Source organism: uncultured Stenotrophomonas sp. (assembly GCF_913778665.1).
Classification (GTDB): Bacteria; Pseudomonadota; Gammaproteobacteria; order Xanthomonadales; family Xanthomonadaceae; genus Stenotrophomonas.
Window position 1 is genome coordinate 166,557 of record NZ_CAJYVQ010000002.1, and the last position, 109,332, is coordinate 275,888.

The following is a 109,332-nucleotide window of genomic DNA, read 5'->3' on the forward strand; positions in this document are numbered from 1 at the left end:
GGTACTCATTCATGTGGTGCACGCAGGCGTTGAAATGAAAAAGCCCCGGACGATGCCGGGGCTTCAGGACTGCAGGTGACGTTGGGTCAAAGATCGAAGACCAGATTGCCGCCGGTCTTGCGCGGGATGAAACCAGCGTCGCGCAGCCAGCGTGCGGCATTGACCTGGTCCATGCGCTTGACCGGGAACCGGTTGGCGAACATCAGGAAGCGCGCGACCGTCACCGACTCGCCCTTGCCCTTGAGTGCCGCCAGCGTTTCGGTGAACCAGGGGGCCGGCGGCTGCTGGCGGCCGGGGCGTGCCACGGCGGGCGGCTGTCCGGCACTGCTGGCAGGGGTTGCGGCAGTGGCCTGCGAGCACAGCGCGATGAAGATCGCATCCAGGCTCACGTTGTCCTTGCCACCCTTGGGCTGGGACTTGAACAACGCGATGGCCTTCAGGCGCGTCGACGTGAACTGTTCGACCTCCATGATGTTTCCTCTTTGCAAACGGGGTTGGGGGATGCAGGGTGACGACAGGTGCCGTCACCGACGGGGGACGACCATACCGCATTTTCGTCGGTGATGGGGCGCAATCTGGGCGAGGGCGGGAGAGCACCACGCCCCGGCGGCGCGTTCAGATCACACCGCGGCCCAGCAACTGGTCCAGCGCCCGTCGCACCAGGTCGGATGGGGAGCCGTCGTTGTTCACTTCGATATCGACCAGTTCGGCCGGCAGCAGCGGCTCGTCGGTTGCGCCGCCATCGCAGGCGTGGCCAGGCCGGCTGATGCGGACCACCACACCACCGTGGCGCCGGATCGCGCGGGCTTCATCGGCGAAGCGGAGGTCGGGGACCAGGCCGCCTGCTGGCAGCCGTGCGAACAGCGAGCGCAGCCGCAGTTCCGGATGCACGTCATCGCCGCGCCGATCAATGGCCTGTTCTCGGGCGCCGTCCGGCTCTCGCCGGTTGAGCCCGAACGGGTGCGGTGCGAAGCTGGCGCACGGCAGCGCCAGCGCCGACGCCAGCCCATTGGCCAGAGTGTCCTTGCCGGCACCGCTGCCACCGGCGATACCGATGTACAGCGGTGGCCGCGCCTGCGGCGCGGGCCGCAGCACCACGCTGCTGCGCATCGGACCGGTGCGGAACGCGGCCAGCGTGTCGGCGATCATGCGATGGCCACTGTCAAGCGAGGCGGGGATCATGCGGTAATTGCTCCTGGAAGAAGTCGGAGGTGCCGGTGGCTCAGGAATCATGGCCGGCAGTACTGCGGGCGCGCAGGATGCGCTGGGTCATGCGCCCTCCGCGTGCTGCGGCGGCGATCGGATCGAAGCACAGCATGGCCACACGGGTACGACGCCCGGCGGCCAGGTGATCGCGGATGGTTCGCTGAGACAGGACGGGGACGCGCTGGTGGATCTGCTGCACGGTCAGCTGCTCGCCTTCAAAGGCATGCAGTCGGGGACGGGGCATGACGGAGACGCTCCTGGCAGCCGCTGGGGCCGATGCAACCATCTTGCCCCCGTGTGCATCTTTAGTCAACACCTTGCATCTACTATCGTCTCAGTCCGGTTCTCCGGGCGCGGTGGCCATCCACAGGCGCAGTGCCAGCGCGGCCAACTGCTCGCATTCCTGCTGCCCACGCGCCGCAAGGACGCGTTCCAGGTACTGCTGGCGGTGCCGACGCGCGCTGACCGTGATCCAGCGGCCCGCCGCGTCGATGCAGCGGTAGCCCGGCAACTGCAGCAGATGCCGGGCTTCGCAGTGCTGCCGCCATGCGTGGCTGCCGCTGTCGATCGACTGGCCATCGTGCGTGCGGGGCATCAGAACGGTCCTGCCGCATGCTCGGCCAGGCTGCGCTTGCGAGGGGGCATCAGCCACACCTTCGCGCGCTCCTTGCCCACTACTTTGGTGCGTACGCCGTGGCGCTTGACCACATAGGCGGCCGCCTCGTTGACGTCGCGACGGTTCGGCTTGTCGATCCCCACCACGATGGCGATCTCGGTGGCGCGGTAGGCGGCGTTCCAGTGTTCGGCTGGGGTCGACCAGTCGAAGTGGCGGTCGATCAGCTCGGCGATCGGCGAGATCGGCTCATGCTCGCTGTTGGTGGCATTGAGTGCGTCCAGCTCCTCGCCGGACAGATGCCAGGTCTCGCCGCTGCAGTACAGCGCATGCGCCTCGGCCCAGACCTGCTGCATGTCGATCCGTGCCGGTTCGCCCAGGGCCACGGCATGCACGGTCCACCAGCGGGTGTTGCCGGTGGCGTCGCGCAGGAAGCGTTCGTCGTTGACACTGGCAAACAGGATCGTGCGCCGGGCATAGCGCGATTCGGTACGCGCGTACGGGCGCCGCAGCTCGTCGTGGCTGCGCGAGATGAATGATTTCAGCGCCGCGATGTCGGTGCGACGGAAGGTGGCATCGACTTCGCCCAGTTCGACGATCCACTTGGAAATAACCTGCTTGACGCTGTCCTTGTTGGCCGGATCGAGCACCACGCCGTCGGCGATCAGCTGCAGTTCGGGCGGTGCCAGCTGCCGCGCCCAGCGGGTCTTGCCGAGGTTCTGTTTCGACACGAAGGTGAGCACGCCGCGCGCGACCACGCCATCGGGTTCGAACGCGGCGGCCACGCCGGAGATCAGCCAGCGCCGCATCAGCACCTCCTTGAGGATGCGGCCGTCGGCCATGCGTGTCGGCTGCGCTTCCTGCACGGTGTCGAAGAACGCCTGGAGGCGCGGCTGCCCGTCCCAGGGCCGCGAGGTGATCCAGCTGGCGACCGGGTTGTAGGGGTTGGCTTCGGCCACCTGGCACAGGTTGGTCTCGAAGCTGGCGGTGGCCATGCCGGCGCGATGCATGCAGTCCATCACTTCACCGGCCGCGACTTCCTTGGCGTTGTCCACGGTGGTGTGCAGGCCAGGCACGAGGATTTCCAGATCCTTGCGGATCACGTTGTAGCGCACGGTCACCCCGGTGCGCCGGCACAGCTCGGCCAGGTTGCGGGCGGTAGGCAGCGGCCGGCCGCGTGCGCTGCTGTCCGGGAACGGGGTGAACGTGTCAAACGCGGAAAGATTGCCGGGTACCAGATAGCCTGCGTCGGCGGTCGACATGCGGTGGTCGCTATCCCGTGTTTCATCCGTTGCAACGGCAGGCGCGGGCAGCAGTTGTGCGCGCACGGCGTCCAGGCCCTGCCGCAGGTGCAGGTCATTGAAGTCGGTCGGGTGGTCGTCGTCACCGTGCAGGGTGGCGAACTCGGGCCACACCACGCGTGCGTCGATCGCGGCGGCGGCGTGGGTTGCCTGGCTGACGCCGGGGTTGTCGACCGGCTGCCGGGTCCACTGGTCGTTGTCGGCGCAGATCACGAAGGTCGCATCCGGCAGGTTGGTGCGCCAGGCGCGTGCGACCGCGGCCAGATTGCCGGCGTCCCAGGCGATTACCACGCACCAGCCGGTGGCCTGGTGGATCGACTCGGCCGTGGCATAACCCTCGGCAATGGCGATCGGATGGTCCGGACGCGGCTTGCCGATGACGTGGAAGCAGCCCTGCTTGCGGCCACCGGCAAGAAAGTCCTTGTCGCGGCCGAGCGCCGGGTCGGTGCGCGGAAAGATCGCCTGCAGCGAGACGATCCGGCCCGCAGCGTTCATCACCGGCACCAGCAGGGTATTGTCGATGTGGCGGAACACCAGGCCGTCGCTGTTGCGCACCGGCCATGCGGTTACCCGCAGTCCATGCGCGCCGACGCCCTTGCGCAGCAGGTAAGGATGGTTGGCATCTGCGGGCAGGGCGCGATTCCACAGTACGTTCGCGGCCTTGGCAGCGACGTCCTCGCGTTCGCGCTGCTGCCGCTCGCGATCTTTGCGGGCCACCTCCTGGCGTTGCCGGATCGCGCGCTGCTCGGCCGCCGTCAATGTGAGTGGCGCCTTGGCGCACCAGGTGTGGCGGCTGCCGGTGCGCCAGCTGCCGAACTCGCCCGCGGGCAGGTCGTCGCCGAACAGGACGGCCCAGCCGTTGCGTGTGCCGCGTCGGTCGCCTTCGACGTGGAAGCGCACCAGGGTGCCATCGGCCGCGAGCGCGTCGCGGCCGCGCGCGTCCGGCACGATGCCGTGTGCGTGCATGGCCTGCAGGAACGCCGGAACGATGTCCTGTGCTGGATGCGGTGCGTGCATTCGATGGGCCCCCTTTGCAACGTGGTGCGGTATCCGGCGACCGGCACGGACACGGACGCCGTTTGATCGCTGCCCTGCGCGGGCCGCACGGCGGCGGCCCGGCACGGAGCAGGCAGTGGATGGTGGGAGGTGATGACGTGGCCATGGTGTCGGAATAGACTTGCTTTGGCAACACCTTTCGACACCTTGTGTCCCCATTGCCGATGTCGCGTCCTGGGTCGCGGTGCTTCCGCGATGGCCATCGCAGATCGCGCTTCCCGCGACGCTGCGTCGCAGGTAGCGAGAACCGTTTTTCCGATGATGCCATCGCCGTTCGATGCGGCCCTTAAACCCATCCCGCGCTCGCCCGGGCCCTCATGCACAAGGAGTCTGCATGCCTGAAATCCACTGCAAATCCGCCCCTCGATCCGATGCCAATGCTGCGTCGTTGCGCGCTGCTGCGGCGTTCTCAATCGGTGCGACCACCCCTCGATAAAATACGACCGGCATGACGGACACCATCGACGAAGCGCAGGACCTGGAAGCGCGCCACCTGCAACGCGCATTGGCCCAGCACGCATCGCGGGCCAGCCGCGCTGCCCCACTCACACCCATTGGGGAATGCCACAACCCGGACTGCAGCGAAGACTTCGACAACGATCCGGCTAGGCTGTTCTGCGGGCCAGCCTGCGCCGAGCGATTCGAAGCCATCCATCTACACCGCAACGCATAGGAACAGGGGACATGTCTCTGAACAGCAACGACGCTGGCTTCACCGAACGCATCGCCGGATTGTCGGCCGAGCTTGCCGTGATGGTGAGCCTGGTGGAGCACCATATCCATCTCCAGCTGGCCGACCTGGCCGACTCGGGCGATGTCGATGCACAGGAGCGATTCGCGGTGGCCGATCCGGAGCGCTGGTTGGAGAACGCCCGCAACAGCCTGCAGGCGGGGGTGATGTTCCTGGAACGCGCGGTGCAGCAGCCGTCGCGCTTCTAGCGTCGATGCTGGCCCCTGCGTCACCGTGTCGCAGGGGCCAAACCCTGAACCGCGTCCAAGGTTGGGCGCGGCCCCGTAGAATGGCGGGGTGCGTCATTCTGTCCTCCACCGCCGGTTCCAGGCCCTGGCGTGGCTTGCCATGCTGCTGGTGCTGCTTGCCCCGCTGGTGAGCCGCTGGCTGGCGCACGGCCATGCCGCGGCTGCCGCACCGGTAGCGGCGATGGACCACGCCCAGCACGTCCAGCACGTCCAGCAGGTGGAAGGCCATCACGACCACCACGCAATGGCGATGCAGCACGGCGAGGCCGCAACGAAACCGCCCGCCGATCCTCATGCCGAGCACGACATGGGCGTGGACTGCGATTACTGCCTGATCGCCGCCCGCTTGATCACCCTGCTGGTGGCGGCGTTGCTGCTGCTGGTGCCGATGGCATCGATATGTCGCGCGCTGTGCGGTGCGGTGCAGGCGTTGCCGCAGCGGATCTGCGGCACATTGGGCGCGCGAGGGCCGCCGGTCTTCATGGCCGTCTGAGACCGCGCGTACGCCGGTGGATTGATTCTTCCGAGCTGCCAGGCATGGCCTGGCACTACTGCGTGCGCGTTTCCCGAACTCCTTGAGCTGCCCTGCCATTGCGGGGTGGCCCTGCATGCCGTGAACAAATGAAAACGAACCCCACCTCCGCCCAACTTCGCCGGGCGGCATTGCCCGTTGCCTGCGCGCTGCTGCTGCACACCGCGCCCGCGCTCGCTGCCGACGCGGCACCACCGACCACGCTGGATACCGTGCGCGTGGTCGACACCCGCAGCAGTGAGCTGTCCTCCAGCACCAGCGCCGGCTCCGCATTGGGCCTGAGCGTGCTGCAGACGCCGGCCGCGATCACCGTCATCCGCCGCGAGCAGCTGGAGCAGCGCGGTGACACGAACCTCAACGATGCCATCAGCCGGGCCGGCGCGATCAGTGCGATGCCGCACCCGGGCAACGGCCTGAGCGCGCTGTCCAGCCGCGGCTTCACCGATGGCGCCTCGGTGATGCGCCTGTACGACGGCCTGCGCCAGTACGGCGGCGTGGGCATCACCTTCCCGTTCGATACCTGGTCGATCGAGCGCATCGAAGTCCTGCGCGGACCGGCCTCGGTGATCCATGGCGACGGTGCCATCGGCGGCGTCGTCAACATCGTGCCGAAGAAGCCCTCGCGCGGCGCGATCGAGAACGAGATCAGTGTGACCGTCGGCAGCGAGGACACCGCGCGGCTCGGTTTCGGCAGCGGTGGCGCGCTGACGCCCGAGCTGGCGTATCGGCTGGACCTGAGTGGCAACTACAGCAGCGGTTGGGTCGACCGCGGGCGCAACAGCGATGCCACCTTCTCCGGCGCGCTGCTGTGGCAGCCACGCACGGACCTGCAGCTGACCCTGACCCACGCGCAGGGCTACCAGGCGCCGATGCGCCACTTCGGCACGCCACTGATTGACGGCCGCCAGCGGGACGCGCTGCGCCATCGCAACTACAACGTGGAAGACAGCGAGATCCGCTTCCGCGACCGCTGGACCCAGCTTGATGCGCTGTGGACGCCCAACGCGAACGTGGAATGGCGCACCCGTGCCTACCAGATCGACAGCCAGCGCGACTGGCGCAATGCCGAGGCCTATGTCTACAACCCGCGCACCGGCCTGATCGACCGCTCCGGCAACACCCAGATCACCCACAACCAGGACCAGACCGGGCTGACCTCGACGCTGCGCGTGCAGGGGGAAGTGGGCGGCCTGCTGAACAGTTTCGCGGTGGGGCTGGACGCCAATCGCGCGCACTTCAAGCACACCAACAACACCTATGCCGGCAGCTCGGGCCCGGTCGACCCGTTCGATCCGGTGCCGGGCCTGTTTGCCAGCGATGCGCCGAATCTGCCGCGCTACCGTAACCGTGCCGAGCAGTACGCGCTGTTCGTGGAAGACCGCTTGGCACTGAGCGAGCGCTGGTCGGTGCTGGGTGGGCTGCGCCACGATCGCGCGCAGATCGATCGCACCGATCTGATCAGTGGCCAGAACGCGTTCTCCAGAACCTACAACAGCACCGGTTGGCGTGCCGGCACCGTGTTCGCACTGCGCCCGACGCTGAGCCTGTACGCGCAGTACTCGCAGGCGGCCGACCCGGTCAGTGGCCTGTTGATGATCAGCCCGGCCAACGGCGCGTTCGACCTGGCCAAGGGCCGGCAGATGGAGGTGGGCCTGAAGCAGGCCTTCGATGGCGGCGAGTGGACGCTGGCCGCGTACCGCATCCGCAAGACCGGTCTGCTCAGCCGCGACCCGCTGCAGCCCGATCGCCGCGTGCAGGTCGGCGCGCAGACCTCCCGTGGCATCGAGGCCTCGCTGAACTGGAACTTCGCGCCACGGTGGTCGCTCGATGCCAACGCCACGGTGCTGAAGGCCGAGTTCGAGGACTTCCTGGAAACCACCGGTTCGCCGGCGGTGCTGGTCTCGCGCGATGGCAACGTGCCGCCGAACGTGGCCGAACGCCTGGCCAACGTGTGGTTGAGCTGGCAGTTCCTGCCCGACTGGACCGTGGCCGGCGGCGCGCGCTACGTCGGCAAGCGCTACGCCGACAACGCCAACACGCTGGAACTGCCCGGCTACAGCACCACCGACCTGGCGCTGAGCTGGCAGGCGGCACCGCGCACGCGCCTGTCCGCGCGGCTGTTCAACGTGTTCGACAAGGTGTACTACGCCACCGCGTACTACACCAGCACGCAGTGGCTGCTGGGTGCGGACCGGCGCGTCGAGTTCACCCTCGACCATCGCTTCTGAGGACGCCGGCCATGTCGCTGCGATCCACCGCCACGCGCTGGACCTATCTGGTGCACCGCTGGCTGGGCATCGGCGGATGCCTGCTGATGCTGCTGTGGTTCGTCAGCGGCATGGTGATGCTGTTCATCGGTTACCCGAAGCTGACGCCGGGCGAACGCCTGGCAGCGTTGCCGGTGCTGGGCGATGCGCACCGGCTGCTTGGATTGCCGGCGTTACCGGCGGCTGTGCAGGCTGAGCCGGAAAGCGTGGCGCTGACGACGCTGCGTGGAGAGCCCGCCTATGTGGTGCGTAGTGGCAGCCACGTGGGGGCTTGGTCGGCGCAGACCGGGCAAGCTCTGCTGCCGGTATCGGCGCAGCGTGCCGAAGCGTCGGCCGCGCAGTTCGCCGGTGGGCAGGCCTTCGTTGGCGCGGTGCGCGTGGATGAGGACCGCTGGACCCATTCGCGCGCGCTGGACGCGCATCGGCCGCTGTACCGGGTCGAAGTGGGCGGCAAGCAGCCGGGGGATGTGTACGTGTCTTCGCATACCGGCGAAGTAGTGCTTGACGCACCGCGCGTGCAACAGGGCTGGAATTACGTGGGCGCGTGGCTGCATTGGCTGTACTTCCTGCGCATGCAGTCGGTCGACCCGGTGTGGACGTGGGTGGTGATCGTGCTGTCGGCGCTGTGCACGCTAGCGTCGGTGAGCGGCATCGTGGTCGGTGTGTGGCGCTGGCGCTTCCGTGGTCATTACCGGTCGGGCGCGAAGACGCCTTACGTAGAGCCGTGGATGCGTTGGCACCACCTGGTCGGACTGCTCGCGGCCACCTTCGTGTTCACCTGGATCTTCAGCGGCTTGATGTCGATGAACCCGCTGGGCGTGTTCAACAGTAGCCGCGATGCGATCGATGCCGGGCGCTATCGCGGCGACAGCGTGGCGGTGGACAGCGCACTGGGCGAGCCGCTCGCCTTGCTGGCGGCGGCCGCTGACGTGCGTTTCCGGCCGGTGGAGATCCAGTGGCGGCGCATTGGCGGCGAATTGTTCGCGGTGCTGCTGGACGGCCAGGGGGACACCCGCATTGTGTCCGCTGTAGACGGGAGACTCCGGGTGGCGCCCGTGTTGCCTGCGGCGCTCGTCCAGCAGCAGGTACGCACGATGTCGCCTTCGCCGCTGCAGGACTTCCGCATCCTGTACGTGCCGGACGCTTACTTCTATCCGCGCGCGCCCGAGGCCATGAACGGCGCAGCGGTACGCCGCTTCCCGGTGGCAGTGGCAGACTTTGGCGATGACGAGGCGACGCGCGTCTATCTCGATCTGGCGACCGGCGATCCGGTGCTGACGATGGGGCATCGTGAGCGGGTGGGGCGCTGGTTGTTCTACTTCCTGCACAGCTGGGACCTGCCAACGATGCTGCGACAGCACAGCACGCGGCTGGGCGTGTTGCTGCTGTTGAGCGTGGCGGGCACGGCGTTGTGCGCGACCGCCGCGGTGATCGGCTATCGGCGCTTGCGGATGAAGTTACGGCGTCGACGGCGTTGATCTTCCGGGTTACACCCGCAGCCAGCGCGTGGACAGCGCCACCAGCAACAGTGCGGTCGCTACGCCGATGAACGCGGCAATCAGGCCGAAGTGGTTGGCGGCGAAACCGATCAGTGCCGGGCCCGCAAGGATGCCGGCAAAACCCAGCGTGGAAACGGCGGTGATCGCCAGCGCACCGGGCATGCGGGTCTGGTGGCCGGCCAGCGAGAACAGCGCCACGCCGTCGAAACCCGCCTCCTGCAGCAGCGCGGTCTCCTGCTCTGGGGCCAGCAGCGGGCAATGCCCGGGTGATGGCGGCGACGGGACCACGATTCAAGGCGCGATGCGCTTAGCGCAGCGCCTGCGCCAACACCTGCCATATCCGAGGATCCTGGCACTGCGAAACGTTGAAGCGCAGATAGTCGGCCGCGCGCTGCGACTGGCTGAAGGCATTGCCCGGTGCCAGCACGATGCCCTCGCGCAGGCAGTGCCGTGCCAGCGCAGCGGCGTCGCGGCCATCGGGCAGCCGGCACCAGAGGAACAGGCCGGCTTCCGGCTGCAGCCATGGTGTGATGCCCAGCGCGTGCAGTTTCCGCAGCGCATGCCGGCGCGCATCCGCCAGGCGCGAACGTACCGACTGCATATGGCGGCGGTAGCCACTGTCGGTCAGTGCGATGTGCATCAGCTGCATCGCCAGATGGCCGCCGCCGAAGCTGGTGGCCAGTTTCAGGTCGGTCAACGCCTCGATCCAGTCGTGGCGCGCGGCGATGTAACCGCAACGTGACGCCGCCGACAGCGTCTTGGAGAAGCTGCCGACGTGGATCACCCGCGACAGTCCGTCCAGCGCGGCCAGCCGCGGTGCCGGCTGCAGTTCGAAGTCGGCGAAGATGTCGTCTTCGATGATGATCAGTTCGCTGCGTTCGGCCAGGCCCAGCAGGCGGTGCGCGGTGCTGCCGGAGAGCACCGCACCGGTCGGGTTGTGCAGCCCGGAGTTGGTGATGTACAGGCGCGGCGAATGCGCCCGCAAGGCCTGGGCGAATGCTTCAAGATCCGGGCCGGTGTGCGTGTAGGGCACACCCACCGCCTGCACCTGGTGCGCCTTCAGCAGGGCGTGGTAGTTGAAGTAGCTCGGGTCATCGACCAGAACGCAGTCGCCGGGCTTGAGCAGGAAGCGGCAGATCAAGTCGACCGCGTGCGTGCCCGATTCGGTCAGCAGGATCTGCTCCATCGGCGCGTCGATGCCCAGCACGGCGGCACGCCGCTGCAGCAGCTGGCGCAGGGCGGGCAGCCCGAGTGGCCCGGCGTAGTCGACCAGATGCGTTACGTCGATCCGCGCCAGCCGACGCAAGCCGCGGCGCATGCCCTCCTCGTACAACCACTCGCTGGGCATCCAGCCGCAGCCCGGCTTGAGGTGCCCGGGCGGTGTTTCCAGCGATTGCCGCGACACCCACAGCGGGTCCACTGCGCGGTCCATGCGCGGTTCCATCGCGGCCAGGGCCAGCGGTGCCACCGGGCCGCTGACGTAGAAGCCGGAACCGGCACGGGCACTGATCACGCCTTCGGCGGCCAGGCGCTCGTAGGCCTCGACCACGGTGGACACCGACACGCCCATCGCCACCGCCTGGGCGCGTACCGAAGGCAGGCGTGAGCCGGGCCCATCCACCCGTGCGCTGATACGGCTGCGGACGGCGTGGATGACGGTTTCGATGCGGGTCAGCGGGCGCGGCATGGCGGAACTGTAATGGAAGTGTAATCAGTACAGTTATTTGCAACTGTGCTGGATTGTAGCTGGGGCGATCCGGCTACGGATGCTTCCATGGAGATCCCGCCGGGGACCGCCCGGCACCCTTGGAGCATCAGCGTGGAACGGTCGGCGAGCGGTTGGATCAATGGCTTCATCGGTGTGGTGATCTTCGCAGGCTCGTTGCCGGCGACACGGCTGGCGGTGTTGCAGCTGGATGCCGGGTTCGTCACCGCCGCGCGCGCCACCATCGCCGCCGTACTCGGCCTCGGCCTGCTTCTTCTGCTGCGCCAGCCGTGGCCGCGGCGCGGCGACCTGCCGGGGCTGGTGGTGGTCAGCCTCGGCGTTGTGGTCGGCTTCCCGCTGCTGACCGCGCTCGCGCTGCGTCACGCGTCGGCGGCGCACACCATCGTGTTCCTCGGCCTGCTGCCGCTGAGTACTGCGGTGTTCGGCGTGCTGCGCGGTGGCGATCGGCCGCGCCCGGCGTTCTGGCTGTTTTCGTTGCTGGGCAGTGCCTGCGTGGCCGGTTATGCGGTGCGCAACGGCATCGAGGCGTCGTTGCAGGCCGACCTGCTGATGCTGGCGGCGATCGTGGTGTGTGGGCTGGGCTATGCCGAAGGTGGCCGGCTCGCCCGTCATCTCGGCGGTTGGCAGGTGATCAGCTGGGCGTTGCTGCTGGCCTTGCCGGTGATGTTGCCGTTGACGGTGCTGATGCGCCCAGCCTCGCTTGCCGCGGTCGCTGCATCGGCATGGTGGGGGCTGGGCTATGTCGCGGTGTTCAGCATGCTGCTCGGCTTCCTGTTCTGGTACCGCGGGTTGGCGCAGGGCGGCATTGCTGCAGTAGGCCAGCTGCAGCTGCTGCAACCGTTCTTCGGTCTCGCCCTGGCGGCGCTGCTGCTGCACGAGGCGGTCAGCCTCAGCATGGTGCTGGTGACCGTGGTCGCGGTGATCTGCGTGGCAGGCGCCCGTCGCTTCAGCCGTTGAGGCGCGGCGCCCCGCCGTCATCCCCCTGTCGTTTTCCACTCACGCTGCCTATGCCGGCCGACGCCTAGTGTTGATCGTCCCCGTCCCCCACGGAGACCCGCCATGTGGCTGCTCGACCAGTTTTGGCCCAGCCGTAGACCTCTGTCCGCCGCCGACGCGACCACCGAGCCCCCGGCCTCACCGCGGCGGCCCTGGCTGAAGCGCCCGGTGCGGGCCGGCCGAAGCGGCATGGCGCCCTGGCAGAAGGTTGCCGCGCCGCCCCGGCGCTCCCCTCACTAGCCGGTGCGGTCCGATGGGTGATTGACCCCGTCGTTGACCGGAATCACGCCCAGAGCGAACGGATCGATGCCTTCCAGGCAGGCCACGTTGTAGCCGTACTGGTCGGGGTTGGAGCGCCGCCGGTGATGGGTGTAGATGCCGCAGACCCCGCAGAAATAGTGCTCGGCCACATGCGTGTTGAACTGGTACAGCTGCAGGTGGTTCTGCCCGCGCACCACCTGCAGGCCCTCGCGGGTGACGCTGGCGGCGATGGCGCCACGGCGCCGGCACATCGAGCAGTCGCAGCGGCGGGGATCGACGATGCCATCCGGCAGGTCCAGCAGCAGCTCGACGGTGCCGCAGTGGCAGGTCGCCCGGTGCTGGGGTTGGACCGGAACGCCGGCCACGGAAGTGATGCCCATCGTTACTCCTGCTGAATGGAACGCGGTTGACCCGGCCGACGCAGACGGTGCGCCAGCGCCCCTGAACGGACCGTAGATGCCACGCTGATGCGGCTTGTGGCTAACTATGCGGCTTCGAGACCGCTACAGGATGCCAGTGAACGCCGCAGGACGTTGGATGACAGGAAGTGCCTTGGCGCTGGCGGCGCTGTGGGTGACCGGGCTGCTGGCCTACCAGCTGCCGGCGCCGGGCTGGCTGGCTATCGCTGTGGCCCTGTTGTGGCTGCTGCCCGCGCTGTGGGGCGCGTGGACGATCGCGCGTGGCCGCAGCTCACGCCGGTTGCGCCTGGCGTTCGCTGCATCGCTGGCGCTGGCCGCGTTGTGGTGGCTGCTGCTGACCCCGCGCCAGGACCGCGTATGGGCCGACGATGTGGCCCAGCGCCTGCACGTAGTGTCCTTCGATGGCCGCCACGTGGTGCTCGACAATGTGCGTGACTTCAGCTGGCGCAGCGAGACCGACTACGACGCACACTGGGTGCGCCGAGAGTACGATCTGGACCAGCTGCGCTCGGCCGACCTGGTGCTGTCGTACTGGATGGGCCCGGCGATCGCCCACACGCTGATTTCATTCGGCTTCGACGATGGCCGCCATGTGGTGTTCTCGCTGGAGATCCGCAAGGAACGCGGTGAATCGTTCTCGGCACTGGGTGGCTTCTTCCGCAAGTTCGAGATGACCCTGGTCGCCTCGGAGGAGACCGACATCATCCGCACCCGCACCAACGCGCGTGGCGAGGACGTCTACCTGTACCGGTTGCACGGCATGGACCGTGCACAGCTGAAGGAACTGTTCGCGGCCTACATCGAACAGGCCCGCGAACTGGACGCGACGCCCGGCTTCTACAACACGCTGACCAGCAACTGCACCACCATCGTCTTCGACCTGGCCCGCCACATTGCGCCGCGCCTGCCGCTGGACTACCGGCTGCTGCTGTCCGGCTATCTGGCCGAGTACGCGCAGGAGGTCGGCGCGCTCACTCCAGGCGTGCCGTACGCCGAGCTGCACGACAAGGGCCGCATCACCCAGCGTGCGCTGGACCTGGGCGATGGCCCGCACTTCTCCACCGTGATCCGCCAGGGCGTGCCCGGCACCGAGCAGGACCCGCAGTAATGACCCGATTCTTCCCATCCCGCTGGCAGCGCCTGCTGCCGGTGTTGTTCGCTGCCTTCCTGCTGCTGGGCAGCAGCGGTTGCGCGATGGTCACCGTCAAGCAGGTCAAGTCCAGCGATTCGCTGGTCAACAAGCGTGCCGACGTGCTCAACACCGGCAAGCTCAGCCCGGCCTCGCGCGAGACGCTCAGCGCGGCGGGCCTGGACGAGTCGCAGTGCGAGAAGGACTTCCTGGTCTGCCGCAGCACGCTGCTGATGACCGATGACCTCAACGTCGAGCAGCGGCTGTCGGCGCTGTCCGAATTGTGGGTGAAGGCGGCGTTGGCACTGACGCCGAAGAAGGCCGTTGCCGGCGATCCGCCGATGAGCGATGCGGCGCTGGATGCCTGGCTGGAAGCGGCGCGTTACGCGTATGCGTATCTGTTCTATAGCGGCAGGTCCCCATCCGACCGTGCCTTCGAAGACCGGCAGACGCAGGTGCGCGACTACTACAACTACGCGGCCGAGAAAGCAGCGGTGGTGCTGTTCGTGCGTGCGCGTGCGGCGGCTCTTGCCGGCGAGGACTACACGAAGCCGGTTTCGGTCGGCAGCTGGTCGCTGGCCTCCAACTACCAGCAGTTGAACCTGAAGAGCATCCCGGCGCAACTGGTGCCGGCCGGTACCGTCAGCTTCGTCGGCCTGCGCAGCACCTATCGCCGCGATGGTTTCGGCGCGGAGCTGGTGATGGTGATGGACCCACCGAAGCTGGTCGCACCGGTGATCGCACCCGATGGCCCGAAGGCAGAGACCACGCAGGACGACGGCGACGACGCGCACCGTGGCCGCCGCCATCGCCATGACGGCTCGGTGCCCGAGTTCAGCGAGATGTCCTCGATCAACGTCACTGCGCTGCTGCGCTTCGAGGGCAGCAGCCTGGAAGACGTGATGCGCACGCGCCGGGTCGAGCTGGACGCCTATTCGCCGGAAGCCACCGAGCGCATCACCCTGCACGGCGAACAGGTGCCTCTGGCCGGCAACTTCACGGCTGCCTACGGCCTGTGGCTGGCGCAGAGTGGCTTCGCCCGGCAATCGCTGCGCACCCTGTTCGGCATGAGCGAGGGCATCGGCGAACCGCACATCTACCTGATGCAGCCTTGGGACCCGAACCGGCGCATCATTTTCATGCTGCATGGCCTGGCCAGCAGCCCGGAAGCATGGGTGAACCTGGCCAACGAGATCATGGGTGATCCCGAGCTGCGCCAGCAGTTCCAGGTCTGGCAGGTCTATTACCCGACCAATGCGCCGATCGCTCTGAACCGTTACGAGATCGCCAACGCGTTCAACGATACGCTCAGGCACTTTGATCCCAACGGCAGTACGCGTGCATCGAAGGACATGGTCTACATCGGGCACAGCATGGGCGGCGTGCTGGCGCGCCTGCTGGTCAGCGATTCGGGCGACGTGCTGTGGAATGACCTGCTGGCCAACTACGACCTGAAGGGTGAGCGCTTGAAGCGCGTGCAGAGCAAGCTGGGGCCGTTGCTGCACTTCAAGGCGCAGCCGAACGTGGAGCGTGCGATCTTCATCGCCGCGCCACACCAGGGCACCGACATCGCCGGCAACAAGGTCGGCCGCCTGATCGGGCGGCTGGTGCGCCTGCCGCTGACCATTCTCGGCAAGTTCGAGGATGTGTTCATGGCGCTGGCGCAGGCCGAACAGCAGGTCGATGGCACGGCCAAGCCGAAGATTCCCAACAGCATCGACAACCTCAAGGCCAGCGATCCGTTCGTGAAGGCCGCCGCGCAGTTGCCGATCGAGGCCGGCCTGAAGTACCACTCGATCATCGCCCAGCGCAAACCGGAACTGCCGGTGGAGAAATCCGATGACGGGCTGGTGCCGTACTGGAGTGCGCACCTGCCGGGCGCGCTGTCGGAGAAGGTGATCATCTCCGGCCACAGCGTGCAGGAGACCCCGCAGGCGGTACTGGAAGTGCGCCGCATCCTGCACCGGGACATCGATGATGTAGGCGCCGCCAGCACGCCCTGACCGCCGCGTTCGCCGGGCGTGGCTCGTCTTTCGGTAGCGCCCGACCACGTCCGGCGGCGCTACACCCGCCTGGCGATCAGCGTGGCCAGCATGGCCAGGCCGAAGGTGATCACCAGGCACAGCAGGTAGCCGGTGTGTGGCGCCGATTCCACGAACAGCGCGAACAATGCGCCGGAAACCGCCAGCGCGGTGGTCACCGACAGTGCTTCGCTCAGCTGCAGTGCCGAGGTGTTGGCGCCCTGCTCATGCGGCGCGGACAGCGACAGCGTCAGCACCGACAGGCTGGCGTAGATCATGCCCATGCCGAAGCCGGTCACGGCCCAGCCAAGCAGCGACACCGGCAGGGGCACCACGTTGAACAGCACCGCCAGCGTGGCGGCGATGCCGACAGTCATCAATGACGTACCCGTGCGCAGCAGCTGCTGGCGCGACCAGCCGCGCTGCTGGTGGCCCTGCAACCAGGACCCGGCGAACCAGCCCAGCGCACCGAGGCTGAGGACGGCGCCGGCCCAGCTGGGCGACAGCCCGCGTTCGCGCTGCAGCATCAGCGGCAGGTAGGCCTCGCACGCGAAGAACGCTGCAGCCGCGATGCCACGCAGCGCGATCACGCTGGGCAGGCCACGGCGCAGCATCAATGTGCCGGCCGGCAGCAGACGGTGCACGCAGAACAGCAACGCCAGCATCGCCACGCCGATGGAGAGCAGGGCCGCTGCTCCTTGCTGCTGGCCGCCGAAGTACAGCAACAACGCCGCCAGCGAGGCACCGCTGGCCCAGCGCACCACCTTGCCGCCTGCATCATCGGCACTGCCGGCAGGACTGGTCTGCATGCGTGCCAGCGCGGGGCGCAGCAGCAGGGCCGCCGGAACCGCCAGCAATGGCACCGCCAGGAACACCCAGCGCCAGCCCAGGTGCTGCACGATCAGGCCGCTCAACGCCGGGCCGACCATCGATGGCACCACCCAGCCGGCCGAGAAGGCGGCGAACACCTTCGGCCGCAGGTGCTCGGGGTAGCTGCGGCCGACCATCACGTACAGCGAAACCGAGATCGCGCCCGCGCCGAGGCCCTGCAGCAGCCGCCCCGCCACCAGCATGCCCATGCGCATCGCGAAGCCGGCCAACAGCAGGCCCAGCACGAAGCAGCCCAGGCCGTACCACAGCGGTCGCGCCGGGCCGTGGCGGTCGGCCCAGCGCCCGGCCAGGGTCATGCCGATCACGCTGGTGGCCAGCGTACCGCCGAAGGCGAGGGCGTACAGGCGCAGGCCGTCCAGTGCCACGGCCACGGTCGGCATGGCGGCTGCCACCGCCAAGGCCTCGAAGGCGTGCAGCGCGACCAGCGCGACCATGCCGACGGTGGTCGCGCGGTAGCGCGCTGACAGGATCGAGGAGTCGGCCGGCAGGTTGGCATCGGCGGGCGAGAGAGTCTGGGTCATACGGGTCGGATGCGGGCCGCGCTTGTCAATGGGCGGCGAAGACTGCAGCATGACACCTCAACCGTAGTTGAGGTCAAGTAATGCTGTCCCAGGAACTGAGCGTTGGTGAAGTCTCACAGCGCAGCGGCGTAGCCGTTTCCGCACTGCACTTCTACGAGCGCAAGGGCTTGATCAGCAGCCTGCGCACCTCGGGCAACCAGCGCCGTTACAGCCGCGACGTACTGCGCCGGCTGGCGGTAATCCGGGTGGCGCAGCGCGTGGGCATGCCACTGGACGCGGTGGCGCGTGCGTTCGAGAGCCTGCCCGCAGCACGCGCCCCGACCAAGGCCGACTGGGCCAAGCTGTCGGCGCGCTGGCGCACCGAACTGGAAGCGCGCATCCACATGCTGCAGCTGCTTCGCGATGAACTGACCGGCTGCATCGGCTGCGGCTGCCTGTCGCTGAAGCGCTGCCGCCTGGCCAACCCCGAAGACATCCTCGGCGAACGCGGCGATGGCCCGATGCGCTGGGAGTGACCCGCAGAAGAGGCCGGCTCCCTGCAGCGCCGGGCCATGCCCTGCGGATCACCAGACGGTGATCGTCTCGCCGCTCTGGATGCCTTCCACCGCGCGCTGGTAACCCAGTGCCGCGCGCTGCGCGCTCACCGGCTCGAAACCGGGGAAATAGGGCGCGTAGGCGGCCATGGATTCGACCAGCACGTTCGGGCTGACGACGTTGATGCGCAGGCCACGCGGCAACAGCTCCAGCGCAGCCGCGCGCACGAAGCCTTCCAGCGCCGCATTCACTGCGGTGGCATTGACGCCGTCGCGGATCGGCTGGGCGCTGATGATGCCGCTGGTGAGGGTGATCGAGCCGCCGGCGCTGAGGTGATGCTGTGCGGCGAGCGCGAGCCGCACCTGGCCCAGCAGCTTGTCCTGCAGGCCGGTGTTGAACTGCGCAGGGTTCATCTGCTGCAGCGGGCCGAAATGCACCGCGCCGGTGGTGGAGATCACCGCATCGACAGTTCCGGTGCGCGCGAACAGCTCGGCGACGCTGGCGTCGTCGGTAAGGTCGACGCGCAGTTCACCACTACGTCGACCGGCGGCGAGGATCTGGTGCCGCTGGCCCAGCTGGCGGGCGACTGCTTGGCCGAGGGTGCCGTTGGCGCCGATGAGGAGGATCTTCATGGCCATTCCTTGCGAGAGGGGGATGGGCGCAGTCTGCGCCGTCACTGGTCGGTTAGGTAAGTGGCGTATGATTCGCAGATTCCTAACCAGGGGTTGGTAATGGACACCTTGCGCTGCATGCGGGCTTTCGTCGCGGTGGCCGAGCGCGGCAGCTTCGCTGGCGCCGCCGAACAGCTGCAGGTTTCGGCGGTGATGGTCGGCAAGTACATCCAGCAGCTGGAGGCGCACCTGGGCACGGCGTTGCTGCAGCGGAACACCCGCCGCCAACGCCTGACCGAAGCCGGCGGCGCCTACCTGGCCGGTTGCCGGCAGGTGCTGGAGCAGGTGCAGCAGGCCGAGGCGGATGTCGCAGGCCTGCAGGTGCAGCCTCGCGGCCTGCTGCGGGTCAGTGCGCCGACCACCTGGGGCAGCTGTGTGCTGGCGCCGCAGCTGGCCGGGCTGCTGCGCGCGCAGCCGCAGTTGAATATCGAGCTGGACCTGAGCAACCGCCGCGTGGACCTGATCGAGGACGGTTTCGACGTGGCGATCCGGGTCGGTCCCCTGCCGTCGCAGGAGGTGGTCGCGCGTCCGTTGCCGCCGTATGCGATGAGCCTGTGTGCATCACCGTCGTACCTGCGCCGACGCGGTACGCCACGTACACCCGCCGATCTGGAAGGGCACGATTGCCTGAGCCACCTGGCCTGGCGCGGCGGCCACGGCTGGCAGCTGGCCAACGGCGAGCAGGTCGATTGGGAAGCGCGGCTGACCTGCAATGATGGCTTCGCCTTGCGCGAAGCGGCCGTGGCCGGAGCAGGGCTGGTGCTGCAACCGACGGCGTTGCTGGCGGGCGAGATCGCAGCCGGGCGCCTGAAGCCGCTGCTGCGCGACTACCTGCCCGAACCGCGGCCGATGCACCTGCTCTACCTGCCTGACCGCAGGCCGCGCCCGCGGCTGCAGTGCTTCGTCGATTTCGTCATGACCACCCTGGGGCAGTGAGCATTCCCGCCATGCGTGGATGGAGGTGGGTGCCGACCGCTGGCCGGCACATCTGGTTCAATCGTTCGCCGCAGACAACGCCTGCCCGCGCACCTGCGCGGCACGCAGCGCCGTGTCCACCAGCGCCTCGAAACCACCGGCCTGGAAACTCTCGATCGCGGCCTGGGTCGTGCCGTTCGGCGAGGTCACGCGGCGGCGCAGTTCCGCCGGGCTTTCGCCGGCCTCATCCAGCATGCGCGAGGCGCCCAGCAGGGTCTGCACCACCAGCGTGCGCGCGGCCTCGGCTGGCAGGCCCTGGGCGATGCCGGCCGCTTCCATCGCTTCGGCCAGCAGGAACACATAGGCCGGGCCACTGCCGGATACGGCGGTAACCGAATCCATCAGCGCCTCGTCATCGATCCACACCGTGCGCCCGGCGCTGGCCAGCACCTGCTCGGCCCGCGCGTGCTGCTGCGTGTCGACCGACGCGGTGGCGAACAGGCCGGTTACACCGGCGCCGAGCAGGGCGGGGGTGTTGGGCATCGCGCGTACCACCGGCAGGTTGCCGCCCAGCCAGCGCTGCAGCTGCGCGCTGGTGATGCCGGCGGCGATCGACAGCACCAGCGGCCGCTTCGCCTGCGCCAGGCCCTGCAGCGACTGGCAGACCTCACGCAGCACCTGCGGCTTCACCGCCAGGAGCCAGGTGCTGCCCTGCGCAGCAGCATCAACCGCGTTGTCATGCACCTGCACGCGGAAGTCGGCGGCCAATGCCTGGCGCAGTTCGGCCACCGGTTCGGCGACGTGGATGTGCCCGGCGGGTACGCCCTGGCGGATCAGGCCGGCGATCAGGCTGCGCGCCATGTTGCCGCCGCCGATGAAGGTGATGGAATCAGCTGCCATGGAAATCTCCTCGAAAAGTCAGGCCGGGCGCGGGCGCGCACCGAACAGGGCGGTACCGATGCGCACCAGGGTGGCACCTTCGGCGATGGCGTCGGCGTAGTCGCCGCTCATGCCCATCGACAGCGTGTCCGCCTGCGGGTGCTGGGCAGCCAGTGACTGGAAAAGTGTGCGCATGCGCACGAACGCGTCGCGGCGACGTGCGGCCTCGGGCCATGGCGCGGGAATCGCCATCAGTCCGCGCAGGCGCAGGGTGGGCTCGGCGGCGATTGCGGCGGCGAGTGCGTCCACTTCCTCCGGTGCACAGCCATGCTTGCTGGATTCGTCGTCGATGTTGACCTGGATCAGCAGGTTCAGCGGGCCGCGCGTGGCCGGGCGATGACGCGCCAGCGCGGTTACCAGCTTGAGCCGGTCTACGCTCTGTACCCAGTCGAAGTGACTGGCCACGGCCTCGGCCTTGTTCGACTGCAGGTGGCCGATCAGGTGCCACTCCAGTGCCAGGTGCTGCAGCGCCTGCATCTTGGCCAGCGCTTCCTGCACGTAGTTCTCGCCGAAGGCGTGCTGGCCCTGCGCCGCCAGCGCGGCCACGGCCTCGGCCGGCTGGGTCTTGGACACCGCCAGCAGGCGTGGGTCGGGCCTGCCAGCGGCCTCGGCGGCGGCATGCAGGTTGCTCAGGATCTGGGGCAGGGGAGTGGCCACGTAACGCGTTCCGTTGAATCAGGAGGCTATACTGCCGCCCGGGGAAAGATCCTTCCAGTCGAAGCCGTTATTGGGGAGTAGCCGCTCATGGATATCGCCGAACTGTTGGCGTTTTCCGTAAAGAACAAAGCGTCCGACCTGCACCTGTCCGCAGGCCTGCCGCCGATGATCCGCGTGGACGGCGACGTTCGCCGGATCAATATTCCAGCCCTGGACCACAAGCAGGTGCATGCGCTGGTGTACGACATCATGTCCGACAAGCAGCGCCGCGATTACGAGGAATTTCTCGAGGTGGACTTCTCCTTCGAGATTCCGTCGCTGGCGCGCTTCCGCGTGAACGCGTTCAACCAGAACCGTGGCGCCGGTGCGGTGTTCCGTACCATTCCGTCCGAAGTGCTCACCCTGGAAGACCTGGCCTGCCCGCCGCTGTTCCGCGAGGTGATCCAGCAGCCGCAGGGCCTGATCCTGGTGACCGGCCCGACCGGTTCGGGCAAGTCGACCACGCTGGCGGCGATGATCGACTACATCAACAAGAACGAGTACGGCCACATCCTCACCGTCGAGGATCCGATCGAATTCGTGCACACCTCGCAGAAGTGCCTGATCAACCAGCGCGAAGTGCACCGCGATACGCACGGCTTCAACGAAGCCCTGCGCTCGGCGCTGCGTGAGGACCCGGACATCATCCTGGTCGGCGAACTCCGCGACCTGGAAACCATCCGGCTGGCGCTGACCGCGGCGGAAACCGGCCACCTGGTGTTCGGCACCCTGCACACCAGCTCGGCGGCCAAGACCATCGACCGCATCATCGACGTGTTCCCGGCCGGCGAAAAGCCGATGGTGCGCTCGATGCTGTCCGAGTCGCTGCGTGCGGTGATCTCGCAGGCACTGCTGAAGAAGGTGGGTGGCGGCCGTACTGCAGCGTGGGAAATCATGGTCGGCACCCCGGCCATCCGCAACCTGATCCGCGAGGACAAGGTGGCGCAGATGTATTCGGCCATCCAGACCGGCCAGCAGTACGGCATGATGACCCTGGACCAGCACCTGCAGGATCTGGTCAAGCGCAGCCTGATCACGCGCAACCAGGCCCGCGAGTACGCCAAGGACAAGCGCCTGTTCGAGTAAGGCGGGGCAGCGACGGGCGGCGTGCGCTCTGGCGCGGCCGCTCCCGTTTTGTTTCCTGCACCGACCCTCAGCTGCTGCACGCCTTTCCGGGAGCCCGCCGTGAACAACACCGCGACCACCATCGATTTCACTTCGTTCCTCAAGCTGATGGCGCACCAGCGCGCCTCGGACCTGTTCATCACCGCCGGCATGCCGCCGGCGATGAAGGTCAACGGCAAGATCTCGCCGATCACGCAGACCCCACTGACGCCGCAGCAGAGCCGCGACCTGGTCCTCAACGTGATGACTCCCGCACAGCGCGAGGAGTTTGAAAAGACCCACGAATGCAACTTCGCCATCGGCCTGTCCGGTGTCGGCCGCTTCCGTGTCAGCTGCTTCTACCAGCGCAATCAGGTCGGCATGGTGCTGCGTCGTATCGAGACGCGCATCCCGACCGTGGAAGAGCTGAGCCTGCCGCCGATCATCAAGACGCTGGCGATGACCAAGCGCGGCATCATCCTGTTCGTCGGCGCCACCGGTACCGGCAAGTCGACCTCGCTGGCGGCGATGATCGGCTACCGCAACCAGAATTCGACCGGCCACATCATCACCATCGAAGATCCGATCGAGTTCGTGCACAAGCACGAAGGCTGCATCATCACCCAGCGTGAAGTCGGCATCGATACCGACAGCTGGGAGGCTGCGCTGAAAAACACCCTGCGCCAGGCACCGGACGTGATCATGATTGGTGAGGTGCGAACCCGCGAAGGCATGGACCACGCCATCGCGTTCGCCGAAACCGGCCACCTGGTGCTGTGCACCCTGCATGCCAACAACGCGAACCAGGCGATGGACCGCATCGTCAACTTCTTCCCGGAAGACCGCCGCAACCAGCTGCTGATGGACCTGTCGCTGAACCTCAAGGGCGTGGTCGCGCAGCAGCTGGTGCCGTCGCCTGATGGCCGTTCGCGCAAGGTTGCCATGGAGATCCTGCTGGGCACGCCGCTGGTGCAGGACTACATCCGCGACGGCGAGATCCACAAGCTGAAGGAAGTGATGAAGGACTCGGTCCAGCTGGGCATGAAGACCTTCGACCAGAGCCTGTTCGAACTCTACCAGGCTGGCGAGATCAGCTACGAGGACGCGCTGCGCTACGCTGATTCGCAGAACGAGGTGCGCCTGCGCATCAAGCTCAGCCAGGGCGGCGACGCGCGCACCCTGTCGCAGGGGTTGGATGGCGTGGAGATCTCCGAGATCCGGTGACCAGCAGATCTGTAGAGTCGACTGTCGCGCGCAGCGCGGGATTCCGCTGGCCGCTGGAAGCGCAGTCGACTAACAGTCGACGCTACAAGCGCGCGGGCAATTGATGAATTACAGTCATGACCGACTGCCATCCAGTCGGTTCAATCCATTGCCAGTGCAGGCGTATCGTCAGCGCTTCCCCTCTGGAGCACGACGATGCAGACACGTGAACTCGGCCGCAGCGGCCTGAAGGTTTCCGCCCTGGGCCTGGGCTGCATGGGCCTGACCCATGCCTATGGCCAGCCGGTCGAGCGCAGCCAGGGCATCGCTCTGCTGCAGGCTGCCGTGGAACGCGGCGTCACCTTCTTCGACACCGCCGAAGTGTACGGCCCGTACACCAATGAAGACCTGCTCGGTGAGGCCCTGGCGCGCTGCCGCAGCAAACTGGTGATCGCCACCAAGTTCGGCTTCAAGGATGCGCGCACCGATACCGGTCTGGACAGCCGCCCTGAAAACATCCGCGCCGTGGCCGAAGCCAGTCTCAAACGCCTGCGCACCGACCATATCGACTTGTTCTACCAGCACCGCGTCGACCCGAACGTGCCGATCGAGGATGTGGCCGGCACCGTGCGCGACCTGATCGCCGAAGGCAAGGTTGGCCACTTCGGCCTGTCCGAGGCCAGCGCGGCCACGGTGCGTCGCGCGCATGCGGTACAACCGGTCGCGGCCGTGCAGAGCGAGTACTCGCTGTGGTGGCGCGAGCCGGAGCGCGAGCTGCTGCCGACCCTGCAGGAGCTGGGCATCGGCTTCGTGCCGTTCAGCCCGCTGGGCCGGGGCTTCCTGACCGGCGCGATCAACGCCGACACCACCTTCGACGCCAACGACTTCCGCAACACCGTGCCGCGTTTCGAAGTGGAGGCGCGCCGCGCCAACCAGGCGCTGGTCGATCGCATCAGTGTGATTGCCGCTGCGCGCGATGCAACTCCGGCACAGGTGGCGCTGGCCTGGCTGCTGGCACAGGCCCCGTGGATCGTGCCGATTCCGGGCACGACCAAGATCCACCGCCTGGAAGAAAACCTGGGCGCGGCCGACCTGCAGCTGGCGCCGGAGGAACTGCAGCGCATCGCACAGGCGCTGGAGGAAGTCTCGATCGTCGGCGAGCGCTACAACGCGCAGCGTGCGGCACAGGCCAAGGGATGATTACAAGGTGGGTGGAGGCCAGGGTGGGCGCGGACCGTTGTTGGTGGGTGCGGACCCTTGGTCCGCACTCCTTGACCCTCATCCCATCGGCCCACGCAGCGCATCCAGCACCGTGCGCATCGCCACTGTTACATGCCGGCGCGACGGGTAGTACGCGTAGTAGCCATCGAAGTGCGGGCACCAGTCGTCCAGCACCGATTGCAGCCGCCCATCGTCGAGCATCGGCTGCACCTGGTCCTCGGGCAGCCAGGCCAAGCCGCTGCCGGCCAGCGCGGCGGCCCGGGTCATGCCCATGCTGTTGAAGATCCACTGGCCGCCCACCCGCACGCTCAGTTCGTTGCCGTCCTGGCCGAAATCCCACGGCATCAGCCCGCCATGGGTGGGCAGGCGCAGCGTCACGCAGTTGTGTGCGGCCAGGTCGTCCGGGTGCCGCGGCACCACGTGCTGGCGGAAGTAGCTGGGGGCGCCGACCACGCGCATGCGGAGCGGTGGGCTGACCGGCACCGCGACCATGTCACGGGCCAGCCGTTCGCCGAGGCGGATACCGATGTCGTAGCGCTCGGCGACGATGTCGGCCAGCCCGTAGTCGGCGGTCAGTTCCACTTTCAGGTCCGGATGCTTCTGCAACAGTGGTGCCAGCCGTGGCCAGGCGATGTACTCGGCGGCATGGCCGGTAGCGTTGATGCGGATGGTGCCGGCCGGTCGCTCGCGGTACTCGGCCAGTGCGGCCAGTCCGTCCTCGATCTCGGCCAGGCGCGGGGCGAGTGTTTCCAGCAGGTGGGCGCCGGCTTCGGTGGTGGAAACGCTGCGCGTGGTGCGGGTCAGCAGGCGCACGCCAAGGCGCTGTTCCAGACCGCGCATGGCGTGGCTGAGCGCAGACTGGGAGACGCCCAGCTGGGCGGCGGCCTTGGTGAAGCTGCCCGCGCGGGCAACGTGGACGAAGGCCTGCAGGTCGTTGAGGTTTTCACGGGGCATGCGGGAATGATACGGCCGGGCTGCGCCCGGCACCTGCCGGAACAGCGTCAACGTCAAAAGCTGGCATCCTGTGGGAGGCGGGGTGGCTCAGGTTGCGGGGGACGGCGCAAGTACGTCCATGTAGCCTCGGTCGCGCCATCCATGGCGCTCACGCTCCCGCAACCTGAGCCACCCCGCCTTCGACAGTTTCCCGCTGCTGTTGGTGGGTGCCGATCGTTGGTCGGCACGGAATCCGGCCCCACTACGTGAGGGGATGTCGATTTCAGGGACTGTGGTTCGTCGAATGAATGACTTCAACGGGAGCTGCACATGAGCACTGACACCAAGCCGAAAGGCCCGGCCTCGTATTTCCCCTCCATCGAAAAGACCTACGGCCAGCCGGTGGCGCACTGGTTCGGCCTGCTGTCGAAGAAGAAGGCGCTCAAGCACATGGAACTGGTCAGCTTCCTGAAGAGCGAGCACGGCCTGGGCCATGGGCACGCCAACGCGCTGGTGGCGCACCACTTGGCCGGCAAGGGGTGACCGGCGGCCGGCGGAGGGCAGGGTGGAGCACATTCAGCTGAACGATTTCATCTGCAACTGTCATGCAGATCGTGTCTAATACCGCTCCCCACCTGCAGTTCCCCCGCCCGCATGTCCCTACCTTCCCATGGCCCCGCGCCGTGCGACGACGCTGACGGCCACCTGGTCACCGCCGGTCCGCTGACCCCGCCGCCCGACAGCGCCGGCACCACCGCCGACGAAAAAGCGCTGCGCCACTCGATCGCCGAGGACGTGCAGGGCATGGTGCTGGCTACGATGGTGGCCTCGCTGGGCCTGGCCATCTTCGCCAAGAGCGGGCTGATGATCGGCGGCATGGCCGGCATGGCCTTCCTGCTGCATTACGCGCTGGACTGGAACTTCGGCCTGGTGTTCGTGCTGGTCAACCTGCCGTTCTACTGGGTGGCGGTGCGGCGCATGGGCTGGGAATTCACCCTGAAGACCTTCGCCGCGGTCACCGCCTGCGGCCTGCTGACCGACCTGCTGCCGCGCTGGATCGACTTCTCGCACATCCACCCGCTGTATTCGGCGATCGTCGGTGGCGCGCTGTCGGGCCTGGGCATTCTATTTTTCATCCGCCACCGCGCCAGCCTCGGCGGCATCGGCATTCTGGCGGTCTATCTGCAGCGCACCCGTGGCTGGAGTGCGGGCAAGGTGCAGATGTCCTACGACGCCTGCCTGATGGTGGCCGCATTCTTCGTGCTGTCACCGTCGAAGGTGCTGTACTCGGCCATCGGCGCGGTGATGCTCAGCCTGGTGCTGATGTTCAACCACCGCCCGGGCCGTTACATGGGCGTGTGACCGTTCAACGGGGGGGGGCGGCCAGCGGCCGGAACTACCGGTACCCACGCGTGGTAGCGCCGGGCCATGCCCGGCGGCGATCCATCAGCGGGCGCTGGACTGCAGCCACGGCGGCGACAGCTTCAGCAGCCGCGCCTGTACCGGGCAGTCGGCGGCATGCGCGCCGGGCAGGTAGCCCAGGCTCATCAGGAACTCGCCGGTGATCTCGCCGCCGGTGAAGCGGAACGTTTTCTTGAACAGCTTCACCCAGTCGGCCTTGCTGCGCGGGTGATGCGCGTCCAGCCAGCCGGCGAAGCTGCCGTGGCTGGCCCGCAGCTGCTGGATCACCTGCGCGTTGTGGATCGCCGCCAGCACCTTCAGCCGGTTGCGGATGATGCGCGCGTCCGACAGCAGCCGCTCGACGTCCTGCTCGGCATAGGCCGCCACGCGGTCCACATCGAAGCCGTCATAGGCCGCGCGGAAGCCCTCGCGCTTCTTCAGGATCGTTTCCCAGCTCAGGCCGGCCTGGTTGATCTCCAGCACCAGCCGTTCGAACAGCTCGCGCTCGTCGCGCTGCGGGAAGCCGTATTCGTTGGCGTGGTAGTAGTCGTGCACCGGATGGCCCGGGGCGATGAGGCAGTAACCGGACACGTCGAACTCCTGCGCGGTGGGACGTCATTATGCGCGCCGTGACCGCCGGGTGGAGGCGCCCGGCGCGCCCAGCCGCTAGAATAGGGCCATGCCTGTAACGCCGACCTCTCTCGCCGATCACCTGCTCGTCGCGCTGCCGTCGCTGCTCGACGCGACCTTTGCCCGCAGCGTCGCGCTGATCTGCCAGCACGATGAGAACGGTGCGATGGGCGTGCTGGTCAACCAGCCGTCCGAATACACGCTGGGCGAGGTGCTCGCGCAGATGGATATCAATACCGGTGATGGCGACCTGCAGGCGCGCGTGGTGCTCAATGGTGGCCCGGTGCACCCCGAGCGTGGCTTCGTCATCCATAACGATGCGCGCGACTGGGATTCCAGCCTGCGGGTGGGCGAGGGCCTGTACCTGACCACCTCGCGCGACATCCTCGAAGCGATGGCCCGCGGAGATGGTCCGAGCAATGCGGTGGTCACTCTCGGCTGTGCCGGCTGGGGTGCCGGCCAGCTGGAAAGCGAACTGGCCGAGAACAGCTGGCTGACCGTGCCGGCCGATGCCGAACTGGTGTTCCGGCTGCCGCTGGAGCAGCGCTGGCAGGGGGCGGCCTCGCGCATCGGCGTGGACCTGTTCCGGCTGACCGATTACAGCGGCCATGTCTGAGCCGGCCGTCCCCGCTTCTGCCGCGCCTGCTCCTGCCATCCGCCGTGATGGCACCGTCCTCGGTTTCGACGTCGGCTCGCGACGGATCGGCGTGGCCATCGGCAGCGCGTTCGCCGCGCATGCGCGCGCGGTGGCGGTGGTCGATGTGCACGGCAATGGCCCGGACTGGACCGCGATCGAGCGCCTGCTGAAGGAATGGAAGCCCGATGGCCTGGTGGTCGGTGACCCGCTGACCCTGGACGGCCAGGACCAGCCCAACCGCAAGCGCGCGCAGGGCTTCGCCCGCCAGCTGCGGGAACGCTTCAAGCTGCCGGTGGTGATGATCGACGAGCGTTCCAGCTCGGTAGAAGCCGCCCGCCGCTTCGCCGTCGAGCGTGCCGAAGGGCGCAAGCGCCGCCGCGATGCGGCTGCCCTCGATGCCGTTGCCGCGGCGGTGATCATCGACCGCTGGCTGTCGTCGCCGGACGACGCCACCCCCATTCCCTGACTGCACGACTCCCGCCATGACTGCCCAGCAAATCGATGCTTCCGGACGCCTGCGCCACCTGCTGACCCTGGAGGGCCTGCCGCGCGGAACGCTGCTGCAGCTGCTCGACCGCGCCGGGCAGATCCGTGACGCCGCGGTCGGCCGCGTCGGCAACAAGCGCCAGGTGCTGGCCGGTTCGGCGGTGTGCACGCTGTTCTTCGAGCCGTCCACCCGTACCCGCAGTTCGTTCCAGCTGGCCGCGCAGCGCCTGGGCGCCGACGTGCTGAACTTCGATGCCTCGACCTCGTCCACGCGCAAAGGTGAAACCGCCTGCGACACCCTGCGCAACCTGGAAGCGATGGGCGTGCGTGGTTTCGTGGTACGCCACCCCGATGATGGTGCCGTGGCCGCGCTGGCCGACGCCGCCGGCGAGGGCACTGCCTTGATCAACGCCGGCGACGGCCGCAGTTCGCACCCGACCCAGGGCCTGCTGGACATGCTGACCCTGCGCCAGGCCAAGGGCCCGGACTTCTCGAAGCTGAAGGTGGCGATCGTCGGCGACGTGAAGCATTCGCGCGTGGCCCGCACCGACCTGCATGCGCTGCGCACCCTGGGCGTGGGCGAGATCCGCGTCTGCGGCCCGCAGTCGCTGCTGCCGGACGACGAAACCCTGAAGGGCTGCGTGGTCGGCGATGATTTCGACGCGATGCTGGAAGGCGTCGATGCGCTGATGATGCTGCGCCTGCAGCGCGAGCGCATGGAAGAAGGCCTGGTGCCGTCGCTGGAGCAGTACCACGCGCAGTACGGCCTGACCACCGAGCGCCTGGCGCGTGCCGGCAAGGATGCTGCCGTGCTGCACCCGGGCCCGATCAACCGCGGCGTGGAAGTGACCGACGAGGTGGCCGACGGCCCGCAGTCGTGGGTGCTGCGCCAGGTCGCCAACGGCGTCGCCGTGCGCATGGCCGTGCTGGAAACCCTGCTGGGCTGATCTGCCGCACCACCCCGGTGGATGCCAACCTGGTGGGCACTGCTGATGTGGTGGGTGCCAACCTTGGTTGGCACGGCTGCACGTCCACGGGTTGATGCAGCTGCGCGCGGCATCGCTCGACGTTGTCATGAAGCGCTTCAAGTCGCGTACGGCCGTGCACGCGAACAGGGTACTGGGCACAGCGGGGGCGCTTCTGGCAGTCCTGCTATCACGATCATGCAATCCGCTCTGATGAATCGCTGTTCCGGCACGCTGGCAACCACCGAAATCAGGATCCAACCCTGGTGGGCAGCTACCCGAAGCCGTGACTCAGCGCTTCTGCGCGAACAGCCAATCCCACATCGCCGGGTCGGCGTAGGTGGCGTCCCAGGCGTTGTGGTTGCCGTCGGGGTATTCGGTGTAGCGCACATCGCGCGCGTGGGTGGCCTGGAAGGCGCTCTGCAGCCGTCGGTCGTCGTCCGGAGGCACCACATCGTCCAACGCGCCGTGGAAGATCCAGATCGGCGTGTGCTGCAGGCGCTGGGCAATCACCGCGTACGGGTCCGCTTCGTGCGCGACCTGCTCGACGAACAGGGTCGGCCGCTTCGCGCGCGGTGCGAACACAGCGCCACAGACCGGCACGATCGCTGCAAAACGGTGGGGGTCGTCCAGTGCAATGTTCCAGCTGCCGTAGCCGCCCATCGACATGCCGGTCAGGTATTGGCGCGCTGGGTCGGCGCCGAATTCGGCGACGGTCGCGTCCAGTGCGGCCAGCGCCATGCGGTTGTTGCGGCCGCTCCATTCGGAATGGCGCGGTGCCTGCGGAAACACCACCAGGGCCGGGAAATCGGAATGCTCGCGCAGATAGGGACCCAGTCCCGACGAGGTCTGCTTGATGCCATCGGCTCCGCGCTCGCCCGAGCCGTGCAGGAACAGAATCACCGGGGGCGAGCCTTGCGCGGCTGCGCTGCCCGCGACGGAAGCGCGCACGCTGGCAGGAATGAACACCTGGTAGTAGGCGGTCTCGCCGTCCACCTTCACTGCGCGGCCCTCGAAATGCCCGCGCGCGCGGTCTGGCACCGAGGCGCAACCGGCGATCATCAGAACGGCCAGCAGCGGCAGCCAGCGCACTATCGAACTGACCATGGGACTTCCCGGGGCAGTGGGGTCACCTGCATCGTAGTCCGCCGCCGTCAACGCGGCATCAAGCGCCGCGTCACTGCGCGCGCGGGAAGCTGGCGATGATGTCCAGCTGCTCCTGCGCTTCGGCATTGCCTTCGGCGGCGGCGGCCTGCACCTGCGCAATGTCCGGGTGCAGCACCACCAGCAGCGGGTTCTCGCAGACCGGGCAGTCGTACTCGGTGGCGTCCTCGTCCAGTTCCATTTCCATGGCGCGCGAGCTGCCTTTCCATTCGCAGGCCGGGCAGGTGTGCTGCTGGTCGCGCCAGCCGGGCTGGAAGTAGTTTTCGATGGTGGTTGCCATGGGGGTATCCAATGGGGATCGGGTCAGAGCGCCGCGAAGCGGGGATCCGGCCCTGGGTTTGCAGTGGGCCGGAGTTCCGGCCCTTGAACGGATCAGTGCAGCAGCACCAGCGTGGCCAGGCCGAGGAAGGTGAAGAAGCCCATCGAGTCGGTCACCGCGGTCAGGAAGATGCCGCTGGCCAGCGCCGGGTCGAAGCCGAAGCGCTTCAGCGTCAATGGCACCAGCACGCCTGCCAATGCAGCAAACAAGAGGTTGCAGGTCAACGCGATGGCGATGACTGCGGACAACCCGGGGGAGTGGAACCAAGCCAGCACGATCAGGCCCAGCACCGAACCGAGCATCACGCCGTTCAACAGCGCGACCCGCACCTCCTTCCACAGCAGGGTGCGGGCGTTGGAGGCGCCGACCTGGCCCAGCGCCAGGCCGCGCACCATCAGTGCCAGCACCTGGGTCCCGGCGTTGCCACCGAGGCCGGCGACGATCGGCATCAGCACCGCCAGCGCCACCAGTTTGTCGATGGTGCCTTCGAAATGGCCGACCACGCTGGAGGCCAGGAAGGCCGTGCACAGGTTCACCGACAGCCACATCAAGCGGCGGCGCATCGCCCGCCAGACCGGGCTGAACAGATCCTCGTCCTCGTCCAGGCCGGCGGCGCCCAGCGCCTGGTGCTCGGCCTGGCCGCGGATGATGTCGACCACGTCATCGATGGTGATGCGGCCGATCAGGATGTTGTTGTCATCCACCACCGGCGCGGAGATCCAGTCATGGTCGGAGAACTGCCGGGCGACTTCCTGGTCGCTCTCGCCGACGTCGATGGCCGGCTGCTCGTCGTCGATCAGGCGGTTGATCGGGGTGGTGTCCTCGTGGGTCACCAGTGCCGCCAGCGACACGCGGCCGAGATACTGGTGGCGCCGGCTGACCACGAACAGGTGGTCGGTGTGGTCCGGCAGTTCGCCGCGCAGGCGCAGGTAGCGCAGCACCACGTCGACGTTGACGTCGGCGCGCACGGTCACCACGTCCGTGTTCATCAGGCGGCCGGCGCTGTCCTCGGGATAGGACAGTACCTGTTCCAGGCGCTCGCGGTTCTCGCGGTCCATCGACTTGAGGACTTCGTCGATGACCGTATCCGGCAGGTCTTCGACCAGGTCGGCCAGATCGTCGATGTCCAGGTCTTCGACCGCGGCGATGATCTCGTCCGGGTCCATGTCCGCGAGCAGGCTTTCGCGCACGTCCTCGCCGACGTGAACCAGCACCTCGCCGTCGTCTTCCGGATCGACCAGTCCCCACACCACCTCGCGCTTGCCTGGCGGCAGCGATTCAAGCAGGTTGCCGATCTCGGCCGGGGCCAGAGTGTTGACGAGCCGACGCACCGGTCCCAGCCGGCCGCTGTCCAGTGCATCGGACAACATCCGCAGTTGGCGTGCAGTCTTGTCGTGGCGTACAGCTTCGGCCATCGCAGCTCCCGCGGGATAAGAAAAGCCGCGATCCCGGCAAGGATGCGGCAACAGGGGTGTTCAGCGCGTCATTATCGCAAGGGGATGTTTCAACGCATAGCCGCCGGGCACTCCCCTGGGCGGTCAGGGCGTGTCGGCCACCAGCGCCAGCCAGCGCTCGATGGCGCGGCGGTCGCGCGCGGCCAGCAGCTTCGGCACGCGCGCGCGCAGTGTGGCGAGGTCGGCGTCGCGGATCGCGCGGCGCACCTCCAGCAGGGTTCCGGGATGCAGGCTGAATTCGCTCAGGCCCAGCGCCAGCAGCAGGGGCGTCATCCGGGCGTCGCCGGCCATCTCGCCGCAGACCGCCACCGGGACACGGTGGCGTGCGCCGGTCTCGATCACCATCTGCAGCAGCCGCAGCACGGCCGGATGCAGCGGCGAATACAGCTCGCCCAGCGCTTCGTTGTTGCGATCGGCAGCCAGCAGGTACTGCACCAGATCGTTGGTGCCGATCGAAAGGAAATCGACCAGGTCGATGAAGCTTTCCAGCGCCAGCGCCGCCGCTGGTACCTCGATCATTGCGCCCAGCGGCACGTGCTCGGACACCATGTGGCCTTCGCTGCGCAGCTGGTCGGTCAGTTTGAGCATGCGCCGGCGCACCGCGAGCAACTCCTCGCGCGTACTGACCATCGGCACCAGTACACGCAGCTTGCCGTACGCCGAGGCGCGCAGGATCGCGCGCAGCTGGGTGTCGGCGACCTTCGGTCGCGCCAGCGAGAGGCGCACGCCGCGCAGGCCCAGTGCGGGATTCTCCTCGTTGCTCAGGGTCAGGCCGGTGCGATCGGCCTTGTCCGCGCCCAGGTCGAGCGTGCGGATGGTCACCGGCCGCCCACTCATGCCCAGCGCCGCATCGCGGTAGGTCTGGAACTGTTCTTCTTCGTCCGGCAGTTCGTTGCGCTGCAGGAACAGGAATTCAGTGCGGTACAGGCCCAGCCCCTGCGCGCCCAGCGCATGCGCCTGGGTGACGTCCTCCAGCGATTCCGCATTGGCGAGCAGGGCGATATCGACCTGGTCGCGGGTACGGCTGGGCTTGCTGCGCAGGCGGCCCAGCTCGCGCTGTTCGCGCGCGTGCTCCTTCAGCCGCGCACGGTAGTCGCGCAGGTTATCGGCCAGCGGGTTGGCGGTGATGCTGCCATCGGCGCCGTCGATGATCAGCACGTCACCATCGGCGATGCGGCTGAGCAGCTGCGGCACGTTGACGATCAACGGCAGGTGCAGGCTGCGCGCGAGGATCGCGCTGTGCGACAGCGCGCTGCCGGCGGCGGTGACGATGCCCACCACCCCTTGGGCCTGCAGCTGTGCCAGTTCGGAAGGCGCGATGTTGTCGCAGACCAGGATCTCGCCGGCCAGGCCCTTTACCGCCGGCGGGCGTTCGGGTTGCAGGAAGGCATGGATGCGGCCGATCACATGGTCGAGGTCGTCCATGCGGCTCTTGAGGTAGGCATCGTCCATGCCATCGAAGACCTTGGCCAGGCGGTCGCGCTGCAGGCGCAGTGCGTAGCCTGCGCTGTACGGCCCACTGCGGATCAGTTCGTCCAGGCCGAACAACAGCTCGGGATCGTCCAGCAGCAGTGCATGCAGGTCGAGGAACTCGCCGACCTCCTGGTTCAGGGCGCCATGCAGGCGCTGGCGCAGCTCGTGCATTTCCGCGCGTGCGGCGTCCACCGCACGGTGCAGGCGGGCCAGTTCGGCCTCGACCTGGTGGATCGCGATGCGTTGCTCGGCCACTTCCAGTGCATGCGGCAGCCGCACGCGGGCGCGGCCCATCGCCGTGCCGCGGGCAGCGCCGTGGCCGGCCAGCAGCTGTACCGGCCGTTGGCCGGAAGGGGGCTGGCCGGCGCGTGCGCGTGGCACGCTCAGCTGTCCTCGTCGAAACGGCGGTCGAACAGGCCGACCACCGCCTCCATCGCGGCAGCTTCGTCCTCGCCGTTGATGCGCACGGTGACCGGGGTGCCCTGGCCGGCGGCCAGCAGCATCACGCCCATGATGCTCTTGGCGTTGATCTCACGGCCCTTGGCGGCCATGGTCACGTTGCAGCGGAACGGCGCCAGGGTCTGCACCAGCTTGGCGGTGGCCCGGGCATGCAGGCCCAGGCGGTTGCTCACGGTGAGTTCTCGTTCAAGCATCGTCGACTATCGCTCCATTACGGGTACCCGCCGCGGCTGTGGCAGGCAGTTGATCCAGTCCCTGTTCCGGATAATTCATCACCCGCAGCAACATCGGCAGACTCAGCGCCGACACCCGGCGGACCGGGGTCCCCAGCCGGGCCAGCTGCCCGGCAAGGTTGGCGGGGCTGGCGCCGTACAGGTCGGTCAGGATCAGCACGCCGTCACCGCCATCGACCCGCCGCAGGGCGGCGGAGGCAAGCGGGAGCAGGGCGTCCAGGTCTGCGTCGAACGGTACTTCGAAAGCTTCGGTTTTCAGCGGCAGATGCCGCAGGAGCCGGGTCGCCACGTCAAGCAGGGCGGTCCCGACCCCGGGATGTGTTACGAGGAGAATGCCACAGGTCATTACTGCACGTTAACAGGTCAAGGTGAATTGGCGATAGCAGCAGGAGAGGGGCACTGTGTCCCGTATTCAGCGTTGCTCGCGCGGGAACCCCTTTTCGTTGGAGAAGGGATCCGACTCCATCCATTTTTTCGATGCCTGACAGCGATTCATCCACGCATGGCGTGGAACTACCGTGCCGACCAAGGTCGACACCCACCCACAGCGAAACGACGCGCCGCGATCTGTCCAAGGCGGGGCGGGTCCGGTTGCGGGGGGTGTCCGCGGCAGGGATGCCGCGGCCAAGCCCCCATGGATGGGTTAACGGCGTCCCCCGCAACCGGACCCGCCCCGCCATCCCACGGAATGCCGCTTTTGCTGTTGCTTTCGCTGTTGCCGGCCAGCGGCGGGCACTACCGGCGGGTGCCGGGCGCAGCCCGGCCGCCCCCCTCAATCCTGTTCGCGGTGGTACGTCGCCACGTCTTCCCAGCCCATCTCGCGGGCGTGGCGGGCCATGCGCTCGGCCAGGAACACCGAGCGGTGCTTGCCGCCGGTGCAGCCGAACGCCACGGTCACATAGCTGCGGGTGCCATCGCCCAGTTTCGGCAGCCAGGTATCAAGGAAGTCCATCAGCTGTTCCAGGTAACGCTGCACGTCGGGCTGGGCTTCCAGGTACTCGCGCACGCCGGGTTCGCGGCCACTCAACGCGCGCAGTTCCGGGTCCCAGTGCGGGTTCGGCAGCACCCGCGCGTCGAACACGAAGTCCGCTTCGGCCGGCACGCCGCGCTTGTAGGCGAACGATTCGAACAGCAGCGACAGGCGGGTGGCGTGGTCCAGGGTGAACTCGGTAATGATCCGGCGCCGCAGCTGGTGCACGTTCAGCGCGCTGGTATCGATCACCGCGTCGGCCTCGCGGCGCAGCGGCGCGGTCAGTTCGCGCTCCCGGGCGATCGCTTCGGGCAGTGACAGGCCCAGCTGGCTCAGCGGGTGGCGGCGGCGGGTGTCGGCGTAGCGCTTGAGCACCGCCTCGTCGCTGGCCTCGAAGAACAGCACCTTCACTTCCACCCCGGCGTCGGTGGCCAGCTGCCGCCAGTCGCCCAGCTGGCTCAGGTCGGCCTGGCCGCGCACGTCGATGCCCACCGCCAACCGGCGCGGCGCACTGCCGTCGTGGTTGGCCAGCAGGCTGCGCACGAAGTCGGGCAGCAGATTGATCGGCAGGTTGTCCGAGCAGTAGTAATCCTGGTCCTCGAAGGTCTTCAGGGCGACGGATTTACCCGAGCCGGACAGGCCGCTGACGATGATCAGGGTCGGGGCGGAAGGGTCGACGGTGCTCATGGACAGGCTCTTCGAAAGGCAAGGGTCAGGGAGTTCGCCGTTCCAGCAGGTTGCTGTGACGGGCGATGAACATCGCCGCTGGATCGATGCCCTTGGTGCGCAGGATATGCAGGCGGGTGGCCGCCTCGGTCAGCACGGCCAGGTTGCGGCCGGGCATCACCGGCAGGGTGATCAGCGGCACATCCAGGTCCAGCACATGGCGGGTGCCGGAATCGCCGGTGAGGCGCTCGTAGCCATGCGGGGTGGGTTCGGTCATCGGCTTGGTCAGGTGCACGATCAGCCGAAGGTACTTGTTCTTTTTTACAGCGGTGTCGCCGAACATCTCGCGCACGTTCAGCACGCCCAGGCCGCGCACCTCCAGCAGGTCCTGCAGCAGTTCCGGGCAGGTACCGTCGAGTACGTCGGGGGCGATCTGGGTGAATTCGGGGGCATCGTCGGCCACCAGCCGGTGGCCGCGGCTGAGCAGTTCCAGCGCCAGCTCGCTCTTGCCCGAGCCGGCCTCGCCGGTGATCAGCACGCCGATGGAGTAGATCTCCATGAACACGCCATGCAGGATCACCCGCGGCGCCAGCGTGCGCGCCAGGTGGTAGGACAGGTGGTTGAGCAGTTCGTGGCCGCGCTTGGGCGACAGCCACAGCGGCGTGCCGGATTCATCGGCGGCCGCTCGCAGGTCTTCCGGGCAGGGCTGGTTGCGGGTCAGCACCAGCGCAAGCGGATGCGACTGCATGATCTTTTCAATGGTCTCCCAGCGCTGGCGCGGTTCCAGCGCGTCCAGCCAGGACAGTTCCTCGGTGCCGAGGATCTGCACTTTGTTGGGGTAGATCGCATTGAGGTAGCCGGCCAGCGAGGGGCGGCGCGAGACCGTGTTGCCGGCTTCGAGTTCGCGCTTCTCGCCGGACTTGCCGGCGGCCCAGCGCAGTCCCAGCCGCTCGCGCTGCTGTTCGAACAGTTCACGGGCGGTGATGCTGGTATTCATGCGGCACTCGCAGGTGGGGTCATGTCCAGCGCCTCCCGCAGCGCCCGCGCATCGCGCGCGTCGCGCAGCGCCTGGCGGATGTCCGGCGCCGAGAACAGCTCGGCCAGTTCGGACAGCAGCATCAGGTGCTGGTGGGTGTAGTGGGCGGGCACGGCCATCGCGAACACCAGGTCCACCGGTTCGTCACCACCGAAGTCGACTGGGCTGGCCAGGCGCAACAGGGCCCCGCGGGGGCGATCCAGAGTGGGGGCGCGGCCATGTGGAATGGCGATGCCGTAACCGATCGCAGTGCTGCCCAGCGCTTCGCGCTGGCACAGGTTCAGATAGATCTGCTGGGCGTTGGCCTGGCGGCAGGCCAGCAACCCGGCCGCGGCCTGCAGGACGCTGTCACGGTCGGTGGCCGTGCAGAGCTGGGTCTGCACGGCCGCCAGGAGGTCAGTCAGGGGCATGTCTGCGGGGAACGGTGGCGATCAGCCACCATTGTCGCCCACCGGCAGCGGTGCGTGCTGCTGTTTTTTCTCCTTGTGCTTGATCACCAGGCGGTCAAGCTTGTCCGCAAGCAGGTCGATCGCGGCGTACATGGTCTGGCCGCCGGCCTCGGCATGCAGGGTCTGCCCCGGGATGTTGAGGCTGGCGTCGACGTGGTGCTCGGTCTTCTGCAGCTTGAGGGTCACCCGCGCTTCGCAGTGCTGGTCGAAGTGCTTTCCGATCCGGGCCAGCTTCTCCTCTACATAGGACTGCAGGGCCGGGGTGACTTCGACGTCTTTGCCAAACGTTTCGATGCGCATCGGGTTTCTCCTGTGTTCGGATGTGCCAATGAACCTCTCCGCCGGGCGCGGCGGCGCGTCAAGCGATTCTGACCCTTTCGTGCGAGGCGGAGATGTTCATGGCTTCACGATACTTCGCCACGGTGCGTCGCGCTACTGGAATTCCCGACGATTTGAGCAGGTCAGCCAGCTTGGCGTCAGAAAGCGGCTTGCGCGGGTTCTCGTCGTCGATCAGGCGCCGGATCATTGCCTGGATGGCCGTGCTGGACGCCTCGCCACCGCCCTCGGTATCGATGCCCGAGGCGAAGAAGGCGCGCAGCGGCAGGGTTCCGCGCGGCGTGCGCACGTGCTTGCGGGCGATCGCGCGCGACACCGTGGATTCGTGCAGGCCAAGCTCGACGGCGATCTCGCGCAGTGTCAGCGGGCGCAGCGCCTGTTCGCCGAATTCGAGGAAGCCGGCCTGTTGCAGGATCAGGCTGCGCACCACCCGCAGCAGGGTTTCGCCGCGCTGCTGCAGGCCTTTCAGCAGCCAGCGCGCTTCCTGCAGCTGGGCGCGCAGGTAGCCCGCGTCGGCCTCGCCGCAGCGACGGATCAGTTGTTCGTAGCCACGGTGGATCACCACCTTCGGCCCGGCATGCGCGGCCAGCGCCGCGCGCCAGACACCGTTCTGCCGCCACACCACCACGTCCGGCACCACGTAGGTGTCCTGCGACAGCGGCGCGATCTGCGTTCCGGGGCGCGGGTCCAGCGAGCGCAGCAGGGCGACGGCGGTCTCGACATCGGCCAGTGGCAGTTTCAGTTCGTGGGCGAGGCCGGCCACGCCACTGCGCGGCAGGCGTTCCAGCGGACCTGCGGCAATCTGTCGCGCCACGGCCAGGCCGGGCGTGCCCTCGTCCAGTACGTCCAGCTGCAACTGCAGGCATTCGCCAAGTGTGCGCGCGGCTACGCCGACCGGATCGAAACGCTGGATGCGGTGCAGCACCGCGAGGATCTCATCCTCGTCGGCATGAGTGGCCGGCAGCAGGGTTTCGGCGATGGTGGCCAGCGGCTCGCGCAGGTAGCCGTCTTCGTCGAGTGCATCGATCAGCGTGGCGCCGATACTGCGGTCGCGCGCCGACAGATGCGACAGGTGCAGCTGCCACAGCAGGTGGTCGGCCAGTGTTTCGGTTTCGGCCACGCGCTCGGCGGCGCTGCCGGTGTCGTCGTCATCGTCGAAGGTGCCACCGCTGCCGGCGGCGCTCCAGTCCAGTTCGGCAGGTGCCCAGTCATCTCCGCTGTCGGCGCGTTCGTTGGGCGCTTCGCTGTCGTTTCCGTCACTGCCTTCGTTGCCGGCAGCGCCGTTGTTGCTGTCAGCCCAGTCCAGCAGCGGGTTGCTCTCCACGGCTTGGGCGATTTCCAGCTCCAGCTCGGTGGTGGACATCTGCAGCAGCTTGATCGCCTGCTGCAGCTGGGGCGTGAGCACCAGCTGCTGTCCCAACGATGTCTGCAGCCGAGTTTTCATGCCTGTGCCGAAAGGATGGAAAGTGCCCCGGCGCCAGCGGTCACAGCTTGAAGGAGTCCCCAAGGTAGACGCGACGCACATCAGCGTTGTCCAGGATCGCCTCCGGCGAGCCCTGGGCCAGTACGGTGCCTTCGGCGAGGATATATGCGCGGTCGCAGATTCCCAAGGTCTCGCGCACGTTGTGGTCGGTGATCAGCACGCCGATGCCACGCTGCTTGAGGTGGGTGACGATGCGCTGGATCTCGCCGACCGAAATCGGATCGACACCGGCGAACGGTTCGTCGAGCAGGATCAGGCGCGGCTGCGCGGCCAGTGCACGAGCGATCTCGCAGCGGCGGCGTTCGCCACCGGACAGGCTGGCACCGAGCTGGTCTGCGACATGGCCCAGCTGAAGCTCGTCGAGCAGGCTGTTCAGTTCGCGCTCGCGGCCGGCCGAATCCAGGTCTTCGCGCAGTTCAAGCACCAGCCGCAGGTTGTCGGCCACGGTCAGCTTGCGGAACACCGACGGTTCCTGTGGCAGGTAGCCCACGCCCTGCTTGGCGCGGGTATACATCGGGTCGCCGGTGATGTCCTTGCCGTCGAGCACGATGCTGCCGGCATCGGCGGCGACCAGGCCGACGATCATGTAGAAGCAGGTGGTCTTGCCGGCACCGTTGGGGCCGAGCAGGCCGACCACTTCGCCGGCGTCGAGGGTCAGCCCGAAGTCCTTGACGACTTCGCGCTGCTTGTACTTCTTGCGCAGACCCTTGGCGACCAGCATTACTTCTTGCTCCCGGCCGGCTTCGCCGGCGTGGTGGCCGGTGCCGCCTTCGGCGCTGCGGCCGACGGCTGCGCGGCCGGATTCTTGTTCTTCGGCGGGATGACGGTGCGCACACGGCTGCCATCGCCACCGGAATTCATTTCACCGCTGCGGGTGTTGTAGACCATGCGCTGGCCGGCGTTGGTGCCGCGCGCGCTGGTGACCTTGTAGTTGCCGGTGAGGGTGATGATCTCGGTCTTGATGTCGTAGTCGATGCGATCGGCCACCGCGTCCATCCAGGTGCCGTCGTCGAGCTGCTGCTTCATCGTGGCCTGCTTGCCGGTGAACACCGCACGCACCGCCTCGCCGTCCTTCAGGTAGATCTCGGCTTCGGACGAACGGATGTCCAGCGAGCCCTGGGTGACGGTCACGCCCTGCGAGAGCACGGTCTTGCCGTCGCCGGTGAGCACGCCCGACTGGGCACCGGATTCGATGTTCATGTTCTCGTTGCGGTCGGTCGACTTGGCGAAGGCGGCGCTGGGAACAAGAAGAGCGAACGCGAGTACGGCTGCAAAGGGAATCTTCATCGGGGTCCGTTCTACCGGTGGGGGCCTCCCGGGCGACCGGGGGCGGGTGGGTGGGCTGCCTGCCTCGCGCCTGTCCGGGGACGTCGCAGGCGGGCGGCGGAATCAGTGCCGGGGCGTGTAGCGGCCCTTGGACTGGCTGAGGAAATGATACGTGTTGTTCTTCGAATCCACCTCGAAGCCGACCCCGGACTGTTCCATGCCCGGGCGGGTCATGGTCACCCGCGCATCGGTGCGGGCGCGGCTTTCTTTGGGGAACACGTCCAGGTGGTCGGTGCGGAAGGTGGTGGGTACCACGCCCGGGCCAGCCGGGCTGTCGCCGGCGACATTGCCGCGCAGCTTCATCTCATCGCCCTTGGCGCTCAGCCAGCCGGTCTCCGACCGCAGGGTCCAGTGCTTGCCATCCTTGTCCGGCATCTCGAACAGCGGGGTGGCGATGTTGATGGTCTGGTCACCGCGCTGGCGCTCCAGCAGCGGTGCACGCAGCGTGGTCGACTCCTTGCCCTGCTCGTCGAGCGCGACGATCTGGAAGTCGTGCAGCACGTAGTCCACGCCGACCTCCTCGCCGCCCTGCTGCGCGCCCTTGTCGCGGTTGCGCAGTGCCGCCCAGCTGCTCAGCAGCGCCGCCAGCAGCAGGACCACGCCAAGCACGGTGCGCCAGTTCATCGCAGGAGCATTCATGCGCCGAACCTCGCCAGCACGGCATCGATGCGGCCCTGAGCGGCCAGCAGGACGTCGCACAGCTCGCGCGCGGCGCCACGCCCGCCGTCGGCGCGGGTCTGCCAGTGCACGCGCTCGGCGATCCACGGATGGGCGTTGGCCGGCGCTACGGCCAGGCCGACCGCGCCCAGCGGCGCCAGGTCGGGCAGGTCGTCGCCCATGAACGCCACCTGGTCCAGGCCGATGCCGTGCTGGGCGCACAGTGCCTGCACGCTGGCCAGCTTGTCGCCCACGGCGATCTGGGTATCGATGCCGAGGTCGGCGCCGCGCTTGAGCGCGGACTGGCTGTTGCGCGCGGTGATCAGCACGGGGTGGATGCCGTGCTGTTGCAGCAGTTTCAGGCCCAGGCCGTCCTGCACGAAGTACGCCTTGCTCTCGTTGCCGTCCTTGTCGTAGTACAGCCGACCGTCGGTGAGGGTGCCGTCCACGTCGAAGCAGGCCAGGCGGATCTGGGCCGCGGCGGCATGCAGGTGGGCGGGGAAGGCGGGCAGGGGGGACCAGGGCATCAGGGCGGCAGGCTCGGTGGGGACGGGTGCGGCATTACAGACTGAATGGGGTCTACGGACTGTCGGTTAAACCACCCGGGCCCGCAACAGGTCATGAATGTTCAGGGCGCCGACGGCCCGGCCCTGGCCATCAACCACGATCAGGCCGTTGATTTTCTGGGTTTCCATCTGCCGGGCGGCCTCCACGGCCAGCTGGTCGGCGCCGATGGTGCGCGGGTTGCGGGTCATCACATCGGCGATCTTCGCGGTGCGCACGTCCAGCGCGCTGTCCAGCGCGCGGCGCAGGTCGCCGTCGGTGAACAGCCCGATCAGCACGCCCTCGGCGTCGACCACGGCGGTCATGCCCAGCCGTTTGCGGCTCATCTCCACCAGCGCCTCGCTGAGGCTGGCCCCGGCCGGGACCTTGGGCAGGTCGTCGCCGGTGTGCATGACGTCGGTGATGTGCAGCAGCAGGCGGCGGCCGAGGCTGCCAGCCGGGTGCGAGCGGGCGAAGTCATCGGCGGTGAAGCCGCGTGCATCCAGCAGGGCCACGGCCAGCGCGTCGCCCATCGCCAGCGAGGCGGTGGTGCTGGAGGTCGGCGCCAGCGCCAGCGGGCAGGCTTCGGCCGGCACGCTCACGTCCAGGTGCACGTCGGCGGCGGTGGCCAGGCTGGACTGCGGGCGGCCGGTCATGGAAATCAGCACGTTGCCCTGGCGCTTGAGCACGGGCAGCAGCATCAGCAACTCGTCCGACTCGCCCGAGTAGGACAGGGCAAGCACCACGTCGTCCTCGGTGATCATGCCCAGGTCGCCGTGGCCGGCCTCGCCCGGGTGCACGTAGAACGCTGGGGTGCCGGTGGAGGCCAGGGTGGCGGCGATCTTGCGGGCGATGTGGCCGGACTTGCCCATGCCGGTGGCGACCACCCGGCCGCGGCTGGCCAGGATCGCCTGGCAGGCCTTCTGGAAGGCTTCACCGAGGCGGGCGGCAACCGCATCCAGGGCCTGCTGCTCGATCTCGAAGACGCGACGGCCGCTGGCGACCAGGCTGGCCGGATCGACGGAACGGGGGGGCAGGAGGGACTCGGCCATGCGGACGCCACGCAGCGGAAGTAGAATGAGCGCTCATTTTATTAGGAAAGCCCGTTGGACGCTGACACCATCCGCAATCTGATCGAAACCGGCCTGCCCGGCGCCCGCGCCGACGTGCGTGGCGACGATGGCGTGCATTTCGAAGCGACCGTGGTCTGCGAGGCCTTTGCCGGCAAGATGCCGCTGGCTCGCCACCGGATGGTCTACGCCACCCTGGGTGACCTGATGGGCGGCGCGATCCACGCGCTTGCGTTGAAAACCGTGACCCCGGCCGAAGCCGGCTGAACCGCAGAAGATCCCGAATACATGGCCAAGATCGTTGTGACCGGCGGCGCTGCGCTGCACGGTGAAGTGAGCATCTCCGGCGCCAAGAACGCCGTCCTCCCCATTCTGTGCGCGACCCTGCTGGCCGATGCGCCGGTGGAGATCACCAATGTGCCGCACCTGCACGACGTGGTCACCACGGTGAAGCTGCTGGGCGAGCTGGGCGCCAAGGTCACCATCGACCAGGGCACGCTGTCGCGCGGCAGCGCGATCGTGGTCGACCCGCGCTCGGTGAACCAGCACGTGGCACCGTACGAACTGGTCAAGACCATGCGCGCATCGATCCTGGTGCTGGGCCCGCTGCTGGCCCGCTTCGGCGCCGCCGAAGTGTCGTTGCCCGGCGGCTGCGCGATCGGTTCGCGCCCGGTCGACCAGCACATCAAGGGCCTGCAGGCGCTGGGTGCGGAGATCGTGGTCGAGAACGGCTTCATCAAGGCCTCGGCCAAGCGCCTGAAGGGTGGCCACTTCACCTTCGACATGGTCAGCGTCACCGGTACCGAGAACGTGCTGATGGGCGCGGTGCTGGCCGAAGGCACCACCATCCTCGACAACTGCGCGATGGAACCGGAAGTGACCGATCTGGCGCACTGCCTGATCGCCCTCGGCGCGAAGATCGAAGGCCTGGGCACCGCCCGCCTGGTCATCGAAGGCGTCGATCGCCTGTCTGGCGGCCGCCATGAAGTGCTGCCCGACCGCATCGAAACCGGCACCTTCCTGGTGGCCGCGGCGATGACCGGCGGCAAGGTCACGGTCAACCGTGCGCGCCCGAACACCATGGACGCGGTGCTGTCCAAGCTGGCTGAGGCCGGTGCGAAGATCGAGACCACCGAAGATTCGATCACCCTGGACATGCAGGGCAAGCGGCCGAAGGCGGTCAACCTGACCACCGCGCCGTACCCGGCGTTCCCGACCGACATGCAGGCGCAGTTCATGGCGCTCAACTGCGTGGCCGACGGTGTCGGCGTGATCAATGAAACGATCTTCGAGAACCGTTTCATGCACGTCAACGAGCTGCTGCGCCTGGGCGCGGACATCCAGGTCGAGGGCCACACCGCCATTGCCCGTGGCCACGAGCGCCTGAGTGGTGCGCCGGTGATGGCCACCGATCTTCGCGCGTCGGCGTCGCTGATCCTGGCTGGCCTGATGGCTGACGGTGACACCACCATCGACCGCATCTACCACCTTGACCGTGGCTACGAGAACATCGAAGAGAAGCTGTCTTCGCTCGGCGCCACCATCCGGCGCGTGCCATGATCCTGCGCGGAAAATTCAGCCCGCGTCGCAAGGCGCTGCTGGCGCTGGTGCTGATCGTACTGGCGTGGCTGGGCTATGCCTGGTACGCCAACATCGCCATCACTCAGGGCATCGAGCAGAAGGACATGGACTGGAACGGCGACGGCACGGTCTCGCGCGACGAGATCATCCAGTCGTTCTATGCGGTGTCGGTGAACGACAGCCAGGAAGGCAACCGGCATTGCCGCACCTTCGTCTGGCGCGGCACCGGCGAGCAGATCCGCGTGGATTGCCGTACCGAGTTCACGCCGGCCGCAGCCGAGCAGAAGAAGTAGGAACAACGCCCGCGAAAGCGGGCGTTGTTGTTGCGGTAGCGCCGGGCCGTGCCCGGCGAGCGCGTAGCGCGGAACGAAAATCTGCCGGGCATGGCCCGCCGCTGGCGGTCAGTTCATCGCCTTGATGGTCAGGTCCAGCGCATCGCGGCCACCCTCACGCTGCAGCATGCGCGCCGGCACCGGGAACTCCGGCACGATCCAGGCGATGAGCTCCTTGTTGCCGTCGGCACGCGACACCTTGGTCGCATCGTAGCTCTTGCCCGCCACGGTGATCGATTCCTTGCCGATCACGCGGTAGGTCATGTTCTTGATGCGGCCTTCGTCGACCATGCGGTAGGTCAGCGGCTTGCCGGCCGCCAGGTCGCGGGCGATCGCCAGGTTGATCAGCAGGGCGTCCATGTCACCGGTCTTCAGCGCGATCGGGCCGGCGCGATCCGGCTTGATGTCGCCGGTCCAGGTGGCCTGGTTGCTGGTCCAGTTGTAGTTGGCCTGCACGTTGCGCTTCTTCACCAGCAGCGCCGAACGGTCCTGGCTGCTGAGCGGGCGCAGCTGGCCGCGTACTTCCTCGAACACGGTGCTCTGGCTGAGGTCGGCCAGCTGGTTCTTCACCTGCAGGCTGTAGCGCCACTTGTTGGCGCCTTCGCTGGACAGGGTCATGGTGCCGTTGGCCTGCATGCCCATGTAGCTGGCCAGATAATCGGCCTTGAACGGTTCCAGCGCCATCGCCGGCAGGCTGGCCACGGTCAGCGCGGCAGCGGCGATCCAGGTGAGGGGGCGGGTCAGGGTGCTCATGCTCAGACTCCTTGGTATTCGATCAGGCGCAGGTCGACGCGGTCTTCGCCGTCTTCGCGTTGCAGGATGCGCACCGGGGTGGGAACACCGTTGGCGATCCAGAGGATGGTTTCGTTGTTGCCGCCGTTGGTCCGGTAGACCCGCAGCGCGTTGTAGGAGAGGTCGCCGACCTCGACGTTCTCCGTCTGCGGCGCGGCCTGGTACTCATGCTGGCGGACCTTGCCCATGTCCACGTATCGGTAGTGCATGCTGGCGCCCGGGCGCGCATCGCGCATGATCGCCAGGTTGATCAGCAGCGCGCTCTGGTCGCCGGGCTGCAGCGGAATCGGCTGCGCGCGGTCCTTTTTCACGTCGCCGGTCCACTGCGCGGTGCCGGCCTGCCAGTTGTAGGTGCCGACCGCCTTCTTGCCCAGGAACAGGCCCTTGCGCAGGGTGCTCTGGCTCAACGGCGCATAGGTGCCCCCGCGCTCTTCGAACACGGTGCTCTGCTCGATGTTCAGGCCCAGCACGCTGGCGAAGCCGCGGCGCCCGACCACCTGCATGTCCACGCGCCACTGGCTGCCGCCGGTGTGGGTCACCTGCATGCTGGCGTCGCCGGCCTCCTTGCCCTTGTAGAAGGCCTGGTAGGTGGCGGTGAACGGCTGCAGCGGCGGCGGCTCCCAGGCCAGTGCCGGCAGCAGCGGTGCCGCAGGTTCATTCGGCGGCAGCGCGGCGGGGGCCGGTGGCGGCGAGGCGGCAGGCGCCTGGCCCCGGCCGACGCCGGGCAGTACGGCCAGCGACAACAGCAATGACGTGGACAGCAGGGTCGTGGTCTTCATGGAGGACAGGGGCCGCAGGAGGAAGCAGGATGCCAGCCCCGCAGTCAGCGGGGCGTGTGCAAGCAGGTTACCGGTGCAGGTTCCCGGCGGAATCTAGGGCCAACGGGCTAAACAGGGGGTGACCGTCCAGCCAGGGCTGTCCGTCCCGTTCAGCCAGGCGGCCCGCGCACAGCAGTTGCAGGGTGGCGATCAGCAGCGGGTGCTCCACCGCCAGCACGCGTGCGGCCAGCGCCTGCGCGTCGTCGCCGGGCCTCACCGGCACCCGCACCTGCGCCAGTACCGCGCCGGCGTCCAGCTCGGGCACCACCAGGTGCACGCTGGCACCATGCTCGGCATCGCCGGCCTGCAGCGCCCGCGCGTGGGTGTCCAGGCCCTTGTGCCGCGGCAGCAGCGACGGGTGGATGTTGACCAGGCGGCCATCGAAACGCTGCACGAAGGCGGCGCCGAGGATGCGCATGTAGCCGGCGCAGATGATCCAGTCGGCCTGCACCGCCGCCAGGGCATCGCCCAGTGCCTGCTCGTAAGCGGCGCGGTCGCTGAATTCCTTTGGCGCATGCGCCCAGCGCAGGCCGGGATCGACGCGTTGCAGGGCTTCGGCACCGGGGCGGTCGGAGAACACGCCGACCACCTGGGCCGGGAGGCGGCCGCTGCCGATCGCGTCGAGGATGGCCTGCAGGTTGCTGCCGCGGCCCGAGGCGAGCACGGCGATACGGGTGGCGGCAGTCATTGCAGTGGGCTCCGGCGGATCAGGGGCCAGCTCAGCAGGCTGCCGAAGGTGGCCATCAGCATGTCAGCATGCGCATCCCACATGTCACCCTGCTGGCCGTTATAGGCTTCGGCGGCGTCGGGCGACAGTGCCAGCGCAATGGCCCATTCGAACCATTCGTAGACCAGGCTGGAACACATCACTGCCATCACTGCCAGGGCGAACGCCTGCCCGCGCCGCAGTGTCGGCCACGCGTGCCGGGCCAGCTGCAGCAGCGCGGGTGTGAAGCAGGCGCCGTACAGGAAGTGGATGAGGCGGTCGAAATGATTGCGTTGCCAGCCGAAGGCTGCATTCGGCGACCAGCCGGTCAGGGCCTGCGTCCAGGCGTCGTAGGGCACGTTCGAGTACAGCCAGCGCGCCGCAACGCAATGCAGGGCGATGAACCCGCAGATCGCGATGAAGGGGCCGTTGCCCAGCCAGCCGCCGCGACGGTCGACCCAGAACAGGGCGGCCAGCCCGATCACGGTCAAGGTGCTGTGCAGGGCCTGTTCGGTGGGCCACAACGGCTGGATCCAGCTGAGTACGAACACCGCCAGCGCGACGCTGAAGGCCAGCTTCTTGGGGCCGGACAGGCGATGGGCGGTGGTGGTGGCGATGGCAGGCGAGGACATGTCGGGTCGATCAGAAGGAGACAGCGTGTTCGCCGGCCGGCTCAGACGCTGAGGTGGTCGCCACGGTCGAACAGGGCGGCCATGTCAGGCTTGGACAGGAACACCCAGGCATAGGCGGTCAGCGCCATGCCCAGTGGGCCGGCCAGCACCGCCAGCCACGCCGCGCGCCTGCACCAGGCCAACCCGCTGCGCCGCGACAGCAGGCGGGCGCTGTGCAGCTGGACAACGCCCAGTGCGGCCGCCAGCAGCGAGACCACGCCGTACACCGTGGCCAGCACCGCACCGTCGTCCAGCCCGCGCGTGCTGGCGACCACGCCGATGAAACCGAGGAAGGCCAGCGCGGCCAGCCAGTGGAAACCGGCCAGCGCGTAGAACAGCACCTTCAGCGTCTGCAGGTGGCTGGCCAGCTGCAGCTGCGCCAGGGTCTGCTGTGGCAGCGGCGGCGGGTTGCCCGGAATCGTCATGGCGTTGCGGTGGGGGTATCGAACACGGCCTTGACCTGCGGACGCAGCAGGATGATCAGGGCGAACACCCCCAGCACGGTGCCGACCGGTGCGAACAGGCAGGCCAGGCCGGCCACGATCAGGCACAGCAGATGACGGCGGCGGCGCGCCAGGCAGCGCCCGGCATAGGCGACGAACGCGCCCAGGGTGACTCCGCCGAACACCATGACGCAGCCGAGCACGGTGAATACCCAGCCCATCAGGCGCTGTTCCTCCGGCGAGGAGGGGCCGCCGGAGGACTCCATGGGCAGGCTGCCGGTCAGGGCGGCGATGCCGATCACGATGTGCAGGATGAAGATCAGCGAAAACAGCGCGATCAGGCCACCAACCACGTAGTGCGCGATGGACAGCATGCGCAGGTGGTCGGCGTCCTGCGCGCTGAACACCGGTGCCGGCGCCAGTGGCGGCGGCATCGGGGCAGGCGACACGGGGGGCGTTGCGTCCATGCGGGCTCCTGGTTGCCGGGCTCAGCCGATGTGGACGCGCTCGGCGCCTTCGGCGGTAACCACTTGGCCGATGGTCCAGTGCTCCAGGCCCTGCGCCTTGACCGCCTCGGACACCGCAGCCACCTGGTCCGCTGCGACGATCAGCACGAAGCCGATGCCGCAGTTGAAGGTGCGCCACATCTCGCTGTCGGCCACCGCGCCTTCCTTCTGCAGCCACTGGAACACCGGCGGCAGGGTCCACGACGAAGCCTGGATGTCCAGGCCGAGGCCGTCGGGCACCACGCGGATGATGTTCTCGGTGAGGCCGCCACCGGTGATGTGGGCCATGCCGTGGATGGCCTCGCCGTGCGACTTCAGCAGCGACAGGATCGGCTTGACGTACAGGCGGGTCGGCGCCATCAGCGCATCGACCAGCTTCACCCCGCCTTCCAGCTCCAGCTCCGCCGGGCGGCCGGCGCGGTCATAGATGCGGCGCACCAGCGAGTAGCCGTTGGAGTGCGGGCCCGACGAGGCGATGCCGATCAGCACGTCACCGGCGGCCACGCTGGCGCCGTCCTTCAGCTCGCTCTTCTCGACCGCAGCGACGGTGAAGCCGGCCAGGTCGTATTCGCCGGGTGCGTACATGTCGGGCATTTCAGCGGTCTCGCCGCCGATCAGCGCACAGCCGGCCTCGGTGCAGCCGTTGGCGATGCCACCCACGACCGCCGCAGCGGTGTCGATGTCCAGCTTGCCGGTGGCGAAATAGTCCAGGAAGAACAGCGGCTCGGCGCCCTGCACCAGCACGTCGTTCACGCACATGGCCACCAGGTCGATGCCGATCGTGTCGTGGCGGTTCAGCTGGTGGGCCAGCTTCAGCTTGGTGCCCACGCCGTCGGTGCCGGACACCAGCACCGGCTCGCGGTACTTGTTGGACAGGTCGAACAGGGCGCCGAAGCCGCCAAGGCCGCCCATCACTTCCGGCCGGAAGCTGCGCTTGACCAGGGGCTTGATCCGCTCGACCAGAGCGTTGCCGGCGTCGATGTCGACACCCGCATCACGGTAGGTGAGGGGGGAGGGGGCGGAAGACGGGGTGTTGGTCACGGGCGTCGGCGCTGGCAGGGGTTGAACGGGCGATTTTAACAGGCCGCATTGGCGCAAAGTCCGTATTCGGGCAACAATTCCCCCGGATACGTCGAGCCAATGGATGTCCTGATGCGCCGCAGCCTGATTCTGACCCTGCTCATTGCACTGAGCCTGCCGGTGGCCACGATGGCCCAGAGCGGCCTGCGCACCGAGGGTGATGTCGCCACCGCCACTGGCGCGTACGAGGCCGAAGTGCCCGTCAACAGCCAGGCCGAAGCCGATCGCAACGGCGCCCTGGCCCGCGCACTGAGCGTGGTTCTGGGCAAGTTGTCCGGAGATCGCAGCGTGATGTCCCGCCCCGGCGTGGTACAGGCGCTGCGCAACGCCAAGGATTACGTGGCCAGTTATGACTACAAGCAGGACGAGAGCGTGAGTGCCAGCGGCGCTCCCAGCTTCCGCACCCTGCTGGTCGCGCGCTTCCGCGAGGAGGACGTGGACTCGCTTGTGTCGGCGCTGGGCCTGCCGCTGTGGCCGCAGCCGCGACCGAAGCCGGTGCTGTGGCTGGCTGTCGATGACGGCAGTGGCCCGCGCCTGGTCAGCGTGCAGCAGGCCAATGCCGCCCGCCCGCTGCTGAACCGCGCCATCGAGCGGGGCTACAAGCTGGGCCTGCCCAGCGGTGGTGCCGCCGAACAAGCGCTGGCCGGGGCGATCTGGCGCCAGGACAGCGCCGCCGTTGCCCGCGCCTCTTCGCGCTATTCGCCGCCGATGCAGCTGATCGGCAAGCTGTACCGCGCCAATGGCGGCTGGCAGGCCGACTGGGTGTTCGTCGACAACGGCCGCGAACTGAACAAGTGGACCAGCAAGGATGCCAACGCCATGCGCGCGATGGCCGCCGGTGCCGACGGCGCCGCCGATGCGCTGGTGAAGCGTTACGCCAAGGCCGGCGTTGCGACCGGCCAGGCCGGGACCTACCGCGTGGTGGTGACCGGCATCAACAGCGCCGACGACTACCTGCGCCTGGCCGCCGGCCTGCGCGAGGTGCCGGTGGTGCGCAACGTCACCCCGCTGCACGCCTCGGCCGGCCAGCTGGAGCTGAGCCTGGAAATGACCACCGGCCTGGCCGGCTTCAACCGCATGCTGGGCGACAACGGCGTGCTAGTGCCGAGCGCCACGCTGCCGGCGCTGCCCACGCCGATCGATGACACCACCGGAGCCCCCGTAGCTGCCCCGGTCAGCAACGAGTACCGCCTGCGATGACCCTGACCCCTGAAGCGGAAATCGCGCAGTTCCTGCGCCGGCTGAAGTACATCCTGTTCGCCGGCCTGGTCGGCTGGGTGGTGTGGCTGCTGGCACCGATCCTGACCCCGTTCGTGATGGCGCTGGCGCTGGCCTGGCTGGGCGACCCGCTGGTGGACCGCATCGAGGCCACCGGCCGCTCGCGCATGACCGGCGTGGTGCTGGTGTTCGCGGCGATGGTGCTGGTGATCGTGGCCCTGCTGCTGGTGCTGGTGCCGATGATCGAGCGCCAGATCACCACCCTGATTTCGGTCGCGCCGCAGGCGCAGGCGTGGCTGATGGAAAAGGGCATTCCTTGGTTCGAGCAGAAGACCGGCCTGGAAGTGATGCAGTGGCTGGACCCGGACCGCCTGATCGACTGGGTGCGCAGCCACTGGCAGCAGGCCGGCGGCTTCGCCACCACGTTCATGGGTTACGTTTCGCGTTCGGGCTTTGCGATGGTGACCTGGGTAGTCAACATCCTGCTGCTGCCGATCCTGGCGTTCTACTTCCTGCGCGACTGGGACAAGCTGGTCGAGCGTGTGGCCTCGGTGATCCCGCGCAACCACATCGGCACCATCACGGCGCTGGCGCGTGAGTCCAACGACGTACTGGGCGCGTTCATCCGCGGCCAGTTCCTGGTGATGCTGGCGCTGGGCGTGATCTATGCCGGTGGCCTGTCGCTGGTCGGCCTCAAGCTGGGCCTGCTGATCGGCCTGATTGCTGGCCTGATCAGCTTCATCCCGTACCTGGGCGCGACCACCGGCATCCTGATGGCGATCGTGGCCGCGCTGGTGCAGGCACAGGGCTTCGACCTGAAGCTGCTGATCCTGGTCGGCGTGGTGTTCACCGTCGGCCAGCTGCTGGAGAGCTATGTGCTGACGCCGCGCATCGTCGGCGACAAGATCGGCCTGCACCCGGTGGCGGTGATCTTCGCGGTGATGGCCGGCGGCCAGCTGTTCGGCTTCCTCGGCATGTTGCTGGCGCTGCCGGTTGCAGCGGTCACCAACGTGCTGCTGCGTTACGCCCATCAGCGCTATCGGCAGAGCGAGCTGTACGTGGGCGAGAAGCCGGCGATCGTGCTTGATGGGGTGGTCGATCAGCCCCATATCATCATCCCGGATGACAAGGGCCCCGACCTGAAGTGATGGGTGTGCCGCAACTACCGCTGGCCCTGCATTACCCGCGGGACCAGCGCCTGGAGACCTTCATCGGCGCGCCGGATGGCGCGCTGGCGCAGCTGCGTGCGATTGCAGTGGGCGCCAGCCACGATTGGGTCTACCTGGAAGGGGCGGCGGGCACCGGCAAGACCCATCAGGCGCTGGCGATGTGTTCCAGCGCCGAGCAGGCCGGCCGCCTGCCGACCTACGTGCCGCTGGCCAGCGCGGCTGGCCGCGTGCGCGCGGCGCTCGATGGGCTGGAGTCGCGCGAACTGGTGGCGCTGGATGGCCTGGATGAGGTTGCCGGCCATCGCGAGGACGAGATCGCACTGTTCGATTTCCACAACCGCGCGCGTGCTGCTGGGGTGACCGTGCTGTACACGGCGCAGAAGGCACCGGAAGAACTGGGCCTGGTGCTGCCCGACCTGCGTTCACGGCTGGGTCAGTGCGTGCGCGTGCTGCTGCAGCCGTTGGATGAGGAAGGTCGCGCGGCGGTGCTGCGTGAGCGTGCACTGCGCCGTGGGCTGGCGATCGACGAAGCGGCCATCGAGTGGCTGCTGTCGCACACCGGGCGCGAGCTGGGTGGATTGATCACGCTGCTGGACTGGCTGGACCGCGAATCGCTGGCGGCGAAGCGGCGGATCACCGTGCCGTTCCTGCGCCAGGTGCTGGAAGAAGGCCGTCCTCGTTATTGAGGGTGGGGTTTGTTTGCAGGGCTGCGCCCTGCACCCGCAGAAGCCGAAGCAACGTCAACGTCAAAAGCTGGCTATCCGTGGGATGGCGGGGTGGGTCCGGTTGCGGGGGACGCTGCAAGTACGTCCATGTAAGCTCGGTCGCCGCATCCATGCGGCTCACGCCCCCGCAACCTGACCCACCCCGCCTTCGACAGGTTCCCGCGATCTGCCGGGACTGCGTACTGCACTGCTGTTGGTGGGTGTCGACCTTGGTCGACAAGTGTCTTGCTTGTGGTGGGTGACGACCGTTGGTCGTCACCGGAGCAAGCGCAGCGAAGCGACCCGCTTCTGCTTTTCTTTCTTTCTTCCGTGCCTGGACGCCCACGGAAACTGTCAGAGGCCGGGCGGGGTGGGTTCGCGGGGGTGTCCGCGGCATGGATGCCGCGGCCAAGCCCCCAGGGACGGGTTCACGGCGTCCCCCGCGGGCCCACCCCGCCCGGCCAAGCACGGCTTCTGCTTTCAATGAGTCCAGCCACGAGGGGCTCAGCCGTTCGCCGCCAACTCCACATCCAGCGCGCGCAGGCGATCCACAGTACCCACGTCGGTCCAACGCCCACGATGGTGCTGCCCCGTCATCAATCCCTGCGCCATGAAATGCTTCTGCAGCGGCACCACCGAGAACTTCGGCGGCACCTGTTCGCTGCCCGGCGCATCACCGATCACCGCGCGCCAATCGGCCACGATCGAGGGGCGGTAGACACCAATGCCGGCATAGGTCAGGCACGGGCCTGCGCGGTCGTGATGCAGCACGCCCCGGGGGTCCAGCCGGTAGTCGCCGTTGGGGTGCTGCACCGGATTGTCGACCAGCACCAGATGCGCCTGGCCCTGCGGCTCGCGCGGCAGCGTAGCGACATCGAAATCGGTCCAGATATCACCGTTCACCACCAGGAACGGGTGCTCACCCAGCACCGGCAGCGCGTTGAGGATGCCGCCGCCGGTTTCCAGCGGCGTCTGGCCTTCGTACATGAAATGCAGGTGCAGTCCCCACTGGCTGCCATCACCCAGCGTTGCCGGAAACTGATCGGCCAGCCATGCGGTGTTGATCACTACCTCGCGCACGCCCAGCGCGGCCAGGCGTTCCAGGTGCCACACGATCAGCGGCTTGCCCGCCACCTGCAGCAGTGGCTTGGGCGTGTGCAGGGTCAGCGGGCGCATGCGTTCGCCCAGGCCTGCGGCAAAGATCAGTGCCTTCATCGTGCCACGCGCATCGGTGCGGCCAGCTCGGCCAGTGCCGGCTTGATACGGTCGTCCAGCAGCCGCTGCAGCGGCGCCAGCTCGCGGTAACGCGGCAACACTTCATCCAGGTAGCCGATGAAGCGCGGCACGTCGTCCAGATAGTGGCCCTTGTTGTCGCGGTAACGCAGTCGGCTGAAGATGCCCAGGCACTTCAGGTGGCGCTGGATACCCATCCAGTCGGCATCACGCAGGAAGGTGGCCCGGTCGGGCACCGGCAGGCCGGCATCCAGCGCGCGCTGGTGGTACTGCGCCAGCCATTCATCCACGCGCTGCAGCGGCCAGCTCAGGAACGCATCCTTGAACAGGCTCACCGTGTCGTAGGCGATCGGGCCGCGCACCAGGTCCTGGAAATCCAGCACGGCGGGGCCGTTGTCGACCGGCATCAGGTTGCGCGGCATGTAGTCGCGGTGGGTCATCAGCTGGGCCTGGCCCAGCGCGTTGTCCATCAACCTGCGTTGCACCAGCTGCAGGCCTTCGATGTCGCCGCAGTCCAGTTCCAGCTGCAGGTGGCGTTGCAGGAACCAGTCGTCGAACAGGCCGGCATCGCGCTGCAGCAGCGCTTCGCCGAACTGGCCGAAATCAGCGGGCACCGGAATCGCCTGCAGGCGCAGCAGCTGTTCGATCGAGCGGTCGAACCATTCATCGGCATTACGCGCGTCGAGGATCTTCGCCAGGGTCGGGCCACCGAGGTCTTCCAGCAGCAGGAAACCAGCGTCCAGATCCTGCGCCAGCAGTTCCGGCACGCGCAGGCCGTGGTCGTGCAGCAGGCCGCGCATGCGCAGCCACGGCCGCGGATCTTCCAGCCCCGGGGGCGCATCCATCACGATGTGGCTGCCGCGCGTGCTGGTGGTACGCCAGTAGCTGCGCATGCCGGCATCGACCGAGGCGCGCTCGGCCACCGCGTTGGCATCCTCCAGTCGGGTACGGGCCCACTGCAGGCGCTGCGCGCTGCGCTGGGGGTCGGAAGCAGGTTCGGTCATGCGGGCAGTTCCGGGCGCGACGGGCGCGCCAAGCTCGGGAAAATAAGAGGGGGGACGCTCAGCGGCGGGGAGTGAACAGCCGCATCAGCGCCAGTACGGCAACCGCGCCGACCACCGCGCCGAAGAAGCCGGCCGGTTCGCCGGGGCGGTACCAGCCCATGTACTGGCCGAACCACCCGGCCACGAGGGCGCCGACAATGCCCAGCACGATGGTCAGCAGGCAACCCATGCGGTTGTTGCCGGGCATGAAGAAACGCCCGAGCAGGCCGACGAAGAAGCCGACCAGCAGGATGTAGAGCCAGCTGCTGCTGCCGAACAGACCATTCATGTGTGTGTGTGTTTCGCTTGGGGTGGACGCAGCCTAGCAAGGCCAGGCTGCGTCCGTCACCGGTGCCGGATCAGCAGCAGCCGTGGTCGCCGTGGCGGGTGCCGCTGTCGGCCGCGACCGGCGAACCGCTGGTTTCGCCGCGCAGGCTGGCGGCGTAGTGCTCGCTGATCACCTTGGACACGCAGGCGGTGACCTTCTTGCCCATCGGGATGTGCAGGAACTCGTTCGGGCCGTGCGCGTTGGAGTGCGGGCCGAGGACGCCGGTGATCATGAACTGCGCGCCCGGGAACTTCTCACCCAGCATGCCCATGAACGGGATCGAGCCGCCTTCGCCCATGTACATCGCCGGCTTGCCGAAGAAGGCCTGGCTGGCGTCGTCGATGGCCTGGGTCAGCCACGGCGCCATGGCCGGGGCGTTCCAGCCGGTGGAGGCCTTTTCCAGGTCCAAGGTGACCTGCGCGCCGTTCGGCGGGTCGCGCAGCAGCGCTTCCTTCAGCAGCTCGCCGCAGGTCTTGCCATCGGCTGTCGGCGGCAGGCGCAGCGACAGCTTCACCGAGGTCTGCGGGCGCAGCACGTTACCGGCCGATTCCAGCGGCGGCATGCCGCCAACGCCGGTGACCGACAGCGCCGGGCGCCAGGTTCGGTTGAGCACCAGCTCGGTCAGGTCCTCGTTCATCGGGCGCAGGCCGTCGACCATCGGGAACTTCTCGAAGATCTCGGTATCGACCACTTCGGCAGCACGCTTGGCCTGTTCCTGGCGCTCGGCCGGAATCTCCACGTTCATGCCGTCGATCAGGATGCGGCCGGTGTCCTGGTCCTCGATGCGCGACAGCAGCTGGCGCAGCAGGCGGAAGCTGGACGGGATCACGCCGGAGGCATCGCCGGAATGCACGCCTTCGTTGAGCACCTTCACGGTGAAGTTGCCGCCGGTCAGGCCGCGCAGCGAAGTGGTGCACCACAGCTGGTCGTAGTTGGCGCAGCCCGAATCCAGGCAGACCACCAGCGACGGCTTGCCGATGCGGTCGGCCAGGTGGTCGACGTAGGCCGGCAGGTCGTAGCTGCCCGATTCTTCGCAGGCTTCGATCAGCACCACGCAGCGGGCGTGCGGCAGGCCCTGGGCCTGCAGCGCCAGCACCGCAGCCAGCGAGCCGAAGATGGCGTAACCGTCGTCGGCGCCGCCGCGGCCGTACAGCTTGTCGCCGCGCAGGACCGGGGTCCACGGGCCGAGGTCGTCGTCCCAGCCGGTCATTTCCGGCTGCTTGTCCAGGTGGCCGTAGAGCAGGATGGTGTCGTCGCCGGTCTCAGCGCCGGTGGCTGGAATTTCCAGGAAGATCAGCGGGGTACGGCCTTCCAGGCGCACCACCTCGACCTTCAGGCCAGGCAGCTGCTGGGCCTTGGCCCAGTTCTCCATTAGCGTGACCGCCTGTTCCATGTAGCCGTTCTGCACCCAATTGGCGTCGAACATCGGCGACTTGTTGGGAATGCGGATGTAGTCGACCAGTTGCGGGACGATCTCGCTGTCCCACTTGTCATTGACGAATTGGCCGAGCTTGGCGCTGTCCATCTGAAACTCCGGTTGCATGGGCTGTGATCGCGCCATTCTACGCCTGTGCCGGGGGTAGGGTTTTTCCTACATCACGTCGGGTATTTGGCTGGCTTACGGAAATGTGGGAAACCGATAGGCTGTGCGCATGTGGTGACGGACACTGTTTCGACCGACGGGATTGCCGGTCGGGGCAGCCAGAACCACAAGGAGATACACGTCGTGCCTTGGTTTGTCGTGTCAACGGCACTGGTGCTGGTGATGGGGTTCGCAGAGGCGCATGCCACCGGACCGATCGACATCAACCACGCCGATGCACAGGCGCTGCAGCAGGGATTGACGATGGTCGGAGCCGCCAAGGCCGAGGCGATCGTCGAGCACCGGCGCAGACACGGCCCGTTTCATCGCGTCGAGGACCTGACGCAGGTGAAGGGGATAGGGAAAGCAATCGTCGAACGGAATCGACAGCGGATCACCGTAGGCAACAGGCTGTTGCCGGCGGATCCGGTACCCGGATCGGTACCGGTACGAACCGTACCCAGGCGCTGACAGCAGGAATCGTCGGAACCGGCAGGAGGCTGGTTCACTGGACACGGGCAGGATGGCCGTGACCACCGACCGCCGCAGGATGCGGCACCAATCACCAGGATGGTGGCATCACAGACCTGTGGAAGGGGCTGAGATACAAACAGGACAGACGCGGCCGCGTGCAGGATGCAACGCTACCCCCACAGCGCAGGATGCGAGGGGGCGGCAGCAGGCCGACAGGGACGTAACGATTGCCCGGTACGACACATGGCTGTGTCGCCGGGCAGTTTCATTTCCGGCGCCTGGTTTTGCCGCGGCCACCACGTGCCCATGGTGTACGGTGACCGCACCGCATGGAAAGGACACCCGCTGGATGTTTCCGCATCGCCCCACAACCCTGATGCTCGGCCTTGTACTGGTCCTGCCGCTGCTGGCCCACGCGGCTGCACCGCCGGCCGGAACGCCTGCCGCTGCAAGCGCTGTCGACGTGCGCGGGCCGACCGACCTCAAGCCGGGCGAATACCTGTGGCATCCGGAAATCTCGCCGAGTGGCCCGATCGTGCTGGTGGTCAGCCTGGACGAGCAGCGTGCCTATGTGTACCGCAACGGCATCGCCATCGGCCTGACCACGATCAGCTCGGGCAAGGCCGGGCACGAGACGCCGACCGGCGTGTTCACCATCCTGCAGAAGGACAAGGACCACAAGTCCAACCTCTACAACAGCGCACCGATGCCCTACATGCAGCGGCTGACCTGGGACGGCATCGCCCTGCACGGTGGCAGCCTGCCCGGGCACCCGGCCTCGCACGGCTGCGTGCGACTGCCGCAGGCCTTCGCGCAGAAGCTGTTCAGCGAAACCCAGCGTGGCGATACCGTGGTCGTGGCCGATGCCAAGAGCTCGCCGATGACCCTGGCCTATCCGTCGGTGCTGGCGCCGGTGAACGCGCGCGGGCAGGCGCTGCCGGAAACCGAGGGAGCGGCTACCCAGGCCTGGTGGAACGACAGTGCGGCCCCGGCCGGGCAGGTTGGCATCCTGGTCAGCCTGCGTGACCAGCGCCTGTACGTGCTGCGCGATGGCGTGATGATCGGCGAGTCGCCGTTGAAGGCCGACGCGCTGCCGGCCTTTCAGGGCACCACCCTGTTCGTGATGGGGCAGGGTTACAGCGACACCCCCAGCCCGCTGGACGCGAACCAGCGCCTGCACCAGTGGACGGCCTACCCGCTGCTGGGCCAGGACCGGGCCCAGGCCACGCCGGACCTGCTGGCCACGCCCTCGCTGCCGATGGCGCTGCCGGCCGATTTCGCCCGCCAGCTGTACCAGGTGCTGGTGCCGGGCACGACCCTGCTGGTGACCTCGCTGCCGGCGGTCCGCCCAAGCCCGGCTGAATCCGGAATGCAGCCGGTCTTGGAATCCGAGCCGCCAGGGTCCACCCTCAAGAGCAACTGACGCCCTCGTTGTGCCCATGACTGCATCCCGCCTGTGCCGGCTGGCCGCGTTCGGCCTGCTGGCGACCTCGGCCAGCGCCCCGGCGCTGGCACAGACGCCCGCCCTCGCCACCTCTGCCGATGATCTGGCTGCCCTGCTGTCGCGCAGCGCGCCCAAGGCCGACCGCCACGTGCTGCAACTGGCGGCGCATGCCATGCGCTGCGCACTGCAACGGCCGGAGCTGGGCATCAACAGTGATCGCCTCAGCGTGATCGACTATTCGCGGCCCTCCACCGAGCCGCGGCTGTGGGTGTTCGACTTGGCCCACCAGCGGCTGCTGTTCGAGGAATGGGTGGCGCATGGCCGCAACAGCGGCGAGAACCACACCGAGCATTTTTCCAACCGCGACGGCAGTTTCATGTCCAGCCTGGGCGCGTTCACCGCACAGGAGACCTACATGGGTGGCAACGGCTACTCGCTGCGCCTGGCCGGGCTGGAACCGGGCTTCAACGACCGTGCGCGCGAACGCGCGATCGTCATCCACGGCGCGCCTTATGTGAACCCGGCGACCGCGCAGCTGCAGGGACGGCTGGGCCGCAGCCTGGGCTGCCCGGCGGTGCGCCTGTCGGTGGCCAAACCTCTCATCGACGCGTTGCGCGGCGGCACGATGGTGTTCGCGTATTACCCGGACCAGGACTGGCTGAAGCATTCACAGTTGCTGGGCGGTGAGTGCGGCGGGCAGGGCACCCTCGCCACGCGGTGATGCACGAAGGCGCGTGGCGTGATGCAATGCGCCGATGAACGTCGACTCCCTGCTGCATGCTCCGAGCCAGGTCATTTCCAGCCTGGACTATCGCCGCGAACGCTGGCGCAATGGACTTGGCTGGACCCGCGAGATCCTGCGCCTGCCGGCGCAGGGCGATGACTGGGCGCTGCGCCTGTCGGTGGCCGAAATCGAGCAGGACGCCGCGTTCTCCGCTTTCCCCGGCGTGGAGCGCGAGCTGGTGCTGCTGCAGGGCAATGGCGTGCGTCTGCGCTTTGCCGATGGCCGCGTTGCCGAGGTGCTGCCGCCGCACGGGCGGGTGCGCTTTGCCGGTGAGCAAGCGCTGCACGGCGAACTGGTCGATGGCACCACTCACGACTTCAACCTGATGTGGAAGCGCGATCTGCTGCAGGCCGAGTTGCTGCATCGGCCGCTGGTGGGATCGATGTTCTTCTTCTGCGAACCGGGCGTGGCCTGGGCGTTGCACCTGTTGGCCGGACACGCCGAATTTGGCGGGGACAGTGGATTGCCGGCCATGCAGGCCGGCGATACCGCGTGGCTGTCGGCTGGTGAGCGGCAGCGGCATGCGGTGCAGGGTGGGGGCGAGTTGTTGGCGATACGGGTAACGAGCACCGGTTAGCGCCGGGCCCTGCCCGGCGTCCTGGGGCGCCATCCGCGCATGGCATGGATCTACAACGGCGGGTCCAGGCATGGTGACAACCGCACAGCAGTGGATCCACGCCAAGCGTGGATGCGGCGCCCTCAGTACACATCCCGCCGGTAACGACCGGCCGTCAGCAACGCTTCCTTGCCGTCCGCTCCCAGTACCTGCTCGATCACTGCGTCCACGGCTGGGGCCATGCCCTGCAGGCTGCCGCAGACCAGGATCGTCGCGCCTTCATCGACCCACTGCCGCAGCGTTGCGGCTTCGGCCAGCAGCCGGTCCTGCACGTAGCGGTGCGAACCGCCATCGCGGCTGAACACTGCATCCAGCTGAGCCAGCGTGCCGTCGGCCTGCATCGCCTGCAGTTCTTCACCGAAATGGAAATCGTGCGCTGCGGTGCGCTCTCCGAACAGCAGCCAGGTGCGGCGCGCGCCATTGCGCACGCGTTCGTGCAGATGCGCGCGCAGGCCGGCGATGCCGGTGCCGTTGCCGATCAGCAGCAGCGGCACGTCGGCAGCCACGCCATGGAAATTGTCGTTGCGGCGCAGGCGCAGCTGTACCGGCTCGCCGATGGCCGCGTGGTCGCACAGCCAGCCGCTGCCGATGCCAAGCGTGCCGTCGGCGCGATGTTGGCGACGCAGCAGCAGTTCGAGTGCACCGTCGGCCATTACCGAGGCGATCGAGTATTCGCGATGGGGCAACGGTTGCAGGGCCGCCAGCAATGCGGGCAGATCACCCGGGGGAACCAATGAGGGCAGGTGCGAGCGCGCGACGCGTGCCAGCAACGTCTCCCCGTCATCCAGCACGGTATCCGCATCGAAGCGTTGTGCGTCCAGCCAGGCACGCACGGTGTGCGATGCATGCTGCGGGCCGATCTCGGCGATGTCACCGGCCTGCCACTGCGCATCTGCATCGGCCGGGGGCTGCAGGCGCAACCAATACACGGGGCCGCCGGGGCTGCCCGGGTTCAGATGCTCACGTTGCAGCAGCGTCCACGGCTGGTACTCGGCCGGGCTCCAGTCGGGCAGTTCGCTGGCGCCGCCGCCGAGCTGGCCGAGCAGCTGCTGCCAGTGGCGCAGTGCGGCCGGGTCGGCATTGTCGACTTCGATGGCGTCGAACAGCGGATGCGCACCGTGCTGGCGCAGCCACTGGTCGAGCTGGTGGCCGAATCCGCAGAAGTGGCCATAGCTGCGGTCGCCCAGTGCGAGAACGCCGTAGTGCAGGTGCTGCAGCGCAGGCGGTGAGGCCATCACCCCGCGCAGGAACGGCAGCGCATGATCGGGTGGGTCGCCTTCGCCAGTGGTGCTGGCGATGAACAATGCACGCTGGCTGCCGGCCAGCAAGGTGGCGTCGACCTCATGCAGACCGCGCACGCGCACCGGCACGCCGGCACCACGCAATGCCTCGGCACTGCGTCCGGCCAGTTCGCGGGCGAAGCCGGTCTGGCTGGACCAGACCAGCAGGATCGGTGCAACGTCGCCAGAAACAGCATCGTCGCGCGGTCGCCCACGCCACCACAGGGCAGCGCAGGCAAGCGCATACAGCGCCGTGGCGAACACCGCAATCTGCGACTGCCGTGCCGGTGGCGCGCCCTGCCACCATGCTTCGCCCAGATGCAGGCGCAGCAGCGCCCAGCCGATCACTGCCAGCAGGAGCAGGACCAGTGCGTTGCCGAGCCATGCGCGCGATGGACGTGCGCTCATGCGTCCTGCCCGTCGAGCAGGCGCTGGAAGGCGCTGCTGAGGAACTCGCGGGGGCCTTCGGGGGCCCGTTGCAGATAACGCACGGCCAGTCCTTCGCGTTCGGCCAGGGCCATGCCCTGTTCGTGGCCGAGTACGGTCAGTGCGGTGGCCCAGGCATCAGCATGCATCGCGTCGTCGGCGACCACCGTCACCGCCGCTGCGACCTGGCGAACCGGCCTGCCGCTGCGCGGGTCGAGGCTGTGGCTGTAGGCCTCGCCATCGGTCTGGTACTGGTGCCAGCGATCGCCGGAGGTCGCGACCGCCTTGCCGTCCAGCGCCAGCACCCGCGGTGGTGTTTCGGTGTGCGCGTCTTCTTCGGGTGCGGATTCCACCAGCACGCGCCACGGCTGGCCGTCGGGCTTGCGGCCGTAGCCGGCCAGTTCGCCACCGACCTCGATCAGTGCAGCAGCGATGCCCTGATCGCGCAGCCAGGCGGCCACGTGATCGACGCCGAACCCCTTGGCGATCGCCGACAGATCCAGTACCAGTCCACCCGGCTGCAGCAGTGCGTTGCCCCGCCATTGCAGGCGCTGCCAACCACAGCGCTCGCGCGTGGCCTGCAGCGTAGCGGCGTCGGGCTGGCGGCGTTCACCGGCATGTGCACCAAAACCCCACAGTGCCACCAGCGGACCGATGGTGGGATCGAACGCACCGTCGCTGGCGGCAGCGATGGCCTGGGCGCACACCACGACCTTGCGGGTCTCGTTCGGCAGGGTGCACCACTGGCCGGCATCGGCGCTGTTGTAGCGGCTGAGGTTCGAGCGGGTTTCCCAGGTACTCATCTGCGCGACCACCTCATCCAGGCGCGCCTGGATGCCGGCGTGCAGCGGGTGCAGGTCGCGCTGGCGCGGCGCGACCAGCGACACGCTCCAGGTGGTGCCCATGGTGGTGCCGCCAAGGCGGGCGATGTCGAGCAGGGAATCGGTCATGGTGATGCGTTGCGGCGGCGACGCCGGGCGCGCCCGGCATCGCGGTCCACATTACTGCGGCAGCACTTCCAGCGTGGCCACGTAGCTGAGGCGACGCTTGGCGGCCTGCTTCACCGAGGTCTTGCTGTCTTCAGTGCCGGTTTCAAGCCAGTACATGCCGGCTTCCGGCCAAGTCACCTTGATTTCGCCCTTGGCATCGCTGGTCAGCTTCAGCTCGTCCTGCGCGTTGCGGTAGCGGGTAGCGCCACGCACGATCTCGAATTCCAGGCCGGCGGTCGGCTTGCCATCGACCAGCACGCGGAAGGTGGCTTCCTCGCCGGCGAACAGGTCGTTCGGGTGGCCGACGGCGACCAGCTCGATGCCACGGTTGGTGGGCTTCAGCGCGGTATCGTTCGGCGCACCGTTGGTGACGAAGGTCTCCACGCGGCCAACCGACTGGCTCACTTCCAGGTTCTTCGCATCCTTGGGCAGTTCGCCGAAGGTGGCGGCGGTACCGCGCCAGCGCTTGCGCTCGCCGTTCTGTTCGTAGGTGGCGAACAGGCCGTCGTTGACCGAGGCGATGCGGTAGGTGCCCGGCTGCTTCAGTTCGATGTCGAACACGCTGCGGAACTTGCCGGTGGAGGCGTTCTGCGGCTGCATGCTGCTGCCGTCCGGCGCCGTGATCACCAGCGACTCCAGGCGCAGTGGCACGTGGTTGAAGTAGAACAGGTCGTTGGAGACCGCGCCGTCGACGGTGATCCACGGCGCGTTGCCGGCGATCACGGTCTGCGAGGGGAGCAGCCATGCCTTGTGGGCCAGGGCGGAGAAGGGAAGGGCAGCGGCCAGGGCGGCGGCGAGGACGAGCGTGCGCTTCATGCGGAAGACTCCAGTTGGAAGGCGTCGGATCCCTTTCCAACGGAAAGGGCTCTGACCCCGAGGGGTAGGGCGATGGGGTCAAAACCCTTCCTGCGGAAGGAATCCGACCCCGGCTCAAGCAGTTACGGCTTTACGGCGAGAGTGACCTGGCCCAGTTCGGTGGCGCCCTGGGCCTTGCCGTTCTGCGCGGCGGTGGCTGGCCAGGTGAAGGGGATCTTCAGCAGTTCGCGGCCGCCGACTTCGCGTACCGCCTCCACCACCAGGGTGTAGTTGCCCGGTGCCAGCTGTTTCAGTGCCGGTTGCTTGTCGTTGAACGACAGCGCGTGCTTGCCGGCCGGGCGGGTCGGGCCGGTCACGCCGTCCACTGGCACCTGCAGGGTGCGTCCGCTCTTGCGCCACCACTGGCGCAGGTCGGGCAGCCACTTGGTGCCGTGGCCCTCGCTGTTGCTGGTCTGCTGGTACCAGACCGACAGGTTGGCCGCGACCTTCTGGTCGGCGCCTTCCAGCCACACCGCCACGTACGGGCGGTGGTATTCGGCCACGTTGAGCTTGGGCACTTCAACGTTGATGTCGAGGGTGGCGGCGTAGGCCGGCGAGGCGGCCAGCAGGCCGCTGAGGGCGATGGTCAGGGTCACGCGCATGGAGCGGCTCCGGAAACGAGGGAAAGTCAGTGGATCAGCAGCAGGGCGATCAGCAGCGGGATCATCAGGCCGAGGCCGACCAGCGGCCAGGTCATGCGCCGCTGCCGCGCATGCAGGTGCAGCAGGAACAGGCCGGTGATGCAGAACACCAGGCAGGCCACCGCGAACAGGTCGAGGAACCAGCCCCACGCCGGTCCGGCGTTGCGGCCCTTGTGCAGGTCGTTGAGGTAGGACACCACGCCGCGCGAGGTCGATTCGTATTCCACCGCGCCGGTTATGCGATCGATGCTCAGCCAGGCGTCGCCGCCAGGGCGTGGCAGCGACAGGTAGATCTCTTCGGCCGACCACTCGGCCGGGCGGCCGCCGATGGCGATGCCCAGCTGGCTGTCCAGCCAGTGCCGGGCCGGGCGCGGAATCGGCGCGTTGCCGTCCTCGCGCGTGCCGAGCTGGCCGAGCAGTCCGGCCGGCAGTTCCAGGTGCCGGTTCTGCACTTCGGGCGTGGCCTCGATCTTCGCCGCATGGTTGAGGGTCAGGCCGGTCACCGCGAACAGCAGCATGCCGATCAGGCAGACCGCCGAGCTGATCCAGTGCCACTGGTGCAGCGTACGCAGCCAGAAGCCACGGCTCTGTTGCTGCTGCACGGCGGAAGGGACAGGACGGCTCACGGCACGGTTCGGAACGGGCGGGGACTGCCCATTACATCATTGATGAGAATAGCTCGCAATTGCGTATCGTTCTGTATCCCTGGCGGGGTATCAGCGGTTGCGGCCAGCGGCCGGCACTACCGCAGACCGGTGGATCAACGGCATGCGTGGATGAAGCGGTGCCAACCAAGGTTGGCACCCACCAGGGCAGGGCGGTGCGCGGCGGTCAGAACTTCGCGTTCAACGAGATCCAGTAGCTGCGGCGCTGGTCCTTGGTTGCATAGTCATCCACGCAGTTGAACTCGCTTGGGCTGATCAGCACGCACGACTGCGAGACGAAGTCCTTGTCGAACAGGTTGTTGACTCGCGCGTTCACCGTCAGCCATGGCGTGGCTTTCCAGCTGCCCCCAAGGTGAAAGATGGTGTAGTCCTCGTAGTAGCGGGTCTGGCTGGCACCGTTGGCGTCCAACAGCGTGTCGCGGTAGCGGTCGTAGCGGCCCTCGCCGATCAGCGACAGGCTGATGGCCTCGTTGAGCTGCCAGTTGAGGCTGGCATTGGCCATGTGCTTGGCGGGGGTGGTGCCGGTGATCGGCAGCCCCTTCTGCGGGCCGCTGGTCTGCTCGCTCCTGGTCCAGGTGTAGTTCCCACGCAGCTGCAGGTGGTCGAGCAGGTCGACGTGGCCGGCCAGTTCGGCACCGCGGGTTTCGGCCTTTTCGATGTTCACGCTCTGGGTGAAGGTACTGTAGCCCAGCGCCGCCCAGCCCGGGCCGATGTCAACGCAGTAGCCACTGCCGGCCGGAGCCACTTCACAGTTCGGGAAGGTCCCGCCGCTTGCGATCTTGTCCTCGAACATGTTGATGAAGCCGGTGACGTTGAAGCCCCAGCGCTGGCCTTCGTAGTACGCGGCCAGCTCGTAGTTGGTGCTGGTTTCCGGCTTCAGGTGGGGCGAGCCCACCAGCGGCAGCACGCCCTGGCCACCAAAGCCGGTGATGCCCGGGAACAACTGGTCCGGCCGCGGGGTCTTGTAGCCGGTGCTGACGCCACCCTTGAAGGTCCACGCATCGCTGGCGTTCCACACCAGGTAGCCGCGCGGGCTGAGATGGCTGCCGAAGATGTTGTGATCGTCGTAGCGCAGGCCGAAGGTGGCGGTAAGGGTGTCGGTCAGCGCCCAGTTGTCCTCGGCGAACAGCGCCCACATGCGGTGCTTCTGCCGGGTGTTGCTGCGGTAGCCGGCTCCGTCCATGCCGAACACACCGTCGATCATGTCGGTGTCGTTGTACTGGCCGCCGACGGTCAGCTTGTGCGCGCCGAAGTCGAGGTCGAGCATCGTGTCGAGCACGTAGCCTTCCAGTTCCATGGTGCGCAGCGGACGCGGCAGGAACGCCTGCAGGCGCGCCATTTCGCTGGGGCTGAGTGCGGTCAGGGCATTGCCACGGCCGGCCGCGCAGTGGTTGGCCGCGCCGGCGCGGCGGCAGGCGTCATTCCACAGTGTCTGCAGGTTGGCGCGCTCGTCCAGGGTCAACGGCAGCGAGCGGCCGAGGTTGCTGCTCTTGCTGTGGGTCAGTGAGGTCTGCCAGGTGCCGAAGCCGTAACGGCCCTGATGGGTCAGCGACAGCTGGTCGCGCTCGTAGCGCTGGTAGGCCGTGTAGCCCACGCGCGGCTGCACCACTCGGCGGGTGACCGTGCCGCTGCCGTTGGGGTTCGGAATGACCGCGTTGCCCACGCGCCACAGGCTGGCCAGGCTGTCCAGGGTGCCGGTCTGGCCTTCGCTGTTGTCGTACTTCTGCCGCGAGACGTCGTAGTCCAGCCACAGCTCGTGGTCGTCGTTGACGCGGAGGTCCAGGCGCACGCCGGTGTTCCAGTTGGTGTTGGCCACCGACTTGCCACCGCCACCGAAGCCGATGCTGCGCTCCCAAAGCGTGCCGTCGGGCAGGGTCAGCGCGTCCCATTCCGGGTTTGATGCCTTGGCGTCGTAGTAACTGCCGCGCACCGCCAGGCTCAGGCGGTCCTTCAGCAGCGGGCCGCTGAGGTACAGATCGGTGGTGCGTGCATCACCGAACTGGTCGTCCTGCTGCACGGTGAACCCCTGGGTGAGCGCGCCGTGCCAGCTGTCCTGGTTGCGGCGGGTGATGATGTTGATCACGCCGCCCATCGCGTCCGAGCCGTACAGGGTGGACATCGGGCCACGCACCACTTCGATGCGCTCGATCGCGTCCAGCGGCGGCAGGTAGGCGAACTGGCCTCCGCCGAAGTTGTTCGGGTACAGCTGGCCGACGTTGCTCTGGCGGCGGCCGTCGATCAGCACCAGGGTGTACTCGGAGGGAAGGCCGCGCATCGAGAGGGTGGCGCGGCCGTTCTTGTCGGTGGCCTCCAGGCCGACGTCGATGCCTTCGACGTCGCGCAGCGCATCGACCAGGTTGGTGTACGGGCGCTTGCTCAGTTCCTCGCGGCTGACCACGCTGATGCTGGCCGGTGCGTCAACCACCTTCTGTTCGAAGCCGGAGGCGGTGACCACCACCTTGTCCAGCGTCTGCGGTGCGCCGGCGATCTCTGCATGGGCGAAAGCAGGGGCCGCCATCGCCGCCAGAACGGTGCTGGTCAACAGGGGGCGAGACAGGGGCGAACGGAGACGATGGCGCTGGGCCATGGCAGATACCTCGAAGGATGTAAGGCAGCGCGATGCCGGGTGCGGAGCGCGCACGGCAGGGCACGGAAAGCCCGGTCAGGGGCGGCAGGGATGAAGCAGCCAGCGGCGTGCGGGCGCGACCGCGCAGGCGGTCACGGCGGGCCGTGGATCAGGCGAGCGGCGGCGCTTGGCCGCGTTGCTGGCGACGCCCGGGCGCGTCGGCCCAGGGCGTGTCCGGAGCGGCCAGCGGCCAGTCCGGGCGCACGCCGGGCATGGCCGGCGTGGCGGGTACGAGTTCAAGTTCGCTGCGCAGCCACTGGCTGGCCAGCAGCAGCGACGGGCGTGCCTTCTCGGCCGCTTTCACCGGATTGGAGGCGCAGCGGCGCAGCTTGGCCGGGGCTTCTTCCTGCGAGGGGCCTTCGCCACCGCGTTCTTCCAACGGCATCTGCACGGTCATCGCTGTGGCCGGATGCGGCAGCAGCGGCAGGGTGCCCAGCAGCAACGCCAGCATCGCCACCCACACCAGCAGGCTGGCCAGCGCGGGACGCTGCCCGCGCATGGCGGTGCCCATCTTGCGATGGATGAGTGGGCGAGGGCGGAGCGGGCGCAGCAAGCAAGAATCCCCGGGCGGTCGCCGGCAGCGGCCGGCATCAATGGGGCGTGATTGTAATGAGAGCTGTTAGCTGTTGCAAATGAGAATGATTGCCAAATTGTCCTGGGGCGGCCGGAAGCGGCTCAGACCTCGCTCCAGCGCCGCAGCAGGTTGTGGTACACGCCGGTCAGCTGCAGCACCGCCTCGGCGTCGCCACCGGTCCGCCGCAGGCGCTCGATCGAGCTGTCCATCTCCCATAGCAGGCGCCGCTGCACGTCGTCGCGGATCATGCTCTGCACCCAGAAGAACGAGGCTACGCGCGCGCCTCGGGTGACCGGATTGACCTTGTGCAGGCTGCTGGACGGGTACACGATCAGGTCGCCGGCCGGCAACTTCACTTCATGCTCGCCGTAGGTATCGCTGATGATCAGCTCGCCGCCCTCGTACTCGTCCGGATCGGACAGGAACAGGGTGCAGGAGATGTCCGAGCGCAGCTGCTCGCCGCTGGCGAGGTTCATTACCGCGCCATCGACATGGAAACCGTAGGTGCCGCCACCGCTGTAGCGGTTGAAACGCGGCGGCAGGATTTTCAGGGGCAGCGCTGCAGCGAAGAACAGGGGGCTGCGGCTCAGTGCGGCCAGCACGTCCCGTCCCAGCTCCGCTTTCAGGGGCGAGGCTTCCGGCAGCTGCTGGTTGTGCTTGACCACCGCGCCCTGCGCACCGACGGTCTCGCGACCGTCGGCCCAGTCTGCAGCGTCGAGCCGCCTGCGTGCCTGCGTCACGTCCTGGGGTGAAAGCACGTCGGGAATGTGCAGCAGCATGGCGGTTCCTTTGAGGACGGGGGAGCGTGGCTCCCCCGCGCAATGCATCAGAAGCGGATGTCCGCGCTGAGCAGGAAGGTGCGCGGGGCACCCGGGGTGTAACGGTAGCCGCTCTTGTTGATGCTGGCCACGTACTGCTTGTCGAGCAGGTTGTACCCGTTCAAGCGCAGCGAGATGTTTTCGTTGATCGCCCAGGACACGACGGCGTCGTACACCACGTAGGATCTGGTGAACGACGGGGTGCCCACCGCGCCGTCAGTGCCGCGGTGCATACCGGCGGCATAGCGCACGCCGCCGCCGAAGGTGATGCCATAGGGCAGCGTGTAGCTGGTCCAGCCGGTGAACGTGTCGTCCGGGGTATAGGTCAGGTTGGTGGTGCCGTCGGCAGCCACCTTGGCACCTTCCTTCACTTCGGTATCCAGATGGCTGTAACCGGCGCTGACCGACCAGTTGTCGGTCAGGCGGCCGACTGCGGAGAGCTCCACACCCTTCACGCGCTTGCTGCCGGTCTGCGTGGGGTTGCCGGCATCGTCCAGCACGGTGGTGTTGATCTCGTTGTCCACGTCGGTCTGGAACAGCGCGAGGTTCACCGCCAGTGCGTCATCCATGAAGCCCCACTTGCTGCCCACTTCGAAAGTCTTGGCCTTCTGCGGGTCCAGCTTGGGGTTGTCGGCGCTGCTGGCCGAGCTGCTCAGCTGGAAGTTCGCGCCGCCCGGTGGCTGCTGGGAAATGGCGTAGTTGGCGTACAGGCTGACCGTTTCGCCGACCTTGTACAGCGCGCCCAGCTTCCAGTTGAGCAGGGTGTCGCTGGCGTCCAGGGTGGGGTTGCGCAGCACGGTGCCGGTGGGGTTGCTGCCGCACACGGGGCCGCCACGACCGCCACACACCGACGCACTGGCGTACTCGGTCTTGTAGTGGTCGGCGCGCACGCCCGCGGTCAGCAGGAAACTCTCGCCGAAGGAGAGTGTGTCGAACAGATAGATCGCCGAGGTGGTCGTCTTGCCGTGCGCATCGGCGCCGTTGTGCGCCCAGTCCAGGCCGCTGACGTTCCAGTCCGGGTCGTACAGGTGGGCGGCCGGCCAGCTGCTGCCACCGGTGGCGGCTTGGCCGTAGCTGTCCAGTTCTTCGCGGGTGAATTCCAGTCCGGCACTGAGGGCGTGGCCCACCGCCCCGGTGTTGAAGTCGGCGCGCAGGTTCAACTGGTCGGTGAGGATCGTGTTGCGCTGGTCCTTGAAGGTCGGCAGGCTGCGCGCGATGGCGTAGCTGGAGAGGTCGGCGGGGTTGGCATAGGTGATGTTGCCGGTCGGCCGGCCACCCGCGCCGCGCACGCCGGTGCCCATGAAGGCGGTGAGCAGGTAGTCCTGTTCGGTACGGCCCCAGCGTGCGGTGTTGGTCAGGCGCACGCTGTCGTTGAAGTCGTGTTCGAATCGGAAGGTGGCCATCTGCGCGGTCACGTCATCGTGGTCGGCGCGGGTGCCATAGAAGTTTTCCGGATCGACCGGGTGGCCGACCAGGGCTTCCAGCGTCGGCTGCGGGGTCCAGCCCGGCAGCCCCAGGGTGGGCACGCCGCCATCGGGAACGTTGTCCTGCTTCACGTACAGCAGGTTGAGGTAGTAACGGGTCGCGGTGCCTAGACCGAAGGCCAACGACGGTGCGATGCCCCAGCGCTTGTTCCGCACGTGGTCGCGGCCGGGTTGGTCGCTGTCCTGCCACATGCCGTTGATGCGAAGCGCGCTGGTGGGGCCCAGCGACTGGTTCCAGTCGGCGGTGGTGCGACGCTGCTGGTCGCTGCCCAGTGAAATGCTGGCCGAGGTGACGTCCTGCAGGTTGGCCTGCTTGCTGACCAGGTTGATCGCACCGGTGGGTGCCGAACGACCGTTATCGGTGCCGGCCGGGCCCTTGGTCACTTCCACCTGTTCGATGTTGAACACATCGCGCGAGATCGAGCCCAGATCGCGCACACCGTCCACGTACAGGCTGTTGGAAGTGTCGAAGCCGCGCATGAACAGCGCGTCGCCGGTGGTGGTGTTGCCGTTCTCGCCGGCATAGAAGGTGCCCACGCCGGGGCTGTTGCGCAGCGCTTCGGTCAGCGTGGTGGCGCCCTGCTGGTTGAACAGGTCGCTGGTGATCACCTGGATGGTCTGCGGGGTGTCCTGCAGGCGCTGGGTGAACTTCGGCGAGGCCACCTTGTCGGCCTTGTAACCACGGGTGGCGTGGACGTCGATCTTGTCCAGGGTGCGCGCGTTGTCGGCGGCTTCGGCATGGGCCACCACGGGCAGCGCGGCCAGGCCAAGGCCGGCGGCAAGACCAGCGGTGGCCAGCGGCAGGGTACGAAGCGGTGAAGGGTGCTTGCGGCTCTTGATCGGGTTCATGGGCGTCTGCAGAGAGGGAGCAGGAAAGCGCGGCCGGCGCAGGTGGCGCGGCAGCAGGGAATGGAGCCAAAAGGGGAAGGTGCGGATACGACTGCGCAGCGCGCAGCAGAGCGTCAGGCCAGCAGCGCGGGCGGTGCCTGTGAAGGGGGCTGGCGTCGTTCCGGCGCGTGCACCGTAGAGCCTGGAGTCACCGGCGCCGGGGCGTTCGAAGGGGCAGGCTGTGGGAAGTGCAGGCAGAGCGGTCGCAGCACCGGTGGCTTGTCGCCGCGACCGCCATCCGGGTCGGACTCAGCGCGGTGCATCGCTTGTTCATGCGGCAGCGCATGTGGCGGGGACGCTGGCGCGGCACCCTCGATGTGCACCGTGTGCAGGGCAACGGTTGCCGTGCCGCGCCCCTCGTGCAGCGCCGACCACCCCAGCAGAAGCGTGAGCAGCACCGCCACAAGCAGCGGCCACCCGTGGCGGGCGAGCTGGCACAGCGTGGCGGTGGGCGCGGGCGAAGCCATGGCGCAGGGGTGGAGTCGTTACAAAGATGTTGCGTAGAATAACATCAACGATAATGATTCGCATGTACAGGCTGTGGCGGGCCGCCGGGGGCGCCGAAACGCCCTGGAAGAGCCCTCGGGGCGCCTCTGTAGATCCACCCCATGGGTGGGGATGCCCTCAGCCGCAGGCGCGGCCTCAATCCCGGTCGTCGCGCGTCCAGACCGCGTTGTGCTCCCGCTTGACCGGGAACTTGGGCACCGGGGTATAGGCCGGTGCGCACAGGGCGCGGCCATCGCGCACGTCGAAGCGCGCGCCATGCAGCACGCACTCCACGCTGCCTTCGGCGGTGTTGAACTCACCCGAGGACAGCTCGAACTCTTCATGCGTGCACTGGTCCTCCAGTGCGTACAGCTCGCCATCGAGGTTGAACACCACGATCGGCGTGCCGGTCACTTCGTCGAACACGCTCTTCATTTCACCCGGCAGCAGCTCGTTGCCGGCACAGACAAAGGTCCAGGACTCGCTCACGCGGCGGCTCCGGCCAGCGGCTTTTCCAGGATCTCGAAACGCAGGTCGTCGCGCTTGGGGATGCCGAAGCGTTCGTCGCCATACGGGAACGGCTTCTTGATCCCGGTGCGGCTGTAGCCGCGGCGCTCGTAGAAGGCGATCAGTTCGTCGCGCACGTCGATGACGGTCATCTGCATCACCGGCACGTTCCATTCGTGCGCGGCGTGTGCTTCGGCGGCATCCATCAGCTGCTTGCCGACGCCACCGCCCTGCTGGGCCGGGTCAACCGAGAACATGCCGAAGTAGCCCTTGCCGTCGACATCGGCGACGTGGGCGCAGGCCACCAGTTGGCCCTCGCGTTCGGCCAGCAGGATGGTCGAGCGCGGGCGGTCGAGGTCGGCCTGGATGCCTTCGGCGTCGATGCGGGCGCCATCCAGCAGGTCGGCTTCGGTGGTCCAGCCGACGCGGCTGGCGTCGCCACGGTAGGCCGAGGTGACCAGGGAGATCAGGGCGGGGATGTCGGCCGACGTGGCGGCGCGGAAGGTCAGGGTGCTCATCGGCCCATTCTAGGTGGGCCGTGGGCGGGCGCAAATGGGGGAGCTGCGTTGGGTCAGCGCCCTTTCGCACTGCGAAAGGGCTCTGACCGCGCTGTTACGGGTCACCCCAGCAGCTTGCGTACCTTGGTCAGTGCGGTCATGAAGCGCTCGATCTCGGCGTGCGTGTTGTAGAACGCCAGCGAGGCGCGGCAGGTTGCCGCCACACCGAAGTACTGCAGCAGCGGGTGCGCGCAGTGCTGGCCCGAGCGCACGGCCACGCCTTCCAGGTCGAGCAGGGTGGCCAGGTCGTGCGCATGCGCGCCGTCGATCAGGAACGAGACCACGGCCGCCTTCTCCGGCGCTTCGCCGATGATGCGCAGGCCGTCGACGCGGCGCAGTTCTTCGGTGAAGTGCGCGAGCAGTTCGGCTTCGCGCGCTTCCACGTTGTCCTGGCCCAGCCGCTGCAGGTAGTCGGCCGCCACGCCCAGGCCGATGAAGCCGGCGATGTTCGGGGTGCCGGCTTCGAACTTGTGCGGGGCATCGTTGAACACGGTGCCGTCGAAGCTGACTTCCTTGATCATCTCGCCACCGCCGAGGAACGGCGGCATCGCGTCCAGGTGCTCGCGGCGCGCCCACAGCGCACCGGTGCCGGTGGGCCCGCACATCTTGTGGCCGGTGATGGCATAGAAATCGCAACCGATCGCGGCGACGTCGACCTTGCGGTGCGGCACGGCCTGCGAACCATCAACCACAGTGATGATGCCGCGCTTGCGCGCTTCACGGCAGATCTCGCGCACCGGGTTGACCGTGCCCAGCACGTTGGAGACGTGGGTGACCGCCAGCAGCTTGACCTCGGGGGTCATCGCCGCACGCAGCGCATCCAGGTCCAGCGCACCATCGGGGGTGATCTCGGCCACGCGGATCGTGGCGCCGGTGCGCTGTGCGACCAGCTGCCATGGCACGATGTTGGCGTGGTGCTCCATGCGCGAGACCAGGATCACATCACCGGCCTTCAGTCGCGGCAATGCCCACGAATAGGCCACCAGGTTGATGGCGAAGGTGGTGCCGCTGCACAGCACCAGGTCGCTGGGGCGCACGTTGAGGAAGCGGGCCAGCGTGTTGCGTGCGCCTTCGTAGGCGTCGGTGGCTTCGCTGCCCAGCGCATGCACGGCGCGGCTGACGTTGGCGTTGTAGCGGCGGTAGAACTCGTCCACCGCGCCGATCACCTGCACTGGCTTCTGGCCGGTGTTGGCATTGTCGAAATAGACCAGCGGCTTGCCGTGTACTTCGCGCATCAGCAGCGGGAAGTCGAGGCGGACGCGGTCCCAGTCGGGGGCGCCGCTGGGGGTTTCGATCGGGCGCGGCGTGGTCAGGTTCATGCCACACCTGCCTCGGCCAGGGCCTTGTCCAGTCGGCGTGCCAGCTGCTCGCGCAGCGCGTCGGGCAGCACCCTCAGCGGTTCGTGGCAGAACGCAGCGCTGAGCAGTGCCTGCGCCTGTGCCTGCGGCAGGCCGCGCGAACGCAGGTAGAACAGCGCGTTGGCGTCGAGCTGGCCGACGGTCGCACCGTGCGCGGCTTTGACTTCATCGGCGTCGATCACCAGCGTCGGCTGGGTATCGATCTCGGCGTCGGCCGACAGCAGCAGGTTCTTGTTGGACAGGTTGGCGTCGGTGCCATCGGCACCTTCGCGGATCTGGATGCCACCATGGAACACTACACGGCTGCGGTTGGCGGCGACGCCACGCCACAGCAGTTCGCAGCTCGTATCGCGCGCGATGTGGTCGATGCCCAGGCGGGTGTCGACGTGGCGGCGGCCGTTGCCGAGCAGCACGCCGTTGGCGGTCAGCTGGGCGTTGTCGCCTTCCAGCCGCACGTTCAGTTCATGCCGGCTGAGTGCGGCACCCAGTTCCAGGTCCACGCGGTGGTACTGTGCGTCGCGGGCGAGTACCGCGTCGGTGCGCAGGAAGCTGGTCTGGCGTGTGCTGCCGGCCTGCACGCGGGCGTGCTGCAGCACGGCATCGCGGGCGACATGGGCGTGCAGCACGGTATTGTCCAGGTGTGCCGAGTCGCCGACGCTGAAGCGGTGCTCGACCACGCCGAGGTGGGCGCCGGCGCGCAGTTCGATCAGGTGGCGGTGGTGCCAGGCCAGATCGGTAGCACCGGCGACGCTGGCGAACACCAGCTGCAGCGGTGCGTCGACCTGCACGCCCTCGTCCACGCGCAGCACCACGCCTTCATCGGCCAGCGCGGCGTTGAGGCAAGCGAAGATCTCCTCACTGCGCTCGTAGCGGCGGCCGAGGAAACGCACGGCGTCTTCGCCGGCGGCCAGCGCGGCCGACAGCGGCTGCAGCTGCACGCCGGCGGGCAGGGCCTGCACGTCGCTCAGCGCGGTATCCAGGCGCCCATTGACGAACACCAGGCGCGGCGCTGGGATGTCCTCCAGCAGTGCGGCATCCAGTGCCGGTGGGGACAGCGGTGCGGCGGCAAATGCACGGCGCTCCAGCTGGCGCAGCGAGGTGTACTTCCAGGCTTCATTGCGCACGCCCGGCAGGCCATTGCGCAGGGCCGCGTCGAGCACTTCGCGGCGTGCATCGCTGCCGCAGAAGGCCTGGGCCATCGAGTCGAGCAGCGCGCTCATCAGACGGCCGCCTCGCGCACCACGCGATCCTTGAGGAAATCGTAGCCGTGCGCTTCCAGCTCCAGCGCCAGTTCCGGGCCGCCGGTCTTGACGATGCGGCCGTCGGCCAGCACGTGCACCACGTCCGGCTTGATGTAGTCGAGCAGGCGCTGGTAGTGGGTGATGACCAGGAACGAACGGTCAGCGGCACGCAGTGCGTTGACGCCGTCGGCCACGCTCTTCAGCGCGTCGATGTCCAGGCCCGAGTCGGTCTCGTCGAGGATCGCCAGCTTCGGTTCCAGCACGGCCAGCTGGAAGATCTCGTTGCGCTTCTTCTCGCCACCGGAGAAACCTTCGTTGACGCCACGGTGCAGCAGCTCGTCCTTCAGGTGCAGCACCGCCAGCTTCTGGCGCACCAGCTTGAGGAACTGCATGGAGTCCAGTTCGTCCTGGCCACGTGCCTTGCGCTGGGCGTTCAGTGCGGCGCGCAGGAAGTAGGTGTTGTTCACGCCGGGGATTTCCACCGGGTACTGGAACGCCAGGAACAGGCCGGCGGCGGCGCGCGCTTCCGGCTCCTGGTCGAGCAGGTCGACGCCCTCGAACTGCACACTGCCTTCGGTCACTTCATAGCCGTCACGGCCGGCCAGGACATTGCCCAGGGTGGACTTGCCGGCGCCGTTGGGACCCATGATGGCGTGCACCTGGCCGGGCTTCACTTGCAGCGACAGGCCCTTGAGGATTTCCTTGTCGCCGATGCGGGCGTGGAGGTTTTCGATCTTCAGCATGGTACGAATCCAGTAGAGCCACGCCACGCGTGGCTGAAATATTCAGACGTAAGCAGCAGGCGGGTCAGCCGACCGAACCTTCCAGCGAGACTTCCAGCAGCTTCTTGGCTTCCACCGCGAACTCCATTGGCAGTTCGCGAAACACCTGCTTGCAGAAGCCGTCGACGATCATTGACACCGCGTCTTCCTGGCTGATGCCACGGGCGCGGCAATAGAACAGCTGGTCGTCGGAGATCTTGGAGGTGGTGGCCTCGTGCTCGACGGTGGCGCCCGGGTTCTTCACCTCGATATAGGGGAAGGTGTGCGCGCCGCACTGCTTGCCGATCAGCAGCGAATCGCACTGGGTGTAGTTGCGCGCGCCATCGGCGTTGCGGTCGACCCGGACCAGCCCGCGGTAGGTGTTCTGGCCGCGGCCGGCACTGATGCCCTTGCTGATGATCTTGCTCTTGGTGCGCTTGCCGACGTGGATCATCTTGGTGCCGGTGTCGGCCTGCTGGCGGTGGTGGGTCAGTGCCACCGAGTGGAACTCGCCGACCGAATCGTCGCCCAGCAGCACGCAGGACGGGTACTTCCAGGTGATCGCCGAACCGGTCTCGACCTGGGTCCAAGTGACCTTGCTGCGCGCACCACGGCATTCGGCACGCTTGGTGACGAAGTTGTAGATGCCGCCGACGCCGTTCTCGTCGCCCGGGTACCAGTTCTGCACGGTGGAGTACTTGATCTCCGCATCTTCCAGCGCCACCAGTTCGACCACGGCGGCGTGCAGCTGGTTCTCATCGCGCATCGGCGCGGTGCAGCCTTCCAGGTAGGACACGTACGCCTTGTCCTCGCACACGATCAGGGTGCGCTCGAACTGGCCGGTGTGGCCGGCGTTGATGCGGAAATAGGTGCTCAGTTCCATCGGGCAGCGCACCCCCTTGGGAATGAACACGAAGCTGCCGTCGGAGAACACCGCCGAGTTGAGCGCGGCGAAGTAGTTGTCGCCGACCGGCACCACGGTGCCCAGGTACTTGCGCACAAGCTCCGGGTGCTCCTTGATGGCCTCGGACATCGAGCAGAAAATCACGCCCTTCTCGGCAAGTTCCTTGCGGAAGGTGGTGCCGACGGACACCGAGTCGAACACCGCATCCACCGCCACGCCGGCCAGCTTGGCGCGCTCGTGCAGCGGCACGCCAAGCTTGTCGTAGGTGTCAAGCAATTCCTTCGGCACGTCATCCAGCGAGGCGTACTTCGGGCCCTTCGGCGCGGAGTAGTAGCTGAGCGCCTGCAGGTCGATCGGCGCGATCTCCAGCTTGGCCCAGTCCGGCATCGGCAGGGTCAGGAAGTGGCGGTAGGCGTCCAGGCGCCACTGCGTCATCCACTCCGGCTCTTCCTTCTTGGCCGACAGGGCACGGATGGTGTCCTCGTCCAGGCCAGGCGGCAGCGAGTCCGATTCGATCTCGGTGATGAAGCCGGCCGAATACTTGCGGCCGAGCTGCTCATGGATCTCGCGGTTGGGGGTGTCGTCGTGGGCGACGTTTTCGATGGTTTCGGTGGCCATGGGGGGCTGCCTACGGATCAGGAGACGACGTCGACAGCGATGGTGCGTCGCTGTTCGTCATCGGCAAGGGGAAGAGGGGGCAGGATCTGCGCAAGGGTGACATCGCGCAGCGCCTCGGAGACCACGTCGTTGATCAGCCGCCAGCTGCTTCGCGCGCCGCACTTGGGCGCCATGCCGCACTGGTGGTGGTCGTGGCTGCATTCGGTCAGGGCCAGCGGCCCTTCCATCGCTTCGACCACTTCGAACAGCGAGATCTCGATGGCCGGGCGGGTCAGGCGGTAGCCGCCACGGACGCCGCGCAGGCCTTCGACCAGGCCGGCCTGGGCCAGCGGCTTGAGCACCTTGCTGACGGTCGGCGGCTCCAGACCGGTGAATTCGGCCAGCTCGGTGGCACTGAGCACCTCGCCCGGGCGGGCGGCGAGCACGGTCAGCACAACGGTGGCGTAATCGGTGAGTTTGGTGACGCGCAACATGAGGATGCGAGTGGTTCTTAAAGCGGACTGAAATTGTACGCTTTTATTCGCCGCCATCCAACCCGGCCATTCAGCCGGCGCTCGGGCCGGGGCGGGAGGACGCACCGGGGGCCGTTGCCGGGGCGCCATGCTGCGCCAACAGGGTGATTTTCGCAATCACCCGGAATGGGCGAGAATCCCCTTTCCTTTCGCTGCAAACAGCCCGTGCCGATGCCGAAGAAGATCCAAGCCCGCAAGTCCGCCATCCATGGCAACGGCGTGTTCGCCGTGACCCCGATCAAGCAGGGCGAGCGCGTGATCCAGTACAAGGGCCTGCTGCGCAGCCACGGCGACGTCGATGCCGATGACAGCGGCGACGTCGAAAGTGGTCATACCTTCCTGTTCACCCTCAACGACGACTGGGTGATCGACGCCAACTACAAGGGCAACGACGCGCGCTGGATCAACCACAGCTGCGATCCGAACTGCGAGGCGGTGATTGAGGAAGACGAGGACGGAGACAGCCGTGGCGACAAGGTGTTCATCGAGGCCGTGCGGGATATCGCCGCGGGCGAGGAGCTGACCTACAACTACGGCATCGTGCTGGCCGAGCGCCACACTGCCAAGCTGAAGAAGATCTGGGAGTGCCGCTGTGGCTCGCCCAAGTGCACCGGCACCATGCTGCAGCCCAAGCGCTGACCGGGGTTTGTAGCGTCGAGCCATGCTCGACTGCTTCAGCTGCTGGCCGCCGCCGCGTGGAGTCGAGCATGGCTTGACTCTACAAGGGGCCTCCACCTGCCGTGCACGGCCGGGTCACCGTGACCCAATGGCCGATCGCCGACGCTGTGTGCTCCCTCACTGGAGCACACGACATGGCACAACGTATCGCCGGCAAGCAGGTCGCCATCCTCGCCACCCACGGTTTTGAACAATCCGAGCTGACCGAGCCCAAGCGCCTGCTGGAAGCGGAAGGCGCGCGGGTCAGCGTGGTGTCGCCGGCCAAGGAAGCCACCATCAAGGGCTGGAAGGACAAGAACTGGGGCGATGTGGTGGCCGTGGATATCCCACTGGATGAGGCCGATCCGGCGCGATTCGACGCGCTGGTACTGCCTGGCGGCGTGATCAATCCCGATACGCTGCGCACCCACGAAGCCGCGCTGGCCTTCATCCGCGCGCTGGATGAGGCCGGCAAGCCAGTGGCGGCGATCTGCCATGGCCCTTGGCTGCTGATCAACAGTGGGCTGGCAAAGGGCCGCGAACTGACATCCTGGCCGTCGCTGCAGCAGGATCTGGCCAACGCCGGTGCGAGCTGGCGCGACGCCGAAGTGGTGGTGGATGGCAATATCATCACCAGCCGCAAGCCCGATGACATTCCTGCCTTCAGCCAGGCCGTGGTGAGCGCACTGGCTGCGGAATGATGGATGGGAGTGCCGGCCAGCGGCCGGCACTCCCCTCATTTGCCGAGGATGCCCGCCGGCACCAGGTTGCCCAGGTTCTGGTTGAAGGTGACCACCAGCCTGCCGTTCTTGACCTGCGCCGACTGCACCTGCAGCGCGCCCAGCACGCCGGCCACGGCCGGGTCCAGCTTGTAGATCGGCTCGCGCTGGGCGTAGTCGCTCAGCCACGCATTGAGCAGGCCACGGGTGCGCGAATCGAGGCGACCGCCCTGGTTGGCCGGGGTGAAGTCATCCACGCTCGGCTGCTGCAGGTGGAAGCCTTGGGTCTGCGCGTCGTAGCGCAGGCCGCTGCTGAGTTTCACCGTGCCGAGCTTGGCCGGATTGCCGCCCGCAGTAGCCAGCGCCACGTCCATGCCCAGGTTCAAGCGCTCGCCGGCCGGCAGGCTGAGCTGCGGGTGGCTCATGGTCAGCGCGATCAGGCCCCCCAGCGCATCCTGGGTGCGCGGGAAGCTGCCGTCGAGGTACTGCTGCACGTCGCTGGCGCCCACCGACAGTTCGCGGCCAGAGATGGAGGGGGCCGCCTGCGCACCGATTGCAGCGGCGATCAGCACGGTGGCGGCGGCGAGGCGGGTCATCAGGGAACGCAGGCGCATGGCGGTGACCGGTGGCGATGAAGTGGATGGAGGGAAGAGTAGCCGTGCCGGCTGAATCGTGCGTGCATGCCGCTGCAACGGTTCAGTCCAGCGTTGGCCGCAGTTGCGCCGACTGGATCTGCCAGGTGCGGCCATCGGGGCTGGGCTGCACGCGGTACCAGCCGCCGAAGCGGAAGGTGCCTTGTGCGGTGACTGCGCGGATCCGTACCGGTACTTCCAGCAATCGGGGCGGGTGCTGGCCGTCGCGTGGGAGCGGAACTTCGCTGTCCATGCGCAGCGTGCGCAGGCCCTGCAACTGGCGTATCACGGCGTCGTCCGCGTGCCGCGGATCGGAAGGCGGCAGTGCCCATGCCGCATCGCTGGCGCTGCGGTCGCGGTTGAGCAGCGCCATCAGGTAGCGGTTGAGCATCACTGACGGCCGTTCGGCATCGGCGGCTACCGCCGCGAACAGCGGCTCGATGGTCGGCGACTGCAGCGTCGCCGTGCTGGTGTCGGTGCCCGCGAGGGACCGCGCCTGCGCCAGCGTGCTGGCGGCGGCCGGCGTTGGCACAGGGTCCGGCTGTGCAGCGGGCCTGGAGCAGCCCAGCAGCAGCAAAGGGGCGATCAGAAAATGGATCCTGCGCATGCCTCCTCCCCGAGGCGATGTGGAGGAGGCAGTGTATCGGCTGCGCTGGGATCAGCGGGATGAGGGCAGCTGTTCCAGGGCATCCAGCGCGGGCAGCACCTGTGCAGCAACGGCAGCAATCGCGTGGCCGTCGGTCCCGGCGTGGCGCTGCACGATGTCGCGCAGCAGTTGGGCGGCGATCACCAGGGTTGCGCGTTCGTCACCGCTCAGGCCGGCAGTACGCGGTGCCGCTTCCAGCAGGCGCATCAGGTCGCGGCTGGCGCGGTGTTCCAGTTCGATGGTGCAGCGGCCGGTGCACTGCACCCCGTCCTTTTCGATGGGGGTCACCGAGATCCGGTAGCGGGTGGAGGGGCTGGCCATGAGGGGGTGCTCGCCGTAGCTGTGGAGGACATGTCCACCATAGGCAAGGCCACGGCCGACGGCGACGGCCGGCGCCGCACGCAGTGTTCCACCCGGTACGTTCCGGGGCGGGTGCAGGCCGCGCCGGGCCAGTGGCGACGGGACTGTGCGGGGATTGCCGGGGCCGCGGCAACGCTGTGTTGCGGATTGCCGCAGGCAGCGGGCGCATCCAGGCCTGGCGTAGATCGATGGCCGGGTAACGCCCAAAAAAACGGGACGGCCAGAGCCGTCCCGTTGCGATCATCCGCTTTCGGGTGCGCGCTTAGAGCGCAGCGTCCTTCAGCTTCTTCAGCGGGCGAACCTTCAGCTTGGTGGTGGCCGGCTTGGCGGCGAACCACTGCTCTTCCTTGGTGAACGGGTTGATGCCCTTGCGCTTCGGCTTGGCCGGCACATTGACGGTGGAGATCTTCAGCAGGCCCGGCAGGGTGAAGGAGCCAGCGCCCTTCTTGTGCACCGACGAGGCGACTGCGCTTTCCAGCGAGGCCAGCACAGCGCGGACGTCCTTGGCGACAACGCCCGAGGCTTCAGCGATGTGTGCAACCAGGCCGGACTTGGTCAGCACTTCCTTGATCGGCTTCGGAGCGGCCGGCTTGGCGGCTGCCTTCGTCGCGACTTTCTTCACTGCCTTCTTCGGGGCAGCCTTCTTAGCGGTCTTTGCCATGGTTTCCTGTTCCGTGAACGGTTGGTTGTTTGGTCGGCGCCGAACCCCGTCGGCAAGCGCAATGTAGGGCAACTCTTGGGCGCCGCCAATAGCCCGAAGCGCGGAAAGTGCATGTTTTTTCATATCCAGGCCGATTCAGTACATGGCCGGCGATGGGGGGCGGGGGGGCGGAACCGCTGGCAGCGCCGTCGCCCGGCCATCGCAGGAATGCGCGAAACCACTGAAAACAAGGAGAAATCCAGGATGGCGTGGCGAGGAAGTGTCCATCGTAGCGGCTGCGGCGGGACGCGCGGAGTGCGGCGGAGCGACGCAGGCCTAACGCGCGCCATGCGAAGGTGATCGTTCATCACCGCCACGCAGGAGCACGAAATGGGAATCTCGCGACACGCCACCGCGCATTGGGAAGGCGATCTGAAATCGGGCAAGGGTCAGTTGAACACGCCGCAGAGCGGGCTGCTGGACAAGACCCGCTACGGCTTCAACAGCCGCTTCGGTGACGAGAAGGGCACCAACCCGGAGGAGCTGATCGCTGCCGCGCACGCCGGCTGTTTCACCATGGCACTGTCGGCCAAGCTCGGCGAGGCCGGCTTTACCCCGACCTCGCTGGATACCGAAGCCAAGGTCGATCTGTCGCTGGAAGGCGGCCCGCAGCTGTCGCAGATCCGGTTGAAAGTGAAGGCGGTGGTGCCGGGCATCGACGCTGCGCAATTCCGCGCCATTGCCGATGACGCCAAGCAGAACTGCCCGGTGTCCAAGGCGCTGAGCGCGGTGCCGATCAGCCTGGAAGCCGAGCTGGGCTGATCGCCAGGTAGTGCCGGCCGCTGGCCGGCAATCGCCATATCCGGATCAGGTAGCAGCCGGCCAGCGGCCGGCGCTACCAGTCAATCGTGCCGGTGATCACCGTCTGCACCTGGCCACCGGACCAGACCTCACCCTCCTCATCCACCAGAAGGGTCAGTCGCGCATCGTGGCCGACCTCGCGGCCCTGGCTGACTTCGAACGGCGCGCGGCCGCGCGGCAGTGCATCGCGCAGGTCCAGCCACGCCGCGAGCACGGCGTTGGCAGCGCCGGAGGCGGCATCCTCGAAGCGGCGGCCATTGCCGACGAAGGCGCGCACAGCCAGGTCGCAACCTTGGCTGCCATCGCTGAACGCGTAGGCGAAAACGCCCATGCTGTCGGTGGATTCGGCGAGTGCGGCGACCGCGTCCCAGTCCGGTTGCAGCGCGCGCAATGCAGTTTCATCGGCCACATGTACCACCCACCAGCTGCGGCCGCCCTGCATGCGCGCGGGCGGCAGTGCGCCCAGCGCCCAGCCGTTCAGCACGGGCTGCAGGCGCGGATCGGTGGCCTCGGCGATCTCGGCCAGCTGCGCGCGTGGCGTGCGGATGGCGATGCGCTGCTGCTCGCCTTCGCCGCTGACCCTCAGCGGCAGCGCACCGGCGATGCCGTCCTGCACCAGCACGCCATCGACCGGCGCGGCCAGGCCAGCCTGCAGCACCGCATGGGCGGTGCCGACGCTGGGATGACCGGCGAACGGCACTTCCTTCTGCGGGCTGAACATGCGCAGCCGATAGCTGGTACTGGTGGCCTGCGCCGGGAACACGAAGGTGGTCTCCGGCAACCGCGTCCAGCGCGCGATGGCCTGCATGCTGGCGTCATCCAGGCCCTCGGCATCGAGTACAACCGCCAGTGGATTGCCGGCGCCGGCACGCGGAGAGAACACATCGAGCTGCAGGAAACGGCGGGTGGTCATAGGGGGCAAACTCCGTAAAACGAGAGGGGGATACGGTGGCACCGGGCCATGCCCGGCGTCCGTGTGCTGCGTTCGCCGGCGTGGCCCGGCACTACCAATGGATGTGGCCGTCGATCACGCACTGCACCCGGCCGCCGATCCACACCGTTCCCTGCGCATCGACCCGCACCTGCACGCGACCGTCGCGGCCGGCTTCGCGGCCCTGGCTGGCCACATAGCGGCCCTCACGGCCGGGCAGGGCATCGCGCTGCCGCAGCCAGGCGCCGATCAGCGCATTGGCGCTGCCGGTCACCGGGTCCTCGGGCACGCTGGGCGCGTCGGCGGGGCAGAACGCGCGCACCACGCGGCTGTGGTCGCTGCCGACCTCGTCGGCGAACACCGCTACGCCGGTGGCATCGGTGGCAAGGCTCCAGCCGGCCAGCGCGGCCATGTCCGGCACCAGGCTGCGCACCGTGGCGGCATCGCGCAGCGGCAGCAGCCACCAGCGCGCACCGTTGTCCCACAGCTCAGGCACATGGCCGTCGGCAGCCAGTGCCAGCAGCGCGGCGGGTGTCGTGTCGGCCGCCGTTGCCAGCTGCCGGGCCGGCGGGCTGGCCAATTGAATCTCCAGCGCTTCGGGCGGGCCGCTCACCTGTACCGGCAACAGCCCGGCTGCGCATTGCTGCAGCAGGGCGCCGTCACGTGGCATCGCAACGCCGCAGGTCACCGCCGCCCATGCCGCGCCCACGCTGGGATGGCCGGCGAACGCCAGTTCCCGGGTCGGGGTGAAAATGCGGATGTGGTAGTCGGCGCCGGGCGCGCTGGAGCGCAGGAAGAACACCGTCTCGGACAGGTTCAACCACGCCGCCAGGGCCTGCATCTGGCCCCTGGAGAGCCCATCGGCGTCCAGGATGACGCCCAGTGGATTGCCGGTGCCGGGCCGCGGGGCGAAGACATCGAGCTGCAGGTAACGAAGGACGGCCATCTACGGAGATATTGCGCTTAGAATCAACGGTTCCGCCCCCGAGGGGCGGCTTCCCCACATTCTACATAGCCAATCCATGTCAGCTTCCCCCCTTGTCGATCGTTGGATCGTACTGAAGTTCGGCGGCACCTCGGTGTCGCGTCGTCATCGCTGGGATACGATCGGGAAGCTGGCGAAAAAACGTGCGGAAGAGACCGGCTCGCGCGTGCTGGTGGTGGTTTCGGCGCTGTCCGGGGTCACCAACGAACTGACCGCGATCGCCGATGGCGCACCGGACAGCCGCGATCGCGTGGCCGCGCTGGTTGAACGCCACGAGGGCTTCCTGACCGAACTTGGCCTGGGCCGCGAGGTGCTGGCCGAGCGCCTGGCCGCGCTGCAGGGCCTGCTCGACGACGCGCGCGCAGCCACCCGCCCGCTGGACTGGCAGGCCGAAGTGCTGGGCCAGGGCGAACTGCTGTCTTCCACTCTGGGCGCAGCCTACCTGCATGCCTCGGGCCTGGACATGGGCTGGATGGATGCCCGCCAGTGGCTGGACGCGATGCCGCCGCAGCCGAACCAGAGCGACTGGTCGCAGCGGCTGTCGGTGAACTGCCAGTGGCGCGCTGACGCGGAGTGGATGCAGCGTTTTCGCGCGCAGCCGACTCGCCTGCTGATCACGCAAGGCTTCATTTCGCGGCATGCCGATGGCGGTACCGCCATCCTCGGCCGCGGCGGTTCGGATACCTCGGCGGCGTACTTCGGCGCGCTGCTCGGCGCCAGCCGCGTGGAGATCTGGACCGACGTGCCAGGCATGTTCAGCGCCAATCCGAAGGATGTGCCGGACGCGCGCCTGCTGACCCGCCTGGACTACTACGAAGCACAGGAAATCGCCACTACCGGCGCCAAGGTGCTGCACCCGCGCTCGATCAAGCCGTGCCGAGATGCCGGCGTGCCGATGGCCATCCTCGATACCGAGCGCCCGGAGTTGCCGGGTACCAGCATCGATGGCAGCGCCGCACCGGTTCCTGGGGTGAAGGCGATCAGCCGTCGCAACGGCATCGTGCTGGTGTCGATGGAAGGCATCGGCATGTGGCAGCAGGTCGGCTTCCTGGCCGATGTGTTCAACCTGTTCAAGAAGCACGGGCTGTCAGTGGACCTGATCGGTTCGGCCGAGACCAACGTCACTGTGTCGCTGGATCCGTCCGAGAACCTGGTCAACACCGATGTGCTGGCCGCGCTGTCGGCCGACCTGTCGCAGATCTGCAAGGTGAAGGTGATCGTGCCGTGTGCTGCCATCACCCTGGTCGGCCGTGGCATGCGTTCGCTGCTGCACAAGCTGTCGGACGTGTGGGCCACCTTCGGCCGCGAGCGCGTGCACATGATCTCGCAGTCGTCCAACGATCTGAACCTGACCTTCGTCATCGACGAGGCCGATGCCGATGGCCTGCTGCCGATCCTGCACGCCGAGCTGATCGACAGTGGTGCGATGCCGGTGGAAGAGACCGAGGTGTTCGGCCCGCGCTGGCGCGAGATCGCCGGCACCGTGCGCCCGCGTGGCACGCCGTGGTGGCGTGGCCAGCGCGCGCACCTTCTGCAGCTGGCTGACGCCGGTACGCCGCGCTACGTCTACCACCTGCCGACCGTGCGCGCCCGCGCTCGCGCGCTGGCCGCGATCAAGCCGATCGACCAGCGCTACTACGCGATCAAGGCCAACAGCCACCCGGCCATCCTGCAGTTGCTGGAGGCTGAGGGCTTTGGCCTGGAATGCGTCTCGCATGGCGAGCTCAAGCACGTGTTCCAGCACCTGCCGGAACTGTCGCCCAAGCGCGTGCTGTTCACCCCCAGCTTCTGCCCACGTGAAGAGTACGAAGCGGCGTTCGCACTTGGTGTGACCGTCACCGTGGACAACGTGGAGGCGCTGCAGCGCTGGCCGGACCTGTTCCGCAACCGCGAACTGTGGCTGCGCGTCGACCTCGGCCGGGGTGAAGGCCACCATGCCAAGGTGCGTACCGGTGGCAAGGATTCCAAGTTCGGCCTGCCGATCGCCCGCGTTGACGAGTTCGTGCGCGCGGCCACCGACCTGGGCAGCCGCGTGGTCGGCCTGCACGCGCACCTGGGCAGCGGCGTGGAAACCGCGCAGCACTGGCGCCTGATGTGCGATGAGCTGGCCGGTTTCGCCCGCCGCATCGGCAGCGTGCACACCATCGATATCGGCGGTGGCCTGCCGATTCCGTACACAGCCGAAGACGAACCATTCGACCTCGATGCGTGGGCCGAGGGCCTGGCCGAGGTCAAGGCGCTGCATCCGGCGTTCCGCCTGGCGATCGAGCCGGGGCGCTACCTGGTGGCCGAATCGGGCGTGCTGCTGACCCACGCCACCCAGGTGGTGGAAAAGGACGGCGTGCGCCGCGTCGGCCTGGATGCCGGCATGAACACGCTGATGCGCCCGGCCCTGTACGACGCCTGGCACGACATCGAGAACCTCAGCCGCCAGGGCGGGTATGCCGAAGCGGCGTTCGATGTGGTCGGCCCGATCTGCGAATCCAGCGATGTGTTCGGCAAGCGTCGCAAGCTGCCGGTGTCCACCGCGCCGGATGACGTGATGCTGATCGCCGACGCCGGTGCCTACGGCTATGTGATGGCCAACACCTACAACCAGCGGGGGATGCCGCGCGAAGACGTGATCGAGTGATCGCCATCCTTCGCGCCCTGCACCCGCCCACCGACACGCCCCGCGCTGCTGCGCAGGCCCGTGCCTGACCGGATACACCATGACTGCTTTCGATAAACACCAGGTTTCCCGCTTCCGCTTCGTCCGCTGCGAATTCGCTGCGGAGACCGGCGTGGCCAAGCTGGTCTACGCCTTCGATGACGGCCCTGAGATGGTGGAAACCATCACCGTGCCCGGCGCCCCGTTCGTGCTGGACCAGGCGCGTGCCGCCGCCGTGCAGCGCGCGCTGCAGCTGCTGCACCTGATTGCCGGTGTCAGCTACTACAAGGCGGGCGTGCCCGAGACGGTCAGCATCGACAGCTATGCCATCGATGCCGATACCGCGGCGCTGGTGGAGACGGTCTACCTCAACGGCCTGGGCGAATTCGCCTACCGCAACGGCCTGAACCTGCGCGGGCGCTTCCGCCTGCCGGTGCAGGGCGAGGCGGTGCAGGCACCGACGCTGGGCCTGCAGCCGCACGCGCTGGTGGCCATCGGTGGGGGCAAGGATTCGCTGGTCAGCATCGAGGCGCTGCGCCGTGCCGGCGTGGACGAAACGGTGACCTGGATCGGCGGCTCGCAGCTGATCCGCGCCTGTGCCGAGCGTACCGGCCTGCCGACGCTGAACCTGGGCCGCGCGCTGGCGCCGGAACTGTTCGAGCTGAACCGCCAGGGTGCCTGGAACGGCCATATCCCGGTCACCGCGGTGAACTCGGCAATCATGGTGCTGGCTGCGCTGCTGCAGGGCGTGGACCAGGTGGTGTTCTCCAACGAGCGTTCGGCCAGCTACGGCAGCCAGATTCCCGGCACCGGCGAAGTGAACCACCAGTGGTCCAAGGGCTGGGCGTTCGAGCAGGCGTTCGGCAACCACGTGCAGCAGCACGTCGCGGCAGACCTGCAGTACTACTCGCTGCTGCGCCCGATGTCCGAGCTGGCGGTGGCCCGCCAGTTTGCCAAGACCGATTTCTACGACGCGCATTTCTCCAGCTGCAACCGCAACTTCCACATCCTCGGCGAGCGCCCGGTGAACCGCTGGTGCGGCGTCTGCCCGAAGTGCCACTTCGTGTTCCTGGCGCTGGCGCCGTTCATGCCCAAGACGCGTCTGGTGCGCATCTTCGGCCGCAACCTGCTGGACGATGCCGAACAGGCCGCTGGCTTCGATGCACTGCTGGAGTTCCAGGACCACAAGCCGTTCGAATGCGTGGGCGAAGGCCGCGAGTCGCGTGCAGCGATGGCGACCCTGGCGCAGCGCCCGGAATGGAAGGAAGACGTGCTGGTGAAGCGCTTCTGCAATGAGATCCAGCCGCAGCTGGATGCCGCCGAGCTGGAACTGGCACCGCTGCTGCAATTGCAGGGCGAGCACCGCATTCCGGCTGCGCTGTGGGAACGTGTGCGTGAAGATTTCACAGCTTGAAGGAAAGCGCGTTGCGCTGTGGGGCTGGGGGCGTGAGGGCCGTGCCGCGTTTGCGGTGCTGCGTGAACGCCTGCCCGAGCTCGCGCTGAGCCTGTTCTGTCCGGCCGCTGAGGCCGAAGCCGCGCGCATGGAAACGCAGGGGTTGCTGGACGTGCGGGGTGAACCCACTGCCGACACGCTGGCCGCGTTCGATGTGGTGATCAAATCGCCCGGTATCAGCCCCTACCAGCCGATCGCGCTGGCGGCGGCGGAGCAGGGCACCACGTTCATCGGCGGCACCGCGCTGTGGTTTGCCGAACACGCGGCCGACGACGGCATCGTGCACGACGCGGTGTGCGTGACCGGCACCAAGGGCAAGAGCACCACCACCGCGCTGGTCGCGCACCTGCTGCGCGCCGCCGGCCATCGCACCGGCCTGGTCGGCAACATCGGCCTGCCGCTGCTGGAAGTGCTGGACCCGCAGCCGGCGCCCGAGTACTGGGCTGTCGAGCTGTCCAGCTACCAGACCGGCGAAGTGGCGCGCAGTGGTGCCCACCCACAGGTGGCGGTGGTGCTGAACCTGTTCCCCGAACACCTGGACTGGCACGGCAGCGAGCAGCGCTATATCGAGGACAAGCTGCGCCTGGTGACCGGCGCCGCACCGCGCATCGCCGTGCTCAACGCCGCCGATCCGCATCTGGCCGCGCTGTCGTTGCCCGGCAGCGAAGTGGTCTGGTTCAACCAGCCGCAGGGCTGGCACATGCGAGGCGACATCGTGCACCGTGGGGAACAGCCCGTGTTCGATACGCGCAACACGCCGCTGCCGGGCCGCCACAACCGCGGCAACCTGTGCGCGGTGCTGGCCGCGCTGGAAGCGCTGGGCCTGGATGCGGTGTCGCTGGCACCGGCGGTGCAGGATTTCCGTCCGTTGCCGAACCGCCTTCAGCGCATCGGCGTGGCCGATGGCCTGACCTACGTCAACGACTCGATCAGCACCACGCCGCATGCCAGCCTGGCCGCGCTGGAGTGCTTCGCCGGCCAGCGCATCGCGCTGCTGGTGGGCGGGCATGACCGTGGCCTGGATTGGACCGATTTCATGCAGCACATGGCGCACGACGTGCCGCCGGTGGAGATCGTGACCATGGGCAGCAACGGCCCGCGCATCCACGCGATGCTGCAGCCACTGGCCGATGCCGGCCGCTTCGGCCTGCACGCCGCCGCTGATCTTCCGGAAGCGATGGCGCTGGCGCGTGAGGCGCTGGGTACGCGGGGTGGGGTGGTGCTGCTGTCGCCGGGCGCGCCGAGCTTCGGTGCCTACCGCGACTACGTGGCGCGTGGCCGCCATTTCGCCGAACTGGCCGGGTTCGACCCGGACAGCATCAGCGCGATTCCGGGGTTGGGCATCGGCTGACGGCGGCAACGCGCGCCTGTGCGCAGGCGTGTGCCAGCATCGAGGTGATACCCGGCGGTGATTCCCTGTGTATCGTAGGTGCCCTGCTGCCAGGAGAAGACGATGTTCAACTTCATCACCCTGTTCCTGCCCGCGGAAGTGTCGTCGAAGAAGGCAGCGCCCGTGCTCCAGCGCAATGGCCGCCTGCTTCGGCCTCATGATTCGCCTAGCCTGCAGAAGGCGGTTGGCCCCGACTGGCGGCTGTGGCTGACGTCTGATACCTGCGAACCAGTGGACGGGCTGGCCTCAGCGCAGGCGATCGCTGGGTGTTCGAGCGTTTCCGATGGCTCGCGCTGGCGCAAGCGGGGGTACAGCGAGGAACAGATCGCCCAGATGCTTGTTCAGGAAAGGGAATTCGTGCAGCGCCAGCAGGAACAGCGGTTTCTGTCAGCGCAGGAAGACGGGCGCGAATGGCTGAGGATTGCCGACGGCCTGGCTGCGTTGGGCGTTGATCGGATCGGATTGCTGCTGCTGGGCTACTACTCCACCATCGCACTGTCGGTGCCGCATCCGGTTCCCCCGCAGCGGCATTGGCGGCGCTCGGTTCTGCAGGCGGCAGACCTGGTGGCCTTCGAACAGGGAACGTTGAACTGGCTGGACCTGTCCTGATCAGCGCCGGAGCAGGGTCATGTGCACCTTCATTACCGTGTTTCTGCCAAGTGCATTGCCGCACGATGTGGCCGCCGCGGTTTTCACCCGCAGCGGACGGCGGCTGTTCGCCCATCAGTCGCCCAGCCTGCAGGCCGCCACCGGGCCTGGCTGGCGTCAGTGGTTGAGCGCCACGCATTGCGATTGCGGTACGGCGCTGGCTTCGGCGTCGGCCGAGGCGGCGTGGAAGGGCGATGCCGAGCGCTGGCGCAGGAAGGGCTGGGGCGAGGCGAAGATCGCCCGCGCGCTGGCCGAGCAGTTGGCCAGGCATATGCAGGATCAGCAGGTGCGTCGCGATGAAGCGCTGGGCGATGCCAGCCAGTGGTTGCAGCGCATCGACGCGCTGTTGCAGGCCGGTGCGGCGCGTGTAGGGTTGCTGGTGCGTGACTACGACGGCTCGGTGAGTGCCCGGCAGCCGAAGCCACCGGAGTGTCGTTGGTCGCGGCCGCGGCTGGCGGCAGCAGATCTGATGGCGCTTGCGCCGGGAACGTTGCACTGGATCGAACGCAGCTGAAACCGCCATCCACGCATGGCGTGGATCTCCTGTGGAGCCGAGCCCATGCTCGGCGGGGTGTCAGTCCTCGTCCTGATCGATGAAGGCGTATCCACCATCGATCAGCTGCTGCAGGTACGCATCGAAGCTCGGCGCGATCACCGCGTAGCTGTCCGGATCATGCAGGTAGCGCACCACCTGGCCAGCTGTGCCGCCTGGCGCAGGATCAAAATCCAGATACAGCATCGAGGTGCCGCCGTTGTTCATGCAATGCGAGAAGCACAGCCGGCGGTTCATCGCCACATCGGCGTCGATACCTTCGCCGAGGATCTCCGGCTCGTCATCCAGCCATTCCTCGTAGATGGAACGGATGCTGTCGTCCCACTGCTGCTGGTCCTCGAAGATCTGCACCACCGAGCGCAGGTAGTATGGATAGCCGCCGTCCTCCACGTCCGAGCCCAGCATCAGCACGCATACCTCGCCGCCGGGGTACTCGCGGAAGTGAGTGCCATCCACGCGCGACAACAGCGCCACGAGGCTGTCCGGCACCTGCGGCCACTGCGCGCGCAGGCGCTGCAGGTCCTGGCCGCTGGCGCCCTGCACATGGGCCCACTGCGGCGCATCGTCGACAGGCAGGCGTCGGATCAGTCCAGACAGAAAACGATCAACAAGGTTCATGCAGACGGGGGGACGGAGGGGATTACGTCGTATCCAACCACACCTGCGTCACGCCGCCAATGCAGAATGCGACGCGGAAGGGATGAGTGCGACTTAATCCCCTCCGTCCCCTTTTTCTGGAGCAGACGCATGAATCGGTGGCGATGCGGTGTGGCGATGATTCTGGGGCTGGCGGCGATGCCGGCCTGGGCGGCGATGAAGACCCAGCCGGTGGAGTGGAAGCACCAGGGCACGACGTTCAGTGGCGTGCTGGTCTACGACGATGGCGGGCATGACAAGCGCCCGGGCCTGGTGATGGTGCCGAACTGGAAGGGCGTGAACGAATCGGCCATCGAGAAGGCCAAACAGATGGCCGGCGATGACTACGTGGTGCTGGTCGCCGATGTGTACGGCAAGGGCGTGCGGCCGAAGACCGATGCCGAGGCTGGCCCGGTTGCGGCCAGGCTGCGCAACGACCGGCCGTTGCTGCGTGCCCGCGCGCTGGAGGCGGTGAACGTGCTCAAGGCGCAGGCCGGCAAGGCGCCGCTGGATGCCAGCCGGATTGGTGCGGTGGGCTTCTGCTTCGGTGGTACCACCGTACTGGAACTGGCCCGGGCCGGTGCGCCGCTGGCCGGTGTGGTCAGCCTGCACGGTGGATTGGGTTCGCCGCTACCGGCGCAGGCCGGGGGCACGCATCCGTCGGTGCTGGTGCTCAATGGTGCCGACGACAAGAGCGTGACCGCCGAGGACATCGCAGGTTTCCAGAAGGAAATGAACGCGGCCAAGGTCGACTGGGAATTCACCAACTACAGCGGCGCGGTGCACTGCTTTGCGGAGCGTGATGCCAACAGCCCGCCGGGCTGCCAGTACAACGAACGGGCGGCCAAGCGCGCGTGGAAGGCGCTGGATGAATTCTTCGAGGAACGGTTCCGGTAAACAAGCGCGTGCCGACCGTTGGTCGGCACACCTCCACCCATCAGTGCGAGCGCTGCACCGCGTAGCGGGCCAGGCCGCGCAGGGCGGCGACCGCGTCGTTGTCGCCCAGGCCATCAAGCGCACGCTCGGCGGCTTCGGCATATTCCTCTGCACGCGCGCGGCTGTACTCCAGGCCGCCGGTGGCACGGATCGCCGCCAACACCTCCGGCATCGCCGAGGCGTCGCCGTCCTGCACGACCGCGCGCAGGCGCTCGCGGGTGGCGTCGTCGGAATGGGCCATGGCGTGGATCAGCGGCAGCGTCGCCTTTCCTTCGGCCAGGTCGTCGCCCAGGTTCTTGCCCAGCTCGTCAGCATTGGCCGAGTAGTCCAGCACGTCGTCGGCGATCTGGAACGCATAGCCCAGATGCATGCCATAGTCGAACAGGGCCTGCTGGGTCGCCTCGTCCACGCCGCTGGCCAGCGCGCCCAGGCGGGTGCCGGCGGCGAACAGCACCGCGGTCTTGCGTTCGATCACGCGCAGGTACGCGGCTTCGTCGGTATCGGGGTTATGCACGTGCAGCAGCTGCAGCACCTCACCCTCGGCGATGCGGTTGGTGGCATCGGCCAGGATCTGCATCACCGACATGCGCTCCAGCTCGACCATCAGCTGGAAGCTGCGCGAGTAAAGGAAGTCGCCGACCAGCACGCTCGGCGCGTTGCCCCACAGCGCATTGGCGGTGCTGCGGCCACGGCGCAGGCTGGATTCGTCCACCACATCGTCGTGCAGCAGGGTGGAGGTGTGGATGAACTCGATGATCGCGGCCAGCTGGTGGTGGTCCGCGCCGACGTTGCCGACCGCGCGGCCGGCCAGCATCACCAGCATCGGGCGCAGGCGTTTGCCACCGGCGGAAATGATGTGGTCGGCGATCTGGTTGATCAGCACGACGTCCGAAGACAGCCGGCGCCGGATCAGGGCGTCGACGGCGGCCATGTCGGCCGCGGCAAGCGACTGGATCTGGGGCAGGCCCAGGGCGGGACGGGTCTCTTCGGTGATGGTCATGCGATCAGGCTTTCAGGCTCACCACTGATTATAGGCGCTGCCTGTGAATTCCGGGCGCAAACCGCGACTGGCGCCTGCGTCGCCCCGGTCGGGCCGGCCGCCTGCGTGAATACGTATGCAGGCTGCGCCATGCCCGCAAGGCCACCGCTAAGCTTGCCAGAACAGGATTTCGGCCCGCTTCCGGCGGGCCCTGCATGCCCGGAGGGGGGCTGTCGATGTCGCACTATCCATGGTGGCGCGGAGCCGTCATCTACCAGATCTACCCGCGCAGTTTCCTCGACGCCAACGGCGATGGGGTCGGTGACCTGCCGGGCATCATCGAGCGCCTGGACTACATCGCCGCGCTGGGCGTGGACGCGATCTGGATCTCGCCGTTCTTCAAGTCCCCCATGGCCGATTTCGGCTACGACATCGCCGACTACCGCGACGTCGATCCGCTGTTCGGCCGACTGGACGACTTCGACCGGCTGCTGGCCAAGGCCCACGGCCTGGGCCTGAAGGTGATGATCGACCAGGTGCTGAGTCACACTTCGATCGAGCACGCCTGGTTCCGTGAGAGCCGCCAGGACCGCAGCAACCCGAAGGCCGACTGGTACGTGTGGGCCGATCCGCGCGAGGACGGCACCCCGCCCAACAATTGGCTGTCTCTGTTCGGTGGATGCGCCTGGCAGTGGGAGCCGCGCCGCGAGCAGTACTACCTGCACAACTTCCTGGTCGACCAGCCGGACCTGAACTTCCACAACCCGGCCGTGCAGCAGGCCACCCTGGACAACGTGCGCTTCTGGCTGGACCGCGGCGTGGACGGCTTCCGTCTGGACGCCATCAATTTCTGCTTCCATGACGCGCAGCTGCGCGACAACCCGGCCAAACCGCCGGAAAAGCGCGTGGGTCGCGGCTTCAGCCCGGACAATCCGTACGCCTACCAGTACCACTATTACAACAACACCCAGCCGGAAAACCTGCCGTTCCTGGAGCAGCTGCGCGCGCTGCTGGACGAGTACCCGGGGGCGGTCAGCCTGGGCGAGATATCCTCGGAGGACTCGCTGGCCACCACCGCCGAGTACACCCAGAACGGCCGACTGCATATGGGCTACAGCTTCGAGCTGCTGGTGGACGACTACAGCGCGGCCTACATCCGCGACACGGTGTCCCGGCTGGAAGCGGCGATGACCGAAGGCTGGCCGTGCTGGGCGGTTTCGAATCACGACGTGGAGCGGGCGGTCAGCCGCTGGGGCGGCCACCCGGCCGATCCGCGCCTGGCCCGTATGCTGGTGGCGCTGCTGTGCTCGCTGCGCGGCTCGGTCTGCCTGTACCAGGGCGAGGAGCTGGGCCTGGCCGAGGCCGAGGTGCCGTTCGAGGCCCTGCAGGACCCGTATGGCATCACCTTCTGGCCGAACTTCAAGGGCCGTGATGGCTGCCGCACCCCGTTGCCGTGGACCGATGCGCCGCTGGCCGGTTTCACCACGGGCAAGCCGTGGCTGCCGATCCCGGCCGAACATCGAGCGGCGGCGGTGGCCGTGCAGGAGGCCGACCCGGGTTCGGTGCTGGCGGCCTTCCGCGGCTTCCTCGCTTGGCGGAGGACCCAGCCTGCCCTGCAGCACGGGGACATCCGTTTCCTGGACAGTGCCGAGCCAGTGCTGCTGTTCGAGCGTATGCTTGCAGGTGAAACCCTCCTGCTGGCCTTCAACCTGTCGGCCGAGTCGCTGAGCCATCCGCTGCCGCCGGGCAACTGGCAGCAGGTGGCGGTGCCGGGTCCGGATGCGGGCGCGGTGCAGGGCAATGAACTCCAGCTGCCGCCGCGTGCGGTGTATTGCGCGCGACGCAGCTGACCGATTTCTCCGGTGGCGGTACTTGCGGGGACGGGGCCGAAGCGCCCCGTCCCTTTTTTGTGGGTGGCTCCGGCCTTCACTTTCCAACGATTGGAATGGAATCGGCCGGGATGGGGACACGGGTGGCCCCCCCAGGGTGGAACTCCGATGCATGACCTCCTGCCTGGACGCTTCTGCTTCGGCACATGCCGCCTGCTACAGCGGGGGCGTAACGGCTGGAGGATGCGCGGCAGCGAGGGTCTGCAGCATCGCGAACTTGGCAGGATGTGCCTGCGCGAAGTACTGCGTGGCGGCGGGGTCGAGCTTGCCTTCTTCGCAGGCCCAGCCAAGCAGGTACTCCCGGGCAAGCGGGCCAAGCCTGAGTCCTTCCGGAACCAGGTCCTGCACCGATAGGGAGTTCGGCAGCGCATGCCTCAGCAGATACTGGGCACTGAGCCGGGCAAGCCACTCCGTCTCCTCTGCCGACAGGTGCTCAAGCGTCCAGGTGTCCTGCGACCGGGCCAGTGCCGAGACTTCAGCCAATGCGATGAGTTCGTTGGACAGCCACTGGCTTGCGAGGGTGGCGCGTAGATCGGCCCGGGGCAGTGACCTGAGCAATGCAGCAAGGCCTTCTGCCGTGCCTGCGAAGAAAACCAGTACGCAATTGACCAGATACGCCGCGCTCTGGCCAAGCGCGGTGCGATCCGGCTGCCCAGCCTGGATGGCCAGTGCGCCTTCCAGCAGCGGCAGCAACCGGGCCTTGTCATTCCACAGCCGGTGCACTTCGCTGGCGTCACGATGAAGTGCTATCAGGGTCTTCTGCAGAATCTGGTTCGGGGCATTCATCGGCATTCTTGTTGTTCTGGACGACACGCCTGAAGATGGTAATGCACGGTAGCCGGCAGTGCGTTTCTTCTCCACGACAGGCGAACCGCCGCACCGCGTCCTGTCGCTGATGATGCTGGTCATCGCGATCCGCTGCGCTGTCCTGATCTCATGATGCTCTGCCGGGCGCGGTGTCGACGCGCAAAAAGAAAACCCGCTGCCTGCGCAGCGGGTTTCCGGTCCTGCTCCCCTTGTGTGTCGCCGGGCATGGCCCGGCGCTACCGGTGCGTTGCCGGCCGGTTGTCAGAACTTGTAGTTCACGCCCAGCATGTAGGTGCGGCCCCACTCGATGTACTCCAGCGGGCGGTCCTTGCTGCCGGCGTAGGTGCGGTACGGCTCGTTGGTCAGGTTGCTGCCCTGCAGCAGCAGGGTCAGGCCACGCAGGGCGCTGCTGTCGCTGAAGGTGTAGCTGACCTGCGCATCGGTCACGTTTTCGCCCACCACGTAGCGCAGGCTGCGGTTGCCGTTGAAGTTGCCGATCTCACCGATGAAGTCCGAGCGGCGGCGCTGGCTCACCCGTGCCTCGAAGCCGCTGCGCTCGTAATAAGCGGTGAAGTTGTACACGCGCTTGGACAGGCCGGGCAGGCTGATCGGATCGGTGCCCACGCTGGACGCGCTTTCCGGATCCAGGATGGTGATGTCGCTCTTGTTGAACGTCGCGCTGGCCTGCACGCCGAAGCCGCGCAGGGTGTCGGTCAGCATCTCCAGCGGGAACGACGCGGTCAGTTCCAGGCCCTTCAGCGTGCCGCCCTTGCCGTTCTGCGGCGCGGAGAAGGTGCCGGTGGTCAGTACCGGTGCGGTCATGCCCGGCGGCGGCACGTAGCTGCCCAGCAGTGCGGTGAAGTCGTAGTTGTCGACCGACTGGGTGTAGACGTAGCTCTTCAGGTCCTTGTAGAAGATCGCGGCGGCCACGTAGGCCTTCTCGCCGAAGTACTTCTCATAGGACAGGTCCAGTGCGGTGGCGCGCCACGGGTCCAGCAACGGGTTGCCACCACTGCCGCCAGGGCGGCCGGTGCCGGTATCCACGCCGAATTCCAGGCCGGCACGCATCTGGTCCACGCGCGGGCGTGCGACCTGCTTGGCGGCGGCGAAGCGCAGCGTCTGCTGGTGCGGGAACATGAAGGCCAGGTTCAAGCTCGGCAGCCAGTCGTTGTACTTGCGGCCAGCGGAGTAGGGCTGGATGTTGCTGCCAGCCGGCTGCGAGCTGTCCCAGTAGCGCGAATCCGAGCTCTGGTCGGTGTGCTGCATCTGCACGCCGATGTTGCCGCGCACGCCGACCACGCCGATGTCGGTGTTGATGTTCAGACGCGCCCAGGCGGTGGTGATCTTTTCCTGCACCGTCCACGACTTGGGAATCAGGTAGTCCAGGTTGTCGACCGGGTTGAAGGTCATGTAGCGACCGACCGCGGCCGGCACGTTCCAGGCCGGGATGGTGCCGAGGCCGGCGAAGCTCAGGTCGACCGGGCGGTACTGCAGGTCCGAGGCGATGTTGGCATCGCCCTGTGCACCGAGCAGGATGTTGCCTTCGGACTGGGTCTTGACCTTGCGGCGGTCGGCGTAGTTCACGCCGATGTCCAGATCCGGCGCCCACGAAGCGATGGCCTCGGGCAGCGCAATCGTCGCGGCCAGCTTGCCGCCCTTCAGGCGGTCTTCCACCTGCGGCACCTTGCCGTAGCCGGAGCCATAGATGGTGTTGGTCAGGAACAGCGCATCGGGATTGGAGTAGTTCAGGCCCGGGCTGATCTGCGAGAAGCCGTTCTGGCGGATCGACACGCCGACCGTATCCAGCTGCGGCATCGGGGTCAGCTGCAGGTTGTTTTCCAGGTTCAGCTCATCGCGCGTGGCCTTGGAGTAGTTCAGGTCGGCGACCAGCTTGACGCCGCTGAAGTTGAACTCGTTGTTCCAGCCGAACGCATCGATCTTGTCCTTGCGCTTGTTGTACATGCCGCGCACCAGCGGGTACACGCCGCTGGCGGTGCCGCCGGTGAACGAACCATTGGCGTTGACCTGCGGGTTGCTGACCAGCAGGCCCGGGGTGTAATTGCCGTTGTAGTTGCTCAGGTTGAGCTCGAACTGGTTGGCGGTGTCGATCTGCTCGGCTTCGGTGTGGAATGCATCGAAGGTGCTGGTCCAGCTGTTGTTCGGCCGGAACTGGATCGTGGCCATCACGCCGTCGCGCTTGTTGTTGCCGGTGCGGCGCAGCGCCTTGATGCCGTCGGAGAAATAGGTGCCTGCGCCCACGCCCGGGCGGTCGCCCTTGTCGGTGTGCTCGGTGGTCCACGGCTCGTACAGGCCGACCTGGTTCTCCTGGATCGGCATGTCGCTGTGCGCGTAACCGATGGCGATGCCCAGGGTCTTGTCCAGGAACTGATCGATGTAGCTGGCGCTGAAGCGGTTGCCGTAGGGATCGACGTTGGCGGCACGGCCGAGCGAGCTCTTCTGGTAGCGCCCACTGACCGCGATTACGCGCTCGCCGAAGCTGAGCGGACGCGCGGTCTGCATGTCGATGGTGCCCGACAGGCCCTGGCCGACCAGCGCCGCATCCGGGGTCTTGTACACCGTCACGCCGTTGACCAGCTCGGACGGGTACTGGTCAAACTCGACGCCACGGTTGTCACCGGTGCTGACCACTTCACGGCCATTGAGCAGGGTGGTGGCGAAGTCCGGCGAAAGGCCGCGCACGCTGATCACCTGCGCACGTCCGGCGACGCGCTGTGCGGCCAGGCCGGGCAGGCGCGAGATGGACTCGGCGATGCTGACGTCGGGAAGCTTGCCGATGTCTTCGGCGGAGATTGCTTCCACCACCGACGTGGAGTCCTGCTTGACCGCGATCGCGTTCTCGATGCCGCGGCGGATGCCGGTGACCTGCACCGTATCCAGGTTGGTGGCGGCGGTGCCGGCCGGCGTGGTGGTGCTCTGCGTGGACTGTGCCGACGCCAGCGTCGGCGTCAGGACAACGGCCAGCGCGAGACTCAGCGCACTGCGCTTGTGGTTCAACATTTTCCCCTCCCAGGCAATGTTGCAGATCGATTCGTGAGCGCCCCGGCCGAGCCGAGGACGTGCGACGCGGTGGCCGCTGTCGTCGCCGCTATGGTAGGCAGCGCGTTCTTCGCGGGAATCACCCTGCATACGTATTCAATGGCGTTTGCAGGGATGTAATCGCTTTCAGGTGCATCGTTCTTTAGAGCCGAGCCCATGCTCGGCTGCTACAGGGGCGCGCAGGCCGGAAAACGTTCAGCGAACAGGCGTGAATCGAACGGCCTGCCCACCGCCCGGCGCCAGCACCAGCGTCAGGGCATCGGCACTGGTCACCTCGCGGATTTCGCGGGCGAACGCGAACGGGTTGCTGCGGAAATCAGCGCCGTCACCATCGCGGTAGATATCTGCGCGATAGCGCACTCCGGGTTCCAGGAAGCCCAGCGACACCGGCAGCACGCGGCCGTGTTCATCCGTGATGCTGCCGAGGAACCAGTCGCGGCTGTTGCGGTCGCGGCGCACGATCGTCACGTAGTCGCCCACTTCGCCATCGAGCACGCGGCTCTGTTCCCAGTCCACCGCCACGTCTTCGATGAAGCGGAACGCCTCGCGATGCTGCAGGTAGTGCTCGGGCAGGTCAGCGGCCATCTGGATCGGGCTGTACAGCACCACGTACAGGGCAAGCTGGCGGGCCAGCGTGCTGGGGATGGCCTGGCCGTGGCGACCCTTCAGGCTGAGGATGCCGGGGGTGTAATCCATCGGCCCGGCCAGCATCCGAGTGAACACCAGGTTGACCTCGTGCTCCGGCGGGTTCGGCGGCTGGCCCCAGGCGTTGTATTCCATGCCGCGCGCACCTTCGCGCGAGATCCAGTTGGGGTAGGTGCGGCGCAGGCCGGTGTCCTTGATCGGCTCATGCGGGTTCACCGACAGGTGCCGGCGCGCGGCCTCCTGCACCACCTTCAGGTGATGGCGGGCCATGAACTGCCCGTCGTGCCACTCGCGCCAGAGCGGGCCGCCAGCCGGATTTCGCCGGTCGACCTGGCCATCGTCGCAGACGTAGCCGGTCTTGAACTGGTCCACCCCCAGCCGTGCGTACAGGTCCAGCGCGGCGCCCAACTGATCCTCGTAGTGCTCGATGGCACAGCCGGTTTCGTGGTGGCCGATCAGGTGCACGCCCTTTTTCAGGCCATACGCCGACAGCGCTTCGATATCGAAATCGGGCGTGGCGCGGGTGAAATCGAAGTCGTAGCCGTTGCCCACCCACATGCCGTCCCAGCCCGGATTCCAGCCTTCCACCAGCACGCCACGGAAGCCATGCGCGGCGGCGAAGTCGATCACCTTCTTCGTCTTGGCGGTGGTGGCCGCATGCTTCGGCCCGGTCGCCCAGCTCTCGTTGTCCAGGTGCATCGACCACCACACGCCCAGGTATTTGGCTGGCTTCACCCAGCTCACATCGCCCAGCGCGTTGGGCTCGTTGAGGTTGAGGATCAGGTCCGATTCGACCAGCCCACCGGCACGGTCAGCAATCTGCAGCGTGCGCCACGGTGTGGTGAAGGGCAGGGCGCGACGCACCTTCCAGCCTTCGGCCGAAGGTGAGAGTTGCGCGCGCAGGCGCTGGCCCTCGGTGCGGCGCAGCCACATGCCGGCGTAGTCCACCAGCGCGGCCTCGTGGATCGCCACGTGCAGGCCATCGCGGCTGCGCAGGGTCATCGGCGTATGCACCAGCGGCACTTCGCGCAGTGGGGTACGCTGGTACAGGTACTCGTAATGGATCGGTTCGCCGGCGGGAATCCACCAGGCGGTGGAATCCTGTGCGATGGCAAACTCGGTCAGTTCGTCATCGATGATCGCTTCGCGCAGGTTCGGCTGCTCAGGGAACATGTAGCGGAAGCCAAGGCCATCGTCGTAGACGCGGAACACCACATCCAGCCGCCGCTTGCTGCCAGTGGTCTCGGCCAGCTGCACGGTCAGCTCGTTGAAGTGGTTGCGGGTGAGACGGCGTTCGCCCCACGGCTGTTCCCAGCTTTCATCGACGCTGCGTTGCTGCTGGCCGATCACCGCGAAATCACGATCCAGGCGGCCATCGCGCAGGGCAAAGCCCAACTTCGAATCCTCCACCACGGTCTCGCCGAAACGCTCGACGCGATAGCGCGCCGTGCCGCCGTCCAGCACCAGGCTGGCTCTGAGCACCTTGCCCGGCGATTCGACACTGACAACCTGCGGGGCGGCCTGCGACAGCGTCGCCATTGCCAGCAGCGCCAGGCCGAACAGGTGCGCGAGCACGCTGCGTACAGCAGTGGATGACATCGGCATTTCCCCTCCAAAGGCGCCGTTGGCAGACCCGGACCATAAGCCAGCGCGGCCAGCGCGCTACCGGGCAATGGCATGAATACGTATGCAGCTGGGCGCAGCTGACAGCCCCGCGTCTACCATGGGGCCAGGGCTCCTTGAGGGAGGGGCCGCGCCCGCCCGCCGGCCACGACGGTGCGGACCTACAACGCGTGCAGAGAGGGAGGGAGGCCGACGGGCGCAAGCCGGTCCGCCGCTTCGATGCTGAAGATCATTTGCCTGACCGCTGCCCTGGGGGCAGCGCTGGGATCGACCGCGCAGGCGGCCGACCTGCAATTCGACGGCCGCCACGCGCGCGCCGAAGCCGCAGCCGACGGCCGCTTCGTGCTGCATGCACCGAAGGGCGCCGTGCAGATCGCATCCGCACCGATGCGCAGCCGGACCGGCAGCGTGATGTTCGATGCCCTGTTCTCGCTGGCGCAGCAGGAGATGGACCAGGACCGCGTGGACGCGATCCGCGATCCTGCGTTCGACGAAGGCCGGCCCGTGCCATGCGAGTGCTTCCAGACCGGTGCGCGCTGGCCCTATGTATGGACCCGCGATGTCAGCTTCGCCGCCGACCTGGCGCTGGCGCGGCTGGACCCGCAGCGCACCCGGCAGTCGTTGCAGTTCAAGTTGTCGGCGGCGCGCGATGGGCATACGCCGGGGCTGTTCGTCGCCCAGGACACCGGCTCGGGTGGCAGCTGGCCGATCAGCAGCGACCGTGTCGTTTGGTTCCTGGCCGCGCGCCACCTGCTGGATGATCCAGCATTCGCCGAGCAGGTCTGGCAGGCGCTGCAGGGCACACTGGCGCAGGACCGCGCGATGGTGTTCGACGCGCAGATGGGCCTGTACCGCGGCGAGACCTCGTTCCTGGACTGGCGCGAGCAGACCTACCCGGACTGGACCCGCGAAGACGTGCGTTTCATTGGTGATTCCTATGCGCTGTCTACCAACGTGCTGCACTACCAGGCGCTGCGCCTGGCCGAGCAGCTGGCCGTCCAACGCGGTGACGCCCGCGCGGCCGAGTACAGAGGCTGGGCCGACGCGCTTGCGCAGCAGATCGACACGCGCTTCTGGCGCGAGGACATCGGCCAGTACATGAGCTACATAGGCGAAGCCGCGCACCCGGTGCCGTATGCCAAGGTGGATCTGCTCGGCCTGTCGCTGGGTATCCTCGCCGAGGTGTTGCCGGCCGAACGTGCGCGCCGCGCGCTGGCCGCCTACCCGACGGGACGGGCCGGCAGTCCGGTGGTCTGGCCGCAGGAAGCGCAGCAGCCGATCTACCACAACCGTGCGATCTGGCCGTTCGTCAGCGCCTACTCGCTGCGTGCGGCGCGGCAGCTTGACGATGCACCGCGCATCGCTGCCGAGATCCGCTCGCTGATGCGGGGCGCTGCGTTGGCCGGCTCCAACATGGAGAACTACGAGCTGGTCACCCAGGCTGTCCACGTCGATGAAGGCGCGCTCAGCGGCCCGGTGGTCAACTCCGAACGGCAGCTGTGGTCGGTGGCCGGGTACCTGTCGATGGTGATCGAGGGCGTGTTCGGTGTTCAGGACGATGGCCGTGTGCAGCCCAAGCTGCCGGCGGTGCTGGTGCCGGAGCTGTTCGGCACGCAGCGCAGCATCAGTCTGGAAGTGGCCGGCAAGCGCTATGTGCTGGAGCGCCCGAAGCAGCTGGGCGATGGGGTGCTGGTGGCGGGCAAGGTGAAGACGCGTGGTGCCACCACAACCGTGCAGCTGGTCCCCGCACCGGCATCGGCCGGTTCTGCGACCACGACGGCGGACGCCAACGCGCGCGCACCGATCACACCGGTAGCGCCGCAGGCCCTGCGCAAGGGCGCGGGCTGGGACGTGCAGGTCGCCGCGCATCACGTGCTGTGGCAGGACGGCAGGGCGGTGACCGCCAGCAACGGCGTGGCGCGCATCAGCGACGATGGCCTGCAGCACTGCCTCAGCCTGACCCGCCGTGACGGCGGGCTGGAATCTCTGCACAGCCCGATGCGCTGCGTCGGTCCGCAGCTGCTGCTGCGGGGCACACAATACTGGCAGTTCACCGCAGCACAGGCCGGGCACGTACGCCTGCGGTTGCAGTACGCCAATCCAAACGGGCCGATCAATACCGGCGTCACCGCTGCCGTGAAGCAACTGGCGCTGCAGTGCGCGGGCCAGCCGCCACAACGGCACACGGTGGCGATGCCGCACAGCGTGGCCGTGCAGGACTCTACGGCGGCGACGTTCGCGGTGCCCAGGGGCCGGTGCACGGTCACGCTTGAAGAGGGCTTCAACATGAGCATGCTGGAACACTTCGCGCACTACACCGGCGGCAAGGGCGGGCGCGACGGAGTGCTCAACCAGGCGCAGGTGCAGGCATTGAAGGTGGCGCAGGTGGCCGTGGGCGAGGGCGCACGATGAATCGTTCTAAGCCACAGCTGTCGTTCTGGCAGATCTGGAACATGTGTTTCGGCTTCCTCGGCATCCAGTTCGGCTTCGCGCTGCAGAACGCCAATGCCAGCCGCATCTTCGAGACGCTGGGCGCAGACATTGAGGCGGTGCCCGGGCTGTGGATCGCCGCACCGCTCACCGGCCTGCTGGTACAGCCGGTGATCGGTTACTTGTCCGACCGCACCTGGACGCGCTGGGGCCGCCGTCGCCCGTTCTTCATGATCGGTGCGGTGCTGACCACGCTGGCGCTGCTGGTGATGCCGAACTCGCCGACGCTGTGGATCGCCGCCGGCACGCTGTGGGTGCTGGATGCTTCGATCAACGTGTCGATGGAACCGTTCCGTGCCTTCGTCGGTGACCAGCTGGCGCCACGCCAGCGCCCCACCGGCTATGCGATGCAGAGCTTCTTCATCGGCGTGGGCGCGATCGTCGCCAGCTTCCTGCCATTCATCCTCGCCCACTTCGGCGTGGCCAATACGGCCGCTGCCGGTGAAGTGCCGGACACCGTGCGCTATGCATTCTACTTCGGCGCGGTGGTGCTGCTGGCGGCGATCACCTGGACGGTGGTCAGCACCCGTGAGTATTCGCCGGCACAGCTGGCTGCATTCGACGATGCCGAACCACCTTCGCACCATGCCGCGCGCGCGGTCAGCGGACCGGCACCGTGGACGCAGGTGGCGCTGTGGCTGGGGCTGGGCATGCTGCTGGCCCTGCTGATCGCCTGGCGCCAGGGTGACAGGATGCTGTACGTGCTGGCGGGGCTGTGTGCAGGCTACGGCCTGTTGCTGGCGGTGGCCCGTGCGCTGCCTGGAACGCATATGCTGGCCGTCATCGTCGGCGACCTGCGGGCGATGCCGGTGACCATGAGGCGGCTGGCCTGGGTGCAGTTCTTCTCGTGGTTCGCGCTGTTCGCCATGTGGATCTACACCACGGCGGCGGTGGCCGGTGTCCACTTCGGTTCGGCCGACCCGAAGACGGCGGCCTACAATGAGGGCGCCAACTGGGTGGGCGTACTGTTCGGCGCCTACAACGGCTTTGCTGCGCTGGCCGCAGTGCTCATTCCACCGATGGTGCGTGCCATCGGCCTGCGCTGGAGCCATCTGGTCAACCTGTGGCTGGGCGGCGCCGGCCTGGTCTCGCTGATGTTCATCCGCGATCCGCACTGGCTGCTGCTGTCGATGGTCGGCGTCGGCTTCGCCTGGGCGTCGATCCTGTCGTTGCCGTATGCGCTGCTGTCCGACAGCGTGCCAGCGTCGAAGATGGGCGTGTACATGGGCATCTTCAATTTCTTCATCGTGATCCCGCAGCTGGTCGCGGCCAGTGCGCTCGGCTTTGCCCTGCGCGCCTGGCTGGGCGGCCAGCCGATGCATGTGCTGGTGCTGGGCGGTTGCAGCCTGTTCGTCGCCGGCCTGTGCGTGCTGCGGGTTCCGTCCCGACCGGAGGTGGTGTGATGCGTGCTGCGTTGGCTGTTGCTGTTTCCCTTGCCCTGTTTGCCGGACATGCCGTGGCCACACCACGCCCGGACTACGTCGGCACCACCGAACCGTTCGCCAGCGATGCGGTGTACTTCGTGGTCACCGACCGCTTCGTCAACGGCGATCCGTCCAACGATCACCGCGACCAGGGGGGCAAGCACCGCACCTTCGATATCCCGGTGCCGTGCCCGGACAAGGTCGACGGAAACATCGGCTATCTCGGCGGTGACTTCCGTGGCGTGCTCGACAATGCGCAGTACATCCGCAACCTGGGGTTCGGTGCGGTGTGGATCACACCGATCGTGGACAACCCGGACGAAGCCTTCACCGGCAGCAAGCCGATCAGCTGCACCAGCACGCTGACCGACCGCGGCAAGACCGGCTACCACGGTTACTGGGGCATCAACTTCTACAAACTCGACGAGCACCTGCCCAGCAAGGACCTGGACTTTGCCGGCCTGACCAAGGGCCTGCACGGCGCTGGCCTGAAGGTGGTGCTGGACATCGTTGGCAACCACGGTTCGCCGGCCTGGACGATGCCGACGCGGCAACCGCAGTTTGGCCAGATTTTCGACAAGGATGGAAAGCTGATTGCCGACCACCAGAACCTGCCGCCGCAGAAGCTGGATCCAAAGCACAACCCGCTGCACGCGTTCTACAACAACATCGGTCCGGTCGACAGCAAGGACGGCTCGATCTTCGACGGCAACCTGGCCGAGCTGTCCGACTTCAACCAGGACAATCCGGCGGTGATGGACTACCTGGTGGGCGCCTACCTGCAGTGGACCGCGCAGGGCGTGGATGCGCTGCGCATCGACACCATCGGCTGGCTGCCGCACCCGTGGTGGCATGAATTCGTCAAGCGCATCCGCACCGAGCATCCGGGCATGTTCATGTTCGGCGAAGCGTTCGACTACGATGCCGCGCGCATCGCCGAGCACACTTGGCCAGCCAATGCAAACGTGAGCGTGCTCGACTTCCCGTTGCGCGGTGCACTGGAGCAGACGTTCGGTACTGCAGGCAAGGGCTTTGAAACGCTGGCTGAGCCGCTGCACCTGAGCGGTGGCCCGTATGCCAATCCGTACGAGCTGATGAGCTTCTACGACAACCATGACATGCCGCGCCTGCAGGCCAGTGACAACGGCTTCATCGACGCGCACAACTGGCTGTTCACCGCGCGCGGTATCCCGGTCGTGTACTACGGTTCGGAAACCGGCTTCATGCGCGGCCGCGCCGAGCATGCCGGCAACCGGGCCTACTTTGGCCAATCGCGCGTGGATGACGCGCCGCGGAACCCGATCTTCGCGCCGCTGCAGCGCATCGCCAAGCTGCGCGAGGCCACCCCGGCCCTGCAGCGCGGCCTGCAGGTGAACGAGCGGCTGCACGGCGATGAAGCGGTGTTCTTCCGCGTGCTGCAGCACGGCGATGTGGCGCAGACCGCGCTGGTGCTGCTGAACAAGGGCGATGCCGCGCGCAGCATCGAAGTGGATCGCTACCTGCAGCCCGGTACCTGGCGCGATGCGCTGGGCGGTGGGGCGAAGACGGTAGACGGCACCCTGACGGCAGAAGTGCCCGCACACGGGGTGAAGGTCTACGTGCTGGATGCGCCCGTGCAGCAGCCGGCCCTGCAGGCCCAACTGGACAAGGCGATGGCTGACCAGCAGGCGCGGGACCAGCGGCTGGGGCGCTGAAAGCGCCGCCGGGCATGGCCAGGCGCTCCCGCTCTGGCGGGCGCCAACCTCGGTTGGCACGCTCTTGGAGCAGTTGAGCAAGCTCGCCCCTACAATGGGCACCCCTCACGCGCCGCCGTACCGCCATGACCGACCTCGCCCCGCAGACCCCGATTGAAACCCTGCTGAAGGCGGCCATGGACGGGACGATACCGATCCGCGCGTTCATGGAAGCCTTCGTCGCCTCCGAGGTGGTGCTGCTGACCGGCAGCCTGGTCACCCCCGACGGCAGCGGCTTCGACCCCCTGCTGTTCGACAAGCAGGGCACGCTGCACGTGGCCGTGTTCACCGACCCGTCGCGGGTCGGCATCTACAGCCAGCAGGTTCCGCACCAGATCCGCTGGCTGATGCTGGACGTGCTGCGCCGCGCGCCGGGTGGCTATGGCGTGGTGATCAACCCGGGCACCCGACTGGGCTTCGAGATCTCGCCCAGCGGCATCGGCGAAATCCTCAAGGACTTTGCCCAGGGCTGATTGTGCTGTAGAGCCGAGCCCATGCTCGGCTGCCTTTTCGCACGATGCCAGATCAGTCGAGCACGGCTCGACGCTACAGAGGGCTTTCCTTCGGGCGTCGTATGTGATCCCCTTGGATGACATCGGGATCGAGGCTTGGCCATGGAGTTCAGGGTATTACCCAGCGACGCGCCGGAACGCCTGCAACTGGCCCAGTGGTACCACGCACAATGGGGCCAGGACGCCGGCCTGACACTGGAACAGGAACAGCAGAGGCTCAATCCGCCGCAGGACGCCGAAGGCTTCCCGCACCTGATCGCGGCCTTTGACGGCGGGCAGGTGGTCGGCGCCGTGCAGCTCAAGCGCCGCGAGATGCCGGCCTTCCCTCAGTACGAGCACTGGCTGGGAAGCGTACTCGTGGCCGACAGCCATC

General features: G+C 67.5%; 110 protein-coding genes and 1 pseudogene (2 of these 111 running past the window's edge). 43 read left to right on the forward strand and 68 right to left on the reverse strand.

Features of this window, described 5'->3' with window-relative positions; genetic code table 11:
- A protein-coding gene (locus QZ853_RS01600) for a hypothetical protein (protein WP_295570182.1) crosses the window boundary here: on the forward strand, window positions 1-38 show its 3' portion. Its footprint begins 256 nt before the window's first position; the window shows 38 of its 294 coding nt (coding positions 257-294); its start codon lies off the left edge, out of view; its stop codon occupies window positions 36-38.
- A 48-nt stretch (window positions 39-86) separates the two neighbouring features.
- Here the strand turns inward: QZ853_RS01600 and QZ853_RS01605 are convergent, their stop codons facing one another.
- From QZ853_RS01605 to QZ853_RS01625, 5 genes are all read right to left on the reverse strand, one after another.
- Window positions 87-470, reverse strand: a complete 384-nt coding sequence (locus QZ853_RS01605) for a hypothetical protein (protein WP_295570184.1) — start codon at window positions 468-470, stop codon at window positions 87-89.
- 145 nt (window positions 471-615) lie between these two features.
- Window positions 616-1,182 (reverse strand): hypothetical protein, encoded by a 567-nt coding sequence (locus QZ853_RS01610; protein WP_295570185.1) that lies wholly within the window; start codon window positions 1,180-1,182, stop codon window positions 616-618.
- A 40-nt stretch (window positions 1,183-1,222) separates the two neighbouring features.
- Window positions 1,223-1,450: a hypothetical protein gene (locus tag QZ853_RS01615; protein WP_295570187.1), complete on the reverse strand. Its 228-nt coding sequence runs from the start codon at window positions 1,448-1,450 to the stop codon at window positions 1,223-1,225.
- A gap of 90 nt (window positions 1,451-1,540) precedes the next feature.
- The gene (locus QZ853_RS01620; protein ID WP_295570190.1) at window positions 1,541-1,801 is read right to left on the reverse strand and encodes a hypothetical protein; all 261 of its coding nucleotides are present in this window, start codon (window positions 1,799-1,801) and stop codon (window positions 1,541-1,543) included.
- Complete coding sequence (locus QZ853_RS01625) at window positions 1,801-4,137, reverse strand: VapE domain-containing protein (protein WP_295570191.1); 2,337 nt, start codon at window positions 4,135-4,137, stop codon at window positions 1,801-1,803. Before QZ853_RS01625 ends, QZ853_RS01620 begins: the two co-directional genes overlap by 1 nt.
- A 723-nt stretch (window positions 4,138-4,860) precedes the next feature.
- Between QZ853_RS01625 and QZ853_RS01630 the strand changes: the two genes are divergently transcribed.
- The 4 genes from QZ853_RS01630 to QZ853_RS01645 all read left to right on the forward strand — a co-directional run bounded on the left by QZ853_RS01630 (window position 4,861) and on the right by QZ853_RS01645 (window position 9,431).
- Window positions 4,861-5,115 carry a hypothetical protein gene (locus QZ853_RS01630; protein ID WP_295570193.1) on the forward strand — a complete coding sequence of 85 codons (255 nt, stop codon included), beginning with the start codon at window positions 4,861-4,863 and terminating at the stop codon, window positions 5,113-5,115.
- Window positions 5,116-5,254: 139 nt separating this feature from the next.
- Complete coding sequence (locus QZ853_RS01635) at window positions 5,255-5,647, forward strand: DUF2946 family protein (protein ID WP_295570195.1); 393 nt, start codon at window positions 5,255-5,257, stop codon at window positions 5,645-5,647.
- A 128-nt stretch (window positions 5,648-5,775) separates the two neighbouring features.
- Window positions 5,776-7,914 (forward strand): TonB-dependent receptor, encoded by a 2,139-nt coding sequence (locus QZ853_RS01640; protein ID WP_295570196.1) that lies wholly within the window; start codon window positions 5,776-5,778, stop codon window positions 7,912-7,914.
- 11 nt (window positions 7,915-7,925) lie between these two features.
- Window positions 7,926-9,431, forward strand: a complete 1,506-nt coding sequence (locus tag QZ853_RS01645; protein ID WP_295570198.1) for a PepSY domain-containing protein — start codon at window positions 7,926-7,928, stop codon at window positions 9,429-9,431.
- A 9-nt stretch (window positions 9,432-9,440) separates the two neighbouring features.
- Here the strand turns inward: QZ853_RS01645 and QZ853_RS01650 are convergent.
- Together QZ853_RS01650 and QZ853_RS01655 are read right to left on the reverse strand one after the other, a co-directional pair.
- Window positions 9,441-9,647: pseudogene (locus QZ853_RS01650) on the reverse strand (MFS transporter); the annotation flags it as partial.
- Between the two features lie 112 nt (window positions 9,648-9,759).
- Window positions 9,760-11,139, reverse strand: coding sequence for a PLP-dependent aminotransferase family protein (locus tag QZ853_RS01655; RefSeq protein WP_295570200.1), 1,380 nt, complete (start codon window positions 11,137-11,139; stop codon window positions 9,760-9,762).
- Window positions 11,140-11,271: 132 nt separating this feature from the next.
- Here QZ853_RS01655 and QZ853_RS01660 point away from each other — a divergent pair, with 132 nt between their 5' ends.
- On the forward strand, window positions 11,272-12,135 hold the full coding sequence (locus QZ853_RS01660) for a DMT family transporter (RefSeq protein WP_295570201.1): 864 nt from the start codon (window positions 11,272-11,274) through the stop codon (window positions 12,133-12,135).
- A gap of 275 nt (window positions 12,136-12,410) precedes the next feature.
- On the opposite strand, the gene QZ853_RS01665 is transcribed toward QZ853_RS01660, so the two are convergent.
- The gene (locus QZ853_RS01665) at window positions 12,411-12,815 is read right to left on the reverse strand and encodes a GFA family protein (protein ID WP_295570203.1); all 405 of its coding nucleotides are present in this window, start codon (window positions 12,813-12,815) and stop codon (window positions 12,411-12,413) included.
- 172 nt (window positions 12,816-12,987) lie between these two features.
- On the opposite strand from QZ853_RS01665, the gene QZ853_RS01670 reads away from it, so the two are divergent.
- Window positions 12,988-13,962 carry a DUF4105 domain-containing protein gene (locus QZ853_RS01670; RefSeq protein WP_295571123.1) on the forward strand — a complete coding sequence of 325 codons (975 nt, stop codon included), beginning with the start codon at window positions 12,988-12,990 and terminating at the stop codon, window positions 13,960-13,962.
- Entirely contained in the window at window positions 13,962-15,986 is a 2,025-nt protein-coding gene (locus tag QZ853_RS01675) for an alpha/beta hydrolase (protein WP_295570204.1), read from the forward strand. The genes QZ853_RS01670 and QZ853_RS01675 overlap by 1 nt, the downstream gene beginning before the upstream one ends.
- Before the next feature lie 59 nt (window positions 15,987-16,045).
- On the opposite strand, the gene QZ853_RS01680 is transcribed toward QZ853_RS01675, so the two are convergent.
- Complete coding sequence (locus tag QZ853_RS01680) at window positions 16,046-17,467, reverse strand: MFS transporter (RefSeq protein WP_295570206.1); 1,422 nt, start codon at window positions 17,465-17,467, stop codon at window positions 16,046-16,048.
- A gap of 29 nt (window positions 17,468-17,496) precedes the next feature.
- Here QZ853_RS01680 and soxR point away from each other — a divergent pair, with 29 nt between their 5' ends.
- On the forward strand, window positions 17,497-17,931 hold the full coding sequence (gene soxR, locus QZ853_RS01685; RefSeq protein ID WP_295570207.1) for a redox-sensitive transcriptional activator SoxR: 435 nt from the start codon (window positions 17,497-17,499) through the stop codon (window positions 17,929-17,931).
- A gap of 48 nt (window positions 17,932-17,979) precedes the next feature.
- Here soxR and QZ853_RS01690 read toward each other — a convergent pair whose 3' ends face one another.
- The gene (locus tag QZ853_RS01690) at window positions 17,980-18,582 is read right to left on the reverse strand and encodes a short chain dehydrogenase (protein WP_295570209.1); all 603 of its coding nucleotides are present in this window, start codon (window positions 18,580-18,582) and stop codon (window positions 17,980-17,982) included.
- Between the two features lie 99 nt (window positions 18,583-18,681).
- On the opposite strand from QZ853_RS01690, the gene QZ853_RS01695 reads away from it, so the two are divergent.
- A complete protein-coding gene (locus QZ853_RS01695) occupies window positions 18,682-19,557 on the forward strand; it encodes a LysR family transcriptional regulator (RefSeq protein WP_295570211.1) in 876 nt (291 codons plus the stop codon).
- A 57-nt stretch (window positions 19,558-19,614) separates the two neighbouring features.
- On the opposite strand, the gene proC is transcribed toward QZ853_RS01695, so the two are convergent.
- Both proC and QZ853_RS01705 read right to left on the reverse strand, forming a co-directional pair.
- Window positions 19,615-20,436, reverse strand: a complete 822-nt coding sequence (gene proC, locus QZ853_RS01700; protein ID WP_295570212.1) for a pyrroline-5-carboxylate reductase — start codon at window positions 20,434-20,436, stop codon at window positions 19,615-19,617.
- An 18-nt stretch (window positions 20,437-20,454) separates the two neighbouring features.
- Complete coding sequence (locus QZ853_RS01705) at window positions 20,455-21,132, reverse strand: YggS family pyridoxal phosphate-dependent enzyme (protein WP_295570213.1); 678 nt, start codon at window positions 21,130-21,132, stop codon at window positions 20,455-20,457.
- 87 nt (window positions 21,133-21,219) lie between these two features.
- Here QZ853_RS01705 and QZ853_RS01710 point away from each other — a divergent pair, with 87 nt between their 5' ends.
- The 3 genes from QZ853_RS01710 (at window position 21,220) to QZ853_RS01720 (ending at window position 24,678) form a co-directional block, all read left to right on the forward strand.
- Window positions 21,220-22,257, forward strand: a complete 1,038-nt coding sequence (locus QZ853_RS01710) for a type IV pilus twitching motility protein PilT (RefSeq protein ID WP_004147099.1) — start codon at window positions 21,220-21,222, stop codon at window positions 22,255-22,257.
- 99 nt (window positions 22,258-22,356) lie between these two features.
- Window positions 22,357-23,499: a PilT/PilU family type 4a pilus ATPase gene (locus QZ853_RS01715; RefSeq protein ID WP_295570215.1), complete on the forward strand. Its 1,143-nt coding sequence runs from the start codon at window positions 22,357-22,359 to the stop codon at window positions 23,497-23,499.
- Between the two features lie 195 nt (window positions 23,500-23,694).
- Complete coding sequence (locus QZ853_RS01720) at window positions 23,695-24,678, forward strand: aldo/keto reductase (RefSeq protein ID WP_295570216.1); 984 nt, start codon at window positions 23,695-23,697, stop codon at window positions 24,676-24,678.
- 78 nt (window positions 24,679-24,756) lie between these two features.
- Here the strand turns inward: QZ853_RS01720 and QZ853_RS01725 are convergent, their stop codons facing one another.
- A complete protein-coding gene (locus QZ853_RS01725; protein WP_295570218.1) occupies window positions 24,757-25,653 on the reverse strand; it encodes a LysR family transcriptional regulator in 897 nt (298 codons plus the stop codon).
- 309 nt (window positions 25,654-25,962) lie between these two features.
- Between QZ853_RS01725 and QZ853_RS01730 the strand changes: the two genes are divergently transcribed.
- Both QZ853_RS01730 and QZ853_RS01735 read left to right on the forward strand, forming a co-directional pair.
- Window positions 25,963-26,175, forward strand: a complete 213-nt coding sequence (locus QZ853_RS01730; protein ID WP_295570220.1) for a DUF4287 domain-containing protein — start codon at window positions 25,963-25,965, stop codon at window positions 26,173-26,175.
- A gap of 111 nt (window positions 26,176-26,286) precedes the next feature.
- Entirely contained in the window at window positions 26,287-26,994 is a 708-nt protein-coding gene (locus QZ853_RS01735; RefSeq protein WP_295570222.1) for a YitT family protein, read from the forward strand.
- A gap of 84 nt (window positions 26,995-27,078) precedes the next feature.
- On the opposite strand, the gene QZ853_RS01740 is transcribed toward QZ853_RS01735, so the two are convergent.
- Entirely contained in the window at window positions 27,079-27,624 is a 546-nt protein-coding gene (locus QZ853_RS01740; protein WP_295570224.1) for a DNA-3-methyladenine glycosylase I, read from the reverse strand.
- Window positions 27,625-27,712: 88 nt separating this feature from the next.
- Between QZ853_RS01740 and QZ853_RS01745 the strand changes: the two genes are divergently transcribed.
- Genes QZ853_RS01745 through QZ853_RS01755 form a run of 3 tightly spaced genes read left to right on the forward strand, consistent with a single transcriptional unit; the run spans window position 27,713 to window position 29,733 of the window.
- A complete protein-coding gene (locus QZ853_RS01745; protein WP_295570226.1) occupies window positions 27,713-28,279 on the forward strand; it encodes a YqgE/AlgH family protein in 567 nt (188 codons plus the stop codon).
- On the forward strand, window positions 28,272-28,766 hold the full coding sequence (ruvX, locus tag QZ853_RS01750; RefSeq protein ID WP_295570228.1) for a Holliday junction resolvase RuvX: 495 nt from the start codon (window positions 28,272-28,274) through the stop codon (window positions 28,764-28,766). The genes QZ853_RS01745 and ruvX overlap by 8 nt, the downstream gene beginning before the upstream one ends.
- 16 nt (window positions 28,767-28,782) lie before the next feature.
- Complete coding sequence (locus tag QZ853_RS01755; protein ID WP_295570229.1) at window positions 28,783-29,733, forward strand: aspartate carbamoyltransferase catalytic subunit; 951 nt, start codon at window positions 28,783-28,785, stop codon at window positions 29,731-29,733.
- A gap of 309 nt (window positions 29,734-30,042) precedes the next feature.
- Here the strand turns inward: QZ853_RS01755 and QZ853_RS01760 are convergent, their stop codons facing one another.
- From QZ853_RS01760 to QZ853_RS01835, 16 genes are all read right to left on the reverse strand, one after another.
- A complete protein-coding gene (locus QZ853_RS01760; protein ID WP_295570231.1) occupies window positions 30,043-30,858 on the reverse strand; it encodes a prolyl oligopeptidase family serine peptidase in 816 nt (271 codons plus the stop codon).
- Between the two features lie 70 nt (window positions 30,859-30,928).
- Window positions 30,929-31,195 (reverse strand): hypothetical protein, encoded by a 267-nt coding sequence (locus QZ853_RS01765; RefSeq protein WP_295570233.1) that lies wholly within the window; start codon window positions 31,193-31,195, stop codon window positions 30,929-30,931.
- A 92-nt stretch (window positions 31,196-31,287) separates the two neighbouring features.
- On the reverse strand, window positions 31,288-32,649 hold the full coding sequence (mgtE, locus tag QZ853_RS01770) for a magnesium transporter (RefSeq protein WP_295570235.1): 1,362 nt from the start codon (window positions 32,647-32,649) through the stop codon (window positions 31,288-31,290).
- Between the two features lie 123 nt (window positions 32,650-32,772).
- The gene (gene ptsP / locus QZ853_RS01775) at window positions 32,773-34,542 is read right to left on the reverse strand and encodes a phosphoenolpyruvate--protein phosphotransferase (RefSeq protein WP_295570237.1); all 1,770 of its coding nucleotides are present in this window, start codon (window positions 34,540-34,542) and stop codon (window positions 32,773-32,775) included.
- Between the two features lie 2 nt (window positions 34,543-34,544).
- A complete protein-coding gene (locus QZ853_RS01780) occupies window positions 34,545-34,814 on the reverse strand; it encodes an HPr family phosphocarrier protein (RefSeq protein ID WP_295570239.1) in 270 nt (89 codons plus the stop codon).
- Window positions 34,807-35,199: a PTS fructose IIA subunit family protein gene (locus tag QZ853_RS01785; RefSeq protein ID WP_295570240.1), complete on the reverse strand. Its 393-nt coding sequence runs from the start codon at window positions 35,197-35,199 to the stop codon at window positions 34,807-34,809. Before QZ853_RS01785 ends, QZ853_RS01780 begins: the two co-directional genes overlap by 8 nt.
- Before the next feature lie 426 nt (window positions 35,200-35,625).
- The gene (rapZ, locus tag QZ853_RS01790; RefSeq protein WP_295570242.1) at window positions 35,626-36,510 is read right to left on the reverse strand and encodes an RNase adapter RapZ; all 885 of its coding nucleotides are present in this window, start codon (window positions 36,508-36,510) and stop codon (window positions 35,626-35,628) included.
- A gap of 25 nt (window positions 36,511-36,535) precedes the next feature.
- Window positions 36,536-37,486, reverse strand: a complete 951-nt coding sequence (gene hprK / locus QZ853_RS01795) for an HPr(Ser) kinase/phosphatase (RefSeq protein ID WP_004147299.1) — start codon at window positions 37,484-37,486, stop codon at window positions 36,536-36,538.
- A complete protein-coding gene (locus QZ853_RS01800) occupies window positions 37,483-37,935 on the reverse strand; it encodes a PTS sugar transporter subunit IIA (RefSeq protein WP_295570244.1) in 453 nt (150 codons plus the stop codon). The genes hprK and QZ853_RS01800 overlap by 4 nt, the downstream gene beginning before the upstream one ends.
- A gap of 21 nt (window positions 37,936-37,956) precedes the next feature.
- Window positions 37,957-38,274 (reverse strand): ribosome-associated translation inhibitor RaiA, encoded by a 318-nt coding sequence (gene raiA, locus QZ853_RS01805; protein ID WP_005415556.1) that lies wholly within the window; start codon window positions 38,272-38,274, stop codon window positions 37,957-37,959.
- 58 nt (window positions 38,275-38,332) lie between these two features.
- Window positions 38,333-39,754: an RNA polymerase factor sigma-54 gene (locus QZ853_RS01810; protein ID WP_295570245.1), complete on the reverse strand. Its 1,422-nt coding sequence runs from the start codon at window positions 39,752-39,754 to the stop codon at window positions 38,333-38,335.
- Between the two features lie 40 nt (window positions 39,755-39,794).
- Entirely contained in the window at window positions 39,795-40,514 is a 720-nt protein-coding gene (gene lptB, locus QZ853_RS01815; RefSeq protein ID WP_197580841.1) for an LPS export ABC transporter ATP-binding protein, read from the reverse strand.
- Window positions 40,514-41,080, reverse strand: coding sequence for a lipopolysaccharide transport periplasmic protein LptA (gene lptA, locus QZ853_RS01820; protein ID WP_295570249.1), 567 nt, complete (start codon window positions 41,078-41,080; stop codon window positions 40,514-40,516). The genes lptB and lptA overlap by 1 nt, the downstream gene beginning before the upstream one ends.
- 102 nt (window positions 41,081-41,182) lie before the next feature.
- A complete protein-coding gene (gene lptC / locus QZ853_RS01825) occupies window positions 41,183-41,758 on the reverse strand; it encodes an LPS export ABC transporter periplasmic protein LptC (protein ID WP_295570250.1) in 576 nt (191 codons plus the stop codon).
- The gene (locus QZ853_RS01830; RefSeq protein ID WP_295570251.1) at window positions 41,755-42,303 is read right to left on the reverse strand and encodes an HAD hydrolase family protein; all 549 of its coding nucleotides are present in this window, start codon (window positions 42,301-42,303) and stop codon (window positions 41,755-41,757) included. Before QZ853_RS01830 ends, lptC begins: the two co-directional genes overlap by 4 nt.
- A 66-nt stretch (window positions 42,304-42,369) precedes the next feature.
- Window positions 42,370-43,371 (reverse strand): KpsF/GutQ family sugar-phosphate isomerase, encoded by a 1,002-nt coding sequence (locus tag QZ853_RS01835; protein WP_295570252.1) that lies wholly within the window; start codon window positions 43,369-43,371, stop codon window positions 42,370-42,372.
- Window positions 43,372-43,425: 54 nt separating this feature from the next.
- Between QZ853_RS01835 and QZ853_RS01840 the strand changes: the two genes are divergently transcribed.
- The 3 genes from QZ853_RS01840 to QZ853_RS01850 are packed head-to-tail and all read left to right on the forward strand — an operon-like array spanning window position 43,426 to window position 45,263.
- Window positions 43,426-43,656, forward strand: a complete 231-nt coding sequence (locus QZ853_RS01840) for a BolA family protein (protein ID WP_021202589.1) — start codon at window positions 43,426-43,428, stop codon at window positions 43,654-43,656.
- 21 nt (window positions 43,657-43,677) lie between these two features.
- Window positions 43,678-44,949, forward strand: coding sequence for a UDP-N-acetylglucosamine 1-carboxyvinyltransferase (gene murA, locus QZ853_RS01845; protein ID WP_295570253.1), 1,272 nt, complete (start codon window positions 43,678-43,680; stop codon window positions 44,947-44,949).
- Complete coding sequence (locus QZ853_RS01850; protein WP_295570255.1) at window positions 44,946-45,263, forward strand: EF-hand domain-containing protein; 318 nt, start codon at window positions 44,946-44,948, stop codon at window positions 45,261-45,263. Before murA ends, QZ853_RS01850 begins: the two co-directional genes overlap by 4 nt.
- Before the next feature lie 108 nt (window positions 45,264-45,371).
- Here the strand turns inward: QZ853_RS01850 and QZ853_RS01855 are convergent, their stop codons facing one another.
- From QZ853_RS01855 to purM, 7 genes are all read right to left on the reverse strand, one after another.
- The gene (locus QZ853_RS01855; RefSeq protein ID WP_295570257.1) at window positions 45,372-46,055 is read right to left on the reverse strand and encodes a DUF3108 domain-containing protein; all 684 of its coding nucleotides are present in this window, start codon (window positions 46,053-46,055) and stop codon (window positions 45,372-45,374) included.
- Between the two features lie 2 nt (window positions 46,056-46,057).
- Window positions 46,058-46,873 (reverse strand): DUF3108 domain-containing protein, encoded by an 816-nt coding sequence (locus QZ853_RS01860; RefSeq protein ID WP_295570259.1) that lies wholly within the window; start codon window positions 46,871-46,873, stop codon window positions 46,058-46,060.
- A 67-nt stretch (window positions 46,874-46,940) separates the two neighbouring features.
- Window positions 46,941-47,600, reverse strand: a complete 660-nt coding sequence (gene purN / locus QZ853_RS01865; protein ID WP_295570261.1) for a phosphoribosylglycinamide formyltransferase — start codon at window positions 47,598-47,600, stop codon at window positions 46,941-46,943.
- On the reverse strand, window positions 47,597-48,250 hold the full coding sequence (locus tag QZ853_RS01870) for a DUF2238 domain-containing protein (protein ID WP_295570262.1): 654 nt from the start codon (window positions 48,248-48,250) through the stop codon (window positions 47,597-47,599). Before QZ853_RS01870 ends, purN begins: the two co-directional genes overlap by 4 nt.
- A gap of 41 nt (window positions 48,251-48,291) precedes the next feature.
- A complete protein-coding gene (locus QZ853_RS01875; RefSeq protein ID WP_295570264.1) occupies window positions 48,292-48,714 on the reverse strand; it encodes a hypothetical protein in 423 nt (140 codons plus the stop codon).
- Window positions 48,711-49,199, reverse strand: coding sequence for a hypothetical protein (locus tag QZ853_RS01880; RefSeq protein ID WP_295570265.1), 489 nt, complete (start codon window positions 49,197-49,199; stop codon window positions 48,711-48,713). The genes QZ853_RS01875 and QZ853_RS01880 overlap by 4 nt, the downstream gene beginning before the upstream one ends.
- A gap of 21 nt (window positions 49,200-49,220) precedes the next feature.
- Complete coding sequence (gene purM / locus QZ853_RS01885; RefSeq protein WP_295570267.1) at window positions 49,221-50,279, reverse strand: phosphoribosylformylglycinamidine cyclo-ligase; 1,059 nt, start codon at window positions 50,277-50,279, stop codon at window positions 49,221-49,223.
- A gap of 99 nt (window positions 50,280-50,378) precedes the next feature.
- On the opposite strand from purM, the gene QZ853_RS01890 reads away from it, so the two are divergent.
- Genes QZ853_RS01890 through hda form a run of 3 tightly spaced genes read left to right on the forward strand, consistent with a single transcriptional unit; the run spans window position 50,379 to window position 53,391 of the window.
- Window positions 50,379-51,518: a DUF2066 domain-containing protein gene (locus QZ853_RS01890; RefSeq protein ID WP_295570269.1), complete on the forward strand. Its 1,140-nt coding sequence runs from the start codon at window positions 50,379-50,381 to the stop codon at window positions 51,516-51,518.
- Window positions 51,515-52,684: an AI-2E family transporter gene (locus QZ853_RS01895; RefSeq protein ID WP_295570271.1), complete on the forward strand. Its 1,170-nt coding sequence runs from the start codon at window positions 51,515-51,517 to the stop codon at window positions 52,682-52,684. Before QZ853_RS01890 ends, QZ853_RS01895 begins: the two co-directional genes overlap by 4 nt.
- Window positions 52,684-53,391 (forward strand): DnaA regulatory inactivator Hda, encoded by a 708-nt coding sequence (gene hda / locus QZ853_RS01900; RefSeq protein ID WP_295570273.1) that lies wholly within the window; start codon window positions 52,684-52,686, stop codon window positions 53,389-53,391. The genes QZ853_RS01895 and hda overlap by 1 nt, the downstream gene beginning before the upstream one ends.
- Window positions 53,392-53,913: 522 nt before the next feature.
- Here hda and murU read toward each other — a convergent pair.
- The 4 genes from murU to QZ853_RS01920 form a co-directional block, all read right to left on the reverse strand.
- Window positions 53,914-54,624 carry an N-acetylmuramate alpha-1-phosphate uridylyltransferase MurU gene (murU, locus tag QZ853_RS01905; RefSeq protein ID WP_295570275.1) on the reverse strand — a complete coding sequence of 237 codons (711 nt, stop codon included), beginning with the start codon at window positions 54,622-54,624 and terminating at the stop codon, window positions 53,914-53,916.
- Window positions 54,621-55,646 (reverse strand): phosphotransferase, encoded by a 1,026-nt coding sequence (locus tag QZ853_RS01910; RefSeq protein WP_295570277.1) that lies wholly within the window; start codon window positions 55,644-55,646, stop codon window positions 54,621-54,623. Before QZ853_RS01910 ends, murU begins: the two co-directional genes overlap by 4 nt.
- A gap of 58 nt (window positions 55,647-55,704) precedes the next feature.
- Window positions 55,705-55,974 carry a GlsB/YeaQ/YmgE family stress response membrane protein gene (locus tag QZ853_RS01915; RefSeq protein ID WP_295570279.1) on the reverse strand — a complete coding sequence of 90 codons (270 nt, stop codon included), beginning with the start codon at window positions 55,972-55,974 and terminating at the stop codon, window positions 55,705-55,707.
- 70 nt (window positions 55,975-56,044) lie between these two features.
- Entirely contained in the window at window positions 56,045-57,538 is a 1,494-nt protein-coding gene (locus tag QZ853_RS01920) for a M20 family metallopeptidase (RefSeq protein ID WP_295570281.1), read from the reverse strand.
- A gap of 201 nt (window positions 57,539-57,739) precedes the next feature.
- Here QZ853_RS01920 and QZ853_RS01925 point away from each other — a divergent pair, with 201 nt between their 5' ends.
- The 4 genes from QZ853_RS01925 (at window position 57,740) to QZ853_RS01940 (ending at window position 60,874) form a co-directional block, all read left to right on the forward strand.
- Window positions 57,740-58,066, forward strand: coding sequence for a helix-hairpin-helix domain-containing protein (locus QZ853_RS01925; RefSeq protein WP_295570282.1), 327 nt, complete (start codon window positions 57,740-57,742; stop codon window positions 58,064-58,066).
- Window positions 58,067-58,418: 352 nt separating this feature from the next.
- Window positions 58,419-59,492: a L,D-transpeptidase gene (locus tag QZ853_RS01930; protein WP_295570283.1), complete on the forward strand. Its 1,074-nt coding sequence runs from the start codon at window positions 58,419-58,421 to the stop codon at window positions 59,490-59,492.
- A gap of 16 nt (window positions 59,493-59,508) precedes the next feature.
- Complete coding sequence (locus QZ853_RS01935; protein WP_295570285.1) at window positions 59,509-60,234, forward strand: murein L,D-transpeptidase catalytic domain family protein; 726 nt, start codon at window positions 59,509-59,511, stop codon at window positions 60,232-60,234.
- 34 nt (window positions 60,235-60,268) lie between these two features.
- Window positions 60,269-60,874 carry a HutD family protein gene (locus QZ853_RS01940; protein WP_295570287.1) on the forward strand — a complete coding sequence of 202 codons (606 nt, stop codon included), beginning with the start codon at window positions 60,269-60,271 and terminating at the stop codon, window positions 60,872-60,874.
- 122 nt (window positions 60,875-60,996) lie between these two features.
- Here QZ853_RS01940 and QZ853_RS01945 read toward each other — a convergent pair whose 3' ends face one another.
- From QZ853_RS01945 to QZ853_RS02020, 16 genes are all read right to left on the reverse strand, one after another.
- On the reverse strand, window positions 60,997-62,601 hold the full coding sequence (locus QZ853_RS01945) for a sulfite reductase subunit alpha (protein WP_295570289.1): 1,605 nt from the start codon (window positions 62,599-62,601) through the stop codon (window positions 60,997-60,999).
- Window positions 62,598-63,569 (reverse strand): FAD:protein FMN transferase, encoded by a 972-nt coding sequence (locus tag QZ853_RS01950; RefSeq protein WP_295570291.1) that lies wholly within the window; start codon window positions 63,567-63,569, stop codon window positions 62,598-62,600. The genes QZ853_RS01945 and QZ853_RS01950 overlap by 4 nt, the downstream gene beginning before the upstream one ends.
- A 51-nt stretch (window positions 63,570-63,620) precedes the next feature.
- On the reverse strand, window positions 63,621-64,424 hold the full coding sequence (locus QZ853_RS01955) for a DUF4198 domain-containing protein (protein WP_295570293.1): 804 nt from the start codon (window positions 64,422-64,424) through the stop codon (window positions 63,621-63,623).
- A gap of 122 nt (window positions 64,425-64,546) precedes the next feature.
- A complete protein-coding gene (locus QZ853_RS01960; protein WP_295570295.1) occupies window positions 64,547-65,065 on the reverse strand; it encodes a DUF2271 domain-containing protein in 519 nt (172 codons plus the stop codon).
- A gap of 26 nt (window positions 65,066-65,091) precedes the next feature.
- Window positions 65,092-65,730 (reverse strand): PepSY-associated TM helix domain-containing protein, encoded by a 639-nt coding sequence (locus tag QZ853_RS01965; RefSeq protein WP_295570296.1) that lies wholly within the window; start codon window positions 65,728-65,730, stop codon window positions 65,092-65,094.
- A gap of 205 nt (window positions 65,731-65,935) precedes the next feature.
- A complete protein-coding gene (locus tag QZ853_RS01970) occupies window positions 65,936-68,356 on the reverse strand; it encodes a TonB-dependent receptor (RefSeq protein WP_345777864.1) in 2,421 nt (806 codons plus the stop codon).
- 148 nt (window positions 68,357-68,504) lie between these two features.
- Complete coding sequence (locus QZ853_RS01975) at window positions 68,505-68,906, reverse strand: hypothetical protein (RefSeq protein ID WP_295570298.1); 402 nt, start codon at window positions 68,904-68,906, stop codon at window positions 68,505-68,507.
- 164 nt (window positions 68,907-69,070) lie between these two features.
- The gene (locus QZ853_RS01980; RefSeq protein ID WP_295570300.1) at window positions 69,071-69,748 is read right to left on the reverse strand and encodes a Fe2+-dependent dioxygenase; all 678 of its coding nucleotides are present in this window, start codon (window positions 69,746-69,748) and stop codon (window positions 69,071-69,073) included.
- 47 nt (window positions 69,749-69,795) lie between these two features.
- Window positions 69,796-72,120 (reverse strand): catecholate siderophore receptor Fiu, encoded by a 2,325-nt coding sequence (locus QZ853_RS01985; RefSeq protein WP_295570302.1) that lies wholly within the window; start codon window positions 72,118-72,120, stop codon window positions 69,796-69,798.
- 681 nt (window positions 72,121-72,801) lie between these two features.
- Window positions 72,802-73,134 carry a non-heme iron oxygenase ferredoxin subunit gene (locus QZ853_RS01990; RefSeq protein ID WP_295570305.1) on the reverse strand — a complete coding sequence of 111 codons (333 nt, stop codon included), beginning with the start codon at window positions 73,132-73,134 and terminating at the stop codon, window positions 72,802-72,804.
- On the reverse strand, window positions 73,131-73,670 hold the full coding sequence (locus QZ853_RS01995) for a GNAT family N-acetyltransferase (protein WP_295570308.1): 540 nt from the start codon (window positions 73,668-73,670) through the stop codon (window positions 73,131-73,133). Before QZ853_RS01995 ends, QZ853_RS01990 begins: the two co-directional genes overlap by 4 nt.
- A 101-nt stretch (window positions 73,671-73,771) precedes the next feature.
- A complete protein-coding gene (locus QZ853_RS02000) occupies window positions 73,772-75,028 on the reverse strand; it encodes a cysteine desulfurase (protein ID WP_295570309.1) in 1,257 nt (418 codons plus the stop codon).
- Entirely contained in the window at window positions 75,025-76,287 is a 1,263-nt protein-coding gene (gene sufD / locus QZ853_RS02005) for a Fe-S cluster assembly protein SufD (RefSeq protein ID WP_295570310.1), read from the reverse strand. Before sufD ends, QZ853_RS02000 begins: the two co-directional genes overlap by 4 nt.
- Window positions 76,287-77,051 carry a Fe-S cluster assembly ATPase SufC gene (sufC, locus tag QZ853_RS02010; RefSeq protein WP_295570313.1) on the reverse strand — a complete coding sequence of 255 codons (765 nt, stop codon included), beginning with the start codon at window positions 77,049-77,051 and terminating at the stop codon, window positions 76,287-76,289. The genes sufD and sufC overlap by 1 nt, the downstream gene beginning before the upstream one ends.
- A 64-nt stretch (window positions 77,052-77,115) precedes the next feature.
- Window positions 77,116-78,591 carry a Fe-S cluster assembly protein SufB gene (gene sufB / locus QZ853_RS02015; protein WP_295570316.1) on the reverse strand — a complete coding sequence of 492 codons (1,476 nt, stop codon included), beginning with the start codon at window positions 78,589-78,591 and terminating at the stop codon, window positions 77,116-77,118.
- Between the two features lie 17 nt (window positions 78,592-78,608).
- Window positions 78,609-79,064, reverse strand: coding sequence for an SUF system Fe-S cluster assembly regulator (locus QZ853_RS02020; protein ID WP_005408436.1), 456 nt, complete (start codon window positions 79,062-79,064; stop codon window positions 78,609-78,611).
- A gap of 210 nt (window positions 79,065-79,274) precedes the next feature.
- Between QZ853_RS02020 and QZ853_RS02025 the strand changes: the two genes are divergently transcribed.
- Both QZ853_RS02025 and QZ853_RS02030 read left to right on the forward strand, forming a co-directional pair.
- Window positions 79,275-79,742, forward strand: coding sequence for an SET domain-containing protein-lysine N-methyltransferase (locus QZ853_RS02025; RefSeq protein WP_295570319.1), 468 nt, complete (start codon window positions 79,275-79,277; stop codon window positions 79,740-79,742).
- A gap of 173 nt (window positions 79,743-79,915) precedes the next feature.
- Window positions 79,916-80,461: a type 1 glutamine amidotransferase domain-containing protein gene (locus QZ853_RS02030; RefSeq protein ID WP_295570322.1), complete on the forward strand. Its 546-nt coding sequence runs from the start codon at window positions 79,916-79,918 to the stop codon at window positions 80,459-80,461.
- 35 nt (window positions 80,462-80,496) lie between these two features.
- On the opposite strand, the gene QZ853_RS02035 is transcribed toward QZ853_RS02030, so the two are convergent.
- The 4 genes from QZ853_RS02035 to QZ853_RS02050 form a co-directional block, all read right to left on the reverse strand.
- On the reverse strand, window positions 80,497-81,093 hold the full coding sequence (locus QZ853_RS02035; RefSeq protein ID WP_295570324.1) for a DUF1439 domain-containing protein: 597 nt from the start codon (window positions 81,091-81,093) through the stop codon (window positions 80,497-80,499).
- An 82-nt stretch (window positions 81,094-81,175) separates the two neighbouring features.
- Window positions 81,176-81,718 carry a hypothetical protein gene (locus QZ853_RS02040; RefSeq protein WP_295570325.1) on the reverse strand — a complete coding sequence of 181 codons (543 nt, stop codon included), beginning with the start codon at window positions 81,716-81,718 and terminating at the stop codon, window positions 81,176-81,178.
- A gap of 51 nt (window positions 81,719-81,769) precedes the next feature.
- Window positions 81,770-82,078, reverse strand: a complete 309-nt coding sequence (locus QZ853_RS02045; RefSeq protein ID WP_295570327.1) for a DUF3861 family protein — start codon at window positions 82,076-82,078, stop codon at window positions 81,770-81,772.
- Window positions 82,079-82,379: 301 nt separating this feature from the next.
- A complete protein-coding gene (locus tag QZ853_RS02050; RefSeq protein WP_108748848.1) occupies window positions 82,380-82,778 on the reverse strand; it encodes an HU family DNA-binding protein in 399 nt (132 codons plus the stop codon).
- 369 nt (window positions 82,779-83,147) lie between these two features.
- On the opposite strand from QZ853_RS02050, the gene QZ853_RS02055 reads away from it, so the two are divergent.
- Window positions 83,148-83,579, forward strand: coding sequence for an OsmC family protein (locus tag QZ853_RS02055; RefSeq protein WP_014036285.1), 432 nt, complete (start codon window positions 83,148-83,150; stop codon window positions 83,577-83,579).
- 73 nt (window positions 83,580-83,652) lie between these two features.
- Here the strand turns inward: QZ853_RS02055 and QZ853_RS02060 are convergent, their stop codons facing one another.
- The gene (locus QZ853_RS02060) at window positions 83,653-84,531 is read right to left on the reverse strand and encodes a PhzF family phenazine biosynthesis protein (protein WP_295570330.1); all 879 of its coding nucleotides are present in this window, start codon (window positions 84,529-84,531) and stop codon (window positions 83,653-83,655) included.
- Between the two features lie 91 nt (window positions 84,532-84,622).
- Window positions 84,623-85,495 carry a PhzF family phenazine biosynthesis protein gene (locus tag QZ853_RS02065; protein ID WP_295570332.1) on the reverse strand — a complete coding sequence of 291 codons (873 nt, stop codon included), beginning with the start codon at window positions 85,493-85,495 and terminating at the stop codon, window positions 84,623-84,625.
- A gap of 76 nt (window positions 85,496-85,571) precedes the next feature.
- On the opposite strand from QZ853_RS02065, the gene QZ853_RS02070 reads away from it, so the two are divergent.
- From QZ853_RS02070 to QZ853_RS02090, 5 genes are all read left to right on the forward strand, one after another.
- A complete protein-coding gene (locus QZ853_RS02070) occupies window positions 85,572-88,166 on the forward strand; it encodes a bifunctional aspartate kinase/diaminopimelate decarboxylase (RefSeq protein WP_295570334.1) in 2,595 nt (864 codons plus the stop codon).
- Window positions 88,167-88,245: 79 nt separating this feature from the next.
- Complete coding sequence (gene murL / locus QZ853_RS02075; RefSeq protein WP_295570336.1) at window positions 88,246-89,598, forward strand: UDP-N-acetyl-alpha-D-muramoyl-L-alanyl-L-glutamate epimerase; 1,353 nt, start codon at window positions 88,246-88,248, stop codon at window positions 89,596-89,598.
- Complete coding sequence (murD, locus tag QZ853_RS02080; protein WP_295570337.1) at window positions 89,579-90,988, forward strand: UDP-N-acetylmuramoyl-L-alanine--D-glutamate ligase; 1,410 nt, start codon at window positions 89,579-89,581, stop codon at window positions 90,986-90,988. Before murL ends, murD begins: the two co-directional genes overlap by 20 nt.
- A gap of 102 nt (window positions 90,989-91,090) precedes the next feature.
- A complete protein-coding gene (locus QZ853_RS02085; RefSeq protein WP_295570339.1) occupies window positions 91,091-91,636 on the forward strand; it encodes a hypothetical protein in 546 nt (181 codons plus the stop codon).
- Between the two features lie 19 nt (window positions 91,637-91,655).
- Entirely contained in the window at window positions 91,656-92,189 is a 534-nt protein-coding gene (locus tag QZ853_RS02090) for a hypothetical protein (RefSeq protein WP_295570341.1), read from the forward strand.
- A 60-nt stretch (window positions 92,190-92,249) separates the two neighbouring features.
- Here the strand turns inward: QZ853_RS02090 and QZ853_RS02095 are convergent, their stop codons facing one another.
- A complete protein-coding gene (locus QZ853_RS02095; RefSeq protein ID WP_295570344.1) occupies window positions 92,250-92,846 on the reverse strand; it encodes an SMI1/KNR4 family protein in 597 nt (198 codons plus the stop codon).
- A gap of 129 nt (window positions 92,847-92,975) precedes the next feature.
- Here QZ853_RS02095 and QZ853_RS02100 point away from each other — a divergent pair, with 129 nt between their 5' ends.
- Window positions 92,976-93,761, forward strand: a complete 786-nt coding sequence (locus QZ853_RS02100) for a dienelactone hydrolase family protein (protein WP_295570347.1) — start codon at window positions 92,976-92,978, stop codon at window positions 93,759-93,761.
- A 40-nt stretch (window positions 93,762-93,801) separates the two neighbouring features.
- Here the strand turns inward: QZ853_RS02100 and QZ853_RS02105 are convergent, their stop codons facing one another.
- Window positions 93,802-94,800 (reverse strand): polyprenyl synthetase family protein, encoded by a 999-nt coding sequence (locus QZ853_RS02105; protein WP_295570349.1) that lies wholly within the window; start codon window positions 94,798-94,800, stop codon window positions 93,802-93,804.
- 215 nt (window positions 94,801-95,015) lie between these two features.
- Between QZ853_RS02105 and QZ853_RS02110 the strand changes: the two genes are divergently transcribed.
- Window positions 95,016-96,629 (forward strand): alpha-glucosidase, encoded by a 1,614-nt coding sequence (locus tag QZ853_RS02110; protein WP_295570351.1) that lies wholly within the window; start codon window positions 95,016-95,018, stop codon window positions 96,627-96,629.
- Window positions 96,630-96,824: 195 nt separating this feature from the next.
- Here the strand turns inward: QZ853_RS02110 and QZ853_RS02115 are convergent, their stop codons facing one another.
- The 3 genes from QZ853_RS02115 to QZ853_RS02125 form a co-directional block, all read right to left on the reverse strand.
- Window positions 96,825-97,577 carry a hypothetical protein gene (locus QZ853_RS02115; protein WP_295570353.1) on the reverse strand — a complete coding sequence of 251 codons (753 nt, stop codon included), beginning with the start codon at window positions 97,575-97,577 and terminating at the stop codon, window positions 96,825-96,827.
- 159 nt (window positions 97,578-97,736) lie between these two features.
- Window positions 97,737-100,493: a TonB-dependent receptor gene (locus tag QZ853_RS02120; RefSeq protein ID WP_295570355.1), complete on the reverse strand. Its 2,757-nt coding sequence runs from the start codon at window positions 100,491-100,493 to the stop codon at window positions 97,737-97,739.
- Between the two features lie 234 nt (window positions 100,494-100,727).
- Window positions 100,728-102,782, reverse strand: a complete 2,055-nt coding sequence (locus QZ853_RS02125) for a glycoside hydrolase family 97 protein (RefSeq protein ID WP_295570357.1) — start codon at window positions 102,780-102,782, stop codon at window positions 100,728-100,730.
- A gap of 237 nt (window positions 102,783-103,019) precedes the next feature.
- Between QZ853_RS02125 and QZ853_RS02130 the strand changes: the two genes are divergently transcribed.
- The 5 genes from QZ853_RS02130 to QZ853_RS02150 form a co-directional block, all read left to right on the forward strand.
- Complete coding sequence (locus QZ853_RS02130; protein WP_295570359.1) at window positions 103,020-105,212, forward strand: Six-hairpin glycosidase-like protein; 2,193 nt, start codon at window positions 103,020-103,022, stop codon at window positions 105,210-105,212.
- Window positions 105,209-106,693 carry an MFS transporter gene (locus QZ853_RS02135; protein WP_295570361.1) on the forward strand — a complete coding sequence of 495 codons (1,485 nt, stop codon included), beginning with the start codon at window positions 105,209-105,211 and terminating at the stop codon, window positions 106,691-106,693. Before QZ853_RS02130 ends, QZ853_RS02135 begins: the two co-directional genes overlap by 4 nt.
- Window positions 106,693-108,408: an alpha-amylase family glycosyl hydrolase gene (locus QZ853_RS02140; RefSeq protein ID WP_295570362.1), complete on the forward strand. Its 1,716-nt coding sequence runs from the start codon at window positions 106,693-106,695 to the stop codon at window positions 108,406-108,408. The genes QZ853_RS02135 and QZ853_RS02140 overlap by 1 nt, the downstream gene beginning before the upstream one ends.
- A 125-nt stretch (window positions 108,409-108,533) precedes the next feature.
- On the forward strand, window positions 108,534-108,920 hold the full coding sequence (locus QZ853_RS02145; RefSeq protein ID WP_295570364.1) for an SseB family protein: 387 nt from the start codon (window positions 108,534-108,536) through the stop codon (window positions 108,918-108,920).
- Window positions 108,921-109,061: 141 nt separating this feature from the next.
- Window positions 109,062-109,332, forward strand: the 5' portion of a protein-coding gene (locus QZ853_RS02150) for a GNAT family N-acetyltransferase (protein WP_295570366.1). The gene runs 194 nt beyond the window's last position; 271 of the gene's 465 nt are visible here — the first part of the coding sequence; it begins with the start codon at window positions 109,062-109,064; the stop codon falls past the right edge of the window.

What these genes read in the sequence shown, in the direction of transcription:
- QZ853_RS01605 (WP_295570184.1), bottom strand. Translation starts at nt 470, where the DNA reads ATGGAGGTCGAACAGTTCACGTCGACGCGCCTGAAGGCCATCGCGTTG.
- QZ853_RS01610 (WP_295570185.1), bottom strand. Translation starts at nt 1,182, where the DNA reads ATGATCCCCGCCTCGCTTGACAGTGGCCATCGCATGATCGCCGACACG.
- QZ853_RS01615 (WP_295570187.1), bottom strand. Translation starts at nt 1,450, where the DNA reads ATGCCCCGTCCCCGACTGCATGCCTTTGAAGGCGAGCAGCTGACCGTG.
- QZ853_RS01620 (WP_295570190.1), bottom strand. Translation starts at nt 1,801, where the DNA reads ATGCCCCGCACGCACGATGGCCAGTCGATCGACAGCGGCAGCCACGCA.
- QZ853_RS01625 (WP_295570191.1), bottom strand. Translation starts at nt 4,137, where the DNA reads ATGCACGCACCGCATCCAGCACAGGACATCGTTCCGGCGTTCCTGCAG.
- QZ853_RS01630 (WP_295570193.1), top strand. Translation starts at nt 4,861, where the DNA reads ATGTCTCTGAACAGCAACGACGCTGGCTTCACCGAACGCATCGCCGGA.
- QZ853_RS01635 (WP_295570195.1), top strand. Translation starts at nt 5,255, where the DNA reads ATGCTGCTGGTGCTGCTTGCCCCGCTGGTGAGCCGCTGGCTGGCGCAC.
- QZ853_RS01640 (WP_295570196.1), top strand. Translation starts at nt 5,776, where the DNA reads ATGAAAACGAACCCCACCTCCGCCCAACTTCGCCGGGCGGCATTGCCC.
- QZ853_RS01645 (WP_295570198.1), top strand. Translation starts at nt 7,926, where the DNA reads ATGTCGCTGCGATCCACCGCCACGCGCTGGACCTATCTGGTGCACCGC.
- QZ853_RS01655 (WP_295570200.1), bottom strand. Translation starts at nt 11,139, where the DNA reads ATGCCGCGCCCGCTGACCCGCATCGAAACCGTCATCCACGCCGTCCGC.
- QZ853_RS01665 (WP_295570203.1), bottom strand. Translation starts at nt 12,815, where the DNA reads ATGGGCATCACTTCCGTGGCCGGCGTTCCGGTCCAACCCCAGCACCGG.
- QZ853_RS01675 (WP_295570204.1), top strand. Translation starts at nt 13,962, where the DNA reads ATGACCCGATTCTTCCCATCCCGCTGGCAGCGCCTGCTGCCGGTGTTG.
- QZ853_RS01680 (WP_295570206.1), bottom strand. Translation starts at nt 17,467, where the DNA reads ATGCTGCAGTCTTCGCCGCCCATTGACAAGCGCGGCCCGCATCCGACC.
- soxR (WP_295570207.1), top strand. Translation starts at nt 17,497, where the DNA reads ATGCTGTCCCAGGAACTGAGCGTTGGTGAAGTCTCACAGCGCAGCGGC.
- QZ853_RS01690 (WP_295570209.1), bottom strand. Translation starts at nt 18,582, where the DNA reads ATGAAGATCCTCCTCATCGGCGCCAACGGCACCCTCGGCCAAGCAGTC.
- QZ853_RS01695 (WP_295570211.1), top strand. Translation starts at nt 18,682, where the DNA reads ATGGACACCTTGCGCTGCATGCGGGCTTTCGTCGCGGTGGCCGAGCGC.
- proC (WP_295570212.1), bottom strand. Translation starts at nt 20,436, where the DNA reads ATGGCAGCTGATTCCATCACCTTCATCGGCGGCGGCAACATGGCGCGC.
- QZ853_RS01710 (WP_004147099.1), top strand. Translation starts at nt 21,220, where the DNA reads ATGGATATCGCCGAACTGTTGGCGTTTTCCGTAAAGAACAAAGCGTCC.
- QZ853_RS01720 (WP_295570216.1), top strand. Translation starts at nt 23,695, where the DNA reads ATGCAGACACGTGAACTCGGCCGCAGCGGCCTGAAGGTTTCCGCCCTG.
- QZ853_RS01725 (WP_295570218.1), bottom strand. Translation starts at nt 25,653, where the DNA reads ATGCCCCGTGAAAACCTCAACGACCTGCAGGCCTTCGTCCACGTTGCC.
- QZ853_RS01730 (WP_295570220.1), top strand. Translation starts at nt 25,963, where the DNA reads ATGAGCACTGACACCAAGCCGAAAGGCCCGGCCTCGTATTTCCCCTCC.
- QZ853_RS01735 (WP_295570222.1), top strand. Translation starts at nt 26,287, where the DNA reads ATGTCCCTACCTTCCCATGGCCCCGCGCCGTGCGACGACGCTGACGGC.
- QZ853_RS01745 (WP_295570226.1), top strand. Translation starts at nt 27,713, where the DNA reads ATGCCTGTAACGCCGACCTCTCTCGCCGATCACCTGCTCGTCGCGCTG.
- ruvX (WP_295570228.1), top strand. Translation starts at nt 28,272, where the DNA reads ATGTCTGAGCCGGCCGTCCCCGCTTCTGCCGCGCCTGCTCCTGCCATC.
- QZ853_RS01755 (WP_295570229.1), top strand. Translation starts at nt 28,783, where the DNA reads ATGACTGCCCAGCAAATCGATGCTTCCGGACGCCTGCGCCACCTGCTG.
- QZ853_RS01760 (WP_295570231.1), bottom strand. Translation starts at nt 30,858, where the DNA reads ATGGTCAGTTCGATAGTGCGCTGGCTGCCGCTGCTGGCCGTTCTGATG.
- QZ853_RS01765 (WP_295570233.1), bottom strand. Translation starts at nt 31,195, where the DNA reads ATGGCAACCACCATCGAAAACTACTTCCAGCCCGGCTGGCGCGACCAG.
- mgtE (WP_295570235.1), bottom strand. Translation starts at nt 32,649, where the DNA reads ATGGCCGAAGCTGTACGCCACGACAAGACTGCACGCCAACTGCGGATG.
- QZ853_RS01780 (WP_295570239.1), bottom strand. Translation starts at nt 34,814, where the DNA reads ATGCTTGAACGAGAACTCACCGTGAGCAACCGCCTGGGCCTGCATGCC.
- QZ853_RS01785 (WP_295570240.1), bottom strand. Translation starts at nt 35,199, where the DNA reads ATGACCTGTGGCATTCTCCTCGTAACACATCCCGGGGTCGGGACCGCC.
- rapZ (WP_295570242.1), bottom strand. Translation starts at nt 36,510, where the DNA reads ATGAGCACCGTCGACCCTTCCGCCCCGACCCTGATCATCGTCAGCGGC.
- hprK (WP_004147299.1), bottom strand. Translation starts at nt 37,486, where the DNA reads ATGAATACCAGCATCACCGCCCGTGAACTGTTCGAACAGCAGCGCGAG.
- QZ853_RS01800 (WP_295570244.1), bottom strand. Translation starts at nt 37,935, where the DNA reads ATGCCCCTGACTGACCTCCTGGCGGCCGTGCAGACCCAGCTCTGCACG.
- raiA (WP_005415556.1), bottom strand. Translation starts at nt 38,274, where the DNA reads ATGCGCATCGAAACGTTTGGCAAAGACGTCGAAGTCACCCCGGCCCTG.
- QZ853_RS01810 (WP_295570245.1), bottom strand. Translation starts at nt 39,754, where the DNA reads ATGAAAACTCGGCTGCAGACATCGTTGGGACAGCAGCTGGTGCTCACG.
- lptB (WP_197580841.1), bottom strand. Translation starts at nt 40,514, where the DNA reads ATGCTGGTCGCCAAGGGTCTGCGCAAGAAGTACAAGCAGCGCGAAGTC.
- lptA (WP_295570249.1), bottom strand. Translation starts at nt 41,080, where the DNA reads ATGAAGATTCCCTTTGCAGCCGTACTCGCGTTCGCTCTTCTTGTTCCC.
- lptC (WP_295570250.1), bottom strand. Translation starts at nt 41,758, where the DNA reads ATGAATGCTCCTGCGATGAACTGGCGCACCGTGCTTGGCGTGGTCCTG.
- QZ853_RS01830 (WP_295570251.1), bottom strand. Translation starts at nt 42,303, where the DNA reads ATGCCCTGGTCCCCCCTGCCCGCCTTCCCCGCCCACCTGCATGCCGCC.
- QZ853_RS01835 (WP_295570252.1), bottom strand. Translation starts at nt 43,371, where the DNA reads ATGGCCGAGTCCCTCCTGCCCCCCCGTTCCGTCGATCCGGCCAGCCTG.
- murA (WP_295570253.1), top strand. Translation starts at nt 43,678, where the DNA reads ATGGCCAAGATCGTTGTGACCGGCGGCGCTGCGCTGCACGGTGAAGTG.
- QZ853_RS01850 (WP_295570255.1), top strand. Translation starts at nt 44,946, where the DNA reads ATGATCCTGCGCGGAAAATTCAGCCCGCGTCGCAAGGCGCTGCTGGCG.
- QZ853_RS01855 (WP_295570257.1), bottom strand. Translation starts at nt 46,055, where the DNA reads ATGAGCACCCTGACCCGCCCCCTCACCTGGATCGCCGCTGCCGCGCTG.
- QZ853_RS01860 (WP_295570259.1), bottom strand. Translation starts at nt 46,873, where the DNA reads ATGAAGACCACGACCCTGCTGTCCACGTCATTGCTGTTGTCGCTGGCC.
- purN (WP_295570261.1), bottom strand. Translation starts at nt 47,600, where the DNA reads ATGACTGCCGCCACCCGTATCGCCGTGCTCGCCTCGGGCCGCGGCAGC.
- QZ853_RS01870 (WP_295570262.1), bottom strand. Translation starts at nt 48,250, where the DNA reads ATGTCCTCGCCTGCCATCGCCACCACCACCGCCCATCGCCTGTCCGGC.
- QZ853_RS01875 (WP_295570264.1), bottom strand. Translation starts at nt 48,714, where the DNA reads ATGACGATTCCGGGCAACCCGCCGCCGCTGCCACAGCAGACCCTGGCG.
- QZ853_RS01880 (WP_295570265.1), bottom strand. Translation starts at nt 49,199, where the DNA reads ATGGACGCAACGCCCCCCGTGTCGCCTGCCCCGATGCCGCCGCCACTG.
- QZ853_RS01890 (WP_295570269.1), top strand. Translation starts at nt 50,379, where the DNA reads ATGGATGTCCTGATGCGCCGCAGCCTGATTCTGACCCTGCTCATTGCA.
- QZ853_RS01895 (WP_295570271.1), top strand. Translation starts at nt 51,515, where the DNA reads ATGACCCTGACCCCTGAAGCGGAAATCGCGCAGTTCCTGCGCCGGCTG.
- hda (WP_295570273.1), top strand. Translation starts at nt 52,684, where the DNA reads ATGGGTGTGCCGCAACTACCGCTGGCCCTGCATTACCCGCGGGACCAG.
- murU (WP_295570275.1), bottom strand. Translation starts at nt 54,624, where the DNA reads ATGAAGGCACTGATCTTTGCCGCAGGCCTGGGCGAACGCATGCGCCCG.
- QZ853_RS01910 (WP_295570277.1), bottom strand. Translation starts at nt 55,646, where the DNA reads ATGACCGAACCTGCTTCCGACCCCCAGCGCAGCGCGCAGCGCCTGCAG.
- QZ853_RS01915 (WP_295570279.1), bottom strand. Translation starts at nt 55,974, where the DNA reads ATGAATGGTCTGTTCGGCAGCAGCAGCTGGCTCTACATCCTGCTGGTC.
- QZ853_RS01920 (WP_295570281.1), bottom strand. Translation starts at nt 57,538, where the DNA reads ATGGACAGCGCCAAGCTCGGCCAATTCGTCAATGACAAGTGGGACAGC.
- QZ853_RS01930 (WP_295570283.1), top strand. Translation starts at nt 58,419, where the DNA reads ATGTTTCCGCATCGCCCCACAACCCTGATGCTCGGCCTTGTACTGGTC.
- QZ853_RS01935 (WP_295570285.1), top strand. Translation starts at nt 59,509, where the DNA reads ATGACTGCATCCCGCCTGTGCCGGCTGGCCGCGTTCGGCCTGCTGGCG.
- QZ853_RS01940 (WP_295570287.1), top strand. Translation starts at nt 60,269, where the DNA reads ATGAACGTCGACTCCCTGCTGCATGCTCCGAGCCAGGTCATTTCCAGC.
- QZ853_RS01945 (WP_295570289.1), bottom strand. Translation starts at nt 62,601, where the DNA reads ATGAGCGCACGTCCATCGCGCGCATGGCTCGGCAACGCACTGGTCCTG.
- QZ853_RS01950 (WP_295570291.1), bottom strand. Translation starts at nt 63,569, where the DNA reads ATGACCGATTCCCTGCTCGACATCGCCCGCCTTGGCGGCACCACCATG.
- QZ853_RS01955 (WP_295570293.1), bottom strand. Translation starts at nt 64,424, where the DNA reads ATGAAGCGCACGCTCGTCCTCGCCGCCGCCCTGGCCGCTGCCCTTCCC.
- QZ853_RS01960 (WP_295570295.1), bottom strand. Translation starts at nt 65,065, where the DNA reads ATGCGCGTGACCCTGACCATCGCCCTCAGCGGCCTGCTGGCCGCCTCG.
- QZ853_RS01970 (WP_345777864.1), bottom strand. Translation starts at nt 68,356, where the DNA reads ATGGCCCAGCGCCATCGTCTCCGTTCGCCCCTGTCTCGCCCCCTGTTG.
- QZ853_RS01975 (WP_295570298.1), bottom strand. Translation starts at nt 68,906, where the DNA reads ATGGGCACCGCCATGCGCGGGCAGCGTCCCGCGCTGGCCAGCCTGCTG.
- QZ853_RS01980 (WP_295570300.1), bottom strand. Translation starts at nt 69,748, where the DNA reads ATGCTGCTGCACATTCCCGACGTGCTTTCACCCCAGGACGTGACGCAG.
- QZ853_RS01985 (WP_295570302.1), bottom strand. Translation starts at nt 72,120, where the DNA reads ATGAACCCGATCAAGAGCCGCAAGCACCCTTCACCGCTTCGTACCCTG.
- QZ853_RS01995 (WP_295570308.1), bottom strand. Translation starts at nt 73,670, where the DNA reads ATGAGCACCCTGACCTTCCGCGCCGCCACGTCGGCCGACATCCCCGCC.
- QZ853_RS02000 (WP_295570309.1), bottom strand. Translation starts at nt 75,028, where the DNA reads ATGAACCTGACCACGCCGCGCCCGATCGAAACCCCCAGCGGCGCCCCC.
- sufD (WP_295570310.1), bottom strand. Translation starts at nt 76,287, where the DNA reads ATGAGCGCGCTGCTCGACTCGATGGCCCAGGCCTTCTGCGGCAGCGAT.
- sufC (WP_295570313.1), bottom strand. Translation starts at nt 77,051, where the DNA reads ATGCTGAAGATCGAAAACCTCCACGCCCGCATCGGCGACAAGGAAATC.
- sufB (WP_295570316.1), bottom strand. Translation starts at nt 78,591, where the DNA reads ATGGCCACCGAAACCATCGAAAACGTCGCCCACGACGACACCCCCAAC.
- QZ853_RS02020 (WP_005408436.1), bottom strand. Translation starts at nt 79,064, where the DNA reads ATGTTGCGCGTCACCAAACTCACCGATTACGCCACCGTTGTGCTGACC.
- QZ853_RS02025 (WP_295570319.1), top strand. Translation starts at nt 79,275, where the DNA reads ATGCCGAAGAAGATCCAAGCCCGCAAGTCCGCCATCCATGGCAACGGC.
- QZ853_RS02030 (WP_295570322.1), top strand. Translation starts at nt 79,916, where the DNA reads ATGGCACAACGTATCGCCGGCAAGCAGGTCGCCATCCTCGCCACCCAC.
- QZ853_RS02035 (WP_295570324.1), bottom strand. Translation starts at nt 81,093, where the DNA reads ATGCGCCTGCGTTCCCTGATGACCCGCCTCGCCGCCGCCACCGTGCTG.
- QZ853_RS02040 (WP_295570325.1), bottom strand. Translation starts at nt 81,718, where the DNA reads ATGCGCAGGATCCATTTTCTGATCGCCCCTTTGCTGCTGCTGGGCTGC.
- QZ853_RS02045 (WP_295570327.1), bottom strand. Translation starts at nt 82,078, where the DNA reads ATGGCCAGCCCCTCCACCCGCTACCGGATCTCGGTGACCCCCATCGAA.
- QZ853_RS02050 (WP_108748848.1), bottom strand. Translation starts at nt 82,778, where the DNA reads ATGGCAAAGACCGCTAAGAAGGCTGCCCCGAAGAAGGCAGTGAAGAAA.
- QZ853_RS02055 (WP_014036285.1), top strand. Translation starts at nt 83,148, where the DNA reads ATGGGAATCTCGCGACACGCCACCGCGCATTGGGAAGGCGATCTGAAA.
- QZ853_RS02060 (WP_295570330.1), bottom strand. Translation starts at nt 84,531, where the DNA reads ATGACCACCCGCCGTTTCCTGCAGCTCGATGTGTTCTCTCCGCGTGCC.
- QZ853_RS02065 (WP_295570332.1), bottom strand. Translation starts at nt 85,495, where the DNA reads ATGGCCGTCCTTCGTTACCTGCAGCTCGATGTCTTCGCCCCGCGGCCC.
- QZ853_RS02070 (WP_295570334.1), top strand. Translation starts at nt 85,572, where the DNA reads ATGTCAGCTTCCCCCCTTGTCGATCGTTGGATCGTACTGAAGTTCGGC.
- murL (WP_295570336.1), top strand. Translation starts at nt 88,246, where the DNA reads ATGACTGCTTTCGATAAACACCAGGTTTCCCGCTTCCGCTTCGTCCGC.
- QZ853_RS02085 (WP_295570339.1), top strand. Translation starts at nt 91,091, where the DNA reads ATGTTCAACTTCATCACCCTGTTCCTGCCCGCGGAAGTGTCGTCGAAG.
- QZ853_RS02090 (WP_295570341.1), top strand. Translation starts at nt 91,656, where the DNA reads ATGTGCACCTTCATTACCGTGTTTCTGCCAAGTGCATTGCCGCACGAT.
- QZ853_RS02095 (WP_295570344.1), bottom strand. Translation starts at nt 92,846, where the DNA reads ATGAACCTTGTTGATCGTTTTCTGTCTGGACTGATCCGACGCCTGCCT.
- QZ853_RS02100 (WP_295570347.1), top strand. Translation starts at nt 92,976, where the DNA reads ATGAATCGGTGGCGATGCGGTGTGGCGATGATTCTGGGGCTGGCGGCG.
- QZ853_RS02105 (WP_295570349.1), bottom strand. Translation starts at nt 94,800, where the DNA reads ATGACCATCACCGAAGAGACCCGTCCCGCCCTGGGCCTGCCCCAGATC.
- QZ853_RS02110 (WP_295570351.1), top strand. Translation starts at nt 95,016, where the DNA reads ATGTCGCACTATCCATGGTGGCGCGGAGCCGTCATCTACCAGATCTAC.
- QZ853_RS02115 (WP_295570353.1), bottom strand. Translation starts at nt 97,577, where the DNA reads ATGACCAGCATCATCAGCGACAGGACGCGGTGCGGCGGTTCGCCTGTC.
- QZ853_RS02120 (WP_295570355.1), bottom strand. Translation starts at nt 100,493, where the DNA reads ATGTTGAACCACAAGCGCAGTGCGCTGAGTCTCGCGCTGGCCGTTGTC.
- QZ853_RS02125 (WP_295570357.1), bottom strand. Translation starts at nt 102,782, where the DNA reads ATGCCGATGTCATCCACTGCTGTACGCAGCGTGCTCGCGCACCTGTTC.
- QZ853_RS02130 (WP_295570359.1), top strand. Translation starts at nt 103,020, where the DNA reads ATGCTGAAGATCATTTGCCTGACCGCTGCCCTGGGGGCAGCGCTGGGA.
- QZ853_RS02135 (WP_295570361.1), top strand. Translation starts at nt 105,209, where the DNA reads ATGAATCGTTCTAAGCCACAGCTGTCGTTCTGGCAGATCTGGAACATG.
- QZ853_RS02140 (WP_295570362.1), top strand. Translation starts at nt 106,693, where the DNA reads ATGCGTGCTGCGTTGGCTGTTGCTGTTTCCCTTGCCCTGTTTGCCGGA.
- QZ853_RS02145 (WP_295570364.1), top strand. Translation starts at nt 108,534, where the DNA reads ATGACCGACCTCGCCCCGCAGACCCCGATTGAAACCCTGCTGAAGGCG.